Genomic DNA, 88,411 nt, shown 5'->3' with positions numbered 1-88,411 from the left:
CCTGAGCCGTTCGGAGTTCGTCGATCGCGCCCTGCGTCAGGCCGTGACCCGCGAAAGCAACAACCTGCAGTCGGGCATGACCCTGCTGGCCACCGTCGGCGCGACCGCTCCGTTCGTGGGTCTGCTGGGTACCGTGTGGGGCATCTACGGCGCGCTGATCAAGATCGGTGCCACCGGTTCCGCCTCGATCGACGCCGTTGCCGGCCCGGTGGGTGAAGCACTGATCATGACCGCCATCGGTCTGTTCGTGGCTATCCCGGCCGTGTTCGCCTTCAACTTCTTCAGCAAGATCAACAGCGCCACGATCAGCAAGTTCGATACGTTCGCTCACGACCTGCACGACTTCTTCGCCACCGGTTCGCGCGTTCGCTAATTGCGACGCGCTTCACCTGGCGAGAACGTAGTCAACACGATCTAGACGGAGCCCGTTATGGCTTTCAGTAGTGGTAACAGCGGCGGCCCCATGGCCGACATCAACGTGACGCCCCTCGTGGACGTGATGCTGGTGCTGCTGATCATCTTCATCATCACGGCGCCGCTGATGTCCCACAAGGTCAAGGTGGATCTGCCGGAGGCCAACCTGGTCCAGAAGCCGGACGACACCAACGACCGTAAGGGCCCCATCACCCTGGCAGTCAAGGAAGACGGCTCGATCTACTGGAACGACGAGGAAATCAACAAGCAGACGCTCGAGTCGCGCTTGGCGACCGCCGCCCAGCAGACCCCGCAGCCGCCGTTGAACCTGCGTGGTGACCGCACCACCAAGATGCGCGTCATCAATGAGATGACGAAGATCGCGCAGGAACAGGGCATGCTCGACGTTGGCTTCGTTGCCACCAAAGAGAAGGGGCAATAAGCCATGGCATTCAGTAGTGGTGGTGGCAAAGGCCCCATGGCCGACATCAACGTCACGCCCCTCGTGGACGTGATGCTGGTGCTGTTGATCATCTTCATCGTCACCGCGCCGATCATGACGTACCCGATCGCCGTGGACCTGCCGCAGCGCGTGCTCAACCCACCGCCGCAGCTGGTCGAGCCGCCGCCGCCGATCGAACTCAAGATCGACGCCAGCAACCAGGTCTCGTGGAACAACAGCCCGGTCGCAACCGGCGAGCTGCAGCAGCGGATGGAGCAGGAGGTCCAGAAGGACCCGACCAACCAGCCGGAACTGCGCATCGACGCCAGCCCGGACTCCGAGTACGACGTGATGGCCAAGGTGTTGGCTGCCGCGAAGAATGCTCAGATGAAGAAGATCGGCTTCGTACAGCAGTAAATCGCAATACGCAGTCATGACGCGACTGGAAAGCGCCCCTGGAAACAGGGGCGCTTTTTTTATGTGCTTGGCGGGTTGGGGTGGGCAGATGCTTGCGAGTGCCGGCACGGCCACACCCCCTACAGTGGGCCGGTGGCCGGCAGGAGATGTACAGCCGCCGCACTCGCCGTTGGTCGGTGGTAGTTGGGGACACTGGGGGCTGTGGGATGCCGGCCAGCGGCCGGCACTACCTGTGTTCTCGATGCGTATTCGCGCCACGCGACCAGGCGCTGCACTCGCAAGGCGCTGCACCGCCTTGCCCCGCCGACGGTCGACATACCCTTGTTCGCTCATTCCGCAGCACCGCGCATGCGCCCGACGTCGGCGGCCCGTATCATCCGCCCATGCTCGCCACCTACCCTGCCCTCGCGGCCTGGCTCGACGCCGTCCCCCACCTGCGTCCGCTGCTGATCGCGGCCTATATTCTTTATCTGCTGTGGCTGACCGGCTGGATCATGCTGCAGAAGCGCGAGCCGGTGGCCACGCTCAGCTGGATCCTGTCGCTGGCGGCGTTGCCCTACCTCGGCCTCTTCATCTACTACCTGCTGGGCCCGCAGAAAGTGAAGCGGCAGCGCCTGCGTCGCGGCCGCGCGCGCTCGGGCATGGAGCACTACAGCAGCGTGTGCCCGCCCGACGCCGACTGCACCGAGCTGGCCAAGATCGCCCAGGCCACCACCGGCCTGGCGCCGAGCTCGGCCACCGAGGTGGAGTGGCTGGTCGATGGTGCCGCCACCTACCGGGCGCTGCTGGCCGCGGTCGCCACCGCGCAGGACCACCTGCATGTGGAGTACTACATCTTCAACCCCGACCATGCCGGCACCGCCCTGCGCGATGCCCTGGTCGAGCGCGCCCGCGCCGGCGTGCACGTGCGCCTGCTGCTGGATGCCGTTGGCTCGTCTGCGATCCGCAAGCGCTTCCTGCAGCCGTTGCTCGACGCCGGCGGCGAAGTGGCGTGGTTCCACCCACGGCAGCTGCTCAAGCCGTTCAAGCGCCCGTGGATGAACATGCGTACCCACCGCAAGCTGGTCGTCATCGACGGCCGCGTGGCGTTCACCGGCGGCATCAACATCACCGACGAAGAAGACGAACGCCGTCGCCCCGATGCCTACCGCGACCTGCACATGCGCCTGGCCGGGCACGTCGTGCGCAGTCTGCAGCTGGTGTTCGTGGAAGACTGGATCTACGCCACCGGCCAACCGCCCGAGCGCTTCGCCATCGCCCAGTTGTGGCCACAGGACATGCCCAGCCGCCAGGATGGCCGCATCGATGCGCAGGTGCTGGTGTCCGGGCCGGATTCGGCCTGGGAAACCATCCACCGCCTGCAGGTTGCCGCCATCCACGAGGCGCGCGAGCGCGTGTGGCTGGTCACGCCCTACTTCGTGCCCGGCGAAGCGGCCCGCATGGCGCTTACCTCGGCCGCTCTGGGCGGGCTGGACGTGCGCCTGCTGGTGCCCAAGATGAGCGACTCCTGGTTCGTCACCCAGGCCGCCCGCTCCTACTTCGACGAACTGCTGCTGGCCGGGGTCAAGATCTACGAGTACGGCCCGCGCATGCTGCACACCAAGGCGTTCATCGCCGACCACGAGGTATGCATCGTCGGCAGCGCCAACTTCGATCACCGCAGCTTCCGGCTCAACTTCGAATTGTCGATGATGCTGGTCGACGCCGATCGCGTGGCCGCGCTGGAGGCGATCCTGGCCGCCGAGTTCGACGCGGCGGTGCAGGTCCGCAACGACCGTCGACGCTCGCTATGGCTGCACCGGGTTCCGGAAGCATTTGCCCGGCTGGCCTCGCCGCTGCTGTGACGGCCCACGTGGAACCGCGCGGCCCGGCGGCGCTACACTTGCCGGCACGACGGGGAGAACGATGATGCATTGGCTGTTCCTGCTGCTGGCGCTGGGCTGCTTCGCCCTCGCCCTCAAGACGCCCCAATGGGGGCTGATGCTGCTCGCCCTGCTGGGCGCGCTGGTGTTCCTGCTGGCTTGGGTGCGTGGCCTGTACGTGGCCCGCTTCGGCAACCTGCAGCGCGACATCTCCAGCGTGATCGATCCGGCCGAACTGCGCCGCCTGCGCGAGCAGGGCCAGGCCCGCCGCCAGACCGCCGCCGACGACACCGACACCCCGTAGTGCCATGACCCAGCTCAGCGTCAACGTCAACAAGATCGCGGTCCTGCGCAACTCGCGCGGCGGGGCCGACCCGGACGTGGTGCAGGCCGCCACGGCCTGCCTGGATGCCGGCGCCCACGGCATCACCGTGCACCCGCGCCCGGATCGCCGCCACATCCATGCCGAAGACGTGCTGGCGCTGTCGGCGCTCACCACCGGGCGTGGGGTGGAGTTCAACATCGAGGGCAACCCGTTCGCGCCCCCGCGCGACGGCTACCCCGGGCTGCTGCCGCTGTGCGCGCAGACCCGCCCGGCCCAGGCCACCCTGGTGCCCGATGGCGACGGCCAGCTCACCTCCGACCACGGCTTCGATTTCGCCCGCGACGGCGAGCGCCTGCGCCCGCTGATCGCCGCACTCCACTCCTATGGCTGCCGGGTCAGCCTGTTCGTGGACGCGGGCAACCCGGATATCGCACACGCCGCGGCCATCGGTGCCGACCGTGTGGAGCTGTACACCGGCCCGTATGCGCAGGCACATGCAGACGGCGACGCGGCCGCCATGCTCGCGCTCTTTGCCGACGCGGCGCGGCGCGCCCAGGCGGCCGGCCTGGGCGTCAACGCCGGCCATGACCTGTCGCAGGACAACCTGCGCGACTTCCTGCAGGCCGTACCGGACGTGCTGGAAGTCTCCATCGGCCACGCGCTGATCAGCGAGGCGCTGTACGCCGGGCTCGACGCCACCGTGAAGGGCTACCTGGCGCAGCTGTAACCGGCGCCGGCCGGCGGCGCGGTCTGACGCGCCGCGCCGGGTCACCGTATTCGCGCCTTTGTCCTGTACGGACCCGATCGGACAGGGCCGGCCAGCCTGTGGACAAGTTTGGGGACGAAATGACCCGCATACGCCGGCAGGCCAGTCACCGCCTCGTTTTCGGCGTATATTGGGCCTGTGGTTAGTAATCCTGCTAACGACGCGCCCGCGGATCGGAGACCTGCGCCATGGCTGTTCCAGCCCTGCCCCGTTTGCCCGACTGCGCTGCGCTTACTTCCCCGTCTCAGGCGCTGAGATGGGGTGCCGATAGGCTCTGAGCATGGGTATTGCGATCAAAGGCCGTGGCGCCACCACGCATCTGGCAGGCCGTTTCGAGGTGACCGTCAGCGAAGCCGTGCACGACGGCTGGGATGTCGAGGAGGCCGAGGAATTCGCCGCGCCGCGGCTGCGCACCGAAGTGCGCGCCGAAACCGCGCGCAGCATCATCAGCCGCAACAAGTCGCCGGACGTGGGCTTCAGCCAGTCGGTCAATCCCTACCGCGGCTGTGAGCATGGTATCAATACCCCCTGATTGTTCACTGGACAAAGGGCTATAGATCAATGGTTTAGAGCAGTATCAGTAAACACACCGGCTCGGCAGGAGCGCGCGCAGCAACGGCCAGCTCGCCTCTCTCGGACGAGCTGGCCCTCGCCCATTAGCTGCGAAGAAAGTTAGAGACCTGCGGCGCGTAGCAAGGCTGACATCGACGTGCCCAGACCATCAGCCACGCGCTCCAAGGTAGCGAGAGTGACGTTCTTTTCGCCACGTTCGATCTTGCTGTAGTAGGCACGGTGCATTTCGATGTGGTCAGCAAAGACTTCCTGGCTGACACCCAGAGCAATACGATGCGCGCGGATCACATCTGCAAGCTTCGCTTGATTCGTATGCTCGACCATACGAAGCAGCTTGTGGTCCCAGTACTTTAAAGACTACGCCTCTAAAGGTAGTCTACTTATAAGTACCAATCGCCCGTCTCATGAACTTTTACCTCGTATGTCCGGACCTGGAGTTCACGCTTGAGCTTCCCTTCTCGCCCATGGGCAGTGAGCAAGTCGCAATGCAGGTGCGACGAATGCAGGAAGAGGAAGGTCAAGCCAGGGGTTTCGAACACCGCTTGGCAGAAGAGCTGTCGAAACTCATCCCGCAACTCACCGATTGGGACATCAAGCCGCCCACGGGTGCGCAGATGGCGTACGCGACTTCGCTCTGCGCTCAGCTGGGCATTCCCCTGCCTGCAGCAACACGTCGGTCGCGCGCATTGATGCAAACCTTCTTGGCCGAAGCCAAAGCGCTCCATGGCGAACGTAGCTGACAAGGGTCCTTACAAAAGCAGGCTGTGGATAAGCTTGGGTAGAACCCTCTCACCAAACGCCCGAATGGCCTACAGCTAACTGAATCCCACGGTGTTGCGGTGGTTGTGGTTAGCAATAATACTAACAGCCCGACCTTCCCAAGTTGCTGCCGTGGAACAGGATGCTCGAAAGGCCCAAGTTCCCCTCAAAGGTAGAGGGGCCGCATCGCGTGTCCCAAGCCGTTTCGACACCACTGAGACAGTAGGAGTCGACGATGGCTGGGAATCGGTCTACCACGAGATGGAGGACGCGCCGCGGTTGAGAACTCAGGTACAGGAAGAGCGAGCGCGCACAGTCATCAGCCGTAACTCATCCCCCGACGTAGGGTTTAGCGCGTCGGTCAACCCGTACCGCGGCTGCGAGCATGGGTGCGTCTACTGCTTTGCCCGCCCCTCCCATTCCTACTTGAGCCTCTCACCAGGCTTGGACTTCGAGACGCGCCTGTTTGCGAAGACAAATGCTCCGGAGCGGCTCAGAGCAGAAATTAGCAAGTCGAACTACAAGTGCGCACCGATTGCTCTCGGGATCAACACAGACGGCTATCAGCCGATTGAAAGGAACTACCAAATTACACGCCAATGCCTTGAGGTGCTTGCCGACGCAAAGCATCCGGTGAGCTTCGTCACCAAGAGTGCCTTGATCACCAAGGACATCGACCTGCTGGCGTCGATGGCCAAGGATCGGTTGGTTACGGTCTACTTTTCTGTCACCACGCTCGATAGGAAGCTATCGGCAAAGCTCGAACCACGAGCTGCTGCTCCCCACGCCCGGCTGCGAGCAATGAACCAACTGCACGAGGCGGGAGTGCCGGTAGGGGTTCTGATCGCGCCTGTCATCCCCATGATCACGGACCATGACCTAGAAGCTATACTTCAGGCAGCTCACGAACACGGTGCCCGGGCCGCTGGCTACGTGCTTCTCCGGCTACCTAACGAGATCAAAGATATCTGGAGAGAATGGCTCGAGCTGCACTACCCTGATCGGGCCGCGCACGTGCTTAGCTTGATGCGACAGATGCATGGCGGGAAGGAGTACGACGCCAGCTTCGGCACCAGAATGTCCGGAACCGGACCGGTGGCGGACTTGATCCGCAAGCGATTTGAAAAAAAGCATCGTGAGCTCGGTTTCACGAGGCTGCCAGCGCTCGCCACTCATCTGTTCCAACCTCCCCAGGAGAAGTCGCCACAAGGTCAACTTTTCTAACCAGAGGGAAAGCGTGGTAGCAGCAGTTACGAGCGAAGGATCCAGTCGGAGCGGTGCTTACAGGGACAAGGAGTAACAGGCTCCCGAGTGCTGATACCATCTCCCCGAAACTGAACTAGCCCCTCCTGCGTAGTAAGCTCAGATGGCTCTCTAAACGTATTTGGCTATCCCGCTTCCTCATGACAAGGACTAGCGTATGCCCAAGCAAGTGAGAGGTTTATCAGTCTACCGAAGCACGATTGAGCGATTGCCACAATTTCGTCTCCTTAGCAGCCCTCTCACAGAGGACCAAGCAGCGACGCTGGGATTTGACGGCGTTCCGCTAGCGGGTGCTTCCATTGTGCCAAGCGCCGAAGGGCCCGCGACGTTCTTCAATGCCCGGGGCAAAGAGATCGTCAGAAAGGACCTTCCGATGATCACCAAGTCTCGATCGATCAACAGGTCGTGGAAGGACTGGCACGGGCAAACCCACCACGGCACTCAGACAAGATCTTACGAAACCTATCCCCGGGAACACATTGCACCACCTGGTGAGTTCCTCACCGCCGTGGAGACAGACAGTGGTATCGCAATGGCTACCAGGATCATTGATCGGACTGAGCCAGAAGAGAGCATTGCAAATCTCCTCAACCTCTACCTGGAGTGCTTTCCACACTTTGAAATCGTTGACCCGAACCTTGCGGTGCCGGTCAGGATCGAGAAGGTCAACTGGCGCATTCTTCCTCCTGGGAAGTTCCCGTTCGATCGAGCGATGCAGGTACTGGATAACTATCTGGAGCAGCTTACCGAAAGCGATCGCGAAGCCGCTCGACAGCGCATCCGGACCATCACTCGTCACGAGCCAGACTTTATGGCAGTAGGATTAGGCGGTTTCAGTGAGTACATCGTCTTCGGGTTCACGCGAAAGAATCGGTACGTGTTCGAGAGCCCGGAGACAGGCAACGCCACCTACATCTTCAGGAATGAATGGGAAGAGGTGTCTCAGCTCACTAAGCGCCAGATCCTCCAAGAGCAGTTGCAGGAGGCCCGGATCATCCACACCTCTCGTTGGGCTATAGAAGTCTCAGAAGCAATCCAGAGGAAGTGAGTGGTCGCGGAATGCATCCAGGATGCGTAGACCGAACTAGCATGATTCGCTCTACGCAATAGGCAGCCACCTAACGACACGATTAATCTGAGTCAGAAGATCACAGCAGGAACTCCCTATGAAGCCAACCATCTTGGCGTTGGACCTCGAAGGCACGCTCATCTCGAACGCAGTCAGTCAGATCCCTCGCCCAGGCCTATATCTGTTCCTTGAGGATGTCCGATCTCAGTTCGAGGAACTCGTGCTGTTCACCACGGTTCCCGAAGCACTCGCCCGAAGCATTGCGGGACTGCTGGCTACGGAAGGCAGTGTACCGGCATGGTTTTCCGGACTTCGCTACATCCATTGGTCTGGAAAGACAAAGGATCTCTCCTATGTCTCCCCCCACTTGGGCGATGCCCTTCTGCTGGATGACCACGGCCCATACGTGCATGACAGGCAAGAGAGCCTATGGGTCGAGATACCGTTGTTTGCTGCTCCGTATTCGGCAGACGATGACGGATTGCAGATCGCAACTGCTCGCCTGACCGATCGCATCATGCAACTGGAGAGTGCATCCAACCCGGCCCGCAAGACCGAAGGTCAGCTTCAATGACAGCGTCGTCTCGATGGCGCTGCGCAAGAGCACGCATGCATGGTTCGTTCTCTCCCACAAATAGAACAGATATGGACCACCATGCGAAGAGGCCTCAAGTAGGTCTTCGATAGGGTTCGTCCTGGAGACGCCGAAGACGGCAATCGAAAGGCCGCACTCAGTGAAGGTGCTGCAGGCCTTCTACGGCACCCCTATCTGCGCCGGCAGAAATTAATGTGGAAGCGCCGCACGCACACGCCGTTCCAGCCGATACGATTCGCCGAAGGATGCGCAGCAGCAGGCGCGTCGTCTCCGATCTGCTCATGCCAACTCACTGCCAGCGCGCTTCGGTAGCCATAGACCGCGTGCTATCGACTGCCAGGGTCAGGCGGACCCCCCAAGCTGATAGTGAAAGAGAAAAACTCGAGTACGCGATGACCGAATCCGCTGGGCTTTTGCGCACTTCGCCCCTGCTAGAGTTTGGGCCGTCCTTCACATCAAGCGTACCAGTAGGCTCACGATCAGGCGTAAACCACTGAATCAATGAGAGTAAAAAACAGATCTGATTCTCATTCCATTTGTTAATGTACCGTAAGGCTCACGCGCCAAAAAATTTTTCGCGTACCTGATAGCTTTCGGCGCCATGGCCTACGACGTCGAAATCTGCACCGCGCATGCGATCACTTCACCAGCGACGGTGACAACGGGTGAGCAAGGCGTACCCTTGCCCGAGGGCTTTTGCTTTCTAGTCAGCAGGTCGGACGGATCACTCGTTCAGCCTGCTTTTGAGTTCTTTGCAGATTCTCATCTCACCATTGACCGGAATCCAAAGCTTGCATGCAGCAAGAATACGACGGCAGCAATAGCGGCTGACCTCACCGACTTCCATCACTTCTTGGACGCAAGGAAAAAGCGCGTCTCGGACGTAGACGAGCAGCTCCTCAAAGCCTACGCGGACACATTGACGGACCTGGACTCCGCGGTGACCCTCGAGAAATTTGCCGCCGCGACCATCCACCGAAGATGGTCGACCGTGACCAAGCTAGTCGCCTTCTGTGTGAAACGGGGCTATCTAAGAAAGCCGCCAGCGCTGCTGAGCCAGCAGACAAAGCGAGGAACTGTTCAAGTTCTCGATGTTGACGTGAATCTGCCTGGGCTGAACGACGCTGACGAGCTAATTACTGCGCTGCATCCCGAGACTGTCGTAGGCATTCTCGACGAGCTAGGCCCTAACCCCGTGGTCGAAAGAAACGGGGTCGTTGAACTTGCACTCGAGACCACGGCGCAGCGATTGATGGCTGAGCTGTGCTACCACGCCGGTCTGAGGCGGTCTGAAGTGTGCGATGTGCAAGCGCTCACCATCCTTAAAACGCGTACCGAAGGGCGCGATCCACTTACCGCAGTTGCCATCCCAGTTGTCGGGAAGGGCAACAAGAAGCGCAATGTTCCAGTACCAGTTTGGCTACTGGAGGCGCTGAAACGCTATGCCAAGGGTACTCGGCAGGTCCTTACTGACCTCCGACTTCGGTACCGCAAACTGGGGGATCATGGCGTCCTATTCGTCCTGGACGTAAACGACCGCAGGCACGCGGGTAATCCGATAACTCCCCAGACGTTCGATCGCCATTTCGCTCTCGCCAAAGACAGGTTGCTCAAGCGGCTATCCAAAGAGCTCGACCTCGCTCGCTATGAATCAACGCAGCGCGAGCGGATAACCATCCATGCACTTCGACACACATTCGCCTTGTACACGTACATGGAGAAGCGCGCAAACGGCGACATGGATGCGATCAAGTATGTTCAGTCAGTACTAGGACACAGTCTCAGGGAGACGACCGAGTCCATTTACCTGAGAAGCGCGAATGCCTTCGAGAGCGAAACCAGGGAGTCCATCAGGCTGCACATTGAAGGTCAATCGTTCATGCGACTTGGCGTAGCGGCCGGAAAAGCTTGAGTAGAGAGTTCCGCCGCTAACTCATGCGCATGACCTCGGATGTAACCGACCAACATCCTCAAAGCAGAATCAATATGGAGTGGAGCACAACGTGGCAGGAAAGAGGACCGCCCACCTGCGGCACACCTTAGGAGATGAGGACAAGGTAGGCGAAACAAAGAAATGGGATGTACGCGAGAGCACTGACCGCCTGGAAGCGGCGTTCAGACGCGCCGGAGACCAACGCGACAACATCGTCAACCTCAGCCGGTGGAGGAGCATAGGTGCAGCGGCACCAATCTTCGCCGAAGCCTTCTGCAGAGCCCACAAAAATAGCAGAGAGACAAGTAGATCCTCTTCAGCAAATAACATGGTGAGTGGCCTGGTGCAGTACCTAGGCGCAACAAGAGTGGAGATAAACGGCCCAGATGACGTTCCGATGGACTTGGGCGAATCGTTTCTAACCTATCTGAAAGGAAGGGATGCCACGCACCCGATCACGCTCGCGGTGCAGACGCAGCGTCACTACTACGGGACCTTCAAGAAGGTCGTGCTTGCGCTGCACGAAATGGATCCACGCTGGCAGGTGATCCGTATTCCCACAAAGCCGTTCGCAGGCCTGCCACGTAAGAGCAATCCGAAAGAGCTTGACCGTGCGGCTTGGGCCAACGTCATGAAGGCCGCTGTTGAAGAATGCATCTCGACAATGGACGAAGTATGGCCGCTTCTGGACAGGGTAAACAGTGCCATTGCTCAGAAGAGTAAGGGCGACGCTGTATCGCTAAGCGACCCGGCGGAGGCGATCGCGCAGATCCTGGCAAACTTTGACGGTCACTTTCCTCGCCAAGCGGAGGTTCGCAAGCTCCCAGGCGTAGGAAAGATCAGTGAAAGTGAGTACTTCCGTCTGAGGAGACTTGCGCACCCCATCGGTGGTGATCTGATCCCATTCTTTCTAGTACTGGCCATGCACTCGGGGTTCAACGAGCAGCCACTTAGAACACTCACTCTGGATGGCATATCCGAGCACTACCCGCTTGGACGGAAACGAACGGTGATCAAGTCATCCAAGCACAGGGCTGGGGAGAGCGATCAGGGGTCACCACAGCGAGCGGCCTTCCCCGCCAGCGATCACCCGCTAGCGCCGGAAAGATTGATACGCTTCGTCATAGCTTGGACCAGACGAATCAGAGACTACGCTGTTGGCAAGCTTGCCAATGACTTTTTCCTGCACGCAGTATCCGAAGGTGGGCGGCACAAGCGCCGAGGAATGCTCATTGATTCCTACTCATGCAGAACCGACGATGTAAACACGCGCGTGACCGGTTACATCACGCTGTTCTGCAAACGAAGGGGGCTCAAGTACTCCGGCTCCCGCGCAAATAGGCTTGCGTTCTCTGAAATGGTTGATGGACTGACCGATGGCGACGCCTTCGAGCTCAGAGCAATGCTGGGCCATCGGCTGCTGTCAACTGGTCAAGACAGCTATCAGACAACCACGATGCAGCGTCGGCAAAAGGAACAGATGGCAGGAGCCATGGCGGCCCAAGAGCGCTGGGTGACTTCAAATGGAAGTATTGATACGCGCTCAACCCGGAGTGACCGTGAGCATACGGCAGCCACGCAGGGCTTCTGCTGCGCAGATCCATTCCAAAGTCCGCAACCGGGTCAGCGCCAGGGCAAACTCTGCACCAGCTATGGTGCTTGCCCTGCGTGCCCGCTCGCAGCGGCTGACTCAAATGAAGCCTACGCGCTCGCCCGCTTTCTTCAACTGCAGGAGCTATACGAAGAAGCTAGGGCAGAGCTTGGGAGCGAGATATGGCGGCGAAAGTTCGAGAACGCTTACCTCGCGCTCCGCGACTCTTGGATTCCTGCTGTGAGCACAAATGCGAATCGACAACAAGCGGCGATGATCATGCTGACGTTGCTCCCCACACTTGAATAGTTCGGACCGCACCGTTAGTAGAGCGTCCATTCTAGAGGTAAGGCTATGCCTGCAGTAAGAAAGGTCAAATCAGCGCAGGCGGCAACCCTGCACCCTTCATTCCAGGTGGACTATGACAGTAATGTCTGGACGTTCGCTCAAACCACTGTCGGCCAACAGAGAGAGTTCGTCACCGTTGATTGGGCAATCCCAGTTGCGCGCGGAGAATTACTCACAGACTACAAACACAGAGGACTACTGGATGAACTGAAGTGCTACCTCAAGACCTCCATCGTCGATGAAGCGGTACGCATGACGGTTGGATCTATCCCTTCTACCTACATGGGCATGAGGGAGCTGGTGAAGTTCATGGGGGAGCGGGAAATCCGCACGCTTTTCGACATATCCACAGCTGTGAGTTGGGAGTATGTCGAAGGTCTCGAGGAGCAATACATCATGGCCGGAGGTGATGCCGGTCGAGACAGAGTGTGGACGCATGCCACTGCCTACAAGCTCATTCACCCACTTACACAGATCTACGAGCTCGCGGACAGTTTGCGCGCCAGAGGTGGGCAGGCACCCTGCGAAGCACCGTTTGATGGAAGAAAAACCTATGACGTTGTGACCGGGCCGCTTGGGCTCGCTCGAACGGGTGGATTGCTGCCTATCCCGGACGAGATCTCGGTGCCAATCCTCACCTACGCATATGAATGGATCGAACACGGTTCGGAAGATGTGATCAGACTTCAGGCTGAGATCATCCCGATGCTCATCGACGCAAGGAGCGCCAAGGGACCAAGACGAATCATATGTCTTCGTGAGATCAAACGGCACATCGAGGAGTTCCAGATGAGCCCGATCCCAGGAACACTAACGCCTTGGCATGAGCCCCTGCTCGCAACGGATCGGATTGATGACGCTGGGGACGAGCGCGAAATTAGCGGAACTCAGGCCCTCAGACGCTTAATTCTGATGACTCAAAGCGCATGTAGCACGTTGCTGCAGGCATGCACTGGGATTCGAGCTCATGAGCTGATAGGCCTATCCTTGGACCACGATCCGACGCTACAGCACGGCGTGATCAGATCAGTGATTTCTCTAGACGGACTGATGGAGGTCTTCTCCATCTGCGGCATTTCAGCCAAAAGGGAAGCGACTCGCCATGAGTGGACAGCCGGGCTGCGTCCATTGGGTACAAAGCACCTGCCGATCGTTCTGAAGTCCATCGAAGTGTTGGTTCGACTAATGGAGCCTTGGAGAGCTCTTTCTGGCAGCAGCACGCTGATGCTCAGCTTCTCCCACGCCAAATCCCTTCCATCCGGTGCTGATGGAATTGGCCGAATGACAGCCAACCGAAACTCTCTCCTGCAGCGCGAGTTCGCCGTTGAGGCCCTCACTAAGAAGCGTGGAATTGAGATGACGCAAGCTATCTACGAGGTGAGATCCCTCCGCCCACAGCGATGGAGGATCACCTTTGCGCACTACGTCTTCCGATCCAAGCCGGAGCTTATGCCTGCACTTCGGACCCACTTCCGTCACATGAGCGAGCAGATCACGGATCAAGGGTACATCGGCAACGACGCAGCGCTGCTCGAGAATCTAGAAGGAGAGAGAGTCATGGAGACCTCCAGGTTCCTCGTTCAAATCACTCTTGGCAAGCCGATCGGGGGTGGACCGGCACAGCGGCTTCTCATGCAGCATGCCGAATCAATGGCCAAGGCACTGTCAGTGATGGACGGAGAAACACTGATTGATAAGGCCGTAGCATACGTGAAGCTCACCGACCTGCGGATATGGACAGGGACGTACGCGAGTTGTCTGATCGATATGGTGCCTGATCGCTCCAGTTGCAATCCAGACGCAAGCCTGCTCACCGTCCGTGCCTCGCCAGACTTCGGCGTACGATCGCCCGGCCTGTGTGCGGGGTGCAAGTGCTGCATCATCCTCCCAGAGCATCGGGACTTCTGGGAGGATCGACTTCTGAAGAATCAGGCCATTGTCCAAGCAGATCGGATCAACTCTAAAGACCAGCGATCAAAGATTGCCATGAGTCGTATCGTTCAGAGTCGAGCAGTTCTGAAGATGATATCCAAGGCTACCGGGGACGCCTCCGATCGTTCCGGCGGAAGTTGACGACATTGGCCGCTTCATCCCTGTTGGCACTTCTTTTCTGAAGCCGGGACACTGCGAGTTGAAGGGAAGCGTTGTGGATATTTGTCTTGTACAAAAGAGCCTTCAACCTTGCATTCTCGGCTCTAAGCTTGGTCAGCTCTTCAGTCACTGAGCCGCGCTTCTCCTCCTCAGCTAGTTCTTGAATTTTGAGCCAGACATGCCCCAGTCGAGCGTGCCTTGATCCAAAGCTTCCTCTATTTACGCCCGCCTCCGCCGCGACCGAAGTTGGTGTGATGATCCGATGACCTGCGGCCATCTTCGCTTTCAGCAATTCATTCGTTGGGCGTCGCTTCACCAGACGGTCAAGAGCGGCCAACGCTTTGTCCTCTACTGAGTTGGGTCTGCTCATCCTGCTTTCCGATGATTCGTCGTAGCCAGTACGTAGCCTACGCCACATGCGCCGCCGAATCAGCTGGGTGGCGGCTGAGCCATCGAAGCCAAAGGTCCTTGAGGCCATCGCGCAGCAGGGTGTGGAGGTCATGGGCGAGTTTCCCCACCGGGACTCAAGTCGGTGCGTTCGCCGGTTCCTCCGGCGGAAACCCGCTGGCCATCTACATACTTAGCGATGGCAGTGCGGTCGTGGGCACGCGCGTGAGTGCCGACGGCAAGATACTGGACCAGAAAGCACTTGCGCGACTGGTGGCAAAGCCATGGCCGATAGCGCGGCGAAGCAGCTTGAAGCTGCGTCATGGATTCTGGATGGGTCCAAGAACGCGCCGAAGGTGGTCTACGTGTTCACGGACGCAAACTGCCCGTACCGCCATCATTTCTGGCAGGCGGCGCGCCCCTGGGTGGAGAGTGGCAAGGTCCAGTTGCGGCGCATCATGGTTGGTGTGATCCGTAAGGACACTGCCGGCAAGGCTGCTGCGATCATGACCGCTCCGGGTCCGTCGGCTGTGCTGAGGCAGAACGAGCTTGCGGCCCCGGGCCGTGGCACCGATCCCCTCAAAGCGATTCCCGCACGTATTCAGCGCGAATTGGAAAAAAGAACAGTTGCTGATGACGTCCCTTGGATTTCAGGGGACGCCGGGGATCGTAACGCGCGATCTGGAAGGCGGTCTGCGGAAGGTCAATGGAATGCCGCGAGGGGGAGCGATGTCAGAGGTTCTTGGGCCTCCATAGCTCGATCCACACATTATAGCTATAAGGCCAGTACGACTTGGGGCTGGCGGCCCTCCGTCAGCTCCCGACCAGTGAGTTGCGGGAGCAGTTTGCGTCTGAACGGGGCGCTCGCCTTCCTAGGTAGCAGGGTCGATCGTGTGCGCGACCGTAACAGATAAATTCGACTGTCACCGATACCTGTTACGGTTGAATATGAATGTTACGGTCGCTTATATGAACGACCTCGACGCCGCTGCCCGCTACCTCCAAGATCTACTACCCGACATGCTCGGTGAGCTCGAGTGTTGGCCCAGTTCCAGGGCGCACACCCTGCCTCACTTCCTCGCCAGTCTGTTCGGCTTGGCCGAGACTGATCTGCTGGGAAACCGGGTGCTGCTGGCGAACGTCATGATGCAAGGTGACGCACATTAATTGACGAGACTCACGGGTGGATGCTCCGGGCGGAGGGAGCTTCGTAAGTCGTTGATTGAAATTCACATACTGGTGCCAATAGCGACACCGCCGCCCAGGAATACCGGTCGTGTCCAAGATTTCCATCCATAGAGAATTGCCTACTTCCACTGCATGGAATCCGACTCCGCCAGTGGCCAGAAGCGCCTCGGAAGTGGTCCGAGGGCGATAGCGGGTGTCTGCCTCGCCTGATCGCCTAAGCATATTTTTACGAGCTTGCACCTTCTTGCACTGCTCGAAGACGGGCTACGGGCGGCGGACAGAACCAACTTCCATTCTGTGGCCCCACATCATTCATAGCACTTTCCATCTGGCTAGCACTTGGACTCTGGTCGCTTTAGTCTTACGCTGACCATGGATTGCCAAAGGATTGTCAAAGACATGCTCTACGCCTGGATTAATGAGCAGAAGCGCGCGCCAAGCCGGAAGGGCGAACGAACAACGTGCCTCGATTGCGGCGGCCTCCTCACCTCTGTCATGCCGGTGGAGAACGTCCCGCATTGGAGGCACAGGGCCGGCGACTGTGATTCCTGGAGCGAACCGGAGGGCCCTTGGCATCTGAGTTGGAAAGAGAAGTTCGAAGTCAACTGCCGTGAGATCGCGTTGCGAGATGGATCATCAGGAGAACTGCATCGCGCCGACGTTCTGGTGAATGGCGGCGAGCCTGATGCCACTGTCCTCGAACTGCAGCACTCTGCTATCAGCGAAGCCGAGCGAGACGCTCGAGAGGCATTCTATAAGCAAGATCACCGGATGCTCTGGCTTGTCCACATTCACAGTGAGAACAGTTTCCTTGGTCATAGCTTTGGCTTGTCGCTGGACTTCAAGTCTCGTCCTGTTGATATCGATGGAAGAAAGTTCGCAATCATGACCTGGATGGGGTCAAGTAAACAGTTCATAGAGAAGTGGAAACGTGCATCAGCACACGTGTTCTTCAATGCCGGCCCCTTCATTTTCTACCTTGCCGGCCCTAAAGTGCTAGCAAGACTGGAACGCCCGCTCAGTCGAGGAGAGTTTGCGCTGTGCCAGTTGAGCCACGATGATTTCGTACGGGCTGTCCATGGAAGGGACAATCCACCATGACGACCATACAAGACGCTGGGGGCTAAGCACGAAGTTGTACTAATTTCTGTTGTTCTTATCGGCTACGTGATGGACATCAGAGGGCATACCGATTCACGGTTGTTCTTATGCCTCGCCCAGGGCGCGCGCAGGATCGGGTTCCGGCGTCGCATACGAGACTGATGATTACATAAGATCGCCGCATTTACGTGTGCCGTGTCACATAGGCCTTTGGCTTTGTCGCGTTTTGCTTGTCGCACGCGTCCATAGAAAAGTAGGACGATATCTCGACGCGGAAGTTTTCAAAAATTCACGCCGTTGATATGAAAGCCAGCCATGGCTTCTTTTCAGGCGCCTCACGTTGTCGGCTCCACTAGAGTCAAAGGCACATCATGAAGTGGCTAAAGAAACTCACGAACGCATTCAGGAGGAACAGCATGACCCAGCCTAGCCCAGTAGGCGCAACACTTCGCACCAACGATCTCAGCTTTTTCTGGTTCCTCGTAGATGCGCCAATGGCGATGGACACGCTTCTGATCGAGCGATTTCATGATGCCGTAATCCGGCCGGAGAGCATCATAAAATCCGAATCTGAATCAACGGCAGACAAGTGGATCACCCAGCAACGCTTGGGCGCAGAGGGTAAGGGATCCGGGGAAGTTCCCTTTGTGGTAAAGCTGGCCTTGAAGGGAAAGTTTGAGCATCGCGAGACGCAAGAGGATGCAGCTTCTCTCTCTCGACAACTTGAGATCCCGCGAACCCCTGAGCGACTTCTGGAGGAGATTGTCGCCTTCTACCTTCTCAACTTCCCGGATAGGGTTCTTCGGGTCGATCCTGTGAGCACCAAGGTGTTCACCGCCGACTCGGAAACAGAACAAAAGTACGAGATATTGGACGAGACATGCGCCAGGCCAGGCCCCCGTCCGATCGTACTCATTGACGCACCAAAGCTCACGAAGATCATGCCAATCGCAGGTGAGTTCATGAACGGCAAGCTCGACGTCGTGTATGACTCACTCATCCTTGCGCTATCTACCGCAGATGCACCTCTTAGACGATTCGCTCGAGGAATGGACCGGGATAAGAAAGCGGAGCGGTGGAAGGAACTGGCGGACCGCTTTGACGCAAGTACAGCTATGCAGGTCCTTGAAGATGCCGCACGAAGGAACGACAACGCGCGTTTCGACTGGGTGGACTTCCGGATGGCCTGGGGAAGCGAGGGCTTCCCTTCTCCACTGCATCTGCACATGGTGCCCAATGGGCGCTATCCGACTGGCGTTTTCGGGCATGCCTTCATCAGAAGGGCCTTCAGCAACGGTGTACGAATTGTTGGCACCCTCAAAAGCGGCGGCGACATCAACGTTCTGGCCATCTATGAAAGGTGAGATTCTCCCAACCAGCTAACGCTGGCTCGAACTGCCGAGAGATCCAGCCACGAAAGATTGGTTGCCGGGCTGCTCGCGGCCGGCATCTGCTGTCGTGCGCGTCTCCGTGTGGACTGTGGACCCCCACGATCGAGCGCTAATAGACTCGACGGCTCGCATTGGACAGCGCTCCTGCGTGGCTGGTGCGTCTAATGCGCCTCCTGCACCCTGAACATCTGAATTGAAAGGCCCGAATGAGCACCTTCGATGCAAATCACAAGGCGATAATATCCGCCTTCATGTCCTTGAAGAGCAAAGCAACGCTCCTTGAAAAGGATCTGTTGATAGATAGTTACCACATTAATAGGAACAACCTTCCCTTCATTGAAGTTCAGAACTACTTCTCGCTTCTTAGAAGCGTATGCGATCTCCCGCTGTTCATGATGATCAACGAGGAGGTCTCCAGCGTGGGCGCGAGGCACCTGATCCCGAAACTGGTGGACGAGATGCGTGCTGACAAGTGCATCGCAACGCACGTTACCGTAGGCGGAGAGCTTGCCGAAATATCACAGGGGGACTTCCATGCGTCACTCTCGGACATCCGAGAACTGTTTGTTGGCCGAGTCAATCACATGGTCAGCAGCATGATGCTGGACTTCACGGTCTCAGCATTCTCCTGCTTTGAGTACTGGATCACCAAGTTGTATGACGGCTATCCTGAATTGGATACTGCGTATAGCGAGAGCCGTACCTCCAAGGCGTCCAAGCTAATCGAGCTTGCTGGCGCGGCAAGCTCGCCCGAGTGTCAAAGGAAGCTCGTCAACCAAGCTCTCAATATACGAGGATCCTTCGTACCATTTCCCGACAAACTCAACGCTCTTTACAAGATGGTCGACAAGAAGGCGTACGCACGAGACATCAATAAGGACAAGGAACTTGTCTCCTTTCTCGGTGCCAGACGTAACACCGTCCACAACGCAGGGATTCATAGGAACAAGAACCGCAACGTCTCGCATAATGGTGCCTCCTATCTGCTTGAACAGGGCAAGCCGTTCCATAGCGACAGCTATCCGCAGTCGATTGAGATGATCGGGGAGTTGACCGACATTTACGTAAATGTCGTAAGGTCCTTGAATCACCTGCCACAGAACTCTTTAGCCTCCGAGGTCGTAGAGCAAGAGGTGCTGGTTCACTTCGAGAAAACGATCCGCAGCGCTCTTGCCTGTCCTAGTCCAGCCCCGGTGGCCGAGATCCTTGGCGGCTTCTTTGGTATAGGAGAGCGTCAAGCGGCCAATATTGCCGATGCCGTGAACGCCATAAAAGCGGATCCTTCCTGGGACCCTGTCGAGTTCAACATCTATGAGATCCTGACGAGCGATCTGCAAAAGCCAAGGGGCCATTCGTCAGCTTCTGCCGCGGGTCTTGGGTGACCAGCAGTCAACGCAAGCGTTTCCCGGGTAGCTCGCGAGGCATGATTGAAGCTTCTGGGTGCCCCCATCCAGCGAACTGCTCAGGGTAGGCGCTGCGCTCCGCATAGTGAGGCCAGCATCCACAGAGAGCGCCTGCGCCGACCAGGCATAGGCGAGAGTGCATACGGGTCTTCTGCGCAAACTCCTATTTATCGCTCCTCGAACGCCGCATGATCTGCCAACGCCTTATAGACCAAGAAACCCCCACCTTTTAGAATGCGCGAACCGACAGTTATCCCTGGCACAGGGGGGAGTGGCACGGATGCCCAAGCACAGTACCCGGACGACACTTTGGAACCCTTCCACGCCCGGCGAAGAGGTATTCCTCTGTCTGCATCGCGGACTTGGGCTGACACTGAACGTCTCGAGTACGGATGAGGATCGTGGAGTCGATCTTGATTGCCTCGGCTCGAAAGAGTATTTCTCCGAATTCGTCCAACTCTCCGCTACAACCGACGTCTTTGTGCGATGCATCATTGCATCACGGGAAGTCCACCGCGCCGTCGGGTCTGGCGCTAAGCCCGATGATGTCAAGCGTGGCATTAAGCACTTGGATTTGCCAATCGCGATCAATCGCGATCGCCATTTCATTGAGCGGCTCTTCCACGCTGGAAGAATTGCGTCTGAGCGCTCGCGGGGTATGAATCTCGCGCTGCAGAAGACGCTGGTCAAAGACCTTGCCAACTGCTACATCTGCGGAAAGAAGCTGATCGCGAAAGCCTCCTCCAAGGATGACAAGCATGCCGAGCGAACAGCCGATCACCTATGGCCTCTCTGCTTCGGCGGCTCCACCTCAGCAGACAACTTGCTTCCAGCGTGCTTCAAATGCAACAACGTCCGAAAGTCGCTCCTGTCGTGGGCGTCCGGCCCGGTCTACAACACGTTTTGGAGTAAGGGCTCTGAAGGAGCAGCTAAAGACCAAAAGTCCAATCCGGAGCTTGAGGTGACGATACCACTAGCTCTCGCCCGTCTCATGGATCGGGCGTCTGGGCATGGTAGGGATACGATCAAGCGCACCATGACACTTAAGGAGGCGGCGCTCGAACTAGGCCCCATTCGGCCCGATTTAGACTATCGCGATGACAAGCACTACGTGTTCACCGAACTACTCATGATGACGAGGACTTAAGCATGGCGACCAGGAAGAGAAAGGCCGATAACTATCTTTATGACGCCCTGCTGTACTCACAAAGGGGCGTGGCAAAGAATTCGCCTGAGTTCATCCTTTTCCATGCCCCTGCTGGCGAGATCGCCGCTTGGGCTGATGTCGAGCGTTTGAGCAAGGAGAATCGAACCGCGGCGCAGCGTGCATTGCGTCCGATGAAGGTAGCCAAAGTAAAAAGGTTCCTCGCGGCCTCTCCGAAGAACACCATTCCAACGTCTGTCATCGTTGCTCTGGACCAAGAGGGCGTGGAGTTCACACCCTCGGGACGAAGCCAGGGAACGGCCGGAAAGCTGCGCGTTGTACTTGACGGCGAAAAGAAGCCAGGCCTGATCATCGATGGCCAGCATCGCGTCTTTGGTGCTAATGAATTCGATCCCGACCTACCCCTGAACGTTATAGCTATCGTCGGCGCGGACGGAGCTGAGCGCGCTTTTCAGTTCATTGTCATCAACAACACCCCGACCAAGGTCAGCAAAGACCATGTGCGCGCGCTTAATCTCAACTACAACCCCAAGCGCCTGAACTCCCGCCTGGTGGAAAGTGCAGGCGTAACTCTCGGCATGGACAACGAGGTCTATGAAGACCTGCAGGTGATCGATCGAAGCGCGCCGTTTGAAGGCATGATCAAGATGCCGACCAATCCTAAAGGTAGCATTCCACTAAACGCCATCGAGGCCGCGCTTGACCAGGTCAAGGAGCGCTCCGCGTATTTGTTGATAGAAGAGTACGAGGTAGATGTCTTCCTACAGATCTGGAAGACGGTGAGCGAGGTCTATGCATCAGCCTGGGAAAAGGGTTCCCGGCTGCTTCACAAGGTTTCGCTTTATGCACTGACCAATTTTATCTGCGAGAACCTCGAGCACCGGGTAAAGCTTTCAGATGATCTGGACTTGCTCGACCCGGACGTCCTGTCCGATACCGTCCGCGCAATTCTCCAGCATGTAGATATCCACTTCTGGACGACGCCATGGAAGGGAACAGAACTCGATACCAGCACCGGGCGAAGGATCGTAGTGGAGGCACTGAAACTCACCGAAGCCAATAGTCGCCGCGGGCAGCCCTGGCATCATGAAGTTCGTATCCTTGACCCAAGTCACATCCCGAGAGTCAACGCGAAATCACAGCAGAGTGCTAAAAGCGCAGGTGCAAAGAAGCCGCGCAAGTCCGCGGCCAGCCCGGCAACTGCGGCCCGGCGTTCTCTGGATAAAGGAGTCAAGGCACGCGTGGAACCGCGAAAGACCTTGAAAGCTGCAGCCAAGAAGTCGGTAAAGAAGGCTGCCAAGAACGTTCCAAGAAGGAAGGGCGTGCGCTAATAGTCGCTCCGGAGTAAAAATGCTCGCAGTGCGCGCTCCGTAAGGGGCAACGCGCTGCGATCAATCTTTGTCTGAGATGTCGCTGAGCGCCACACCTTGCCTAGGTCGCCAGCCGCTCTCATAGAGTAGCCGCGCCACATTGGCATGCAATGGGCACGCCATGGTCGTTGTTGATCTAAGCAAACGGCACGAGGCAGGTGCGACCCGTAGTCAGTTATTCCGCCCGGTGACGGTGATGAGGTTGTCCAGCACCACGGGGCGGGCCGGGTCTTTCAGGTCAACGCTCAACTCGGTAGTCGCGGCCGTAGCACCGGTGCGACTGCACATCGGATGCCTGCGGAGTTGGGCGTAGAACAGCGCCAGGGAGACAACCCTGCCCTCCAGTTGCGTCCTATGGATCATTCCGGTCCATGCGTATGTCTGCTCCAATGCAACGAAGTTGGCCTTCCCTCCGTTGCATCCAACACAGACGACTCTCTGGTTCTGCGGTGAGTTGTCGCCGTAAGTCGAGATCGGCCAGTCATGATCGATCGAGGGGCGGCGGTACTGCGGGTTAGTCCAGTGCAGCTTGTTTGGGTCCGGGTTAGGCACGCCCCTGTAGCCATGGGGCGACACAATGACCTGTTCTTCCAAGTCCTCATTGCAGAAGCCCAAGCCACATATCTGACAGCGGAAACCTGCCGACTCAAGCTTTGCTGCGGTCACCTTCGCGCCCTTGCTGCGCGTACTAACCTTGAATCTCTGGTAGAGGCCCTGCACTAAGTTGAGCCGATCTTCCGTGGATACGAGACCATGAGCGGTGAAGTGCTGATCGCCTGCGTCGCGAATGCTCGATGATGCGTCGGACGGGCGCATCCAAAGGCTAAGTGGCAAAGCGAAGGCCCTGGCACGCTCGATCAGTATTCGAACGGTTGACCGCTCGAAATCCTGTTCATCTGCCTGCAGCAAGGTCAGAAGTTGTCCCTTGACGTGCTTCAGATCTTCCGCAGAGAGTCCCGAGAGCGCCTGACTGAGACTCGTCTCATCCTGGGCTAGCGCTAAATCGATCCAGTCCATGAATCACTCCTGGAAGAGCCCGAGCTTTCGATGCCCCCACGCCTTTCGGCCGATGTTTCGCCTCGTCTCAGTGATGGCGTCACGAAGAATTCGACGCCCGACCGTGGTCTGCAGACCCTTCTTCTTCCATTCGTCAGAGAAGAACGTAGAAGGGAAGTCCGTCCAGTAGTTGAACGCCCACTGCTGCGTCAGTTCAGGCTTGGAAAGTTGCTTATCCCTAGCATCTGCCCAGTTCGACAAGACTAGTCCCTGAATTTCTTGCAAGGAGACAATCTTAAGAAGATTTGATGGATTTGCATCCGTGGACTCCTGCCAGAGCCGTGCATCCTTGCCTTCAAAGTAGGCTCGTGTGCCACGCCAAAACGCAAAGAAGTGGTCCAGCCATTCGCCCTCTGCCGTGGACCACGTCGCGTCGGCCAGCAGAATTGGATACGACCGAGGAATGTTCTTGAAGTCCCTTACAAGGTTGGACATACCCGGGTACTGAAGGAAACCTGGAGCGCCTTCCACCTGGAAATCAATCATCCCCTTGAACGGCGAAGCATCATCCGTGTTGATACGCTCCATGACGCCCGCACTTTCGACCTTGACCTTTGACGTCTCAAGTCGGCTGTAGACGCTCTTGATCTCTTCGTTGTTGAGCGAAGTGGCGATGATGGAACTGAGGAAGGCAGGTTTGATTGGCCTCGCCTTCTGGTTGATCACCACGAACTGATAAACGCTCTCAGCCCAACTTGCATTCGGTACTGCGCAGACAGAAAGAAGAATTCCCTCATCCGCCATTGCGGCACCAAAAATACGGTGCTGCCCATCTACAATGATCCCGGGGCGGAGAAAGGAGTACAGGACTTGTCTCAACTGGTCTTCTTGCGGCCAAGGCAGCAGTCCGTTCTTGTAACCTAGCAATCGCGCGTAGAAGTCCCCTAGGTAAGACTTGGCAGTGGCACCTCGCTCCGGCTGGACCAAGCCGTCGGCCTCGTCGGCAGCCGTCTCTTCCACCTCTTGGGATTCCTCGAGACGGATCGCCTCAACCATCGCAGATGCCACATCGCTATCGATCAGTTTAACAACGTCGAGCGGAAGCCTTTCGCGTAGATGAGCAAGCACCTTATCCGCCAACTCAGCGATTGGCACGCCTTCCAAGTCCTCGGTTGTAATCTTGATGCGTACCACTGCGCTGTGCGAGGCTGAGACCCCGGCAATGGGCTCTAGTTCCACCCCGCCTGTAAGCCCAACCACCACCGACGTCGGTGTGATGTTCTTCGCGTCCTCCTTAAAGAACGCAGCGACATCTTCGATTCGTGAGGGATTCAGCGTCCGCTGAAAGCCATGCTGATAGTCAAATGCCTTTCGCGGCACCCCAGCCCAAGCACGGATTTCACCGGCGGGTGCGACGAACAGCAGAACTTGGCCCGCGCCCTCGCGCGGTTCGTACAGTTGCGCGACGTACTCGAACACCGTGTCATTCACGACTACCCCCTATTAATGCAGTGATCCTGCACCCAGTTGCAAACAAACCGCGGTCCAACCCGTCAGGAAAGCCCCGCGCCGTGCAGCGAGATGGCAGTCCCGACCAGTGTGACCGCGCTCTTGAGCGACATGAGGAACAGACGTCCAACGAGGAGGAGAGGCGCTGTCCCTGCGCGGTGCCCTGTGCGCGTTACCGCTCTGCGGCTATACCCCATGGTACGGCAGGTACGCCTGGCACTTCCAGACCCGCCTACGGCAACTAGGCCCAAGGGTAGAAAACTGCAACTTTGCCGCCCGCAGCCCTATGCGACAGTTTTAATTACTGCACGCATCGGCGAAAATGCAATGAGGTTCTTGATCTCTCTTCCGCTCCGTGAGCTAATGCTTCAACTTGCGCCCACCTCATCACACCCCTCCGCCCAAGAGAGCCTAAATGATTGATTATAAAGGTGATGATTCTAAAGGCGCGGTGGGCTGCCTGTTGGTGAACTGCAGCGCCCGCAAAGCGAAACTGTCAATGAGGGGACCTCGCGGGCGAGATCTGCCTCTGGGGAGTCAAGCCGAGGTTGCGCGGGCTTGGCTTGCTGCCACTGCGCGGTCAGAACTGGAGCTTGTGCCCGCCAAGGACCTGTACTTGGGGTCTGGACTGCAGCGTGTGTGGCGGGCCTCCAGGCATCTTGGCAAGCCCATGTGGATCGTATCGGCTGGGCTTGGTCTTGTCCGTGCCGAACAACCAGTGCCCGGTTACGACCTGACTCTGTCTGAGCAGTCCAGTGATTCCATCCAGGCCCGTGTTCAAGGCGGATTTGACCAGGCCCTGTGGTGGCAGCAGATCCAGCGCGGCCCTTTTGCTCACCCCGTCTCAGCATTGGAGACAGCCCTGAGCGATAGTGGGCGGGTCCTGATCGCACTCACCAAGCCGTACGTAAGGATGGTCGGCCCGATCTTGGCTGCCTTGCCCGCAGATCAGATTGCCAAGCTTCGGTTCTTTGGTGGCGGAATAGAGAAGGTGCTACCGAAGATCTTGCACGCTCAAGTGATGCGGTACGACGAGCGCCTTGACCAGATAGTGCCCGGGATCAAGCTGGACGGTGCTGCGCGGGCCCTGGAGCACTTCGTTAGTTTGGTCGCCAAGCGCACGGAAGGTACTGCAGAGCAAGACCAGACCCTCATCGATGCGGCGCTTAGCGGCATTGCCCGCTCCGCCTCCGTCAAGCGGGAGCCGATTGGGGACGACGAACTGAAGGCACTTATGGTGCCTTGGCGTGCCCACGGCTTGTCTTTCTCCCAAGCGTTGCGTCGGTTGCGTGACGTGGAGTTGCGCTCCGCCGAAGAGCGGCGCTTCCGTAGAATCTACTCACAGGTGACACCATGAGCCGCAGTATCGGGGCATCTGTTCGGGCTGTCCGCAGCAAGCAGGCGGGCGTGTCGCTGTATGCGTTCTTCCTACCAGGTGCAAAAGTACTGGAGATCGCGGATGTGTCGCGATTGGAGCGATCAAAGGACGGCCTTGATGGGTTCCAGCGAGACGCTATCCAGAAGCACATCAGTGCAATGGTTGACTACCTCAATAGCGGGGATGTTCTGTTCCCCAATGCCATTCTGCTGGCACTGTCACCCAAGGCCACGTTTACCCGCTCTCGGGGACCTTCGCCGGAGGGACTGATTGCGTGTGGCGATCCAGGTGTCCTGAAGCTTCCTGTCGCCCGCGATGGCACCAAGCTGGCATGGATCGTGGACGGACAACAGCGTTCCACTGCTCTGGCCAGAGCAATTGATGGCGACCTCCCGGTTCCGGTGATCGCGTTCGTATCCGACGATCTTCAGGTTCAACGCGAGCAGTTCATCCTGGTAAACAAGGCACGTCCATTGCCCAAGCGGTTGGTAGACGAACTGCTTCCTGAACTCGATGCAAGGCGATTGCCTCCTGACATGGCCATGCGTCAGATACCCAGTGCGCTCGTGGACCGGTTGGACACCGATCCTGACTCACCGTTTCACGGCTTGATCCGGCGCACAACGACCACCAAGGATCCCGCTCGCGTTGTGATGGACTCGGCCTTGGTGCGGATGCTGCAAAAGCAGATCCACCAGCCATTGGGTGCCCTTGCGTCATACCGGTCTCTCGATGGCGGAAGTACCGATCCTACCGCGATGTACGGCCAGGTACTTAGCTTCTGGAATGCGATCAAGCGAGCATTCCCTGAGGCATGGGGCCTGCCTCCCGAGCAAAGTCGCCTCCTGCACAGCGCTGGCATCACCGCTTTGGGCGCGCTGATGGACTACCTCAGCCCCCGTCTAACCAAGCGAGGCAGCGAGGAACAGTTCTATCTGTCTGTGCTTGGAAGCATGGCACCAGACTGCGCGTGGACGTCTGGCCGATGGTCCGACATGGATTGTGCTTGGAACCAGGTCGAAAGCACCGCCAAGGACATCCGCCTGCTCAGCGACCAGTTGATCCGCCTTTCCCAAATACACAACCTAAGGCAGATGGCCTAATGAAGTTCATTTACGCCGATGCACTGGACTTCGTTGATCCAGACTTCGACTTCGCCAGTGACCGCACCTCCGAGGGACGGGTGGTGCAATGGGACGATGAGTACCCGCACGAGTTCCTTGAGCGCTCCCCCTACGACGGCATCCTGGTCTCTCGAGGCGTCGTCGGGGACATCCAGCATCAAGGAAAGTACACCTTGCCCCAGGTGATGCGCTTCCGCAGAGAAGGCGCACGCAAGTTTCTGCGCTACACACTGGACAAGTACCCTGATAGCCTGCTGTTTGGCGATTGCGGTGCCTTTACCTACCGCGACCAAGCCGTGCCCCCGTACACCCCCATCGATACCATGGAGTTCTACGCCGATGGCGGCTTCACCCACGGTTGCTCGGTCGATCACATCATCTTCGATTTTGATGAGGGAACCGGCCGGTCCCGCGCTGAGATGCCGCAGGATGTCTTGGACCGCTACGACTTGACGCTGCAGTTGGCCAGCGAGTTCTTCGCTGAGAGCAAGCGCCTGAAGGGTTTCATCCCGATGGGAGTCATCCAAGGCTGGTCCGGGCCCAGCATGGGCCATGCAGCCGCTGAGTTGGTGAAGATGGGCTACACCTACCTCGCCGTAGGAGGCTTGGTGCCGTTGAAGATCCCGCAGATCCATGCCGCTTTGTCGGCGATCCGTAAGGCCATTCCCGGTCACGTCAAGCTACATCTTCTCGGATTCGGAAAGATTGAGAATCTGGCCGAGTTCGAGCAGTACGGCATTGCCAGCTTTGACACTACGTCACCCCTGGTGAGGGCGTTTAAGGATGCGGTGAAGAACTACTTCTCACGCGACAGCGAAGGCCAGTTGAGCTACTACACCGCCATCCGTGTCCCCCAAGCCCGCGACAACAACAAACTCAAGGCCAAGGCCCGCCGCGGCGTCTTGAATCAGGAAGTGGCCATGAAACTAGAGGCGGCTGCCCTGGACTCTGTCCGCACTTTCGCAGGCGGAAAGATGCCGATCGAACCGGCCTTGGATAACATTCTTGCGTACTGGAAGGCTTTGAATTGGCGCGAAGACCATGACGATGCCAGCCAGATGCGCTCACTCGTTAAGCAGCGCGCCATCTACCACCGCACGCTGACTGAGCAGCCTTGGACACGCTGCAACTGCCGGGTCTGCACTGAAGGCGGTGTTGAGACGCTTCTGTTCAGGAGCAGCAACCGCAACAAGCGCCGCGGGTTCCACAATCTACATGTGTTCTACGAACACCTTCTCGCTCACAGGCTCGCAGCATGACCAAGCAACTGACTTTCACCGCCATTGCCCCGCAGCAGTCGCCCGACTCCCAAGTAGCATTTTTCGTCGCCACCGCAGACCAGATCGACCAGATCGCCACTATTCAGCGCCTGGCCCGCGACGAGGAGGGCCTACCGACCGGCTTCCAGCGTCCGCAGATCGCAAAGCACATCCGCGAGATTGGCGACTACCTCGCACGCCCTGACGCCATCTTGGCCAATCCGATCGTGCTCGGGTTCGTCGGCGGCGCCAAGGTAAGGAAGGCAAAAGACGGATCGACTCAACTGGTGGTGGACATCAGCAAGGGTGCCCCGGGCCTCATCGTGGATGGCCAGCAGCGATTCAGCGCGTTGCGCGAGATCGGGCGTGGCGGCTTCCAGGTACCGGTTTCAGCCTTCATCTGCGAGAGCCTGGAGGAGCTGACCCAGCAGTTCATCCTTATCAACAACACCAAACCCCTAAACAAGGGGATGATCTATGAACTGCTTCCCCTGGCTCGCCAAGGGGGAATGCCTTTCCGCCTGGAGTCGCGCCGTGAAGCGTCGGACCTGGTTGCGTCTCTGAACTTCCGAAAAGGCTCGTCTCTCCGCGGCATGATTCGTGGCCAGACCACTCCGCACGGCGTCATCCAGGACACGGTCATGCAGAAGCTGATCATGAATTCGATGTCTGATGGTGCCCTCCGGATGTACCGAAATGACCACAAGCTGCTGCAGAGCCATGGATCGGAGCTGATCAGCGAGTATTTCCATGCAGTACGCCACGTCTTCCACGATGCCTGGAAGGACCATACCCCCACGACGTCCCGGTTGATTCATAGCGTAGGCATCACAGCGATGGGCTTTGTCATGGAGTACCTGCACTCTGCGCTGGGGGCCACGACTCGCGAACAGTTCATTGAACCGTTGACGGCCTTGCGTCCGGCGACCGCCTGGACGGAGGGTGAGTGGGTATTCGGGCCGGAACGCCGGCGTTGGAACGGCCTGCAGCAGGTGTCAGCGGACTGGAAGCTTCTGACCTTCTACCTGGTCCAGAAGGCTCGGGAGGCAGTGGAGAACCCAAAGGGAGTCAAAGCCCATGTACGCAGTTAAGGAAATCTTCTACACCCTTCAAGGGGAGGGTTTCCAGGCGGGTCGACCAGCAGTGTTCTGCCGGTTCTCTGGCTGCAACCTTTGGTCTGGCAGAGAAAAGGACCGCTCCAAATCAGCCTGTACCTTCTGCGACACGGATTTCGTCGGGGTAGATGGCCTCAACGGCGGGAAGTACCCTGATGACGGGACTCTGCCCTACATGATCGCCGACCTGTGGCCCCACCACGCAATCGAGAACCGCCTGGTTGTTTTCACCGGTGGCGAGCCACTGCTTCAACTCGACGAGCCCCTCATCCGCGCCATGCATGCGTTGGGGTTCAAGTGCGCGGTCGAGTCCAACGGCACCCTTGAGCCGCCTGGAGGAATTGACTGGCTGACCGTTAGCCCCAAAGGATCGGCCCCGCTGAAGGTCACGCGGGCCAATGAACTCAAGCTGGTGTACCCCCAGCCTGACGCCCCGCCGGAGAGGTTCGAGCACTTTGTGGCCGACCAGTACTTCCTCCAGCCCATGGACGGACCGGACCAAGCAGAAAACACGCGAGCAGCTGTCGAGTATTGTAAGGCGCACCCGAGGTGGCGGCTGAGCATGCAGACGCACAAGTACCTAGGCATCCCATGAGCGAGCCAATTTTCAACATCTGCAAAGAGTTTCACTTCGATGCTGCGCACCAGTTGGACGCAGGTCCCGATGGCGATCCCCGGTACCGGCGGATTCACGGTCATTCCTACCAGGTTGAGGTCTGGGCCCGGGGTCCGCGCAATGCGCGGGGCTGGGTGATCGATATGGGGGACTTCGAACGGCGCATCCAGCAAACCAATGCGAAGATTGACCATGTCTTTTTGAACGAGATCGAAGAAATGGGCGCGCCTACAATGGAGAACATTGCCTACTTCATCTGGCGCGACCTTCACGACTTCACAGGCCTGCACAAGGTCGTCGTCAAGCGTGGTCAGAACGGCGAGTCCTGTGAGTACCTTGGAGAGCACGATGGTGACTGAACTTCAGTCGGACAATGGTGGCATTGATCAGCGTTCTGCCTTGGTGGTGTTCTCTGGTGGACAAGACTCCGCCACGTGCCTTGCATGGGCTCTGGATCGGTTTGACCATGTGGAGACACTCGGATTTCACTATGGCCAGGTGCACGACATCGAGATGTCCGTCCGGGAGGGAGTACGAGAAGCCATCCGCAACATCAGGCCCGAATGGAAGGACCGGCTGGGTCCAGACCACGTCCATGATGCCGGCATCATCGGTGAGATCAGCCAGTCAGAGCTCACCGGAGCAAGCGAGACCAAGCTTCGCACCGCAGGACTTCCTGCAACCTTCGTCCCAGGCCGCAATCTTGTCTTCCTGACACTGGCTGCTGCGCTGGCCTACCGTCGAGGCGCAAAGCACATCGTCACGGGGGTCTGTGAGACCGACTTTTCGGGCTATCCGGATTGCCGCGATGACACAATCAAGGCGGTTCAACTGGCGGTAAACCTGGGCATGGAGTCGAGATTCGTCGTGCATACCCCCCTGATGTGGATCACCAAAGCCCAATCATGGTCACTCGCCGAAGACTTGGGCGGTAGCGCACTGGTCAGTGCGATCAACGAGAAAACCCATACATGCTATACCGGCGACCGATCCGTCCTGCACGACTGGGGCTACGGCTGCGGGAAATGCGATGCTTGTCGGCTACGGGCAACTGGTTGGAAGTCTTACGTTGAGGGAAATCGGTAGCGGCCGAGCGCTGCGCGCGCGCCGGCTCATCCAAGCCGGCCATCCCTTTCTGTCGCCAACTGGTGCCGGTATGCCTCAAGCTGAAGGGCAACAGTGATACTGCATCGTCCCGCTCCAGTAAATGGCTATCTCGATCGCAGTCTTAGCCGCAATCTGAGTTGCCTACTGGGTGAAGGTAGTGCTTCAACACCCAACCTTCTACTTCTCGGTCTTCCACGTGGTCTCGATACCGAATCTTCGCCGAGCGCGAACTCTTACCGGTAACAAGAACCTCCTGATTGGGATAGGCAGTGCCAAGCGTCAGACCTTCGCCTGGCAGGGAACGAATCGTTGCCGGACGCTCTTTGACTACGCACATCTTCTTATCAATGGCCTGCTCCAAAAGGACCTGAAGGGTTCGGTTCAGGCAATCGACCGCTTGTGATGCCTGCGTCTGTTGCGCCACCACGGCCGCCGTCTCTTTTGCTGACTCGGCAGCTTCGCGTTGCGTCTCCATGTAGTCGAGGTACCACCGAAGGTTGTCCATAAGTCCAAAGACGAGGGCCAGCAGAAGTGTGAGTTGGGCAATCCTGTGCTGATCAGCCTGACCATCTTTCGAGCCAAGCGGCGATGCCACAACTCTGTTAACCAAGACCTCCATAGCCGTGCTCTGCGTGGTCGCCTGCTCCAACGCCACGCTGTAGGCACCGTCAGTGCCCGCATCAGTTGTCGCGGCGGCGTCCTCGGTCGGTTCAATGGCGTCGGCCCGGCACTCGACTGAGGAGAGATACGATTCAACTAGATCACTGACGAGCGAGGCCCTATCCCGCTGCGCTGTGCTCAGATACTCCGTTATGCTACGAGTCTCACCTTGGCGCTGCAGAAGCTGCCAGGCATGCTCAGCCGGGTCGATACGATTGAGCATCTTATTCTTGATCGACTGGCCAGCAACCTCTTGGACGGCCGCCTCAAGGGCGCGTTCGTGTGCCGCCACTGAAGTGGCAAATCGAAGCGCCTCGTCGGCCAGATGCGAGGCTCTCATCCTGTCCTGCTCCGCCGCCAGATGAGCATCAAACACTGAGCTCACCGTGTCCTGAAGACTTCGAGCGACCTTCAGCACGTCAAGACTCTGGTTGCGACCGTAGGAGAGGAGCGCCATTCGATTAGAAATGGTCTCCTGCTCCTTGAATATCTTCATCAATGTTGCCGCCGTACTTGTCTGAACGGCTTCAAAAGGACCCTCCAGAGGTGAGGACGGCTTGAGTACGCCGCTACGGCGTTCGAAACTTCGAAAGGATTTTGACCATACACCATCGCCACATCTCCACGACCTCGTCAGGTCTTCAACTGCAGCAATGCTGCTGTGTTTGTTTCTGGACTTCGGAAGAGGGAGGCTTTCCCAGATAGCCATCGTGTGGGTAACTGTTGGCATAGAATGCGAACACGAGCGGAGGATGGCCATGCCAGATTTCAAGGATGTTGTTGAGAGAACGTTTGCAATCTGGGATCAGATAGCCGCGGCGAATGCCTTGGGCGCAATCGTGGAGCCCAATGATCCCACTGCGCCGTGCTGGTGCCGATCCGGGCTTGCCTGGGATCAATGCCATAAGATTCGGGGTGAATTGGCCCCAGTAACAAGCGGCGAACTTCATGACCTCGGCAACCGGGAGGAGCCGATTCGGGTGTGCCGTCATCCTCAGGCGTCCCCCGAGGTCTGTTCGAGTCCCGGGCCGATTCTGTCCCACACAATCCAACGCAGTGGGGGCTTGGCGGCCATCGCCGAATCGGGGCACGTATACAGTTCAAAGCGTGGCTTTGAACGAATGAACAGGACCAATGGCGTCGTTGGCTTTGAGAAGCTGGGCGTCAGGCAGGCATCGGTCTTTCCAGGCTACTGCAGCAAGCACGACAATGAACTCTTTGAGTATGCAGAGCACGTCGATTCTCCGTTGGATCTACGCTCAAGCTTTATTCTTTCGTTGCGCGCAGCCGCTTTCGAACTATCGTCAAAGGCACGCCAACTGCAACTGAATGATCTCAAACGCCGCGTTATCGACCGCGGCGAGACGTTTGAGCAGCAGAGCAGGATCCAGAACGTCTTGCAGGCGCTGGAAGACTCCATCAAGCTCGGGATGTGTGACATTACCTCGCTCCATGAGCGCTACGTTCGAGCTTATGGTGATGAATTCGGCCTGCGGCAGTTGAGTGTCTACGCCATCCGCTTTGATCAGGTTCTTCCGTTTGCGGCTGCTGGCGTGTTTGTGGCTGAGATAGACTTCGCCGGTCGAAGGCTGCCTAGCCTGCGCGAAGGTGGCCACTTCAGCCAAGTGGCCTTGAACATCAGCGTGGTGGGGCGAAGTACGTGCATGATCCTGGCATGGTTCGGGGGTTCCGGGAGCTCGGCAGCCCAGTTGGTGGACAGTTTCAAGGCACTACCTGAGGAGAGGAAGGCTTCGGCCGCTTTGATCCTGGCATTGGAGCATCTGGAGAACGTTTTCTGCAGGCCCAGTTGGTGGGATGGGCTCAGGGCCAAGGACCGGGATCGGCTGGATGCAAAGATTGCCGGCGGGATACACGAGATTCGCGATAGCGATGCGCTGGTGGAACCGGGAGTCAATCCTGTGATTGCGCGTGTCCTTCAAGTGCTTGAGATCAACGGCCGCTAGTGCGAGATTGTCGACGGGTCCATCGCGATGATTATCGGCATGCCCGTCGACCGCAGCGTCAAGGCGCCCACGAAGTCATCCTGCATTCGGATCGTGGCAGTCAGTTCCACGGCGGTGATTACCAGGCATACTTCGCGGCTAACGGGATGATCTGCTCGATGAGCGCTGTGGGACATTGCGGCGACAATGTGGCCTGCCAAGGCTTCTTTGGGTTACTCAAGCGTGAGCGAGTTTATCGAACCAACTATCCTACACTGGATGCAGCACGAGCGGATGTGTTTGACTACATCGAGCGACGCCATAACCCAAGGATGCGGCGAAGGATCGCCAGGCAGGATCAAAAGGTTGCAGCTCTTTTAGAACCGTCCGTGATATCGGGGTAGAACCTTGGTGACGGGTCTCGCCATCACTCTGTTCGGAGACTGCTGGTCCAGATTGTTTGTGTGATTGCGGGAGGAACGGCGCACGCTACGCATCGAAAGGCAACGTCGAGGCCGCGCGCTCGAACCTTGGCTTGACCGATAACGTCCGCTTCTGGCCGAAAGCGGACATCGGCGACGCCGAAAATTCAGGCGAGCGACGTCGAGCCTGCAGCCATATCTGGGCGCGAAAGACTGCCCATTGCTGAGAGTAGAGATTTTCAGGGTGAGGGCTCTGCACAAGCATTCCGCAGCGTGAGAACCAGTGCATCCCATACGGGGTCCTGTCACTCTGTATTCCAGAAAGAAGTAACGGGTCGCGGTCCAAGTCGTCGCTACTGATACTTGGCCCTCGGTTCGCTTAGCGGCGGAACGCATACGATCAGTAATAGAGGATCCCGTGGCGCACAGGGCCGTGCACGGCTCATTCCCCCTAGATCACTAGCGTGCTTGAGCCGTCCACTAGACCTTGGCCCCACCACTAGGCTCACAGATGGACATTGAGATCAAAAGGGAGCAGCGTTTGCTTGTCGCCCCCAAGGCCTACTAATTTCGGAGAGCGCAAATGAGCAGAACAAGTATCTCCCATCCACTGAAGATTGCCACCTTACCTGTCGGCGCGAACGGCGGTGGGATCGGCGTCACCTTTGCACCAGGAAAACATCAGGAAGTAGCAATGACTGGCTCTTGGGCTCGGGACCTGGACGTCGACCTCGCGTCGATCGCGGAGTGGGGAGCACAGCATCTGATCACGTTGATTGAGCCGTGGGAGTTCGAGGAGCTGCGAATCACCTCTTTGGCGGAACGTGCCAGAGCCCACGGTTTGATGTGGCACGGCCTGCCAATTACAGATGGTGCGGCTCCTGACGCGCGACTCCTTGGGCCATGGCGATCCCTAGGGCCACAGTTCGCAACCAAGCTCTTGTCTGGAACCAGGATCGTGGTGCATTGCAAAGGCGGGCTGGGTCGGGCCGGCACCGTGGCGTCGATGCTCCTCATTGAAACAGGCTTTGCCTCAGATGGCATCGATGCAATTGCTAAGGTTCGCTCGGTGCGACCTGGTGCGGTGGAGACGGCGGAGCAGGAGGAATTCATCCTGAACTGGTCTAATCGCGGAGCCGGAATCTGAGGTAGCCACAACGCCCCGCTAACCTAGCCGTCATTGCCTTGGGCTGGAGCACAAGATGCCTGTATTGCGCAGTTAGTCTGTAGAGGACTCCTCTCCCGGGTGCGAAGCGCTGAACATTTTTCTCCAAACACATATAGTGTTGCTGCTCGTACTGCTTTGCCCGGCCGTCGCACGCCTACCTCAACCTGTCGCCCGGCCTGGACTTCGAGACCAAGCTGTTCGCCAAGACCAACGCACCGCACCTGCTGCGCAAGGAATTCTCGCGCCCGTCCTACGTGCCGCAGCCGATCGCCCTGGGCATCAACACCGACGCCTACCAGCCGATCGAGCGCAAGCTCAAACTCACCCGGCAGCTGATCGAGGTCATGCTGGAAACGCGCCACCCGTTCTCGCTCATCACCAAGAACGCGCTGGTCGAACGTGACATCGACCTGCTCGCACCGCTGGCCGAGCAGAACCTGGTGAGCGTGCACTTCTCGGTAACCTCGCTGGACCCGCACCTGTCGGCCAAGCTGGAACCGCGCGCCTCGGCCCCGCATGCACGCCTGCGCGCGATGCGCCGGCTGCATGAGGCCGGCATCCCGGTGGGTGTGATGGTGGCCCCGGTGATCCCGTGGATCAACGACGCCGAGCTGGAAGCGGTGCTGGAAGCCGCGCGCGATGCCGGTGCCTCCACCGCCGGCTACGTGCTGCTGCGCCTGCCGCTGGAAGTGGCGCCGCTGTTCCGCGACTGGCTGGACACCCACCACCCGGACCGCGCGACGCACGTGATGAGCACCATCAACCAGCTGCGCGGTGGCAAGGATTACAACAGCGAATTCGGCAGCCGCATGTGCGGTGAGGGCGTGTATGCCGATCTGCTGTCCAGCCGCTTCAAGCTCGCTCGCAAGCGGCTGGGGTTTGATGCGCAAAACAGCCATTGGCCGCGGCTGGATTGCGGGAAGTTCGTGCGGCCGCTGCCGCCGCGCGAGGATTCGCCGCAGGGGTCGTTGTTCTGAAAGGTCGGACCAGCTAAGGCCATCTGGCCGCAGCGGTAGATGCAATGGCGTGCGCAGCTTGCGCTGAAAAGCCTATTTTCTCCAGCTCCGGCACCAGCGCTGCAGCCGTCCTCCCATGCACCTCGATGGCACTTCCGGCATCGATGATCGACGGAAATACGTGGCTGTTGTCAGATGCATATCCAGGAACCACGGTCGTGTTCAACTGGGTGGTGCTTACGCCAAATGTTGCATCGGGAAGATAGACGCTGAGCGTCACCGTCCGCCCTTCGACCACACCCTCTTCGAGCTTGATCCAGCCTACGAAATGTACGGCCTGGATGTGATCGACGAGATTGTGCTTCACCTGGACAGGAAGACCGGCGAACACATCGCGTTGCGCATGATTGAATCCACCCATCTGGATGCCGCCCCACACATCCGCGCTCACCTCAAGGATGTTTGCCACCTGCCCTTTGCGGCGAAGATCGGCAATCGACGAAGTAGCGCGGGTCATGCATTGGTTGATATACGAGGACAAATCAAATCTCCTCCCGAACGGGATGCATAGTTGACGGGAATTATCAGGCGCCCGCCACCGCAACCCAATCGGAGTCGGACGAAATGCGACCAGCGTCCCCGCCTAGCCGCTGTTTCCGAACAGCTTCTGCGCACTCTGGAACAGCACCCAGCTGGTCGCAATGAACTTGTCGCCACCCTGCGGGCGGTTGCCACGATGGGTGTGGGTGAAGGCGGTGGGCGCGATCAACAGGCTGCCGGTGCGCGGGGCGATCTTGCGGCCCTGGAACAGGAACTCGGTTTCGCCCTGCTCGAAATCGTCGTTGAGATAGAGCGTCCACAGCAGGTGGCGATGCAGGGTCTCGGCGGCGGGGTCGCGCGGGTACAGTTCGCAATGCCAATAGGGATAGCCGCCCTCGCCTGCCGCATACCATTGCAGGTTGATGGCGCCCGGGCGCAGGCAGGTGCGGGCCAGGTCGGAGAGCGTGGCGTCGTCCATGGCGGTGAAATCCTCGGCGGCCAGCCGCCGCGGGTTACCGTCGCTGTCCTGGATCTGCAACATCAGCGGCGAGATCAGGGCCTGTGGATAACGCCGTAGATAACTCATGACGCCGCGGAAAACGGCCTGTTGCAGCAGCATGTCCACATCGCGCCACGCGGCATCGCCGGTGATGCGCAGATCCTTGCTGTGCTTGAGTTCCGGGAACACGCCACTGCCCACTTCCCCGGGCCGCAACTGTGCACTGGTTCGCATACGCGCCTGGATGGCGGCACAGGTCTCGGCGGGGATGGCGTTGTGGATTACTTCGATGAAGTCAGGCTGCGTGTCGGCCGTCATGGGGTCATCCGTGGGCATCTGGCCCCGATGGTGACCGCTGCGCGGGCCGATGTCACGCCGCTGCCATGTGCGCTGTGCACACGGCAGGACGGGACCGGCGTCGCACCGGTCCCGGGCTGCGATCAGCCCTGCGCGGTGTCGTGCTCGCGGTGATAGCGGGTAGCTTCCGCCACTTCATGGCGCGAGCCAAGGAACACCGGCACGCGCTGATGCAGCTGGTCCGGCTGGATGTCCAGGATGCGCTCGCGACCGGTGGTGGCCGCGCCGCCGGCCTGCTCGACCAGCAGCCCCATCGGGTTGGCTTCGTACATCAGGCGCAGCTTGCCGGCCTTGGACGGGTCCTTCTTGTCCCACGGGTAGATGAAGATGCCGCCGCGGGTGAGGATGCGATGCACGTCGGCGACCATGCTGGCGATCCAGCGCATGTTGAAGTTCTTGCCGCGCACGCCTTCCTTGCCGGCCAGCAGGTCCTGCACGTAGCCCTGCATCGGCGCTTCCCAATGGCGCTGGTTGGACATGTTGATGGCGAACTCCTGGGTGTCCGCGGGGATCTGCATGTCCGGCGTGGTAAGCACGAACTCGCCCTTCTCCCGGTCCAGGGTGAAGGCGTGGGTGCCATGGCCGACGGTGAGCACCATCTGCGTGCTGGGCCCGTAGATGCAGTAGCCGGCGGCGACCTGGGCGGTGCCCGGCTGCAGGAAGCTGTCGTCGTTGGGTTGTTCGGTGCCCGGCGGGCAACGCAGCACCGAGAAGATCGTGCCGACCGACACGTTCACGTCGATGTTGGAGCTGCCATCGAGGGGATCGAACAGGAGCAGGAAGTCGCCGCGCGGATAGGTGTCCGGCACGGGCTGGCAGTGGTCCATTTCCTCCGAGGCGCAGGCCGCGAGGTGGCCGCCCCAGGCGTTGGCTTCGAGCAGGATCTCGTTGCTGATCACGTCCAGTTTCTTCTGCGCTTCGCCCTGCACGTTGCCGGTGCCCGCTTCGCCCAGTACGCCACCGAGCGCGCCCTTGCTGACCGCGATGGAGATGCTGGTGCAGGCGCGGGCCACGACGGCGATCAACTGGCGCAGGTCGGCGTTGATGCGGCCGGCATGCTGCTCTTCGATCAGATAGCGGGTAAGCGACGAACGGGACATGGAAGGGCTGCCAAAGACATTCGGGGGCCGTATTGTCGCCCGTTGCCGCAGGCATTACGAGGCAAGGCGCGCACGTAAGCGATTACAACCGTCCATGACGCTGACGCGGAGCCCCTGCGCGCGCGCCGCAGACAAAAAAACGGCCGCACCGGGCGGCCGTTCCTTATCTCACCGCGCTTGAAGCTCAGCCCTTGGCAACCGTCGCCACGGCCTTGGCCACGTACGCCAGGTTGCCCTGGTTGAGCGCGGCCACGCAGATGCGGCCCGTGCCCACGGCGTAGATGCCGAACTCATCGCGCAGGCGGTCCACCTGCGGGCGGCTCAGGCCGGAGTAGGAGAACATCCCGGCCTGGTCGTTGATGAAGGCGAACTGCGGCGCGCCGGCGGCGACCAGGTGTTCCACCAGGCCATGGCGCAGGGCGTGGATGCGCTCGCGCATCTCGGTCAGTTCCGCTTCCCACACCTGGCGCAGCTCGACGCTGTTGAGCACGCCGGATACCAGCGCCGCGCCGTGGTTGGACGGGCTGGAATAGATGGTGCGGATGATGCGCTTGACCTGCGACTGCACGGCCTTGGCCGACGCCGCATCCGGGGCCACCACCGACAGCGCACCGATGCGCTCGCCATACAGCGAGAACGACTTGGAGTACGAGTTGGCGACCACGAAGCTGTCGATGCCGGCCTCGGCGATGATGCGCACGGCGGCGCCATCTTCGTTGATGCCCTTGTCGAAGCCCTGGTAGGCCATGTCGATGAACGGGAACAGCTGGCGGTCCTTCAACAGCGCGGCCACCTGCGTCCACTGCGCGACGGTGAGGTCGGCACCGGTCGGGTTGTGGCAGCAGGCATGCAGCAGCACCACGGTGCCCGGCTGCAGCTTGCCCAGGTCGGCAAGCATGGCGTCGAAATCCACGCCGTGGGTGGCCGGGTCGAAGTAGCTGTATTCCACGACCTCGAAGCCGGCGGCGCCGAACACGGCGCGGTGGTTCTCCCAGCTCGGGTTGCTGATGGCGATGGTGGCGTGCGGCAGCAGCTTGTGCAGCAGGTCCGCGCCCACGCGCAGCGCACCGCTGCCACCGATGGTCTGGGAGGTGGCCACGCGGCCGGCGGCCAGCAGCGGGGATTCCTTGCCGAACACCAGCTCGCGGGTGGCCTGGTTGTAGGCCGGCAGGCCGTCGATCGGCAGGTAGCCGCGCGGTTTGGCTTCATCGGCCAGCTGCTGTTCGATCTGCTTGACGGCGCGGAGCAGCGGGATGCGGCCGCTCTCGTCGTAGTAGATGCCCACACCCAGGTTGACCTTGGTTGGGCGGCTGTCGGCGTTGTATGCCTCGGTCAGGCCCAGGATCGGGTCGCCCGGGACCAGTTCCACATTTGCAAAGAAGGACACGGCGGTACTCATTCGGATGACGGAAGGGGGGAGGTTGTCGCGACGCAGGTTGCGGCAGAATCAGCCAAAACCGACCCATCGTAACAAAGCCACGCCGAGGGCGCGGCGGCGGCCGTCACGTCTGCTTCCGTACCATGGCGTGCGGCCCGACCCGCCGCCGAGGACCCCTGCACGCATGCGTCGTTTTCCCCTGCTTTCTGCCCCCTGTGGACTACTTTCGGCCCTGCTGATGCCGAACCTGGCACAGGCGCAGGCGCCTGCCGCCGACGCTCCGCCCGCGCAGCGGCTGCCCACCGTTCAGGTGGAGGCGGCCCGGGTGCAGCAGGTGGAGGACGTGGACCTGCCCGCATCAATCACCACCGTCTGGTTGGATGACGATGCCAATGGCGCCCTGGCCCAGGTATCCGAGGCGCTGTCCGGCATCCCGGGCGTGGTGGCCCGCGACCGGCAGAATTTCGCGCAGGACACCCAGCTCTCGATCCGTGGCTTCGGCGCACGCTCGACCTTCGGCGTGCGCGGGGTGCGCGTGCTGGTGGACGGGGTGCCGGCGACCATGCCCGACGGCCAGGGCCAGCTGTCGCACGCCAGCCTGCTGTCGGCGCAGCGGGTGGAGGTGCTGCGCGGCCCGTTCTCGGCGCTGTATGGCAACTCGTCCGGCGGCGTGGTGCAGATATGGAGCGCCGACGGTGCGGCCGGTGATCCCTGGCGGGCGCGGCTGGACACCGGCAGCGACAACACGCTGAGCACCGGGGCGCAGCTGCGCGGCCAGCAGGGGCCGATCCACTACAACGTGGCCGCCAACCATTTCCGCACCGACGGCTGGCGTGCGCACAGCGCGGCCCGCCGCGAGTCGCTCAACGCGCGGCTGGGCACGGCGGTGGGCGGGGGCCAGCTGGACCTGGTGCTGAACTACGTGGACGCGCCCGACGCGCAGGACCCGTTGGGCCTGAGCCGGGCCCAGGTCAACGCCGATCCCCGCCAGGCCACGGCGGTGGCCACCCAGTACAACACGCGCAAATCCGTGCGCCAGGCCCAGGCCGGGCTGGTGTTCACCCGCACCGAGGGCGCGCACACCTGGCGCGCGATGGGCTATGCCGGCCAGCGCAGCGTGGTGCAGTACCTGGCCATTCCGCCGGCACCGCAGGCCAACCCGCTGCATGCCGGCGGGGTGATCGACCTGGACGGCGATTACGGCGGGGTGGACGCGCGCTGGCACTGGCAGGGGCAATGGGCCGGACGCCCGCTGGACGTGGTGATCGGCGCCAATGCCGACCGCCAGGCGCAGGATCGACGCGGTTACGAGAACTTCGTCGCCGATCAGGTGGGGATCAAGGGCCGCCTGCGTCGCGACCAGGCCGACCGCGTGGAAAACCTGGACCAGTTCGCCCAGGCCTGGTGGCAACTGGCGCCGCGCTGGTCGATGCTGCTCGGCGTGCGCCACAGCACCGTGCGGTTCCGCTCGCGCGACCGCTACATCACGGCCACCAACCCCGATGACAGCGGCGCCCGCCGCTACGACGCCACCACCCCGGTGGCCGGCGTGGTGTTCCGCGCCACCGATGCCTGGCGGCTGTATGCCTCGGCCGGGCGTGGCGTCGAGACGCCCACCTTCAACGAGCTGGGCTACCGCGCCGACGGCCAGGCCGGGCTGGCGCTGGACCTGGCGGCCGCGCGCAGCCGCAACCTGGAAGTGGGCAGCAAGTGGCATGCGCAGGGCGGGACGCAGCTGGAAGCGGCCCTGTTCCGCGCCGATACCCGCGATGAGCTGGCGGTCGCCAGCAACAGCGGGGGCCGCAGCACCTACCGCAACATCGGCCGGACCCGCCGCCAGGGCGCCGAGGCCAGCCTGGTGCAGCCGCTGGGGGCGCAGGCCGACCTGGCGCTTGCCTACACCTGGCTGGCGGCCACGGTGCGCGATCCGTATGCGCTGTGTGGCACCACCGGCTGCGCCACGGTGGCCGCCGGTGCGCGCCTGCCGGGCGTGCCCAGACAGCAATGGAACGCGCGCCTGCAATACCGGCCCGGGCCCTGGCAGTGGGCGGCCGAAGTGGTGGCCTCCAGCGATACCGTGGTCAACGACCTGGCCACCGAATCGGCGGCCGGTTATGCCCTGCTGAACCTGGAAGCGGCGCGGCGCTGGCGCACCCCGCAGGGCACGCTGCGCGTGTTCGCGCGGATCGACAACGTGCTGGACCAGCGGTATATCGGCTCGGTGATCGTCAACGACGGCAACCAGCGCTATTTCGAGCCCGGCCCGGACCGCCGCTACGGAGTGGGCCTGCAGTGGCAGTGGGCGCCGTGACCGGCGCCTGAGCGGCGCCGGCAGGAGCGGTCAGCGCGGCACCTTGGCCGGCACGAACGGCGAGGTGGGATCGCTGGCGGGGAAGGTCTCGTCCAGTGCCTCGTCCTGATTGTCGCTGGCGTGCGCCTTGCGCGCCTGGCGCTGCTCGGGGTGTTCGCGGCCACCGGGATGCGGCGTGCCGGTGGGGTCCTTGCGGTCGCGGTAGCCGTGGCTGGGGCCGGCGACCACCGGCAGGTGGTCCGGATCGGCGGGGGCCGGCATGCCGGCACCGCGGTCTTCGGCATCCTGGTTGTCATGTTTGGCGTGCTGTTCGCCCGGTACCGGGGCGCTGGCTTCGCGCAGGGGATCGCGTTGCATGGGGATCTCTCCAGGACGGGGGCGACCACTACACCGCGCGCCAGGTGAAGTCCCTGCGAATCGCCCGCCTTGAACGGATCTGTCACGGCTGGCTAACGGCGACGGGGCTATTCCTGCCTGCCCCACGCACTGCCGGAGTCGTGCCATGCCCCGCCTGGACCGCCGCCCCGTCCCCGCGCTGTTCAACGCCTACCTGCAGCCGGCACGGCGTGCGCCTCGCGTGCGCCGCGACCGCACCGAGGAGGCCCAGTCGGTGGCGCAGGACTACCTGCAGTACATGCGCAACGATTACGAACGCCGGCGTGGCCACGGCCACCGCAGCTGGCGCGACCTCTACCCGGCCTATGCCTTCGCGCTGACCACCCACTACGCCGACTGGCCGCGCGGCGGCGATGACGACACCGACGGCGAACTGGCCGAGCACTGGGAACAGATGCGCGGGCAGTCGCGGCTGGGCTGGCGGCAGGCGCGGGGCATCGTGGAGGACGCCTGGCTGGCGCTGGACCACATGCCGGCCCCCGCCGTGCACGGCCTGCTGCAGTAGCGCGTAAAGGCCGCCTGCACGGGGCCGACACAGGCGTTTCACGGGGAGCGGGTTACAGCTGCCCTCCCCTGTTGCATGGAGTGGCGCCGCCATGGCCCGACCGATCTGGACCGGTACGCTGTCCTTCGGGTTGCTCAATGTCCCGGTGTCGCTGATGTCCGGCGAGCGCAAGGTGGACCTGCAGTTCCGCATGCTCGACTCGCGTGACCGCAAGCCGATCCGCTTCGAGCGGGTCAATGCGGATACCGGCGAGGAAGTGCCGTGGAAGGACATCGTCAAGGCCTACGAGTACGACAAGGGCAGCTATGTCGTGCTGGAGGAAGACGACATCCGCTCGGCCGCGCCGGAGAGCCACGAGGCGGTGGAGGTGGAGACGTTCGTGGATGCGGCGACCATCGACCCGCGCTACTACGAAAAGCCCTACCTGCTGGTGCCGGCCAAGAAGGCCGAGAAAGGCTACGTGCTGCTGCGCGAGACGCTGCGCAAGACCGGCAAGGTGGGCATCGCGCGGGTGGTGGTGCGCACGCGCGAATACCTGTGCGCGGTGATGCCGCATGGCGACGGCCTGGTGCTGATGATCCTGCGCTACCCGCAGGAGCTGGTGGACCCGGAGGACTACACGCTGCCCAGCGGCAGCCTGGCGCAGTACCGGATCAGCAGCAAGGAAACGGCGATGGCCGAACAGCTGATCGACTCGATGTCCGGCAAGTGGACACCGGAGGACTACCACGACGAATTCCGCGCGCGCCTGCAGACGCTGCTGAAGAAGCGGATCAAGGCCAAGGGCGGCACGGCCAGGGTGGAGGACGAGCCGGCGCCGCGCGAAGACGCCACCACCAACGTGGTCGATTTCATGTCGTTGCTGCAGAAGAGCCTGGATGCCAAGAAGCGCACCCCGGCCAAAAAGACCAGCACCGCCGCGGCGCCGAAGAAAGCGGCCGCCAAGAAGGCCAAGGCACCGGCCAAGAAGGCCGCCAAGGCGACCAAGACCGCCCGCAAGACGCCCGCGCGCAAGGCCGGATAAGCGCCCATGTCATTGCAGGAATACCGCCGCAAACGCCGCTTCGACGGCACGCCGGAACCGGATGCCGAGCGCCGTGGCGCGCCCGCGCGGCGCCCGATCTTCGTGGTGCAGCTGCACCATGCCAGCTCGCGCCACTACGACTTCCGGTTGGAAGCCGATGGCGTGCTCAAGAGCTGGGCGGTGCCCAAGGGCCCGTCACTGCGAGCGGGCGAGAAACGCCTGGCGGTGGAGGTGGAGGACCATCCCCTGTCCTATGCCGGCTTCGAGGGCGACATCCCCAAAGGGCACTATGGTGCCGGCCACGTGGACGTCTACGACCATGGCAGCTGGGCCTGCGAGGGCGACCCGCTGGCGGCGATCGCGGCCGGCAAGCTGGACTTCGTGCTGCACGGCGAGCGCCTGAAGGGCGGCTGGAAGCTGGTGCGCACCGCGATGAAGGGCAAGCAGCACCAGTGGTTGCTGATCAAGCGCGATGACGACACCGCACGCGATGCCGAGGCCGATGACCTGCTCGATGCATCGCCTGCACCCGCGGCGGCCGGCAGGCGCGCGGCCGCGCAGGGCACCCGGGGTGGCCGCGGCAAGGCCACCGGCAAGGCGGCGCGCACGCCCACCCAGGTCACCAAGGCACCGGTGGCCCGCAAGGCGGACGCGCGCTGCCACGCGCGGGCACTGGCGCTGCCCGACGCGCGCGACGCCCCTTACCCGCGCGGATTCAAACCGCAGTTGACCGACCATCGCGCCAGCGCGCCCGACGGCGAGGCCTGGCTGCACGAGATCAAATGGGACGGCTACCGCCTGCTGGCCGAGGTCCACGATGGCGCGGTGACGCTGCGCTCGCGGGGCGGCTTGAACTGGACCGCCGACTTTCCCGAGGTCACCCAGGCCATCGCCGCGCTGCCGGTCCGCGACCTGCGCCTGGATGGCGAACTGGTGGTGCTCGATGCGCAGGGCCGCAGCGACTTCACCGCGCTGCAGAAGGTGATCGACGGCACCGCCAGGCAGCCGTTGCGCTATGTGGTGTTCGACATGCCGGGGATTGCCGGGGTGGACATCAGCCGCTCGCCGCTGGTGGAACGCAAGGCGCTGCTGAAGGCGTTGATCGGCCCCGCGCCGGGCACGCTGGCCTACAGCGAGCACGTGCTTGACCACGGCCCGGCGGTGTTCGCCGCCAGTGGCGAGGCCGGCTTCGAAGGCATCATCAGCAAGCGCGTCGATGCGGCCTACGTCAATGCGCGGTCACCGGCGTGGATCAAGATCAAGCACGAGAACACCGACGAGTTCCTGATCGTGGGGTACACCGATCCCAAGGGATCGCGCAGCGGCTTCGGCTCGCTGTTGATGGCCACCCCCGACGCGCACGGCCTGCGCTATGTCGGCCGGGTCGGCACCGGGTTCGACGACGCGTTGCTGGCCGCACTGACCCGGCAGATGAAGCCGCTGGCCGTGACCGAGGCGGTGGTCGAACTGCCGGCGCACGTGCCATTCAAGGCCCGCAGCGTGCACTGGGTGAAGCCGGTGCTGGTGGCCGAAGTGGCGTTCCGCGGCTGGGCCAAGGAGGGGCTGCTGCGCCAGGCCAGCTTCAAGCGGCTGCGCGAGGACAAGGCGGCGACGGATCTGGGCGCTGCGGGGGCCATACCGGCCGGGCAGAAAAAGACGAAGGCCGGCGGGAAGACGACACAGGCAACGGCCGCCGCGAAGACAGCCGTGGCCGCCGGCGCGGGCGAGGTGACCATCAGCCACCCCGAGCGGGTGGTGTTTGCCAAGGCGAAGATCACCAAGGGCGAGGTGGCCGATTACTACCGGCAGATGGCGCGCTGGATCCTGCCCGAGGTGGCACGGCGGCCGTTGTCGCTGCTGCGCTGCCCCGATGGCGTGGACAAGCCGTGCTTCTTCCAGAAGCACCACGGCACCGGCCTGGGCGAGGCGGTGCAGGCGATTCCGCTGGAACAGAAGCGTGGACGCGAGGACTACCTCTATATCGAGGACGTGCAGGGCCTGCTGCAACTGGTGCAGATGAACACGCTGGAGCTGCACCCCTGGGGCGCTACCGTGGCCGACCCCGAGCATCCGGACCGGCTGGTGTTCGACCTGGACCCCGGCGAGGGCGTGTCCTGGCCCGAGGTCAAACGCGCCGCGCGCGATGTGCGTGACCGGTTGCTGGAGACCGGGCTGCGCAGCTTCGTGCGGCTGTCCGGCGGCAAGGGGCTGCACGTGGTGGTACCGCTGCAGCCCAAGGCCGACTGGGCCCAGGCCAAGGACTTCTGCGAGGCCTTCGCCCAGGCCATGGCCGAGCACGCGCCGGACCGCTACGTGGCCACCATGAGCAAGGCCAAGCGCACCGGGGTGATCTTCATCGACTGGCTGCGCAATACGCGCGGGGCCACCAGCGTGTGCTCGTGGTCGCTGCGTGCGCGCCCCGGCGCCGGCGTGGCGGTGCCGCTGCGCTGGGAAGAACTGGCCCGGATCCGCGCGCCCGATGCCTTCCCGCTGGCCAAGGCGCTGCAACGCGCGCAGCGCCTGACGCAGGACCCGTGGGACGGCATCGATGCGGTGGCGCAGGCACTGCCCGGCCAGTGAGCTCGCGCTGCTGCTGAGCCAAGCGTAGGCGGATCAGCGCGGCCGGCAGCGCGCGCCCAGCCAGATGCCGGCCGCCTGCACCGGCAGCGACACCAGCAGCACCACCACGAACCAGAACGGGAAGTCGCTGCCGAGATCCCACGCCGCGTAGGCCGAGGCGGCGGCGATCACGGCCCAGACCACGGCCCCGTGCACATACGGCGCCACCGGCGCATGGCGCGCGGCGAAGGCGATGGCGGCCACGCCGCCGAGGATGGTCCAGGCCAGGTCCCAGGCCAGCCGCGGCTGGCCCGCGTCGGCCAAGCCGAGCCACGGCCCGATCCAGCCGGCGGCACCGCTGACCATGCCAAGCACGAACAGCGCCACCACCACGCACAGCACGGAGAGCACGGCGGTCTTGGCGAGCGACAACGCGGACATGGCGATCCAGGGCAACGGGACAGCGGCCATTATGGCCGCATGCGCCGGCTCAGCCGACCAGGGCGGCGCAATCGCGCGCGTGCTGCTCGATAGCGGCCCAGTCGCGGGCCTGCAGCAAGGCGCGGGTGGTCAACCACGAACCGCCCACGCACAGCACGTTGGGCAGGTGCAGGAACTCGCGCGCGGTCTGCGCGCTGATCCCGCCGGTGGGGCAGAACCGCACGTCGCCGAACGGGCCGTTCCAGGCCGACAGCATCGCCGCCCCGCCGGCCTGCACCGCCGGGAAGAACTTGAAGGTGTCCAGCCCGTGTTCCAGGCCGAGCATCAGCTCGGAGGACGTGGCCACGCCGGGCAGGAACGGCAGGTCGGTATCGCGCGCGGCCGCATACAGCCGCGCGGTGGCGCCGGGGGACACCGCGAAACGGCCACCGGCCTGCTTCACCTGTTCCATCTGCGCCGCGCCCAGCACCGTGCCGGCGCCGACCACCGCGTCGGGCACGGCCTCCACCATCGCGCGGATCGCCTCCATCGCCACCGGCGTGCGCAGGGTCACCTCGATCACCGGCAGGCCACCGTTGAACAGCGCGCGTGCCACCTGCACGGCATCGTCGACATTTTCCGGGGTGTACACCGGGATCACCGGGGCCAGTTTCAACACTGCGCGTACGCGCGGATCAGCGCCGGACATCGAATCGCTCCTCGCCCGTGAGGGCCATGATGTCAGCCTCGCTGACAGGGTTGAAATCGCCCGGGATCGAGTGCTTGAGGCACGCGGCCGCCAGTCCGAAGCGCACGACCGCCTCCGGTGCGAAGCCGCGCATGATGCCATGCAGGATGCCGGCGGCGAAGGCGTCGCCGCCGCCGATGCGGTCCACGATGCCGATCATCTCGCGGGTGGGGGCCAGCGCGCGGGTGCCGTCGCGGCCGAGCAGCATCGCGCCCAGAGCGTGGTTGTCCACGCTGTGCGGCGTGCGCTGGGTGCAGGCCATCCATTGCAGCCGCGGGAACGCGGCGAAGGCCTGCGCGGCGGCGGCGTCCACACGCGCCTGCGGATCGGCCTGGGGGAAGTCGCCGCCCAGCACGACGCCGATGTCGCGATGGTCGGCGAACACGCCCTCGGCGCAGTCGAACAATCCGCGCAGGATGGCCGGCGCATCGCCCTGCCAGCGCGCCCACAGCGACGGCCGGAAGTTGCCGTCGAAGGACACCTTCACCCCGCGCGCGCACGCCGCCTGCGCCGCCACCAGGGTGGCCTGCGCCATCGCCGGATTCAGCGCCGGGCTGACCCCGGACAGGTGCAGCCAGTCGGCGCCGGCCAGCAGCGTGTCCCAGTCGTAGTCGGCCGCGCTGCCGCAGGCAAAGGCCGAGTCGGCACGGTCGTAGACCACTTCGCTGGCGCGCTGCACCGCACCGGTGGTGAGGAAGTACAGGCCCATGCGGCCGGGCCGCACCTGCACGTGCGTGGTGTCCACGCCATGCCGGCGCAGCTCGCCGGCAACGAACTGGCCCAGCGGGTTGGCCGGCAGCGTGCTGACCATGGCCACCGCGTGCCCCAGGTGCGCCAGGCTGACCCCGACGTTGGCCTCCGCGCCACCGGCATGCACCTCCAGCTGCGCGCGCTGCAGCAGCAGTTCGCGACCGGGGGCGCTCATGCGCAGCAGCAGTTCTCCGAAACAGACGACACGACTCATGATGGTGGATCCCTGTGAAGGCGGGGGCGGCACGAAAGCGCCCCACGCGGAATGGCTAGCGGTGTCATTCTAGCCGCGCAGCGCCGGCCGTCTACCGGCCCGATTGTCGAAAGCATTGTCCCGCAAGCCTCTGCGGGACATTGAAAATCTGTTGCGCTGCAAGATGCTCCTTCTGGAACGGGCTGTTAACGTCCGCTCTGACCAGCGGTGTCATTGCACTGACATGTCGCCGGATAGCTGTTTCATGTAGCACCTTGGGAGAGGGAAAACATGCAATCTCGAAACATCCAGAAAAAGACACCGGTTACCTTGCTGGCTTTGTCGATCGGCCTGGCGCTGAGTGGTACCGCGCTGGCCCAGGAAACGCCGACCGACCTGGACACCGTCACCGTCACCGGCTACCGCGCCAGCGTGGAGAAGGCGCTGGACATCAAGCGCGGCGAAGCCGGCGTGGTGGATGCCATCGTCGCCGAGGATATCGGCAAGTTCCCGGATCTGAACCTGGCCGAGTCGCTGCAGCGCATCCCCGGCGTGGTCATCACCCGTGAGGCCGGCGAGGGCCGCAACATCTCCGTGCGTGGCCTGGGCCCGGACTTCACCCGCGTGCGCATCAACGGCATGGAGGCGCTGACCACCGTGGGCGCCGGCGACCAGAGCGGCGGCACCAACCGTGGCCGCGGCTTCGACTTCAACGTGTTCGCCTCGGACCTGTTCTCGCAGCTGCTGGTGCGCAAGACCGCCTCGGCCGACGTGGAAGAAGGCTCGCTGGGCGCCACCGTGGACCTGCGCACCGCGCGCCCGTTCGACTATGACGGCTTCACTTTCGCCGCCAGCGGCCAGGCCAGCTACAACGCCATGGCCGAAAAGGCCGACCCGCGCGTGGCCGCCCTGATCTCCAACACCTTCGCCGACGGCACCTTCGGGGCCCTGCTGTCGGTGGCCTATTCCGAGCGCCAGGCGCTGGAGGAAGGCTCCAACACCGGACGCTGGGCCAATGGCCCGAGCAACAACAACTTCAACGCCGCCTCGCCGTTCGCGGCCGCGCGCGGTGCCAACGTCTACCACCCGCGCTTCCCGCGCTACCTGCAGATGGAACACGAGCAGAAGCGCCTTGGCGTCACCGGCACCCTGCAGTGGAAGCCGACCGACGCGACCGAAATCTCGCTGGACACGTTGTACTCCAAGATCGACGCCAAGCGCGACGAGCACTACATCGAGGCGATTTCCTTCAGCCGCGGCACCAGCACCAACCCGCGCCTGGTCGGCAAGCCGGCGATGATCGTCAAGAATGGCGCGATCGAGAACAACGCGCTGGTCTACGGTGAGTTCGACAACGTCGACATCCGCACCGAAAACCGCCACGACGAGTGGAGCACCGAGTTCAAGCAGATCGCGCTGAACGGCCAGCACCGTTTCGGCGATGACTTCACCTTGTCCGGCAAGGTCGGCATCTCGCGCTCCAAGCACGAGAACCCGATCCAGACCACGATCATCATGGACAAGTACGACGTCGACAATTACAGCTACGACTACCGGGGCAACAGCCGGTTCCCGACGCTGAACTACGGCATCGACCCGACCAATCCGGCGGGCTGGGAACTGGCCGAAATCCGCCTGCGCCCGCAGTACGTGGACAATGACTTCGATACCGGCCAGATCGACTTCAACTGGAACATCAGCCCCGGCTTCCGCCTGAAGGGCGGCATCCTGGCCAAGAACTACACCTTCAAGACGGTCGAGCTGCGCCGCGCCAGCGAGCTGGCCGTGCCCAACTTCCCCGACGGCAGCAAGATCGTGCCGGTGGACATGACCCAGCAGGAAGGCCTGAAGGGCATCACCGGCAGCCCCAACAACTGGGTGGTGCCCAATCTCGATGCGATCGCCAACCAGTTCGACATCTACAGCAACACCGGCATCTTCGCCGTCGCCCCGCGCGCCAACAACGTGCGCAGCGTGGAAGAAGAGGATCGCGGCGGCTACCTGATGGGCGAGTTCTCCACCGAACTGGGCAGCATCCCGTTCTCGGGCAATGTCGGCGTGCGCTATGTGCGGACGAAGCAGAGCGCCACGGGCCTGTCCACGCTCACCACCACCACGGTGTCCACCACCGCCGAGCGCACCTACGATGACACCCTGCCCTCGTTCAACCTGGTGGCGGAAATCACCCCGGACTTCCTGATCCGCCTCGGTGCGGCCAAGGTCATGAGCCGTCCCGGCCTGGGCAACCTGACGCCCGGTTCCACCGTGGCCGTGGCCGGCTCGGCACGTACCATCGCCACCGGCAACCCGAACCTGGACCCGATCCGCGCGACCAACGTGGACCTCGGCTTCGAGTGGTACTTCGCCGAAGGCGCGATGGCCGGTGTCGGTCTGTTCTACAAGGACATCGACACCTTCATCCAGACCACCCGCGAAACCCATCCATACAGCTTCAGCGGCCTGCCCGACGCGCTGCTGATCGGGACCGGCGCCAGCCCGGACAGCGACTTCACCTACACCAAGCCGGTCAACACCCCGGGCGGCGAGCTCAAGGGCGTGGAAGTCAACTACACCCAGCCGTTCACCTTCCTGCCGGGCAAGTGGTCCAACCTGGGCGTGCAGTTGAACTACACCTGGGTCGACTCGCAGATCCAGTACATCAACTCCAGCGGCCAGCCGGTGCTGAAGGCCGACCTCACCGGGCTGTCGCGCACCTCCTGGAACGCCACGCTGTTCTACGAGGGCAAGGTGTTCTCCGGTCGCGTCTCGGCGACCAATCGCGACGACTACCTGACCCAGGTGACAGGCACCGAAGCCGGCTTCAACCTCGACGGCTACCACGGCATGACCGGCACCACCTTCATCGATGCGTCGATCCGCTACGCGATCAACGAGAAGCTGGAGCTGAGCCTGGAAGGCATCAACCTGACCAACGAAGCCAGCGACGAGTGGGTCTACTCGCCGTCCACGGGCCAGCTGCCGCTGCAGTACACCGAGACGGGACGGCAGTTCATGCTCGGCGTGCGCTACAAGTTCTGATCCACGCCAGACGGCGGCGGCGTGCGCGATCGCGCCGCCGCTGCTGCGTCGCAAGATGTTGGGGAACGTCGGCTTTGCTAGCGTGCGTTGCGTCCGGACACGCGGCGGGGAGGCTGCGCGCCCGCACGCACCGCGTTGGCACTGCCCTCGATCCAGCTCCCCGCGCCACTGCCGTACCGTTGAGCTGTCGAAAGGAACCTGCCATGCCGCTGCACGCTGTCCGTTCGCTCCGTCGCACCCGTCTTTCGGCCAGCCTGCTGTGGATGCTGCTGGGAGGCAGCGCCGGCGCCTGGGCACAGCCGGCACCGCAACTGCTGTTCCACGTCTCGGCCGACAACGGCTTCACCGCCGACACCGCGCAGGGCGATGCGGTCCCCAATTTCCTGGACAAGGTCAAACGCGTGCCCGATGGCGCGCGCGGATCGGCGATCCAGTGGGAAGACGACGGCGTGCTCGCGTGGAACGCACCCGGCAACCTCCAGGCCCAGCGCGGCACGCTCGGCTTCTTCTGGCGCCCGCGCTATGCGGTGGGGGAAGCGCCGTTCGTGATCTTCCGGGTCGGCTATGCCGACCACAGCAGCTGGGACATGGCCTGGCTGCGCATCGACTGGAACGGCCACGGCTTCGATGCCTTCGTCACCGACGCCAACCTGGCCCGCACCCGGGTGTCCTTCACGCTCGACCATGCCCCGTCACCGCAGCAATGGCAGCACATCGCCTTTGGCTGGGACGAAGACCATGGCGTGCGCCTGCACGTCGATGGCAAGGAAGTGGCACGCCAGGACACCACCGCCGATTACGACGCCGCGCTGGACCAGCTCGGCCTCGCCGGCCGGGTGATGGCGCCCTACCAGGTGCAGAGCCGCTACAACTTCCTGCGTGGCAGCGACCTGGACGAGATCCGCGTCTACGATCGCCTGCTCGATCCGGCCGGCATGGCCGCGCTGGCACGCAATACGGCACCGACCACGGCCGTGGCCGCACCCGATCCGATGCGGGCCTGGCGCCATCGCTTCGGCTGGGACAGCGCAGCGCCACCGGCGCTGACGGCACCGACCACGCGCATCCGCAAGGTCGAGTTCGCCGACACCCGCGACCACAAGCAGTGGATGTGGAAGGCCACCGACGGCATTGCCGAGACCACCTGGCCCGGCGTCTACAACCGCTCGCGACTGCCCGGCCGCAACGACTACTTCCAGCTGCCGGACTGGAACACCTACGTCGAGGGCGGGCAGCAGCTTGACCTGACCCTGCCGGCGGGCGAGACAGTCAACCGCATCGAAGTGCGCGGCGCCGCGTTCGGCTCGTTGATCCATGGCGACGACGGCCAGCCGCCGACGCCGCTGCTGCAGCGCCCGCGCGGCGTGGTGCGCAGCGTCGATGACATCCCCGCGCAGACCGGCGGCGTCCTGCACTTCCGCAATACCGAACAGGAAACCCCGATCCAGGAAATCTGGGCCTACGACGTCAGCGCCGCCGCCGAGCCGGCCGGCACGGTCAAGCAGCGCTACCTGATCGACAGCCAGGCCCTGCCGGACTACCTCAACATCGCCAGCCTGCGGCAGTACATCGACGGCCGCTTCCCGGCGGCCGAGCGCAGCACGGTGATGGCGCTGCCCAAGGGCGCCGGCTCGCGGCGCCGCGCCGCCGACACGCTGCCGGCGCATCCCTTGCCGATCGTGCACGTGCTGATCCCCTCCGGCGTGGGCGACGCCCCGGCCGCGCAGCCGCTGATCCGCAGCTGGGCCTACAGCTGGGAGAACATGCACGATGGCCTGGATGGCGTGGCGATCGACCTGCCTGCCCTGGATCTGCCGGCCACGCACAACGGCCTGATCCCACTCAACCTCCGCATCAAGGATCCGATCTGGCCGGCGCGCGACATGATCGATGTGTCGGTGTCGGTGCGACCGGGTGAAAAGCGCACGCTGTGGCTGGACCTGCGCGACCGCATCCTCACCGCCGACAGCCTGTGGCTGTCCATCGCCTCGGCCGCGCCGGGCTTCAATGCCGCCTCGCTGGATGGCGCGGAGATCCGCATGGTCTACAAGGACCGCGAGCAGGCAAAGCAGGAACACATCGCCGACCGCTTCAACCAGGCGCGCGACAACTGGGGCTTCCTGGTCGAAGAACACACCACCTCCAAGCGCCAGCGCCTGTATGCGCGCGTGTATGCCGACCTGACCGATCTGCTGCGGGTCGACCCGGATCACGCACTCGGCCGCCTGTACTGGAACTACATCAGCTACAACAGCCAGGGCAAACCGCCGTTCACCGCGCCGGTGGCGCCCAAGGGCGTGCCGCGGTGGGCGTTCGCCCAGACCGAAGACCTCAAGTACGTGCGCCGCTTCGTGGACTGGTGGATCGACCACCGCCAGATCGCCTACGGCGACTTCGGCGGCGGCATCTCCGATGACTCCGACCTCACCCAGCAGTGGCCGGGCCTGGCACTGATGGGCGTGCAGCCGGACCGCCTCAATGCCTCGTTGACCGCGCTGTCCGATGCGGTGTATCGCAATGGCATGTTCAGCCACGGCCTGAGCACCATCGAGACCGACGAGCTGCACGCCTACGAGGAAGGCATCAACACCAACAGCGCCATGCTCTACCTCAACTGGGGCGATCCGCTCACGGTGGAGCGGCTGATGGAAACGGTGAAGGCCTTCGACGAGCGCATCATCCTGCCCAACCCGCAGGGCCACCTGTTGTTCTCCAGCAACTGGTACGGCGGCAACAAGGTGTACCGCGAACCCAACTGGCAGTGGCAGAAGCCGTACTCCTTCCCTGCGTTGCACCCGGCGTTCCTGGTCGGCCAGTACAACGCCGACCCCACCAGCCGCAAACTGGTCACCGGGCTGGCCGACAGCTACCTGGCCCATGCCTACACCGACGACAAGGGCCGCTGGACCCTGCCCAACGAGATCAGCTGGGCCACCGGCAAGACGCGCGGCGGCGAGCTCAACAACGGCTCCGGTGGTGGCGATGTCATGCACACCTTCTGGGCGGCGTGGCGCTGGAGCGGCGACGCCCGCTACCTCAAGGCGCTGGACTACCGCGTCGAACGCGGCGGCCCCGGCGCGCTGGCCAACCTGGGCGAGAACTATGTGGAGGTACTGGGCCGTGGCGCGGAATGGAACCCACGCCTGATCGCCGATGCCGACGCCGGCAACACCGGTTTCTCCAGCCTGATGGCGTGGCAGGCCACCGGCGACAAGGCCTACCTGGAAGCGCTGCACGCCGACGGCATCCAGGCCAAGGCGCAGCGCGAGTACATGAACACCGAAGGCCATTGGTGGTCGGACCGGGTGGAGGCGCCGAGCGAGTTCCTGCAGCGCGCCCGCCTGGGCGGCATCGCGCTCAAGCGCAACCAGAGCTGGCCCGGGCACACGGTGAGCTGGCGCTTCGAGCAGCCCGACGCCGCCGAACAGGTGGCGCTGCTGGTGCACGCGCCCTCGCCCGATCGCTTCAAGGTGATCGCCTACAACCTCGGCAAGCGCGCGGTGGATGCGCAGATGACCGCCTGGAACGTCACTGCCGGCCAGTGGCGGCTGACCAGCGGGGTGGACCGCGATGGCGACGACCGCATCGACGGCAAGGCCAGCGTGCGTGAGCTGGCGCTCGAACGCAGCGCGTCCACCACGTTGCGGTTCGTGCCGGGGCAGGCACAGGTGTTCGAGTTCGAGCTGGTGCAGGCCGGGCAGCCGGTGGAACAACGGCCCGACCTCGGGATCGGGCGGGGCGATGTGCGCGTGGACGGGCGCCAGGTCCAGGTGATCGTCCACAGCCTGGGCCATGTCGCGACCGGCGTGGGCGTGGCGGTGCTCGAGGACGCCAAGGGCCGTGAGCTGGCCCGGGTGGAGATTCCGCGCCTGGCCGCGCCCGGCGATCTGGTGCCCAAGACCACGACGGTCAGCCTGCCGCTGCCCGCCGGCAATCCCCGAGGCCTGCGCGTGCGTGTCATGCAGGCTGACGGGGCGGCGGAAGTGACCCAGCTCAACAATGCGGTGGCGCTGGACCGGTAGCGCCCTGCCCTGCAGGGCCGTTTTCGCGCCGGCACACCGCCGGCGCTAGGCCGCGTCGGTCTCCATCACCTGCAGGCGGCGCGCATACCAGCCGCCGCCCTCGGGCTCGAAGATCGCGCTGCGCGTCATCTCGCCCTGGTAGACGTGGACCGAGATGGCCAGCGCGTCGGCGCTGGTGTTGCGGATGGTGTGGTATTCGTGCGGCGGGATCAGGCTGCCGGCGCTGCCGCAGTCGCCCACGATGGCCGGTTGTGCGCGGAAGCGGAAGCGCTCGCCGTCGCGTTCCAGCAGCTGGTACTGGGTGATCTCCAGTTGGCCCAGCCACACCCCTTCCACGCACCACAGCCCGCTGTGGTCATGCAGCGGCGTGCCCTGCCCCGGCCCCCAGCTCATTGCCACCACGCTGTAGCCATGCGCGGCGCTGCGGTACAGCTCGCGCCGCGCGTAGTGGTCTTCGATGGGGCGATGGACGCAGGCCGGCAACTGGATGCGGCTGTCGGCGATGGCCTCGCGCAGCGCCTGGCGCAAGGTGGCGGCGATCTGCTGGGCATCATCGTGCTGGACCGCATGATCGACCGCAGCGATCAATCGATCACGGCCATGAAACGGCGGAAACGGGTCGTGGAAATCTTGCATGACCCCAGTCTAGGCGATCACGGTGAACGCCATGTTTGACGGGAATCACGGCAGATGCCGTCGAAGTTGAGCTAGTAGCAATCAAATTCGGCGAAACGGTGGCTAAAACCTATCAAAGCCACCGTTCCTCCATGACAGTCATCGACGCGCGCTCAACCGAACGTGCCGCGCTGGATGAAGGGCGCCTGCCGGTAGAGTTCGCGCTCGCCTCCGCGCGGGTCGTCGGCCTGGCGCGGGGGGCGGTCGAACAGCAGGGTCTGGCGGCGCTCGAGCGCATACCGCTCCCACGCCGGCAGGCCGGGATGATGGGGGTCGCCGTGCCGCGCGAACGCGATCAACGCCGCGCTCATCGACGCGGCCACCTGCATGGCGTCCTCGCCGTTGCCGGTCCGCGAACCGGGCTGGTGGGTGTTGTCGAACACCAGCGGGATGTCCAGCGTGTGGAACGCGCCGAACCTGCCGCCGTCCAGCGGCGAGCCCCAATCCAGTTGATAGGCCCAGGTGGGTGCGCCCTGGCGCGCACGCGCCTCCAGCTCCTCCACCGCGCCGCGCCACGAGCGCCCGGCGGTGGTGGCGGCGAAGAACACCTGCGAAGGCGTGTAGTGCGGATACAGCCGCCGGTACCCGGCAATCACCACCGAAGGCAGCAGGTCTACGTACTGCTCCCTTTCCAGCCTGGCCGGCAGCGTGTCCCAGGTGAGCGCGAAGTTGGCCGGGTCGTTGCCCAGGAACGCGCGTGTTTCATCGCGGGTGTTGCCGATCACCATCGGGATCCCGGCCGATTGCGCGGGCGCCTCCGGCCAGAACGGATGCACCGGCAGCACGGTGTGGTCCAGCACGGGACCAAAGTAGAGGGCGGTGTCTTCCACCCGCGATGGATCGCGGGCGCGGGTGGCGGCCAGCAGCGCCTCGGTGGACAGCGCGCGCAGGCCGGCCACGTCGGCCGCGCCGGTGGCCTGCATCGCGATCCGCGCGCGCTGGCTGGCCGCGCGCGGACCGGCGGCGGTCACCTGCTGGCCGCTCATGGTCCATGCCCGCTGGAACAGCCCGCGCGCGGCCGGCATCGCCATCAGCGTGGCGATCTTGGCACCACCGCCGGACTGGCCGAACACGGTGATGTTGTCCGCATCCCCGCCAAATTCCGCGGCGTGCTGGCGCACCCACTGCAGGGCCTGGACCAGGTCGAGCTGGCCGACGTTGCCCGATCCGGCCAAGGCCGGATCGCCGGTCGCGCCCAGGTACAGATAGCCGAAGACGTTGAGGCGGTGGTTGACCGTCACCACCACCACGTCGCCACGCCGGCACAGCGCGCTGCCGTCGTACAGCGGATCGCTGCCCGAGCCGGTGCTGTAGGCGCCGCCGTGGATATAAAACAGGATGGGCCGCCTGCCGCCGTCGCGCAGCGCGGGCGTCCACACGTTGAGGAACAGGCAATCCTCGCTGCCGGGGCCGTCGCCGCCCGGCTGCGGGGCCGACGCGCCGTACTGGCTGGCATCGCGCACGCCGCGCCATGCCGCCTCGGGCAGTGCCGGCAGGAAACGGCGCGTGCGCGTGTCGGCGCCATAGGGAATGCCACGGAAGACACTCACGCCCTGCTCGCGCTGGCCGCGCAGGCGCCCACTGCGCACGCGCGCCAGCGGAGCCGCGTCTTCGCGCGGGCCCGGGGTGCCGGCCAGCGCGGCCAGCGGCGGCAGGCTGGTGGCGCCCAGCAGCAGCGCATATCGCGCGCTGTCGCGCAGGAAACGCCGGCGTTGCAGATCCGCGCCGGTCCCGCTCATCGCGCGGCCTCCGGTGCCTGCGCCTGCATCCAGCGCAGGGCCAACGCAGGCCACTGCGCGACGGTCGATGTGGCTGGCATGCGCACGCCGAAGCCGTGCCCGCCCTGCGGGAACAGGTGCATTTCGGCCGCCACGCCGGCGCGCGACATCGCCTGGTAATAGACCAGGCTGTTGTGCACCGACACCACTGCGTCATCCTGCGCATGCACCAGGAAGGTGGGCGGCTGGTCCGGGCGCACGTGGTCCTGCATCGAGAACTGCGCGACCTGCGCCGCCTGCGGATGCTCGCCGAGCAGTCGCGTACGCGAGCCGCTGTGCGCATGGGCCCCCATGTCGATCACCGGGTAGAGCAACAGGGCCATGTCCGGCCGCGCGCTCTGCCGGTCGATCGCATCGGCGGGGGGATACACCGGCAGGTCGAAGCCGGTACTCAGCCGCGCGGCGACATGGCCGCCGGCGGAGAAACCCATCACGCCGATACGCTTCGGGTCCAACTGCCAGCGCGTGGCCCCGGCGCGGATCAGGCGCAGGGCCCGCTGGGCATCGGCGAGCGCGGCCTGGCGGTCGGCGCGCCCGGCCGGCAGCCGGTAACGCAGCACGAACAGCGTGACCCCGCCCTGGTCGACGAACGCCGGCACCAGCGCGGTGCCTTCCTTGTCCAGCACGATGCGCTGGTAGCCGCCGCCGGGGATCACCAGCAGGGCGCTGCCGTTGGGGTGCCTGGGACGGTAGGCGACCAGATAGGGCGCGTCCACATCGTCGATGTAACGATCCGGCAGGGGGGCGTCGCCGCTGCGCTCGATCACGTGGGGCGTGCGCGCCGGGCCGGTTTCGCCGGGCACCTGGCCGGCCGGCCACAGGGCGAGGCGATCGGCGCTGCCGGCGGCCGGTTCGGTGGCCGGTACGCTGCGCGCGGCCGCGTGCAGCAGGGAGGGGGACGCGGCCAGCCACAGGCAGGCCAGCAGGACGGGCAGAACGGCGCGGCGCATGGCGGGAAGTGTCCTCGTCGGCAGGGGCATGGGGTTCCAAGGTGCCCGGCGACAGCGTCTGACGCGCTGCACATTGCCAATGACACCGGTTTACCATATACAGCTCATCCAGACGCTGTCGATGCGCAGCGCACCATTCACCGGGAGACCCGCTTGAGCAACGATCACGGCACATCAGAGCTGCCCGACCAGGGGTTGGGCGAGATCGCCCACGCCTTCGTCGGCGCCCGCCAGCAGGGCCGCGCGCTGGCCGATTTCCCCGGCCATATCCCGCCGGACCTGGTCACCGCCTACCGTGTCCAGGACCAGGCGATCGCGCTCTGGGACGATACGGTGGTGGGTTGGAAGGTGGGTTACATCGCCGCCGAGCGCCGCGACGCCTCCGGCGACGACCGCCTGCTGGGCCCGATCTTTTCCCGTCGGCTCTGGAATGCTACCGGTGGAACAGTGGAGATCCCGGTGTTCGTCGGCGGCTTCGGCGCGGTCGAGGCCGAGTACGTGATCCAGCTGCAACAGGACGCCCCGGCCGACAAGCTGCAGTGGACCGCCGAGGAAGCCGAGGCATGGCCGGCCCGGTTGTTCATCGGCGTGGAAGTGGCCAGCAGTCCGCTGGCCACCATCAACCAGCTTGGCCCGCGCGTGGTGGTGTCCGATTTCGGCAACAACAACGGCCTGGTGCTGGGGCCGGAAATCCCCAACTGGACCGCACTGGACGATGCCGACCTGCGTGCGGAAACCCGCATCGAGGGCGCGGTGGTCGGTACCGGCGGCGCCACCCTGCTGCCCGGCGGGCTGCGCACCGCCTACGCCTTCGCGCTGGCGCGTTCGGCGCAGCGCGGACGGCCGCTCAAGGCCGGCGACCTGATCGCCAGTGGCAACGCCACCGGCATCCACGACATCGCCGTGGGGCAACAGGCATTGATCCGCTTCGCCGGCTACGGCGACATTACCTGCAAGGCCATCGCCGCCGGGTAACCGCGCCGCCATGGACAGACCGCTTGGGAGGGCGCAGATGTTCACTCGCAGAAATTTCCTTGCCACCGGCGTGGGCGCGCTGAGCGTGCCCCTGCTGCCGGCATGTTCGCGCGGCACCGGCAGCGACCTGCCCGGCGCGCACCTGCTCACCGCCACCGACGTGCACGTGGCCGACTACCCCACCGTGACCGCGGTGAAGTGGATCGGCCAGCAGCTGGAACAGAAGACCGGTGGCCGCCTGAAGCTGCGGCAGTACCACTCCGGCCAGCTGGGCCGCGAGTCCGAGGCGATCGACATGGCGCGCTTTGGCGCCATCGACATCACCCGCGTTTACGCCGGGGCGCTCAACAACGCCTTTCCGCTGACCCAGGCGCTGTGCCTGCCGTATGTGTTCGACTCGGTGGCGCACATGCGCCGCGCCCTCGATGGCGGCATCGCCGAGGCGGTGCTGGCCGGCTTCGAAAGCCGCGACCTGGTCGGCCTGGCCATCTACGATTCCGGCGCGCGCTGCTTCTACAACACCAAGCACCCCATCGTGGAACCCAGCGACCTGCACGGCCTGAAGCTGCGCGTGGCCTCCTCGGACATCTTCATCCAGCTGATGCGCCTGCTGGGCGCCAACCCGACCCCGATGTCGCTGGGCGACACCTTCTCGGGCATGGAGACGCACATGATCGACGGCGCTGAAAACAACCTGCGCAGCTTCCACTCCAGCCGGCATTTCGAGGCCGCCCATTACTGGTCGCAGAGCGATCACTCCTACGCACCTGACGTGCTGCTGATGTCGCGCCAGCGCTTCGAGGCGCTGACCCCGGCCGACCGCCAGCTGCTGCTGGACACCGCGCGTGCCTCGGTGGACGTGATGCGCGCGCAGTGGGACGCCTCGGAGAACACCGCGCGCCAGGCGGTGGCCGACTTCGGCATCCAGTTCAACGCGGTGGACATGCCCGCCTTCCGCAAGGCCGCCGCGCCGTTGCTGCAGCAGTACCTGCAGCAGCCGGCGCTGGCCGCGCTGACCCGTCGCATCCGCGACTTCGCCTGAGGCCTGCCGCGATGTCCGATCCCGTTTCCGATACCGCCGTTGCCGTGCCCAGCGCACCGCAGCGCCTGCTCAACGGCATTGCCGAGGTGGCCATCCACATCGCCGTGCTGGCCCTGCTCGGGCTGGTGGTGGTGCAGGGCTGGCAGGTGTTTGCCCGCTACGTCATCAACGATTCGCCCAGCTGGACCGAGCCGGTCACGCTGCTGCTGCTGGCCACGGCGATGAGCCTGGGCGCAGCCACCGGCGTGCACACCCGCCGCCATTTCGGCTTCTTCCTGCTGGCCGCGTACCTGGGCCCGGGCCTGCGCCGCGTGGTGGAGGTGTTTTCCGCGCTGGTGGTGGCCGTGCTCGGCGCGGTGATCGCCTGGTGGGCGGCCGTCCTGCTGCTGGATGGCCTGGACATCAAGGCCGCCGGCGCCCCCCTGCCGCAGAGCATCAACTACCTGCCGCTGTCGGTGGGCGGTGCGCTGATGGCGATCTTCGCCGTGAACCAGATGGTGCAGGCCGTGCGCCCCGCCGACCCTGCCACCGTTGCAGAGGGAGACCGCTGAACCATGGGCATCACGATCCTGTTTACCGTTTTCGCGGTGCTGCTGCTGCTCGGCGTGCCCGTCGCCTACGCCCTGGCGGCCGCCGCGCTCGCCACGTTGTGGTACCTGGACCTGCCCACGCTGGTGCTGGTCCAGCAGATTTCCGCCGGCACCGGCTCGGCCTCGCTGATCGCGATCCCACTGTTCATCTTCGCCGGTGAAATCATGATGCGCGGCGGCATCTCCGAACGCCTGATCGCGCTGGCGTCGTCGCTGGTGGGGCGCATGCGCGGTGGCCTGGGCCAGGTCTCGATCCTGTCCTCGCTGTTCTTCGGTGGCGTCTCCGGCTCGGCCATCGCCGATGTCTCGGCGGTGGGCGGCACGATGATCCCGCAGATGGTCAAGCGCGGTTACGACCGCGATTTCGCGGTGAACGTGAGCATCACCGCCGCGCTGGTGGCCCTGCTGGTGCCGCCCTCGCACAACCTGATCCTGTTCTCGGCCGCGGCCGGTGGCGGGCTGTCCATCGCCGACCTGTTCGCCGCCGGCATCGTGCCGGCGCTGCTGATGACCGTGGCGCTCATGCTCACCGGCTACGTGGTGGCGCGCCGTCGCGGCTACGGGGTGGAGGTCTTCCCCGGCTGGCGCGCGGTGCTGCTGCGCATGGTCTCGGCCCTGCCCGGCCTGGGCCTGGTGGCGCTGATCTTCATCGGCATCCGCGCCGGCATCTTCACCGCGGTGGAGAGTGCGGCCATCGCCGTGGTCTACGCGCTGCTGGTCACCACCGTGCTGTACCGCCAGCTCAACTGGCGCGAGTTCCTGGGCACGGTCACCCATGCCGCGCGCAGCACCGGCGTGATCCTGTTCGTGATCGCCACCGCCGCGGTGTTCGGTTGGCTGCTGGCCTACCTGCAGGTGCCGGCGGCGGCGGTGGACTTCCTGCAGTCCTTCGCGCACAGCCAGTTCATGGTGCTGTTGATGATCGTGGTGATGCTGCTGTTGCTGGGCACCTTCATGGACCTGGCGCCGATGATCCTGATCTGCACCCCGATCTTCCTGCCGGTGGCCAAGGCGTACGGCATCGATCCGATCCACTTCGGCCTGGTGCTGGTGCTCAGCGGTGGCCTCGGCCTGGTGACGCCGCCGGTGGGCTCGGTGCTGTTCATCGGCACGGCCATCGGCAAGATCAGCGTGGGCGAGAGCATGCGCTCGATCTGGCCGTTCTGGTTTGCCGCGCTGGGGGTGCTTGTGATCGTCACCTTCTTCCCGGAACTGTCGCTGTGGCTGCCGGCGCTGCTGCGCGCCTGAGCCCATGGCCCCAAGGACGCGGCCAGCACGCGCGCGTCCCCCTGCTGGATGGCGGAGACCTGCAATGACCCTGTGCAAGACCCTGGCCGGCCTCGCCGCCGGACTGCTGTTGGCTGCGGCCGTGCACGCCGCACCGCCGGCCACCCCGTGGGCGCGCGGCATCGAACACCAGCGCCAGGCCGACCTGGGCAACGGCACCTTCCTCAACCCGGTGCTGGCCGGCGACCGGCCCGACCCGTCGGTGCTCAAGGATGGCGAGGACTACTACCTCACCCTGTCCTCGTTCGACGCCTATCCCGGCCTGCCGATCTGGCACTCGCGCGACCTGGTCAACTGGCAGCCACTGGGCCACGCCATCACCACCAACGTGGGCGCGATCTGGGCACCGGACATCGTCAAGCACCAGGGCCGCTACTTCATCTACTTCCCCGCGCGCACCGCGCAGGCACGCAGCAACTTCGTGGTCTGGGCCGACCGCATCGACGGCCCCTGGAGCGCGCCGATCGACATCGGCCTGGGCGGCTACATCGATCCGGGCCACGCGGTGGGCGAGGACGGCAAGCGCTACCTGTTCCTGAGCGGCGGCGCCTATGTGCAGCTGGCCGACGACGGCCTCAGCGTGGTGGGCACGCCGCGCCACGTGTATGACGGCTGGAAATACCCGGAGAGCTGGGATGTGGAGGCCTACGCGCAGGAAGGCCCGAAGATCCACGTCCGCGATGGCTGGTATTACATGACCACCGCCGTGGGCGGCACCGCCGGCCCGCCGACCGGGCACATGGTGATCACCGCCCGCTCGCGCTCGATCCACGGCCCCTGGCAGAACGCGCCGAACAACCCCATCACCCGCACCCGCTCGGCCGCCGAGCCGTGGTGGTCGCGCGGCCACGCCACGGTCATCGAGGGCACCGACGGGCGCTGGTGGATGATGTACCACGGCTACGAGAACGGGTACTGGACGCTGGGCCGGCAGGCGCTGCTGGAGCCGATCCAATGGACGGCCGACGGCTGGTTCACGGCCACCGGGGGCGATCTGGGCCAACCGCTGCGCAAGCCCGCCGGCCAGGTGCTGGGCCCGCACGGCATGGCCTTGTCCGACGACTTCGCCGGCCCGGCGCTGGGCCCGCAATGGTCCTTCTTCAATCCCGCCCGGGACGAGTACCGGCGGCTGGACTTCAGCGGCGAGGGCCTGCTGCTGCAGGGCAAGGGCCAGACCCCGAAGGACAGCTCGCCGCTGACCGTCATCGCCGGCGACACGGCCTACCAGTTCGAGGTGGAGATGGAGATCGCCCCGGGCGCGGTGGGCGGTGCCCTGCTCTTCTACAGCGACCGCCTGTACGTGGGCGTGGGCAGCAATGGCCAGGCCCTGGTCATGCACCGCTATGGCGAGGAGCGCCCTGCCCGGCTGGCGCCCGGCACCACCGGCGGGCGGCTGTGGCTGCGCGTCACCAACAACCGCCACATCGTCACCGTCCACACCAGCACCGACGGCCAGACCTGGCAGAAGTACCCGGTTCAGATGGAAGTCTCCGGCTACCATCACAATGTGGCCGGGAAGTTCCTCGCCCTCAAGCCGGCCCTGTACGCAGCCGGTGACGGCAAGGTACGTTTCCGCAACTTCCGCTACCGCGCCCTCGATTGAGCGGCCCGGTAGACTCCCCCGACTCATCCCGGTTCGAACGACATGTCATTGCGCAGCAAAAACGATCCGATGCCGCCGCACGGATTGACCAAGGGCAAGGCCGCCACCATCAATGACATCGCGCGCCTGTCCGGGGTCTCCAAGAAGACCGTGTCGCGCATCATCAACAACTCCCCGCTGGTGCGCAAAGACACCCGCGAGAAGGTCGAGGCGCTGATGCGCGAGGTGGGGTATGCGCCCGATCCGCTGGCGCGCGGCCTGGCCTTCCGGCGCTCGTTCCTGATCGGCATGGTGTACGACAACCCCACCGCGCAGTACATCGTGGACATGCAGTACGGCGCGCTGGACGCGCTGCGCGGCTCCAGTTTCGAGCTGGTGGTGCATCCCTGCGACTCGCGCAGCCCCGGCTACATCGAGGGCGTGCGCCGCTTCGTGCAGCAGCAGAAGCTGCATGGGGTGATCCTGGTGCCGCGCGCCTCCGAGGACCAGGCGCTGGTGGACATGCTCGACGAGATCGGCTGCCGCTTCACCCGCATCGCCGCGCTGCCGCTGGATGACACCTCGCAGATGGTGGTCACCCACGACCGCGACGGCGCCGCCGAGGCCGCCGATTACCTGCTCTCGCTGGGCCACCGCGACATCGCCCTGGTGACCGGCCCCAGTGCCTACCGCTCGGCGCACGAGCGCACCGCCGGCTTCATCGATGCGCTGGCCCAGCGCGGCATCGAACTGCCGCCGGCACGCATCGTGGAGGCCGGTTACACCTTCGAATCGGGCGTGGCCGCGGCCGAGAAGCTGCTGCTGGGCAAGCAGCGCCCCACCGCCATCTTCACCGGCAACGATGAAATGGCCGCCGGCATCTACAAGGTCGCCCTGCGCGCGGGCATCAACATTCCCCGCCAGTTGTCGATCATCGGCTACGACGACAGCCCGCTGGCCTCGCGCCTGTGGCCGTCGCTGACCTCGGTGCGCCGCCATACCCGCGACACCGGCCGCACCGCGGCGGCCATGCTGATCCAGCCCGAAGGCCAGGCCGCGCTGCAGATCGCCAGCGTGCGCCCGCACCTGATCGTGCGCGACTCCTGCCAACCGCCCGAGGATTGAGGCGCGCCGCGATGGCACCAACGCGTATTCATGATCAACGCGTCGCCACGCGCCGGGACAAGGCGTTGCCGGCCATACCGCTGCTCTGACACGTCCGCGGGCACTCACGCGGCACCGCTACTGCAACGCAAAATGACACCGGTTTCCCAACCGGCTAGAATCCCCCCGAATCGCGCCGGGGCCGACCCATCGGCCCACCCCTGCACTGGAGACGCCATGTACTGCAAGACCCACTACGCCACCCATCCCGACGCCATCAAGGGCGCCAGCAACGACGACCTGCGCGAGCTGTACCTGCTCGACGGCCTGTTCAACGCCGATGCGGTGACGCTGAAGTACACCCATTACGAGCGCTTCGTGCTGGGCGGCGCCGCGCCGGTCAACGGCCCGCTGTCGCTGCCCCGGCAGACCGAGCCGGCCTCTGCCGCCGGCCACCCGTTCCTGGAGCGCCGCGAGCTGGGCATCATCAACGTAGGCGCGGGCAGCGGCACCGTGACCGTGGATGGCACCGTGTTCACCCTTGGCCCGAAGGACGGCCTGTACGTGGCCATGGGCAGCGAAGAGGTGGTGTTCGCCTCCGATGACGCGGCCACCCCGGCCCAGTTCTACCTGGCCTCCACGCCGGCGCACGCGCGCTTTGAAACCAAACAGCTGTCGATCAAGGACGCGGTGGCACTGGATCGCGGCGCACTGGAAACCAGCAACGAGCGCACCATCTACCAGTACATCGTGCCGGCCACCTGCCAGTCCTCGCAGCTGCTGCTGGGCCTGACCGTGCTCAAGCCGGGCAGCGTGTGGAACACCATGCCCCCGCACCTGCACGACCGCCGCAGCGAGGTCTATTTCTACTTCGACCTGGGCCAGAACGACCGCGTGTACCACTTCATGGGCGAGCCCGAGGCGCAGCGCCACATCGTGATCCAGAACAACGAAGCGGTGGTGTCCCCGCCGTGGTCGATCCACATGGGCGCCGGCACCAGCAATTACGCCTTCATCTGGGCGATGGGCGGCGAAAACCTGGATTACACCGACATGCACGTGCTGGACATCTGCCAGCTCAAGTGACCCCCGCGCGCCATCCGCAGCCTGCGGGTGGCGCCTGTGCCGCATTGAAAAAGGACCGCATACGCAATGGCTAATCCGTTCAGTCTGGAAGGCAAGGTCGCCCTGGTCACCGGTGGCAACACCGGCCTGGGGCAGGGCATCGCGGTGGCACTGGCCCAGGCCGGTGCCGACGTGGCCGTGGCCGGCATCCAGCCGCCCACCGACACCCTCGCCGCCATCACCGCGCTGGGCCGCCGCTGCCTGGCCATCGAAGCCAACCTCATCAGCATCGAGCCGGTCGAGCGCGTCATCCGCGAAACCATCGACGGCCTGGGCGGGCTGGACATCCTGGTCAACAACGCCGGGCTGATCCGCCGCGCCGACGCGGTGGACTTCAGCGAGCAGGACTGGGACGACGTGATGAACGTCAACATCAAGTCCGCGTTCTTCATCTCCCAGGCCGCAGGCAGGCATTTCATCGCCCAGGGCCGCGGCAAGATCATCAACATCGCCTCCATGCTGTCCTTCCAGGGCGGCATCCGCGTGCCGTCCTACACCGCCAGCAAGAGCGGCATCGCCGGCATCACCCGCCTGCTGGCCAACGAGTGGGCGGCCAAGGGCATCAACGTCAACGCCATCGCGCCGGGCTACATGGCCACCGACAACACCGCCGCGCTGCGCGCCGATGAAGACCGCAACGCCTCGATCCTGGCGCGCATCCCGGCCGCGCGCTGGGGCACCCCGGAAGACCTCGGCGGGACGGCCGTGTTTCTGGCGTCGCGTGCCTCGGATTACGTCAACGGCGCGGTGCTGCCGGTCGATGGCGGTTGGCTGGCGCGGTAACGCCATCGCGATGCGCTGGCGCTCCCACGATCTGCGCTGCAGATCGTGGGCCCCGCGCGACCGTTGCCCCCAGACCCCCACCGCTTCGCGGTCGCCCCCTGACTCAGGGGGCTCTCCCCCAGATGCATGTCGGTAGTGCCGGCCGCTGGCCGGCAACACAAATCCGGTAGTGCCGGCCGCTGGCCGGCAGCGGGTCACCCAGGAGCACCACCATGCTGCGTCTGCTGCTGTCCCTGTCGCTGCTGTCCTTCGCTCCCGGCGCGCTGGGCGCACCGCACCGCGTCTTCATCGCCGGCGACTCCACCGCCGCCGAATACGGCCCCGAACGTGCGCCGCTGACCGGCTGGGGCCAGGCCTTGCAGACCTACCTGGACCCGGCCGCGTGGGAGGTACGCAACCATGCCAAGGCCGGCCGAAGCGCGCGCAGCTTCATCGAGGAAGCGCGCCTGGCGCCGATCGCCGCCGCGCTGCAACCGGGCGACGTGCTGCTGATCCAGTTCGGCCATAACGATGCAAAGTTCGAAGACGCCACGCGCTACACCGAGCCGGCCAGCGCCTACCCGCAGTACCTGACGCAGTACGTGCAGGTGGCTCGCGACAAGGGCGCCACGCCCGTGCTGATCACGCCGGTCGCGCGGTTGCTGTACGACTTCGGTTCGCTGCTGGACACCCACGCGCTGTATACCCAGGCGATGAAGCAGCTGGCCAGCCGCGAGCAGGTGGCGCTGATCGATCTCAACGACAGCTCCACGCGCTGGATCCGCGCACTGGGCGAGCAGGGCGCCAGACCGTACTTCATGTTCGTGCCCGAGCAGAACAAGGCCGACGGCACCCATTTCAGCGCGGCCGGTGCCAACGCCGTGGCCTGCCTGGTCATGCGCGACTGGGTGGCCCTGCGGCCCGGGCTGACGTCGGCGCTCAAGCGCGACATCGATTGCGAGGTACGCCGCGCAGGGCAGGGCGGTGACGCCGCCACGCCCTCGCGTGTCGTCCACGAACGCGATATCGCCGTCACCCAACCCGGCCCGCATGGTGGGGCGGGGCCGACCACCGCCTATCCGTTCTTCGCCGAGGACGGCCTGCCCTTCGTGCTGCGCAAGCGCGTGCTGCACAAGGGCGCCGGCATCGGCCTGCACCCGCAGCACAAGGATGAGATCTACTACATCGTCAGCGGGCGTGGCAGCTACGTGCTGGACGGTACGCGGCACGACGTGGCCGCCGGCGACGCGCTGCTGACCCGCGCCGGCAGCCGGCACGCGCTGCAGCAGGTGGGTGAGGATGACCTGGTGGTGCTGCTGGCCTATCCGCGCTAGCCAGCGCGGGCGGGGTGCCAGCGGCCACGCTCAACGGACGGGAGCGGCCAGCGGCTCCGGCCCGAAGTGCAGCAGGCCCAGCCGCGCCAGGTCCTCGGGCCGTTCGAAGTACGCGCTGTCCAGCGCGTCCATCGCCTGCCGCTCGGCGTCGTCCATCGCGCCGTACAGGTCGGTCAGTTGCTTGATCGCCGGATCGTCTTCCAGGCGGTCCAGCAGGCCGCGCATGCCGGCCAGCAGCGCGCGCGTCTTCACTGCGCCCATCGCCTGCAACGCGCGAAGTGCAAGCTGGCAGGTGGGGTCGCCCCAGTTGCACAGGAACTGCATGAAGCCGCCGTTGTTGATGTCCGCTTCCATGCGCCACAGCGCGACCAGCTGCTGGTCTTCATCGGACAACGCATCGAGCTGCCACCCCGCCGATTTCAGCCGCGCCAGCGCCGCCTCGTAACGGTCATCCCAGACCTGGTTGGGCACATCCACCACGCCCTGCGCCTGCACCGGCAGCAGGGCCGGCCAGTTCACCCCCAGGCCATCGGCGGTGAGTGCCCAGCCCGCGCGCCCGGCGGGATCGGCCCCGTGCAGTGCCGGCGCCCAGCGCAACGGCTGCCGGGTGCGGCGGCCATCGCTGAGGGAAAGCAGGACGAAGTCGTCGTCGAAATCGACGGCGGCAACACGCAGGGAAGCAAGCACGTTGGTCATGCAGCTCAGGATACCGGACCCGCGCGCGGCCTCAGACGTCGCCGCCGTCTTCCCAGCCTTCGCCGGTGCCCTGCTGGAACACCGTGTCACCGGCCTGCACCTCACCGGCCGGCAGGTGCTCCTTGGCCTCCAGCGCGGCGTAGATCGGGGTGAAGTCCGGATCGGTGGCCTGCATCAGCTGCTCGAAGCTGTCGATGACGAAGTAGGTCTTCTGGAAGGTGTCGATGCGGTAGCGGGTGCGCATGATGCGCTCCAGGTCGAAGCCGATCCGGTTCGGTGCCGCCGATTCCAGCGAGTACAGCGATTCGCCCTTGGACGAGACGATGCCGGCACCGTAGATGCGCAGGCCCTCGTCGGTATTGATCAGCCCGAACTCCACCGTGTACCAGTACAGGCGGGTGAGGTGCTGCAGCGCCTCCGGCCCGATCGCGTGCGCCTTGACCCCGCCGCGCCCGTAGGCGGCCATGTAGTCGGCAAACACCGGGTTCATAAGCAGCGGCACGTGCCCGAACAGGTCATGGAACATGTCCGGCTCGGCGATGTAGTCGATCTGGTCCGGGCGGCGGATCCACCACGTCACCGGGAAGCGGCGGTTGGCCAGGTGGTCGAAGAAATCCAGCTCCGGCAGCAGGCCTTCCACGCCCACCAGCGTCCAGCCGGTGGCCGCGCCCAGCACCTCGTTGAGCTGGTCGAAGCGCGGGATCATGTGCGCGCTCATGCCCATCTCATCCTGCGCCTGCAGGAACTCCCGGCTGGCCCGGCCCTCCAGCAACGCGCGCTGGCGCTGGTAGAGCGTGCTCCAGGTGGCGTGGTCGTCGGCGGTGTAGGTGTCCCAGGGCTGTTCCACGATGGCGGTGGTATAGACCGGCACGTAACCCTTGTCGGTCTGCTGGTGTTCGACGCGGCGTGGGGCGGTGGCGGTTTCCATCGTGGTGGTCTCCTGGGAAGTCATCTGACGATGCTAGGGCAGGGCGCGCGCAAGAGGATTGCAAAGTTGCACGGATATCCCCGATTGGCGCAATATCCTTGCGTCCATCTCATGTTGCGGAGCAGCAATGGCCGGGGAACCTCAGTTCGACCGCACGGATCTGCGCCTGTTGGCCGAAATCCAGCAGCACGGCCGCGCCACCAATGCCGAACTCGCCGCCCGGGTGAACCTGTCCCCCTCGGCGTGCCTGCGCCGGGTGCAGCGGCTGGAGAACGAAGGGGTGATCGCCGGGTACGGCGCGCGCCTGGAGCCGCGCCAGATCGGCCTTGGCCTGCAGGCCTTCGTCCGCGTGCAGCTGGAGAAGCACGACCAGCATGCCATCGGCGTCTTCGCCGACAGCGTGCTGGAGTGGGACGAAGTGGTGGCCTGCCACGCGCTCACCGGCGACATGGATTACCTGCTGCACATCTACGTGCGCGACCTGGAGCATTTCTCAAGTTTCCTGCTGGACAAACTGCTCAACGCCGCCGGCGTGGCCGACGTCAATTCCAGCTTCGTGCTACGCACGGTGAAGGACTTCCGCGCACTGCCGCTGTCGCAGCTGGAGTGAGGCTGGTCACGGACGGCAGTAGCCGTTCTCGGCTACATTGAACGACGTAGACGCATCAATGGAGGATGCAGGCGACATGATGGTCCCCGTACTACGCACCGTGTTCCTGTCTGCACTGCTGCCGCTGGCCGCCTGCGCGCGCTCGCCGGACGAGAAGCCGGTGGCGTTGACCCAGACCAACGAGCAGGGCTGCACGCGCCAGCGCAGCGTGGGGCCGCAGGATGCATATGCGGATCCTGCGCCCTTGAAACAGGCCTGCGTCGGCCCTTACCTGCTGGAGTTGCCGCAGAACTACTTCGATAACCAGACGGGCACCGAGCACGATGGCAGCTTTGGTCTGGCGTTGGAGTACCCGTCACTCGAGGCATTCAAACCGGGTGATCGCATTGGACTCACGGTGGATCAGTCACTGCGTACCATCGACATCGACTTTCGGTATTCCGAGCGCTACACACCGTTGCAGTTGATGGATCGGCTGTCGAGGCCGCCCGCACATGATCGAAACAGTCCAACGCGTTCCTTGGAAACCCGAATAAAGGGCACACCCGTGTTCGGACTCACGCCCTACTATGTGGACCTTGCACACGTTCGAGCACACTATCGAGCGGAGGGCATCGGCGATGAGTCGAGGGTCATGAAAGCCGCTGCGAACAGCGATTGGTTCATTTCAAGAGACCAAGGGGGGCGCGTCGATCGGCTGATCAGCTGTACATCGCGAGAAGCGATAGATCCAGGATACGAATGGCAGAAGGGCGTTCCAAGAAAGACGAAAACCAGAGAGATAGCGAGTTGTGAACACCTCTTTATAATGCCGGATCATCGTGTCATCGCTGAGCTCAGGTATTTGAGAGACCTTCTTCCCGAATGGGAGAGATTGGAGAGTCGCGCAAGCGCGGTGTTTATCGAAAGCGAAGTATTAAAGTAGCGGAAAGGACATGGAAGAAAGAGAAAATCCGGCGCTGAACGCCAAGGACATTGTTATTCTCCGTCATTACGCAAGCCAGGGTAATCGAGAACTCTACTTCAACTACCTCGCACAAAAAAGAGCGGCAGCGATGGTTATGGTCTGCTGGCACTCGGCGTCGTGCGCAATGACAATGCCCCGGGCGCGACAGCAAACAATTTCGCCGCACAACAGGCAGATCGAGATGGCGTTCCCATGAAGGAGAGCGACTGGCAGGATCTCGGCCTCAGATTGATGAGGCGTGACTTCGCTCTGCGGGAAAGACACTTCGAACTCGGTCGTCCAGACCTTGCTCTCAACCTCCCCACACGTGATGTACAAATCTCCCACGATCCGACTTTTCGGGAAACGGGAATTGACCGGGATGGCTGGACGCCGCGAAAGCTGCTCGAGGCCGCGCGCGATCATGGTGGCGAGCCAGAGGCCGAACGTGTCTGGACGATGCTTCTTGATAACCGAAACCTCGGCATCGACCGGGCCGCAGAAACGGGTAGGTTGCTGATGACCACCTACAACGATGACGGCCCGAAAATGGAAGCCTATCTGGCTGACATGGCGAGCGCGCGCTTGCCGGCCGGCCTCCAGCCCACCCCCAACACCGACCCCGACCGCATCGAGTACCGCGGTCAGACCTATCACTACAACGCCGAGGCGTCCCAATGGTGGCGGCAGAACGATGTCAAGGTCACCATGCCGATGGGATCGATTCCGATCCCGGTGGGGTCCATCAGCGTAGGACCATCGCGGGTGAACGACAACGCGACGCAGGAGTACCTCGACGACGCGCGCAAGGTACGCCTGCACCGTCAGGACCTGCGCGACGACTTCCACCCGGACGATCCCAACCGTAACCGTCCGATCATGAAGAGCCCGCAGGTGTTCGCCGAGGTTGGCGCGCCCGAGTCGGCCCTGCAGCAGTCGCAGCTCGCCCAGGCAGCCGACCCCAGGTCTGCCGACCACGCGCGCAACGGGCTGTATCAGCAGTGCGCGAGCCGTGTGCAGGCACTGGATGCAGAGGTCGGAAAGGGCTGGGATCGACATAGCGAGTGCATGGCGGCCAGCCTGACCACCCTGGCGGCCACCCACAAGCTGGAGCGCGTGGACCAGGTGGTGGTGACCGCGCCCAGCCAGGGCAAGGCCGGAGAGGAGCACGTGTTCGTGGTACAGGGCACGCTGGACGACCCGGGCCACCGCCGCGCGCACATGCCCACCGAGCAGGCGATCACCACGCCACCGGAACAGTCCTTCCAGCAGTTGGCGGCGCTGGACCAGGAGCGTGCGCGCGAGCCGGCGCTGCAGATGCAGCACGCGCAGGTCGATCAGGCCCGGTCGGCGCCCGCCCTGCAGATCTGACGGCCTCGCACCCGCTGGCGATGCTCTCTACTGCATCGCCAGCGGGCCACTCCCGGCGTCGCGCCACGAACGTCACGTTACCTACGGTTGGCCAGATCGGTGACCGCGCAGCAATGAAAAATGGAAACCAGATGACGCGCCACATCGCACTTACCCTGCTTCTGGCCTCGCTGCTATCGATGGCCGCGTGCGCGCAGCCGGCGGGCCAGAAACCAGTGGCGCTTACCCAGACCAACGAGCAGGGCTGCACACGCCAGCGCAGCCTTGGCCCGCAGGATCCGTATGCCGATCCTGCACCGTTGAAGGAGGCCTGCATCGGCCCGTATCTGCTGGCGTTGCCGCAGAACTATTTCTACAACCAGATCGGCACGGAGCATGATGGCAGCTACATGCTGGCGCTGGAGTATCCGTCGCTGCAGGCGTTCAAGCCCGGCGAACGAATGAACTTGACAGCGGATATGTCGATTCGCACGGTGAGCGTCGAGTACCGCTACATCGACCGAATCGACATTCGTGAAGCAATGCGTAGAAGCTACACGCCGATGGCGTACCAACAGGGCAATCCTGAGGCGTCACTGGAAAGCCGCATCCAAGGTGAGCGCCTGCATGGATTGGTCCCCTACTACCTCGATATGGGGGTGGTCCGCACTCACTATCGTGCGCAGGGTTTCAAGGAGGGCGCGCCGGTCATGACGGCTGGCTTCCACAAGGATTGGTTCCTGGCAAAAGACGCTGCCGGCGAGGTGGAAACAGTAATCAAATGTACGCCGCGAGAGATAACCGTATCTGGCGTCGAATATCGCGAAGGGAAGCTGGTCAAGAGCAAGGAGAACGGGTACGCCGTTTGCACGCAGACCTTCATGATCGCCCCGATGAAGACGTTGGTTGAGGTTACGTATCCTCGGGAGGGCCTTGAGCGCTGGCGTGAAATCGACGCACGCGCGCGTGAGTTGCTGACAGGTGCGATCAAGCAAAGCAGGGGAGTTAAGAAATGAGCGCGCGTAGGTCGATAAGGCCCGGTCGGCGCCCGCCTTGCAGGCCTGACTGCCTCGCACCCGCTGGCGATGCTGCTTCCTGCATCGCCAACGGGCCACTCCCGCCGTCCCGCTCCGTGGCACTTAACCTGCTTTTGGTTTCGCTGCTATCGATGGCCGCGTGCACGCCGCCGTCGGGCCAGAAACCGGTGGCGTTGACCCAGACCAACGAGCAGGGCTGCACGCGCCAGCGCAGCGTGGGCCCGCAGGATGCGTTCGCCGATCCTGCACCGGTGAAGCAAGCCTGCGTCGGCCCCTATCTGCTGGCGCTGCCGCAGAACTACTTCGACAATCAGACCGGCACCGAGCACGACGGCAGCTTTGGTCTGGCGTTGGAGTACCCGTCTCTGGAGCCGTTCAAGCCTGGAGAACGAATGCACCTGACTGCCGATGTCCTCACGCGCACGGTCAGCGTCGATTTCATTTACATCGACCGGATTGATGTCCGGCAGTCGTTACGCAACGCTTATCTTCCGATGGATCACGAGCGGGATGATCCAGCGGAGACGCTCGACGCAAGAATTCAAGGGCAGCCTGTTTACGGATTGACGCCCTACTATGCGGATCTGGCGCGCATACGTGACTACGATATCGGTAGAGGCGCGGCGCCACGACAGCCCGCCATGAAATCCAGTTGGTACGAGGACTGGTTCGTTACGCGCGACACCCGGGGGGAGATCGACAGGATCATCAAATGCACATCCCGCAATACCGTCGAGTCCGGCGTTGAGTACCGGGACGGAAAAATGGTGAAGAGCAGGGTGCGCGAGCTTCCCGAATGCGATCATTTCCTTATCATTCCTGAAAGAAGTACGCGCTTGCGAATCAACTACGTGCGCGAAGCAATGAAGGACTGGCGCGCCATCGAGGACAGAGCCAGGGCGTTGTTTCTCCAAGGCATCAGCAACAGGAAGTCCACGCCAGGACAGGCTGCGGGTGGAGCCGGTCTGCCGGCGGCGGGCGTCGCACGAAGGAATGCAGCAAGATGAAAGCGCTTGGAAAAGCTGGCGCCGAAGCAACGCTTCGCGCAGCGAACACCCTGGTCCTTGCCGCACTCCTGCCACTGGCAGCCTGCGCGCCATTGCCGGAGCAGAAGCCGGTGGCGCTCACCCAGACCAACGAGCAGGGCTGCACACGCCAGCGCAGCGTTGGCCCGCAGGATGCGTTCGCCGATCCTGCACCGGTGAAGCAAGCCTGCGTCGGCCCCTATCTGCTGGCGTTGCCGCAGAACTACTTTGATAACCAGACGGGCACCGAGCACGACGGCAGCTTTGCGCTGGCCCTGGAGTACCCCTCGCTCCAACCGTTCAAGCCCGGCGAGCTCAAACAGTTCAACGTGGACGTCTTCGCGCGCACGGTGAGCATCAACTATGGCTTTATCGACCGCATCGATGTCCAGCAGGCGCTGCGCAACGCCTATACGCCGATGGACTTCGAGCAGGATGATCCGGCCCGATCCCTGCATCTGCGGAAACAGGGCGAGATAATCCACGGATTGTCACCTTACTACGCCGATATTGACCGCATACGTGCGTACCGCCGGAAGCAGGGCATGGACGAGACAGCGCCCGGCATGCAGGTAAGGTGGCACCGCGATTGGTACGTGGCTCGCGATGACCATGATGAGATCCAGACAATCATCAAATGCACCGCACAGGGCGTCACTGAGACGGGCGTGGCGTATCGCGATGGCCGTTTGGTTCGCAGCCGTGAAAGCGAACTGCCAGAGTGCGACCACTTCTTTATCGTCGCCGACCACAGCACACGCATCAGGGTGACCTATGTTCGTGCGGCATTGAAGGATTGGCGCGCCATCGAGAAGCGCGCACGTGACCTGCTTGTGGGCAGTATCGCTCGGAAATAGCGACGATCCAGAAAGGTTGGAAGGATGCGGAAACGTGGAGCGCGCAGGGTCGCCGGTGGTCGCAACCCAGGAGGCGGGAGAACTTATGTTGCACGCAGCTCGAATATTGCTCATCACGGCACTACTGCCACTGGCTGCCTGCGTCCGCTCACCGGACCCGCTGCCGTTAGCGCAGACCCAGACCAACGAACAAGGCTGCACACGCCAGCGCAGCGTGGGGCCTCAGGATGCATTCGCCGATCCTGCACCTGTGAAGCAGGCCTGCGTCGGCCCTTACCTGCTGGCGCTGCCGCAAAACATCTTCGACAACCAGACCGGCACCGAGCACGACGGCAGCTTTTCCCTGGCCTTGGAGTACCCCTCGCTCCAGCCGTTCAAGCCGGGCGCGCGCAGGAACATGTCTGTCGACGGATCACTGCGTACGTTGCGCATCGAGTATGGCTACGCCGCGCGTTACACGCCGCTGCAGATCCTGCAGCGCATGACCACGCTTCCCGAGTACGAGCCCGACAGCCCAAGCCGGTCGCTGAAAGACAGGATCAAGGGCGAGGACGTGGCCGGGCTGACCCCGTACTACGTGGACATGGCGCGCGTTCGCGCGCATTACCTTGGAAAAGGCGCCAGCGAACGCACCCCCTTTATCCAACCGGCGTCGAACGACGACTGGTTCATCTCGCTTGACGCCACCGGGCGTGTCCAGCGCCTGATCCGCTGCGCGTCGCGGGAGATGAAGGATCCGGGCTACGACTGGCGCGGCAACGTGCCGGTCAAGAATTCCACGATCGGCGTGGCGAGGTGCGAGCACCTGTTCGTGATGCCGGAGCGGAAGGTCCTGGTCACCGTGTCCTACCTGCGCGATCTGCTACCGCAATGGCCGCGCATGGAAGCGCGAGCGAAGGCGGTCTTCCTGGAAGCGGACATCACGCCCGCGCGTGGCGCCCGTCGCGGCCGCCACGCCTCCACGAACACGGGCAGTTGAGCGCCCGGCCCACCGCACTTACCCCTCGCACTTCTCCTTGCGACCCATCAGCTTGCCCACGCGCGAGGGCTCGTCGCACTTGGGCTTGGGCGGCGGCGGGGCGAGCGCGGCGGCGCGGGCGCGCTGCAGCTGCTGCACCTTGGCGCGGATCTGCGGCATGGCCGCCATCGCGGCCTTCTCGCCTTCCAGGATCGCATAGCCACGCTGGCTGAAATCGGCCGCGCCGATCTCCAGCACCTTGGGCCGGATGATGATGTCCGCGCGCGCCAGTTCCTGCTCGCCCAGGCGCTGGCCCATGATCGCGATCGACTGGTTGACGATGCCCAGCATGCCCGTCGGCGACTTGCCGCTGGCCTTGCTGGAAATATCCACGGCGATGACGAAGTCCGCGCCCAGCTGGCGCGCCGCGTCCACCGGCACCGGGCTGACCACGCCGCCATCGACGAAGCTGTTCTTGCCGATCTTCACCGGCTCGAACACGCCGGGGATGCTGCTGGAGGCGCGCACGGCCTGGCCCACGTTGCCGCGCACGAAGACCGCGCGCTCGCCGGTGTCCAGGTTGGTGGCGACCGCGGCAAAGGGCTTGCGCAGCTTTTCGGCGGGGCGGTTGTCCACCTGCGCGTTGACGTAGTCCTGCAGCTTCTGGCCCTGCACCAGGCCGCCGGAGAACAGGCGCACGTCGCGGATGCTGGATTCATCCAGCGCCACGGCCTTGGTCTGCATCTGGAAGGCGTCCATGCCGCTGGCATACAGCGCCCCGACCACGCTGCCGGCGCTGGTGCCGGAGACCACCACCGGTTCGAAGCCGTTGGCTTCGAGCATCTTGATCACGCCGATATGCGCAAAGCCCTTGGCCGCGCCGCCGCCGAGGGCGATACCGATCTTGACCGGCTTGGCCGGCGCCACCGGGGTGGCCACCGGGGGCGGGGTGGGGCGGACCGGATCGCCGCCACAGCCGGCCAGCAGGCCGAGCAGGGCAACGGACAGCGTAAGACGAGTGCGGCGCAGTGATTTCATCGGAATCGCAGAAAGTGAATGGGCATCAAGGGCGCCAGCATACCCGTAGTGCCGGCCGCTGGCCGGCAAGCCGTGGATCGCCAGTCAACTCCGGTTGCCGGGCGCGCCAGCGGCTCAGAACCGGTTGTCGCCGTCCAGGATCCGGCCGATGCCGCCCAGCACCGACCCCTCGCCACGGCTCTGGCCACCGGCCTGCGGGGCGGCCATCCACATCCGCCCGGCCAGGCGCGAGAACGGCAGCGACTGCAGCCACACCTTGCCCGGCCCGGTCAGCGTGGCCAGGAACACGCCCTCGCCGCCAAAGACCATGCTCTTGATGCCGGCCACGCGACGCACGTCCATGTCCACGCTGGCGTGGTAGGCCACCACGCAGCCGGTGTCCACGTCCAGGCGCTCGCCGGCGGCCAGCTCGCGCTCGACCACGCAGCCGCCGGCATGCACGAACACCCAGCCATCGCCTTCCAGCTTCTGCATGATGAAGCCCTCGCCGCCAAACAGCCCGGTCATCACCTTGCGCTGGAACTGCACGCCGATCTGCACCCCGCGCGCGCCGGCCAGGAAGCTGTCCTTCTGGCAGATCAGGCAGCCGCCGTGCTCATCGAGCTTCATCGGCAGCACGGTGCCGGGGTAGGGCGCGGCGAAGGCGACCTTGGCCTTGCCCTGGCCGGTGTGGGTGTAGAGCGTGGCGAACAGGCTTTCGCCGGTGAGCACGCGCTTGCCGGCGCTCATCAGCTTGTCCATGAAACCGCCACCCTGGCCGCTGTGCGAGCCGTCGCCGAACACGGTGTCCATCTGCACCGAGGCGTCCTTGAACATCAGGGCCCCGGCCTCGGCGATGGCGCTTTCGCCCGGGTCCAGCTCGATCTCCACGAACTGCATCTCATGGCCCACGATGCGGAAGTCGATGTCGTCGGCGCGCTGGCCGCGCCCGCCGCTGCCCGGCACCGGCGGCGGCGCACCCTGCGGGGCGGTGCTGCCGGCCCGCAGTTCGGGCACCTCGGCCAGCGCCATCCAGCCGCTCATGCCCTCGCACCACACCAGCGCACGGGGGTTGGCGTGGGCGTACTGGCGGGCCGCTGCATCGTCCAGCGGGCCAACGCGGCCGGCCTGGCCGGAGGTGTGGAAGTACCACTGGGTCATTGCGCTGTACCGGGCGGGAAGGAAGGCGCCCAGTCTAGAACGGGCCGTACCCGCGGCGACTGGGCCGGAAGTCGTGACCACGGTCGAAGGATGGCGCGGTCCTTCACATCTGCGTGGCCGGATCTTGGTAATGAATGACCGGAATTTGCGACGTTGTTGCTGTGCTGCAACAATTGTCTGGTAGCGCCGGTCCACCACCCCTCCCAACACAGCCTAATCGCCATGTTCCCGAACCGCACTGCCCACGGCCGGTCTCCGTCCGTGCATCCGCTCGTCATCGCCCTCGCCGCCCTGCTGCCATTGACGGCCGCAGCCCAGGACGCCCCCGCCGCCAAGGATCCGGTCGCCCTCGATACCCTGCAGGTGACGGCCCAGCGCCGCGTCGAAAACGCCAAGGACGTGCCGGTCTCGATTTCCGCCATCCAGGGCGAGAAGCTCGACGTGCTCGGTTCGGCCGGTGACGACATCCGGTTCCTGTCCGCGCGCGTGCCCAGCCTGAACATCGAATCGTCCTACGGTCGTGCCTTCCCGCGCTTCTACATCCGCGGCCTGGGCAATACCGACTTCGATCTCAATGCCTCCCAGCCGGTGTCGCTGGTGTATGACGATGTGGTGCAGGAAAGCCCGCTGCTGAAGGGCTTCCCGCTGTTCGACCTGGCCGGCGTGGAAGTGCTGCGCGGCCCGCAGGGCACCCTGTTCGGCCGCAATACCCCGGCCGGCGTGGTCAAGTTCGACTCCGCCCGTCCCTCCCAGGACGCGGATGGCTACATCAAGGTCGCCTACGGCAGCTACAACACCTGGAACACCCAGGGCGCCTACGGCGGCCCGCTGACCGATCGCTGGTCGGCGCGCGTGTCCGCGTTGTACCAGCGCCGCGACGACTGGGTGACCAACACCCGCCAGGGTGCGCCGGCGCAGGGCTTTGAAGGCTATGACGAGGCCGCCGCACGCGTGCAGTTCCTGTACGAAGGCGATGACGTGGAAGCGCTGTTCAACCTGCACAAGCGCAAGCTCAACGGCACCGCGCGCCTGTTCCGCGCCAACATCATCCAGCCGGGCAGCAACAAGCTGGTGGAGAACTTCGACCGCGATGAAGTGGCCACCGACGGCCAGAACTTCTCCGACCTGGAAACCTGGGGCGGCAGCGCGCGCCTGAAGTGGGACCTGGGCCGGGTCACGCTGCACTCCATCACCGGCTATGAAACCGCCGAATCGCTCAACCATGGCGACATCGACGGCGGCTACGGCGCGGCGTTCCTGGGCGCGGGCAACTACGGCCCGGGCAACATCCCGTTCGCCTCCGAATCGGCCGATGGCCTGCCGCACCACCGCCAGTGGACCCAGGAATTCCGCGTGGAATCCAACGAATGGGGCCGCTTGGACTGGCAGGCCGGCGTGTTCTACTTCGATGAAGACGTCACCATCGACAGCTTCAACTACGACTCGCTGACCCCGGGCAACCCGCAGACCGGCCATGCGGTGCAGCAGCAGCGCAACAAGGCGTGGGCGGCCTTCGCCTCCGGCGACCTGGACGTGACCGAGCGCTTCAAGCTGCGCGGCGGCGTGCGTTACACCCAGGACAAGAAGGACTTCAGCGCCAGCGTGCTGCAGGCCGTGCCCTTCGGCACCCCGGTCAGCGGCCCGTACATCGCCCGCACCGACGTCAACGACGTCAGCTGGGACCTGAGCGGCGTCTACCAGATCACCGACAACGTCAACACGTATGCGCGCGTGGCCAAGGGCTTCCGCGCCCCGTCGATCCAGGGTCGCCTGGCCTTCGGCGGCGTGTCCCAGGCCGATTCGGAGAAGGTGATCTCCTATGAAGTGGGCATCAAGGCCGACCTGTTCGATCGTCGCGCGCGCCTGGGCTTCAACGTGTTCCGCTACAACGTGGACGGCCAGCAGCTGATCGCCGTGGGCGGCAGCAACAACACCGCCACCCTGCTCAACGCCGACCGCACCATCGGCCAGGGCGCCGAGCTGGACTTCGAGGCCTACCTCACCGACCACGTGTTGCTGACTCTGGGCAGCAGCTACAACGACACCGAGATCAAGGACAAGAACCTGGCGGTGGCGATCTGTGGCGGCGGCTGCACCATCACCGACCCGACCACCGTCATCGACGGTGCCACCTACGCCCTGGTCAACGGCAACCCGTTGCCGCAGGCGCCCAAGTGGATCCACAACCTCACCCTGCGCGCCGGCTTCCCGGTCAACGACGCCAGCGAGCTGTACGTCTACACCGACTGGGCCTACCGCAGCCCGGTGAACTTCTTCCTGTACGAGTCGCCGGAGTTCCGTAGCCGCTCGTCGCTGGAAGGTGGGCTGCGCCTGGGTTACAACTGGGATTACGGCCAGTACGACGTGGCCGTGTACGGGCGCAACCTGACCGACCAGGTGCGCGTGGTCGGTGCGATCGACTTCAACAACCTCACCGGCTTCCTCAACGAGCCGCGCACGTTTGGCGTGGAGTTCACCGCGAAGTTCTGAGGTGGTCATGCGGCAGGCGCCCACCACCGGTGGGCGCCTGGCAAACGAAAACGGCGCGGAGAGATCCGCGCCGTTTTTCGTTCTGCCGCGATTCGGTGGTGGCGGCCGCAGGAACCCGCGATTCGGTAGTGCCGGCCGCTGGCCGGCTTCCAACAGACACTCCCCCTCTCAACGGTCACCACCCAACGGTCAGCGCAGCGCTTTTGAATCGCCCTGATAGCCGCCGCTGCCCGGCTCCGCGCAAGCGCGCTGCTACCCGCAGGGATTCACGTCGGACAACCGCATCAGAAGAACTTCCCCCAAATGACCGATGAATCTCCTTCTTTTGCATGGGTGGCTTGTCGTAATTGAACCGCTCACAGACGTGGAAACGTGTGCCAGATGCCGCTGCATGCACAATAAACCTTGAAATTTGCACCTTGTCGCGTTTGGCCTGGTCAATTCCACGCGAGCGGATTAGCACTGCATGGACCGGAATGCGCCGGTATGGAGGCAGTGCAATGACTTACAGGAAGTGGCAGATCACTGTGGCATCGACCATTCTGCTGGCATCTCTCCAGGCAGAGGCCCAGGTAAACGATGCAGATGGGCTCAGGCACCTCGAGAACCAACGGTTGGAGCTGGACAAGCGGACCGCATCGATCACCGACCGCCATGCCTTCGATGCCTACGCCAAGGCGACAGAAGGCACCGACATCTTCCCGCTGTCCAAGCTCAGCCCTGCCGCGCGTGCACGGTTCACCGAATCGCTGCGCTTCAACGCACGTGGCCTGACTACGTTCGACTACTCGGATCTGGTCAGGGAGCTGGGAGCGGCCGATATCCAGCGTGTGCTCAAACCCTTTGGCTTCCAGCATCTTGTAGCGGTTCTGCCAGACATCAGGGTGCTCTCGGAAGAGGACCATAGGGTGTTGCAGACATTGGAAGCAACCCGCCGTCTACGTTGCAGCGTAGGAGAGCACTGCAACGAAACGGACTATCCCGCTTACAAATGCGCCTCGCATGCAACATGTGAGGAATCTTCGGTTCATACTTGCACCTCCAACTGCTGACGTCCGCAATGCGGCGGCCATGCCTCACCCAAGCAGGTGTGCTGTGCGGACTCCTGCGGATCGGCGCCGTGTTTCTCGTCTCCCCAGTTGCGCCCTGCGCGGCTGGGGAAGCCGTGGATCAGGCATACGCCGCTGTGCTGCGCGCGGCTGAGGGTACGTCAGGGCCTGACCACGATTGGCGCACGCGTGGCGCAGCGGTGGATAGTGAGTTTGACATGCATGCCATGCATCATCTGGACGCCCTGTCCGCCCTTTGCACGCAGGACTTGCGCATGCTGTTGCGGGCAACCCATGCGGCGGCGGTGGCAAGCAAGCATTCCCGCTATTCGGGTATCGCACAGCGCATCGGCATGCAGTTGAAGGGACGAGGCGCCCTACAGTCTGCCGATATCCGCGACGGCGCTCGCATCGCCATGATCAGTCGCGACGGCAGCGCACTGACGTCTGGATCAATGTGGTCATCAGCCTTCAATGGTGCCCGACCGCCCACGCTGCCCAAGGCCACAGCGGATGTTGACTACTGGACACCGGACCCGGACGGAGCGGGCTACGGAAAAGCGACGGCGGAGATTGCATCGCTGGATATCCTCGTCATCGCGCATCCGACGTGCGGCTTCACGCGGGCTGCAGCGGACGCGGCGCAAACCGATCCTGAGCTGCGATCCATGCTTTCAGGTCGCCGCGCGCTCTGGCTGTCGCCGCAGGACGGGACGCTCGATCCACGTGTCTTCATCGACTGGCGCGAACGACATCCCGACCTGCCAATCCATATCGTGGGCCGCCAGTCGGGGTTTCCCGAGCTTGGCTACTGGGGAACGCCCACGTTCTACATCCTGCGAGACGGCAAGGTGGTCGCGCGGGTCGTGGGTTGGCCGAGCGGAGGCAACAAAGCGGCGTTGCAGAAGGCCTTTGCAGATGCAGGCATCGCGCCACGAGTTGATCCTGCCGGGCGGTGAGAGGTTACAGCGCGCTCTGCGGCCGCACCTTCAGCACCGCTTCCTCGGCCGCGCAATCACGGCTGGCATGCCGCCCGGCCTTGCGCGCGGCGGCGATCTCCCGGCGCGCGGCGCGCAGGTCTTTCTGGAAGCCGCGGTTGTCATGCAGGCGGGCCACGGCGGCCGCGCCCATGAAGCGCCCTTCCAGGATGTCGCTTTGCCAGTGCACGTTGCACACCAGCCGGCTCTCGCCATAGTCGCGGCCGCGTGCCTGGATCGCATCGGCGCGGTCCGGGGCGATCTCGGCCAGGATCAGCGCCCACGCCCAGCCGATCGAGGTGTGGCCGGAGGGGTAGGAGCCATTGCCGCGCAGGCCGTCCTCATCCTCCGGCGTGCAGGTCGGTGCGCCGTTGACCATGAACGGGCGTGCGCGCTGGTAGTGCTTCTTTGCCACCCGCGTGGCCGCGCTGGCATCGATCCGGCTGCGCTCCAGCAGGCGATACAGGGCCGGGGTCTTCACGGCATCCACGTCCATGTCGATGGCGCAGGCGAACTGGTTGGCCCCTTCCGGAAAGCCCAGTTCGGCATCGCGATGGGCCTGCGCGAAACGGGGGCTGCCCTGCAGCGCGCGTGCCTCGGCGCTGACCTGTTCGTCCAACGCGAAACCGGCCGAACCCGGGGCCGGCGGCGCCGGTACCAGGTCCAGGCTGGCCGGTACGGCATCGCTGGCCAGGTAACCGACCGCCTTGGTGGTCACCGAGGCTTCCACCGCCGTCGTGCCCGGTGCCGGCGTGGTTGCGCAGCCGGCCAGGGCGGTCAACAGGGCAGCGCTCAACACGGCGCGCAGGGCAAGGGCGGGGCAGGGCATGGGACGACTCGCAACGGACCAAAGCGGCATGATCGCAGCTTCACCTGGCCTCCACAGCCGCCGTTGGTCATGCGGCCAGATCCGGCACGGCGCGCCGCCGGATGACGAAAACCGGCGACTGGTTCACGGATTTAAGCAGACGCGCGACATAGCTTCGCCCTAGGCGCCCCTAACCGTCATGTCGCCGTGGATACATGCACGGCACGGCAAGGCGGTAGCGCCGATCGGAATCAGGGGGATCACCTGCAAGGAGACAGCGGATGCGAAGCAACGCGGTAAGGATGGGCGGCGGACTCGCCCTGGGCTTGATGCTGGCGTGCGGCAACGCGCACGCCGCCGATGTAGTGGGGGTGGCGTTCGTGCATGGCACCGGCAAGCAGACCGATGCGCGCGCGGACTACTGGCAACCGGGAATCATCGACACCGTGCGCCAGGGCCTGCCCAACAGCAGCAACTACACGGTGGTCAACTGCGATTTCGAACAGTACATGTGGAAGGCCGAGGCGGCCGGGTGCCTGGCCGGGCAGCTGACCAGCTTCATCAACAGCAAGGGCATCACCAAGCTGGTGGTCATCACCCATTCCAACGGGGGCAACGTGGTGCGCTGGATCCTGTCCAACCCCACCTACGACAGCCGCTATCCCAAGCTCATCCAGACCATCAGCAAGGTCACCGCGCTGGCGCCGTCCTCGGCCGGCACGCCGCTGGCCGATGCCGCGCTCAACGGCAATGCCTTCGAGTCGTCGGTGGGCTGGCTGCTGGGCTACAAGAACGATGCCGTGCGCCAGCAGCAGGTGAGCCACATGGCCACCTACAACGCGCAGAACCTCTACGGCACCGCGGGCCGGCCGGCGCTGCCCAAGGCCTTCCGCGTGGTGGTCGGCTCGGATGTCGAGTCGGCGGTGTGGGACAGCAACAGCTACTGCGGCGGGTATGCCCAGAACGTGGGCCTGGAGTTCACCCAGAACTGGTTGAACAGCTGCTCGGACGGGTTCCTGGAGTGCAGCAGCCAGAAGGCGGCCGGCAGCCTGTGGTTCACCGACAAGGCGCGCACCAAGGGCGCCGAACCGCTGAGCCACAACCAGAGCCGCCGCGAGTGCTTCGGCCTGGGCACGATCCTGCGCAACGACCTGACCCTGTGAGGAGCACCCGCATGACTTCAAGACTGATGATGGCCGCCGCCGTGGCCGCGGCGCTGGTGTCCCTGCCGGTGCTGGCCGCGCAACCGTTGTTGAGCCGCAGCGGCGACCAGCTCGCGCCGCGCGTGGAGAACGCCCCGCTGGCCGCTGCGGGCATCGAGCGCGCGCCGGTAAGCTTCGCCTGGGCGCTGGACCCGGCCCAGTCGCTGGCGGCCCCGGCCCCGTTCGTGGCCACCAGCCGCAGCTACTGGGAGATGGTCGATGCCGGCAGCCTGCAGCGTGGCCTGGACCTGCCGTTGACCGCCGCCGATGCGGTGATCCAGGTGAGCCCGACGCAGGGCGCCCGCGCGCTGGCGCCGGAGCAGTGGCAGGTGCGCGATCCGGCCGGTGCGCTGGCGGTGGACAAGGTGGTGGACGCGCAGCAGTTGCGTGCCGCCGGCATGAGCGTGGGCCAGGGCACGGCGATGGTGCGCACCGGGCGCAGCAGCATGGCCGGCAACTACCGCCTGCAGAGTGCCCAGGCACAGGGCCGCTACGTGGTGCAGGTGCTGGAACCCAACAGCACCGTGGCCCTGCACCTGCAGGCCAGCCGCGAGCAGGTGCTGGCCGGGGGCAGCGTCTCGGTGAGTGCGCGCCTGCTCGATGACGGCGGCACCGCGGCACTGGCGGCCGGCAAGGCCAGCGGGCGGCTGCTGCCGGCCGGTGGCGAGGCACTGCTGGTGGCCCCGGACGGGCGCAGCTGGCCGGTGCCGCTGGTGGCCGGCAAGCAGGGCCTCACCGCGCAGGTCACCCTTCCCAGTGACGTCGGCACGGTGCAGGGGCTGTGGGAGCTGCAGGCCTTCGTCAGTGCCAATGGCGTGCAGCGCGATGGCAAGGTGGCCTTCGCGGTGGCCCAGCCCACGGCGCGGTTCAGTGGCCAGGTGGAGGTGGATGCGGCCCGCCGCACGGTGACGCTGCCGCTGCAGATCGGCGCGCCGGGCCGTTACGAGGCGCGCGGCACGCTGTACGCCACCGGGCCCGATGGCCGCTTGCGGCCGGTGGCCCAGGCGCACAGCGCGGCATGGTTCGATGCGGCCGGCAGCGCCGCGCTGGCATTGCCGTTCGACAGCGTGGCCCTGCCGCGCGGCTATGCCGCCCCGTTCGAGCTGCGCGACCTGCAGTTGCAGGACCAGGGCCGGATGGCGCCAATCGAGTCACGCGCGGTAGCCGTCACGTTCTAGGCACGGCGGGCGACGGAGGAACCCCTCCGTCGCCCCAACAGGGGTAGAGCCACCCCATGGGTGGCCGCGTCCCATCACGCCCCCGCACCCCGCCAGCCACGCATGGCGTGGCTCTACCCCCCAGGGCCGGCCTCGCCATCCACCGGGGTAGAGCCACCCCATGGGTGGCTGCCTTCCATCGGGCCCTCGCACCCCGCCAGCCACGCATGGCGTGGCTCTACCCCCCAAGGGCCGGCCTCGCCATCCACCGGGGTAGAGCCACCCCATGGGTGGCTGCCCTCCATCGGGCCGCCGTGCGCCGCCAGCCACGCATGGCGTGGCTCTTATCTCTTGGCGATCTGGCACCTTAGGTGCCGAGAGCCCGGCGTGGG

General features: G+C 63.9%; 76 protein-coding genes and 4 pseudogenes. 59 read left to right on the top strand and 21 right to left on the bottom strand.

The genetic code is table 11. From position 1 onward, the window contains the following. From exbB to RSA25_RS01735, 7 genes and pseudogenes are all read left to right on the top strand, one after another. Nucleotides 1-373, top strand: a pseudogene (gene exbB, locus RSA25_RS01765) (TonB-system energizer ExbB); the annotation flags it as partial. 57 nt (nucleotides 374-430) lie between these two features. Further along, nucleotides 431-856, top strand: coding sequence for a biopolymer transporter ExbD (locus tag RSA25_RS01760; protein ID WP_012509603.1), 426 nt, complete (start codon nucleotides 431-433; stop codon nucleotides 854-856). Nucleotides 857-859: 3 nt separating this feature from the next. Then, complete coding sequence (locus RSA25_RS01755; RefSeq protein WP_332807198.1) at nucleotides 860-1,273, top strand: biopolymer transporter ExbD; 414 nt, start codon at nucleotides 860-862, stop codon at nucleotides 1,271-1,273. A gap of 383 nt (nucleotides 1,274-1,656) precedes the next feature. Continuing rightward, the gene (gene cls / locus RSA25_RS01750) at nucleotides 1,657-3,117 is read left to right on the top strand and encodes a cardiolipin synthase (RefSeq protein WP_332807197.1); all 1,461 of its coding nucleotides are present in this window, start codon (nucleotides 1,657-1,659) and stop codon (nucleotides 3,115-3,117) included. Between the two features lie 64 nt (nucleotides 3,118-3,181). Further along, entirely contained in the window at nucleotides 3,182-3,439 is a 258-nt protein-coding gene (locus RSA25_RS01745; protein WP_332807196.1) for a hypothetical protein, read from the top strand. 4 nt (nucleotides 3,440-3,443) lie between these two features. Beyond that, the gene (locus RSA25_RS01740) at nucleotides 3,444-4,187 is read left to right on the top strand and encodes a pyridoxine 5'-phosphate synthase (RefSeq protein ID WP_332807195.1); all 744 of its coding nucleotides are present in this window, start codon (nucleotides 3,444-3,446) and stop codon (nucleotides 4,185-4,187) included. Between the two features lie 319 nt (nucleotides 4,188-4,506). Beyond that, nucleotides 4,507-4,743 (top strand): annotated as a pseudogene (locus tag RSA25_RS01735) (radical SAM protein); the annotation flags it as partial. Between the two features lie 155 nt (nucleotides 4,744-4,898). On the opposite strand, the gene RSA25_RS01730 reads toward RSA25_RS01735, so the two are convergent. Further along, nucleotides 4,899-5,123: a helix-turn-helix transcriptional regulator gene (locus tag RSA25_RS01730; RefSeq protein WP_049412847.1), complete on the bottom strand. Its 225-nt coding sequence runs from the start codon at nucleotides 5,121-5,123 to the stop codon at nucleotides 4,899-4,901. 80 nt (nucleotides 5,124-5,203) lie between these two features. Here RSA25_RS01730 and RSA25_RS01725 point away from each other — a divergent pair, with 80 nt between their 5' ends. From RSA25_RS01725 to RSA25_RS01695, 7 genes are all read left to right on the top strand, one after another. Next, a complete protein-coding gene (locus RSA25_RS01725; protein ID WP_049402921.1) occupies nucleotides 5,204-5,539 on the top strand; it encodes a hypothetical protein in 336 nt (111 codons plus the stop codon). A 151-nt stretch (nucleotides 5,540-5,690) separates the two neighbouring features. Then, entirely contained in the window at nucleotides 5,691-6,782 is a 1,092-nt protein-coding gene (locus RSA25_RS01720) for a PA0069 family radical SAM protein (protein ID WP_332807194.1), read from the top strand. A gap of 412 nt (nucleotides 6,783-7,194) precedes the next feature. Further along, entirely contained in the window at nucleotides 7,195-7,869 is a 675-nt protein-coding gene (locus RSA25_RS01715) for a hypothetical protein (protein ID WP_285314741.1), read from the top strand. Nucleotides 7,870-7,987: 118 nt separating this feature from the next. Further along, nucleotides 7,988-8,464 (top strand): NIF family HAD-type phosphatase, encoded by a 477-nt coding sequence (locus RSA25_RS01710; protein ID WP_332807193.1) that lies wholly within the window; start codon nucleotides 7,988-7,990, stop codon nucleotides 8,462-8,464. A gap of 622 nt (nucleotides 8,465-9,086) precedes the next feature. Further along, nucleotides 9,087-10,397 (top strand): tyrosine-type recombinase/integrase, encoded by a 1,311-nt coding sequence (locus RSA25_RS01705; protein WP_332807192.1) that lies wholly within the window; start codon nucleotides 9,087-9,089, stop codon nucleotides 10,395-10,397. Nucleotides 10,398-10,476: 79 nt separating this feature from the next. Further along, nucleotides 10,477-12,318, top strand: coding sequence for a hypothetical protein (locus RSA25_RS01700; RefSeq protein ID WP_332807191.1), 1,842 nt, complete (start codon nucleotides 10,477-10,479; stop codon nucleotides 12,316-12,318). A 105-nt stretch (nucleotides 12,319-12,423) separates the two neighbouring features. After that, nucleotides 12,424-14,430: an integrase gene (locus tag RSA25_RS01695; RefSeq protein ID WP_332807190.1), complete on the top strand. Its 2,007-nt coding sequence runs from the start codon at nucleotides 12,424-12,426 to the stop codon at nucleotides 14,428-14,430. Here RSA25_RS01695 and RSA25_RS01690 read toward each other — a convergent pair. Next, on the bottom strand, nucleotides 14,393-14,818 hold the full coding sequence (locus tag RSA25_RS01690) for a hypothetical protein (RefSeq protein WP_152904888.1): 426 nt from the start codon (nucleotides 14,816-14,818) through the stop codon (nucleotides 14,393-14,395). The genes RSA25_RS01695 and RSA25_RS01690 overlap by 38 nt on opposite strands. Nucleotides 14,819-15,804: 986 nt before the next feature. Between RSA25_RS01690 and RSA25_RS01680 the strand changes: the two genes are divergently transcribed. From RSA25_RS01680 to RSA25_RS01655, 6 genes are all read left to right on the top strand, one after another. Next, the gene (locus tag RSA25_RS01680; RefSeq protein ID WP_332807188.1) at nucleotides 15,805-16,002 is read left to right on the top strand and encodes a hypothetical protein; all 198 of its coding nucleotides are present in this window, start codon (nucleotides 15,805-15,807) and stop codon (nucleotides 16,000-16,002) included. A 420-nt stretch (nucleotides 16,003-16,422) separates the two neighbouring features. After that, entirely contained in the window at nucleotides 16,423-17,124 is a 702-nt protein-coding gene (locus tag RSA25_RS01675; RefSeq protein ID WP_332807187.1) for a hypothetical protein, read from the top strand. A gap of 416 nt (nucleotides 17,125-17,540) precedes the next feature. Further along, on the top strand, nucleotides 17,541-18,488 hold the full coding sequence (locus tag RSA25_RS01670) for a hypothetical protein (RefSeq protein WP_332807186.1): 948 nt from the start codon (nucleotides 17,541-17,543) through the stop codon (nucleotides 18,486-18,488). A gap of 233 nt (nucleotides 18,489-18,721) precedes the next feature. After that, nucleotides 18,722-19,897, top strand: a complete 1,176-nt coding sequence (locus RSA25_RS01665; RefSeq protein WP_332807185.1) for a hypothetical protein — start codon at nucleotides 18,722-18,724, stop codon at nucleotides 19,895-19,897. A gap of 301 nt (nucleotides 19,898-20,198) precedes the next feature. After that, complete coding sequence (locus RSA25_RS01660; RefSeq protein WP_332807184.1) at nucleotides 20,199-21,065, top strand: HNH endonuclease; 867 nt, start codon at nucleotides 20,199-20,201, stop codon at nucleotides 21,063-21,065. Between the two features lie 2 nt (nucleotides 21,066-21,067). Then, nucleotides 21,068-22,414: a DGQHR domain-containing protein gene (locus RSA25_RS01655; protein ID WP_332807183.1), complete on the top strand. Its 1,347-nt coding sequence runs from the start codon at nucleotides 21,068-21,070 to the stop codon at nucleotides 22,412-22,414. 210 nt (nucleotides 22,415-22,624) lie between these two features. On the opposite strand, the gene RSA25_RS01650 is transcribed toward RSA25_RS01655, so the two are convergent. After that, on the bottom strand, nucleotides 22,625-23,470 hold the full coding sequence (locus RSA25_RS01650; RefSeq protein ID WP_332807182.1) for a hypothetical protein: 846 nt from the start codon (nucleotides 23,468-23,470) through the stop codon (nucleotides 22,625-22,627). Between the two features lie 3 nt (nucleotides 23,471-23,473). After that, on the bottom strand, nucleotides 23,474-24,940 hold the full coding sequence (locus tag RSA25_RS01645) for a hypothetical protein (protein ID WP_332807181.1): 1,467 nt from the start codon (nucleotides 24,938-24,940) through the stop codon (nucleotides 23,474-23,476). Between the two features lie 688 nt (nucleotides 24,941-25,628). On the opposite strand from RSA25_RS01645, the gene RSA25_RS01640 reads away from it, so the two are divergent. From RSA25_RS01640 to queC, 7 genes are read left to right on the top strand one after another with little or no spacing between them, the layout of a single operon-like run. Beyond that, nucleotides 25,629-26,315, top strand: a complete 687-nt coding sequence (locus RSA25_RS01640) for a hypothetical protein (RefSeq protein WP_332807180.1) — start codon at nucleotides 25,629-25,631, stop codon at nucleotides 26,313-26,315. Beyond that, nucleotides 26,312-27,439 (top strand): DGQHR domain-containing protein DpdB, encoded by a 1,128-nt coding sequence (gene dbpB / locus RSA25_RS01635; RefSeq protein WP_332807179.1) that lies wholly within the window; start codon nucleotides 26,312-26,314, stop codon nucleotides 27,437-27,439. Before RSA25_RS01640 ends, dbpB (RSA25_RS01635) begins: the two co-directional genes overlap by 4 nt. Then, nucleotides 27,439-28,719 carry a tRNA-guanine transglycosylase DpdA gene (dpdA, locus tag RSA25_RS01630; protein ID WP_332807178.1) on the top strand — a complete coding sequence of 427 codons (1,281 nt, stop codon included), beginning with the start codon at nucleotides 27,439-27,441 and terminating at the stop codon, nucleotides 28,717-28,719. Before dbpB (RSA25_RS01635) ends, dpdA begins: the two co-directional genes overlap by 1 nt. Continuing rightward, nucleotides 28,716-29,810: a DGQHR domain-containing protein DpdB gene (gene dbpB / locus RSA25_RS01625; protein WP_332807177.1), complete on the top strand. Its 1,095-nt coding sequence runs from the start codon at nucleotides 28,716-28,718 to the stop codon at nucleotides 29,808-29,810. Before dpdA ends, dbpB (RSA25_RS01625) begins: the two co-directional genes overlap by 4 nt. Further along, complete coding sequence (gene queE / locus RSA25_RS01620; RefSeq protein WP_332807176.1) at nucleotides 29,797-30,429, top strand: 7-carboxy-7-deazaguanine synthase; 633 nt, start codon at nucleotides 29,797-29,799, stop codon at nucleotides 30,427-30,429. Before dbpB (RSA25_RS01625) ends, queE begins: the two co-directional genes overlap by 14 nt. Beyond that, complete coding sequence (locus RSA25_RS01615) at nucleotides 30,426-30,809, top strand: 6-carboxytetrahydropterin synthase (RefSeq protein ID WP_332807175.1); 384 nt, start codon at nucleotides 30,426-30,428, stop codon at nucleotides 30,807-30,809. The genes queE and RSA25_RS01615 overlap by 4 nt, the downstream gene beginning before the upstream one ends. Then, nucleotides 30,799-31,536 carry a 7-cyano-7-deazaguanine synthase QueC gene (gene queC / locus RSA25_RS01610; protein WP_332807174.1) on the top strand — a complete coding sequence of 246 codons (738 nt, stop codon included), beginning with the start codon at nucleotides 30,799-30,801 and terminating at the stop codon, nucleotides 31,534-31,536. The genes RSA25_RS01615 and queC overlap by 11 nt, the downstream gene beginning before the upstream one ends. A gap of 142 nt (nucleotides 31,537-31,678) precedes the next feature. On the opposite strand, the gene RSA25_RS01605 is transcribed toward queC, so the two are convergent. Further along, entirely contained in the window at nucleotides 31,679-32,713 is a 1,035-nt protein-coding gene (locus tag RSA25_RS01605) for a hypothetical protein (RefSeq protein ID WP_332807173.1), read from the bottom strand. Nucleotides 32,714-32,975: 262 nt separating this feature from the next. Between RSA25_RS01605 and RSA25_RS01600 the strand changes: the two genes are divergently transcribed. From RSA25_RS01600 to RSA25_RS01585, 4 genes and pseudogenes are all read left to right on the top strand, one after another. Then, on the top strand, nucleotides 32,976-34,181 hold the full coding sequence (locus RSA25_RS01600) for a hypothetical protein (RefSeq protein WP_332807172.1): 1,206 nt from the start codon (nucleotides 32,976-32,978) through the stop codon (nucleotides 34,179-34,181). Nucleotides 34,182-34,234: 53 nt separating this feature from the next. Next, nucleotides 34,235-34,564 (top strand): annotated as a pseudogene (locus RSA25_RS01595) (IS3 family transposase); the annotation flags it as partial. 601 nt (nucleotides 34,565-35,165) lie between these two features. Then, the gene (locus RSA25_RS01590; protein ID WP_332807171.1) at nucleotides 35,166-35,729 is read left to right on the top strand and encodes a cyclin-dependent kinase inhibitor 3 family protein; all 564 of its coding nucleotides are present in this window, start codon (nucleotides 35,166-35,168) and stop codon (nucleotides 35,727-35,729) included. A 143-nt stretch (nucleotides 35,730-35,872) separates the two neighbouring features. Continuing rightward, nucleotides 35,873-36,727, top strand: a pseudogene (locus tag RSA25_RS01585) (PA0069 family radical SAM protein); the annotation flags it as partial. A 13-nt stretch (nucleotides 36,728-36,740) separates the two neighbouring features. Here RSA25_RS01585 and RSA25_RS01580 read toward each other — a convergent pair. The 4 genes from RSA25_RS01580 to RSA25_RS01565 all read right to left on the bottom strand — a co-directional run bounded on the left by RSA25_RS01580 (nucleotide 36,741) and on the right by RSA25_RS01565 (nucleotide 40,589). Beyond that, nucleotides 36,741-37,223 carry a hypothetical protein gene (locus RSA25_RS01580; RefSeq protein WP_332807170.1) on the bottom strand — a complete coding sequence of 161 codons (483 nt, stop codon included), beginning with the start codon at nucleotides 37,221-37,223 and terminating at the stop codon, nucleotides 36,741-36,743. A 126-nt stretch (nucleotides 37,224-37,349) separates the two neighbouring features. Then, complete coding sequence (locus tag RSA25_RS01575) at nucleotides 37,350-38,063, bottom strand: 2OG-Fe(II) oxygenase (protein ID WP_332807169.1); 714 nt, start codon at nucleotides 38,061-38,063, stop codon at nucleotides 37,350-37,352. A gap of 122 nt (nucleotides 38,064-38,185) precedes the next feature. Beyond that, complete coding sequence (locus RSA25_RS01570) at nucleotides 38,186-39,202, bottom strand: class 1 fructose-bisphosphatase (protein WP_332807168.1); 1,017 nt, start codon at nucleotides 39,200-39,202, stop codon at nucleotides 38,186-38,188. A 184-nt stretch (nucleotides 39,203-39,386) separates the two neighbouring features. Beyond that, on the bottom strand, nucleotides 39,387-40,589 hold the full coding sequence (locus tag RSA25_RS01565) for an amino acid aminotransferase (RefSeq protein ID WP_332807167.1): 1,203 nt from the start codon (nucleotides 40,587-40,589) through the stop codon (nucleotides 39,387-39,389). 175 nt (nucleotides 40,590-40,764) lie between these two features. Between RSA25_RS01565 and RSA25_RS01560 the strand changes: the two genes are divergently transcribed. Then, nucleotides 40,765-42,891: a TonB-dependent receptor gene (locus tag RSA25_RS01560; protein ID WP_332807166.1), complete on the top strand. Its 2,127-nt coding sequence runs from the start codon at nucleotides 40,765-40,767 to the stop codon at nucleotides 42,889-42,891. A 30-nt stretch (nucleotides 42,892-42,921) separates the two neighbouring features. Here RSA25_RS01560 and RSA25_RS01555 read toward each other — a convergent pair whose 3' ends face one another. Next, nucleotides 42,922-43,248, bottom strand: a complete 327-nt coding sequence (locus tag RSA25_RS01555; RefSeq protein WP_332807165.1) for a hypothetical protein — start codon at nucleotides 43,246-43,248, stop codon at nucleotides 42,922-42,924. 145 nt (nucleotides 43,249-43,393) lie between these two features. Here RSA25_RS01555 and RSA25_RS01550 point away from each other — a divergent pair, with 145 nt between their 5' ends. The 3 genes from RSA25_RS01550 to ligD all read left to right on the top strand — a co-directional run bounded on the left by RSA25_RS01550 (nucleotide 43,394) and on the right by ligD (nucleotide 47,396). Then, a complete protein-coding gene (locus RSA25_RS01550; RefSeq protein ID WP_332807164.1) occupies nucleotides 43,394-43,792 on the top strand; it encodes a hypothetical protein in 399 nt (132 codons plus the stop codon). A gap of 91 nt (nucleotides 43,793-43,883) precedes the next feature. After that, on the top strand, nucleotides 43,884-44,816 hold the full coding sequence (locus RSA25_RS01545; protein ID WP_332807163.1) for a Ku protein: 933 nt from the start codon (nucleotides 43,884-43,886) through the stop codon (nucleotides 44,814-44,816). 6 nt (nucleotides 44,817-44,822) lie between these two features. Beyond that, the gene (gene ligD / locus RSA25_RS01540; protein WP_332807162.1) at nucleotides 44,823-47,396 is read left to right on the top strand and encodes a DNA ligase D; all 2,574 of its coding nucleotides are present in this window, start codon (nucleotides 44,823-44,825) and stop codon (nucleotides 47,394-47,396) included. A 33-nt stretch (nucleotides 47,397-47,429) separates the two neighbouring features. Here ligD and RSA25_RS01535 read toward each other — a convergent pair whose 3' ends face one another. From RSA25_RS01535 to RSA25_RS01525, 3 genes are read right to left on the bottom strand one after another with little or no spacing between them, the layout of a single operon-like run. After that, nucleotides 47,430-47,816: a hypothetical protein gene (locus RSA25_RS01535; protein WP_332807161.1), complete on the bottom strand. Its 387-nt coding sequence runs from the start codon at nucleotides 47,814-47,816 to the stop codon at nucleotides 47,430-47,432. Nucleotides 47,817-47,865: 49 nt separating this feature from the next. Further along, on the bottom strand, nucleotides 47,866-48,504 hold the full coding sequence (gene eda / locus RSA25_RS01530; RefSeq protein ID WP_332807160.1) for a bifunctional 4-hydroxy-2-oxoglutarate aldolase/2-dehydro-3-deoxy-phosphogluconate aldolase: 639 nt from the start codon (nucleotides 48,502-48,504) through the stop codon (nucleotides 47,866-47,868). After that, nucleotides 48,491-49,507 carry a sugar kinase gene (locus RSA25_RS01525; protein WP_332807159.1) on the bottom strand — a complete coding sequence of 339 codons (1,017 nt, stop codon included), beginning with the start codon at nucleotides 49,505-49,507 and terminating at the stop codon, nucleotides 48,491-48,493. The genes eda and RSA25_RS01525 overlap by 14 nt, the downstream gene beginning before the upstream one ends. Before the next feature lie 270 nt (nucleotides 49,508-49,777). Between RSA25_RS01525 and RSA25_RS01520 the strand changes: the two genes are divergently transcribed. Then, on the top strand, nucleotides 49,778-52,525 hold the full coding sequence (locus tag RSA25_RS01520) for a TonB-dependent receptor (protein WP_332807158.1): 2,748 nt from the start codon (nucleotides 49,778-49,780) through the stop codon (nucleotides 52,523-52,525). Between the two features lie 263 nt (nucleotides 52,526-52,788). Then, nucleotides 52,789-56,547 (top strand): LamG-like jellyroll fold domain-containing protein, encoded by a 3,759-nt coding sequence (locus tag RSA25_RS01515; RefSeq protein ID WP_332807201.1) that lies wholly within the window; start codon nucleotides 52,789-52,791, stop codon nucleotides 56,545-56,547. 45 nt (nucleotides 56,548-56,592) lie between these two features. Here RSA25_RS01515 and RSA25_RS01510 read toward each other — a convergent pair whose 3' ends face one another. From RSA25_RS01510 to RSA25_RS01500, 3 genes are all read right to left on the bottom strand, one after another. Beyond that, nucleotides 56,593-57,183: a cysteine dioxygenase family protein gene (locus RSA25_RS01510; protein ID WP_332807157.1), complete on the bottom strand. Its 591-nt coding sequence runs from the start codon at nucleotides 57,181-57,183 to the stop codon at nucleotides 56,593-56,595. Nucleotides 57,184-57,335: 152 nt separating this feature from the next. After that, on the bottom strand, nucleotides 57,336-58,961 hold the full coding sequence (locus RSA25_RS01505; RefSeq protein ID WP_332807156.1) for a carboxylesterase/lipase family protein: 1,626 nt from the start codon (nucleotides 58,959-58,961) through the stop codon (nucleotides 57,336-57,338). Next, nucleotides 58,958-59,950: an alpha/beta hydrolase gene (locus RSA25_RS01500; protein ID WP_332807155.1), complete on the bottom strand. Its 993-nt coding sequence runs from the start codon at nucleotides 59,948-59,950 to the stop codon at nucleotides 58,958-58,960. The genes RSA25_RS01505 and RSA25_RS01500 overlap by 4 nt, the downstream gene beginning before the upstream one ends. 153 nt (nucleotides 59,951-60,103) lie before the next feature. On the opposite strand from RSA25_RS01500, the gene RSA25_RS01495 reads away from it, so the two are divergent. The 9 genes from RSA25_RS01495 to RSA25_RS01455 all read left to right on the top strand — a co-directional run bounded on the left by RSA25_RS01495 (nucleotide 60,104) and on the right by RSA25_RS01455 (nucleotide 69,751). Beyond that, nucleotides 60,104-60,925, top strand: coding sequence for a 2-keto-4-pentenoate hydratase (locus RSA25_RS01495; RefSeq protein WP_332807154.1), 822 nt, complete (start codon nucleotides 60,104-60,106; stop codon nucleotides 60,923-60,925). A 37-nt stretch (nucleotides 60,926-60,962) separates the two neighbouring features. Continuing rightward, nucleotides 60,963-61,967, top strand: coding sequence for a TRAP transporter substrate-binding protein (locus tag RSA25_RS01490; protein WP_332807153.1), 1,005 nt, complete (start codon nucleotides 60,963-60,965; stop codon nucleotides 61,965-61,967). Between the two features lie 11 nt (nucleotides 61,968-61,978). Further along, nucleotides 61,979-62,518, top strand: a complete 540-nt coding sequence (locus RSA25_RS01485) for a TRAP transporter small permease (protein ID WP_332807152.1) — start codon at nucleotides 61,979-61,981, stop codon at nucleotides 62,516-62,518. Nucleotides 62,519-62,521: 3 nt separating this feature from the next. Continuing rightward, on the top strand, nucleotides 62,522-63,805 hold the full coding sequence (locus RSA25_RS01480) for a TRAP transporter large permease (protein ID WP_332807151.1): 1,284 nt from the start codon (nucleotides 62,522-62,524) through the stop codon (nucleotides 63,803-63,805). 64 nt (nucleotides 63,806-63,869) lie between these two features. Then, nucleotides 63,870-65,447: a family 43 glycosylhydrolase gene (locus tag RSA25_RS01475; protein ID WP_332807150.1), complete on the top strand. Its 1,578-nt coding sequence runs from the start codon at nucleotides 63,870-63,872 to the stop codon at nucleotides 65,445-65,447. A gap of 69 nt (nucleotides 65,448-65,516) precedes the next feature. Next, entirely contained in the window at nucleotides 65,517-66,551 is a 1,035-nt protein-coding gene (locus RSA25_RS01470) for a LacI family DNA-binding transcriptional regulator (protein ID WP_332807200.1), read from the top strand. A gap of 216 nt (nucleotides 66,552-66,767) precedes the next feature. Then, a complete protein-coding gene (kduI, locus tag RSA25_RS01465; protein WP_332807149.1) occupies nucleotides 66,768-67,616 on the top strand; it encodes a 5-dehydro-4-deoxy-D-glucuronate isomerase in 849 nt (282 codons plus the stop codon). 66 nt (nucleotides 67,617-67,682) lie between these two features. Further along, nucleotides 67,683-68,438, top strand: a complete 756-nt coding sequence (gene kduD, locus RSA25_RS01460) for a 2-dehydro-3-deoxy-D-gluconate 5-dehydrogenase KduD (protein WP_332807148.1) — start codon at nucleotides 67,683-67,685, stop codon at nucleotides 68,436-68,438. 212 nt (nucleotides 68,439-68,650) lie between these two features. Beyond that, nucleotides 68,651-69,751: a GDSL-type esterase/lipase family protein gene (locus tag RSA25_RS01455; RefSeq protein WP_332807147.1), complete on the top strand. Its 1,101-nt coding sequence runs from the start codon at nucleotides 68,651-68,653 to the stop codon at nucleotides 69,749-69,751. 30 nt (nucleotides 69,752-69,781) lie between these two features. On the opposite strand, the gene RSA25_RS01450 is transcribed toward RSA25_RS01455, so the two are convergent. Together RSA25_RS01450 and phhA are read right to left on the bottom strand one after the other, a co-directional pair. Next, nucleotides 69,782-70,447 carry a DUF4375 domain-containing protein gene (locus RSA25_RS01450; RefSeq protein ID WP_332807146.1) on the bottom strand — a complete coding sequence of 222 codons (666 nt, stop codon included), beginning with the start codon at nucleotides 70,445-70,447 and terminating at the stop codon, nucleotides 69,782-69,784. 31 nt (nucleotides 70,448-70,478) lie between these two features. Continuing rightward, nucleotides 70,479-71,375: a phenylalanine 4-monooxygenase gene (phhA, locus tag RSA25_RS01445; RefSeq protein ID WP_332807199.1), complete on the bottom strand. Its 897-nt coding sequence runs from the start codon at nucleotides 71,373-71,375 to the stop codon at nucleotides 70,479-70,481. A gap of 127 nt (nucleotides 71,376-71,502) precedes the next feature. On the opposite strand from phhA, the gene RSA25_RS01440 reads away from it, so the two are divergent. The 8 genes from RSA25_RS01440 to RSA25_RS01405 all read left to right on the top strand — a co-directional run bounded on the left by RSA25_RS01440 (nucleotide 71,503) and on the right by RSA25_RS01405 (nucleotide 78,179). After that, a complete protein-coding gene (locus tag RSA25_RS01440) occupies nucleotides 71,503-71,985 on the top strand; it encodes an Lrp/AsnC family transcriptional regulator (protein WP_332807145.1) in 483 nt (160 codons plus the stop codon). 76 nt (nucleotides 71,986-72,061) lie between these two features. Continuing rightward, the gene (locus RSA25_RS01435) at nucleotides 72,062-72,910 is read left to right on the top strand and encodes a hypothetical protein (RefSeq protein ID WP_332807144.1); all 849 of its coding nucleotides are present in this window, start codon (nucleotides 72,062-72,064) and stop codon (nucleotides 72,908-72,910) included. 10 nt (nucleotides 72,911-72,920) lie between these two features. Then, nucleotides 72,921-73,148, top strand: coding sequence for a hypothetical protein (locus tag RSA25_RS01430; RefSeq protein ID WP_332807143.1), 228 nt, complete (start codon nucleotides 72,921-72,923; stop codon nucleotides 73,146-73,148). Further along, entirely contained in the window at nucleotides 73,145-74,302 is a 1,158-nt protein-coding gene (locus tag RSA25_RS01425; protein WP_332807142.1) for an XVIPCD domain-containing protein, read from the top strand. The genes RSA25_RS01430 and RSA25_RS01425 overlap by 4 nt, the downstream gene beginning before the upstream one ends. 131 nt (nucleotides 74,303-74,433) lie before the next feature. Beyond that, nucleotides 74,434-75,297: a hypothetical protein gene (locus RSA25_RS01420; protein ID WP_332807141.1), complete on the top strand. Its 864-nt coding sequence runs from the start codon at nucleotides 74,434-74,436 to the stop codon at nucleotides 75,295-75,297. Nucleotides 75,298-75,413: 116 nt separating this feature from the next. Continuing rightward, nucleotides 75,414-76,325 carry a hypothetical protein gene (locus RSA25_RS01415; RefSeq protein ID WP_332807140.1) on the top strand — a complete coding sequence of 304 codons (912 nt, stop codon included), beginning with the start codon at nucleotides 75,414-75,416 and terminating at the stop codon, nucleotides 76,323-76,325. Then, a complete protein-coding gene (locus RSA25_RS01410; protein ID WP_332807139.1) occupies nucleotides 76,322-77,200 on the top strand; it encodes a hypothetical protein in 879 nt (292 codons plus the stop codon). The genes RSA25_RS01415 and RSA25_RS01410 overlap by 4 nt, the downstream gene beginning before the upstream one ends. 85 nt (nucleotides 77,201-77,285) lie before the next feature. Next, the gene (locus tag RSA25_RS01405) at nucleotides 77,286-78,179 is read left to right on the top strand and encodes a hypothetical protein (protein ID WP_332807138.1); all 894 of its coding nucleotides are present in this window, start codon (nucleotides 77,286-77,288) and stop codon (nucleotides 78,177-78,179) included. Nucleotides 78,180-78,197: 18 nt separating this feature from the next. On the opposite strand, the gene RSA25_RS01400 is transcribed toward RSA25_RS01405, so the two are convergent. Together RSA25_RS01400 and RSA25_RS01395 are read right to left on the bottom strand one after the other, a co-directional pair. Beyond that, complete coding sequence (locus tag RSA25_RS01400; RefSeq protein ID WP_332807137.1) at nucleotides 78,198-79,196, bottom strand: patatin-like phospholipase family protein; 999 nt, start codon at nucleotides 79,194-79,196, stop codon at nucleotides 78,198-78,200. Nucleotides 79,197-79,310: 114 nt separating this feature from the next. Further along, nucleotides 79,311-80,336: a TIGR00266 family protein gene (locus tag RSA25_RS01395; RefSeq protein WP_332807136.1), complete on the bottom strand. Its 1,026-nt coding sequence runs from the start codon at nucleotides 80,334-80,336 to the stop codon at nucleotides 79,311-79,313. Nucleotides 80,337-80,558: 222 nt separating this feature from the next. Between RSA25_RS01395 and RSA25_RS01390 the strand changes: the two genes are divergently transcribed. The 3 genes from RSA25_RS01390 to RSA25_RS01380 all read left to right on the top strand — a co-directional run bounded on the left by RSA25_RS01390 (nucleotide 80,559) and on the right by RSA25_RS01380 (nucleotide 84,834). Further along, the gene (locus tag RSA25_RS01390) at nucleotides 80,559-82,826 is read left to right on the top strand and encodes a TonB-dependent receptor (protein WP_332807135.1); all 2,268 of its coding nucleotides are present in this window, start codon (nucleotides 80,559-80,561) and stop codon (nucleotides 82,824-82,826) included. Between the two features lie 500 nt (nucleotides 82,827-83,326). Beyond that, on the top strand, nucleotides 83,327-83,878 hold the full coding sequence (locus RSA25_RS01385; RefSeq protein ID WP_332807134.1) for a hypothetical protein: 552 nt from the start codon (nucleotides 83,327-83,329) through the stop codon (nucleotides 83,876-83,878). Between the two features lie 215 nt (nucleotides 83,879-84,093). Then, a complete protein-coding gene (locus RSA25_RS01380; RefSeq protein ID WP_332807133.1) occupies nucleotides 84,094-84,834 on the top strand; it encodes a hypothetical protein in 741 nt (246 codons plus the stop codon). 4 nt (nucleotides 84,835-84,838) lie between these two features. On the opposite strand, the gene RSA25_RS01375 is transcribed toward RSA25_RS01380, so the two are convergent. Next, the gene (locus tag RSA25_RS01375; protein WP_332807132.1) at nucleotides 84,839-85,681 is read right to left on the bottom strand and encodes a phosphatase PAP2 family protein; all 843 of its coding nucleotides are present in this window, start codon (nucleotides 85,679-85,681) and stop codon (nucleotides 84,839-84,841) included. Between the two features lie 260 nt (nucleotides 85,682-85,941). Here RSA25_RS01375 and RSA25_RS01370 point away from each other — a divergent pair, with 260 nt between their 5' ends. Next, nucleotides 85,942-86,823, top strand: a complete 882-nt coding sequence (locus RSA25_RS01370) for a hypothetical protein (protein WP_332807131.1) — start codon at nucleotides 85,942-85,944, stop codon at nucleotides 86,821-86,823. Nucleotides 86,824-86,834: 11 nt separating this feature from the next. After that, a complete protein-coding gene (locus tag RSA25_RS01365) occupies nucleotides 86,835-88,040 on the top strand; it encodes a DUF4785 domain-containing protein (protein ID WP_332807130.1) in 1,206 nt (401 codons plus the stop codon). Nucleotides 88,041-88,411 lie beyond the last annotated feature (371 nt).

This window comes from Stenotrophomonas sp. (assembly GCF_036662295.1).
Lineage (GTDB): Bacteria > Pseudomonadota > Gammaproteobacteria > Xanthomonadales > Xanthomonadaceae > Stenotrophomonas.
This window is presented reverse-complemented; position numbering and strand designations above follow the sequence as displayed.

Excerpts from the sequence above, each read along its gene's own strand:
- RSA25_RS01760 (WP_012509603.1), top strand. The coding sequence starts at position 431 with ATGGCTTTCAGTAGTGGTAACAGCGGCGGCCCCATGGCCGACATCAAC.
- RSA25_RS01755 (WP_332807198.1), top strand. The coding sequence starts at position 860 with ATGGCATTCAGTAGTGGTGGTGGCAAAGGCCCCATGGCCGACATCAAC.
- cls (WP_332807197.1), top strand. The coding sequence starts at position 1,657 with ATGCTCGCCACCTACCCTGCCCTCGCGGCCTGGCTCGACGCCGTCCCC.
- RSA25_RS01745 (WP_332807196.1), top strand. The coding sequence starts at position 3,182 with ATGCATTGGCTGTTCCTGCTGCTGGCGCTGGGCTGCTTCGCCCTCGCC.
- RSA25_RS01740 (WP_332807195.1), top strand. The coding sequence starts at position 3,444 with ATGACCCAGCTCAGCGTCAACGTCAACAAGATCGCGGTCCTGCGCAAC.
- RSA25_RS01730 (WP_049412847.1), bottom strand. The coding sequence starts at position 5,123 with ATGGTCGAGCATACGAATCAAGCGAAGCTTGCAGATGTGATCCGCGCG.
- RSA25_RS01725 (WP_049402921.1), top strand. The coding sequence starts at position 5,204 with ATGAACTTTTACCTCGTATGTCCGGACCTGGAGTTCACGCTTGAGCTT.
- RSA25_RS01715 (WP_285314741.1), top strand. The coding sequence starts at position 7,195 with ATGATCACCAAGTCTCGATCGATCAACAGGTCGTGGAAGGACTGGCAC.
- RSA25_RS01710 (WP_332807193.1), top strand. The coding sequence starts at position 7,988 with ATGAAGCCAACCATCTTGGCGTTGGACCTCGAAGGCACGCTCATCTCG.
- RSA25_RS01705 (WP_332807192.1), top strand. The coding sequence starts at position 9,087 with ATGGCCTACGACGTCGAAATCTGCACCGCGCATGCGATCACTTCACCA.
- RSA25_RS01690 (WP_152904888.1), bottom strand. The coding sequence starts at position 14,818 with ATGAGCAGACCCAACTCAGTAGAGGACAAAGCGTTGGCCGCTCTTGAC.
- RSA25_RS01680 (WP_332807188.1), top strand. The coding sequence starts at position 15,805 with ATGAACGACCTCGACGCCGCTGCCCGCTACCTCCAAGATCTACTACCC.
- RSA25_RS01675 (WP_332807187.1), top strand. The coding sequence starts at position 16,423 with ATGCTCTACGCCTGGATTAATGAGCAGAAGCGCGCGCCAAGCCGGAAG.
- RSA25_RS01670 (WP_332807186.1), top strand. The coding sequence starts at position 17,541 with ATGACCCAGCCTAGCCCAGTAGGCGCAACACTTCGCACCAACGATCTC.
- RSA25_RS01665 (WP_332807185.1), top strand. The coding sequence starts at position 18,722 with ATGAGCACCTTCGATGCAAATCACAAGGCGATAATATCCGCCTTCATG.
- RSA25_RS01660 (WP_332807184.1), top strand. The coding sequence starts at position 20,199 with ATGCCCAAGCACAGTACCCGGACGACACTTTGGAACCCTTCCACGCCC.
- RSA25_RS01655 (WP_332807183.1), top strand. The coding sequence starts at position 21,068 with ATGGCGACCAGGAAGAGAAAGGCCGATAACTATCTTTATGACGCCCTG.
- RSA25_RS01650 (WP_332807182.1), bottom strand. The coding sequence starts at position 23,470 with ATGGACTGGATCGATTTAGCGCTAGCCCAGGATGAGACGAGTCTCAGT.
- RSA25_RS01640 (WP_332807180.1), top strand. The coding sequence starts at position 25,629 with ATGTGGATCGTATCGGCTGGGCTTGGTCTTGTCCGTGCCGAACAACCA.
- dbpB (WP_332807179.1), top strand. The coding sequence starts at position 26,312 with ATGAGCCGCAGTATCGGGGCATCTGTTCGGGCTGTCCGCAGCAAGCAG.
- dpdA (WP_332807178.1), top strand. The coding sequence starts at position 27,439 with ATGAAGTTCATTTACGCCGATGCACTGGACTTCGTTGATCCAGACTTC.
- dbpB (WP_332807177.1), top strand. The coding sequence starts at position 28,716 with ATGACCAAGCAACTGACTTTCACCGCCATTGCCCCGCAGCAGTCGCCC.
- queE (WP_332807176.1), top strand. The coding sequence starts at position 29,797 with ATGTACGCAGTTAAGGAAATCTTCTACACCCTTCAAGGGGAGGGTTTC.
- RSA25_RS01615 (WP_332807175.1), top strand. The coding sequence starts at position 30,426 with ATGAGCGAGCCAATTTTCAACATCTGCAAAGAGTTTCACTTCGATGCT.
- queC (WP_332807174.1), top strand. The coding sequence starts at position 30,799 with ATGGTGACTGAACTTCAGTCGGACAATGGTGGCATTGATCAGCGTTCT.
- RSA25_RS01605 (WP_332807173.1), bottom strand. The coding sequence starts at position 32,713 with ATGAAGATATTCAAGGAGCAGGAGACCATTTCTAATCGAATGGCGCTC.
- RSA25_RS01600 (WP_332807172.1), top strand. The coding sequence starts at position 32,976 with ATGCCAGATTTCAAGGATGTTGTTGAGAGAACGTTTGCAATCTGGGAT.
- RSA25_RS01590 (WP_332807171.1), top strand. The coding sequence starts at position 35,166 with ATGAGCAGAACAAGTATCTCCCATCCACTGAAGATTGCCACCTTACCT.
- RSA25_RS01580 (WP_332807170.1), bottom strand. The coding sequence starts at position 37,223 with ATGACCCGCGCTACTTCGTCGATTGCCGATCTTCGCCGCAAAGGGCAG.
- RSA25_RS01575 (WP_332807169.1), bottom strand. The coding sequence starts at position 38,063 with ATGACGGCCGACACGCAGCCTGACTTCATCGAAGTAATCCACAACGCC.
- RSA25_RS01570 (WP_332807168.1), bottom strand. The coding sequence starts at position 39,202 with ATGTCCCGTTCGTCGCTTACCCGCTATCTGATCGAAGAGCAGCATGCC.
- RSA25_RS01560 (WP_332807166.1), top strand. The coding sequence starts at position 40,765 with ATGCGTCGTTTTCCCCTGCTTTCTGCCCCCTGTGGACTACTTTCGGCC.
- RSA25_RS01555 (WP_332807165.1), bottom strand. The coding sequence starts at position 43,248 with ATGCAACGCGATCCCCTGCGCGAAGCCAGCGCCCCGGTACCGGGCGAA.
- RSA25_RS01550 (WP_332807164.1), top strand. The coding sequence starts at position 43,394 with ATGCCCCGCCTGGACCGCCGCCCCGTCCCCGCGCTGTTCAACGCCTAC.
- RSA25_RS01545 (WP_332807163.1), top strand. The coding sequence starts at position 43,884 with ATGGCCCGACCGATCTGGACCGGTACGCTGTCCTTCGGGTTGCTCAAT.
- ligD (WP_332807162.1), top strand. The coding sequence starts at position 44,823 with ATGTCATTGCAGGAATACCGCCGCAAACGCCGCTTCGACGGCACGCCG.
- RSA25_RS01535 (WP_332807161.1), bottom strand. The coding sequence starts at position 47,816 with ATGTCCGCGTTGTCGCTCGCCAAGACCGCCGTGCTCTCCGTGCTGTGC.
- eda (WP_332807160.1), bottom strand. The coding sequence starts at position 48,504 with ATGTCCGGCGCTGATCCGCGCGTACGCGCAGTGTTGAAACTGGCCCCG.
- RSA25_RS01525 (WP_332807159.1), bottom strand. The coding sequence starts at position 49,507 with ATGAGTCGTGTCGTCTGTTTCGGAGAACTGCTGCTGCGCATGAGCGCC.
- RSA25_RS01520 (WP_332807158.1), top strand. The coding sequence starts at position 49,778 with ATGCAATCTCGAAACATCCAGAAAAAGACACCGGTTACCTTGCTGGCT.
- RSA25_RS01515 (WP_332807201.1), top strand. The coding sequence starts at position 52,789 with ATGCTGCTGGGAGGCAGCGCCGGCGCCTGGGCACAGCCGGCACCGCAA.
- RSA25_RS01510 (WP_332807157.1), bottom strand. The coding sequence starts at position 57,183 with ATGCAAGATTTCCACGACCCGTTTCCGCCGTTTCATGGCCGTGATCGA.
- RSA25_RS01505 (WP_332807156.1), bottom strand. The coding sequence starts at position 58,961 with ATGAGCGGGACCGGCGCGGATCTGCAACGCCGGCGTTTCCTGCGCGAC.
- RSA25_RS01500 (WP_332807155.1), bottom strand. The coding sequence starts at position 59,950 with ATGCGCCGCGCCGTTCTGCCCGTCCTGCTGGCCTGCCTGTGGCTGGCC.
- RSA25_RS01490 (WP_332807153.1), top strand. The coding sequence starts at position 60,963 with ATGTTCACTCGCAGAAATTTCCTTGCCACCGGCGTGGGCGCGCTGAGC.
- RSA25_RS01485 (WP_332807152.1), top strand. The coding sequence starts at position 61,979 with ATGTCCGATCCCGTTTCCGATACCGCCGTTGCCGTGCCCAGCGCACCG.
- RSA25_RS01480 (WP_332807151.1), top strand. The coding sequence starts at position 62,522 with ATGGGCATCACGATCCTGTTTACCGTTTTCGCGGTGCTGCTGCTGCTC.
- RSA25_RS01475 (WP_332807150.1), top strand. The coding sequence starts at position 63,870 with ATGACCCTGTGCAAGACCCTGGCCGGCCTCGCCGCCGGACTGCTGTTG.
- RSA25_RS01470 (WP_332807200.1), top strand. The coding sequence starts at position 65,517 with ATGCCGCCGCACGGATTGACCAAGGGCAAGGCCGCCACCATCAATGAC.
- kduI (WP_332807149.1), top strand. The coding sequence starts at position 66,768 with ATGTACTGCAAGACCCACTACGCCACCCATCCCGACGCCATCAAGGGC.
- kduD (WP_332807148.1), top strand. The coding sequence starts at position 67,683 with ATGGCTAATCCGTTCAGTCTGGAAGGCAAGGTCGCCCTGGTCACCGGT.
- RSA25_RS01455 (WP_332807147.1), top strand. The coding sequence starts at position 68,651 with ATGCTGCGTCTGCTGCTGTCCCTGTCGCTGCTGTCCTTCGCTCCCGGC.
- RSA25_RS01450 (WP_332807146.1), bottom strand. The coding sequence starts at position 70,447 with ATGACCAACGTGCTTGCTTCCCTGCGTGTTGCCGCCGTCGATTTCGAC.
- phhA (WP_332807199.1), bottom strand. The coding sequence starts at position 71,375 with ATGGAAACCGCCACCGCCCCACGCCGCGTCGAACACCAGCAGACCGAC.
- RSA25_RS01440 (WP_332807145.1), top strand. The coding sequence starts at position 71,503 with ATGGCCGGGGAACCTCAGTTCGACCGCACGGATCTGCGCCTGTTGGCC.
- RSA25_RS01435 (WP_332807144.1), top strand. The coding sequence starts at position 72,062 with ATGATGGTCCCCGTACTACGCACCGTGTTCCTGTCTGCACTGCTGCCG.
- RSA25_RS01430 (WP_332807143.1), top strand. The coding sequence starts at position 72,921 with ATGGAAGAAAGAGAAAATCCGGCGCTGAACGCCAAGGACATTGTTATT.
- RSA25_RS01425 (WP_332807142.1), top strand. The coding sequence starts at position 73,145 with ATGAAGGAGAGCGACTGGCAGGATCTCGGCCTCAGATTGATGAGGCGT.
- RSA25_RS01420 (WP_332807141.1), top strand. The coding sequence starts at position 74,434 with ATGACGCGCCACATCGCACTTACCCTGCTTCTGGCCTCGCTGCTATCG.
- RSA25_RS01410 (WP_332807139.1), top strand. The coding sequence starts at position 76,322 with ATGAAAGCGCTTGGAAAAGCTGGCGCCGAAGCAACGCTTCGCGCAGCG.
- RSA25_RS01405 (WP_332807138.1), top strand. The coding sequence starts at position 77,286 with ATGTTGCACGCAGCTCGAATATTGCTCATCACGGCACTACTGCCACTG.
- RSA25_RS01400 (WP_332807137.1), bottom strand. The coding sequence starts at position 79,196 with ATGAAATCACTGCGCCGCACTCGTCTTACGCTGTCCGTTGCCCTGCTC.
- RSA25_RS01395 (WP_332807136.1), bottom strand. The coding sequence starts at position 80,336 with ATGACCCAGTGGTACTTCCACACCTCCGGCCAGGCCGGCCGCGTTGGC.
- RSA25_RS01390 (WP_332807135.1), top strand. The coding sequence starts at position 80,559 with ATGTTCCCGAACCGCACTGCCCACGGCCGGTCTCCGTCCGTGCATCCG.
- RSA25_RS01385 (WP_332807134.1), top strand. The coding sequence starts at position 83,327 with ATGACTTACAGGAAGTGGCAGATCACTGTGGCATCGACCATTCTGCTG.
- RSA25_RS01380 (WP_332807133.1), top strand. The coding sequence starts at position 84,094 with ATGCATGCCATGCATCATCTGGACGCCCTGTCCGCCCTTTGCACGCAG.
- RSA25_RS01375 (WP_332807132.1), bottom strand. The coding sequence starts at position 85,681 with ATGCCCTGCCCCGCCCTTGCCCTGCGCGCCGTGTTGAGCGCTGCCCTG.
- RSA25_RS01370 (WP_332807131.1), top strand. The coding sequence starts at position 85,942 with ATGCGAAGCAACGCGGTAAGGATGGGCGGCGGACTCGCCCTGGGCTTG.
- RSA25_RS01365 (WP_332807130.1), top strand. The coding sequence starts at position 86,835 with ATGACTTCAAGACTGATGATGGCCGCCGCCGTGGCCGCGGCGCTGGTG.